Here is a 112,305-nt window from a genome sequence, read left to right as displayed (position 1 = left end):
GCGCATCTACGCCATCGATCCGGACGTGATTCTGATCGACCTCGAAGATCCCTCCCGCGACACCATCGAGCAGATGTTCCAGGTGAGCCGCGAGGTGAAGCGACCGGTCGCCATGTTCGTGGACCAGACCGACTCGAAGACCATCGAGGACGCCATCGAGGCGGGCGTCGCCTCCTATGTGGTGGACGGGCTGAGGAAGGAGCGGGTGAAGCCGATCCTCGAAACCACCATCTCCCGCTTCCGCGCCTTCGCCCGCCTCAAGGCGGAGCTGGAGGAGGCGAAGACCCAGCTGGAAGAGCGCAAGGCCATCGACCGGGCCAAGATGCTGCTCATGAAGATGAAGGGCATCGACGAGGAGGCCGCCTACCACCTCCTGCGCCGCACCGCCATGAACGAAAAGAAGCGCATCGTCGACATCGCCCAATCCATCATCACCGCCGCGGAGCTTCTGCGATGAGACGCCTCGCCATCGGCTTCATTCCCCTGACCGACGCCGCCGTGCTGATCGCTGCAGCGGAGCGCGGCTTCGCCATGGCCGAGGGCATCGAGATCGACCTGCACAAGGAGGTCTCCTGGGCCAACATCCGTGACAAGGTGAACATCGGCCTCCTGGACGGCGCCCACATGCTGGGACCGCTCGCCATCGCCTCCTCGCTCGGCCTCGGCCATGTGCGGGTGCCGCTGGTGGTGCCGTTCGCGCTCAACCTGAATGGCAGCGCCATCACCATCGACAAGCACGTCTACGCGGCCATGGGCGAGGTGGGCGAAGACCTTTCAACGGCCCCCGGCGCAGCGCTGGCGCTGGGCAAGGTGGTGCGGCAGAGGAAGGCGGAGGGGCGTGACCCGCTGGTGTTCGCCGCGGTCTATTCCTTCTCCACCCACACCTATCTGATCCGCCATTTCCTCAAGGCCGGCGGGGTGGACCCGGACCGCGACGTGCGCCTCGTGGTGGTGCCGCCGCCCTTCATGGCGGAAAGCCTGCGCGGCGGGCTCATCCACGGTTTCTCGGTGGGCTCGCCTTGGAATTCGGTGGCGGTCGATTCAGACGTTGGCCGCATCGCGGTGCTCGGCGCCGAGCTGTTCGGCTGGGTGCCGGAGAAGGTGCTGGGCGTCCACGCCCGCTTCGCCAATGCCGAGCCGGAGGTGCTGCACCGCCTCGTACGCGCCCTCTACGCCGCGGCCCGCTGGTGCGAGGACCCGGCCAACCATGAGGACCTCGCCAAGCTGCTGGGGGAGCCGCGCCACCTCAACCTGCCAGCCGACATCCTCCGCCGCACGCTGGACGGCCGGCTCCACACCGCGCCGGGCGGGGTGCTCAGGTCCCATCCGGACTATCTGGTGCTCAACCGCGATGGCGCCAACCGGCCGGCGCCGGACCATGCGCTGTGGATGTATGCCCAGATCGTCGCTGCCGGCCAGGGCGAGTTCGCCGCCGACGCCGCGCGCGAGGCCATGGGGGTCTACCGGCCGGACATCTTCGATGCGGCGGTCGGCCCGGTCCCGGTGAAGCACCCGGAGCCCGACTGCGTCGGCACCCAGTTCGGCGAGATCTTCGATCAGGTCGCCTTTCTGAAGGGCTGAGGACCATCAAGCCCGCGCGGCGCTTGAGCGTGGCAACCAGCCCCGCGCAGCGCCTGAGCGGAGAAAAGGCTCAGTCCGCGTAAGGGTTGTCCTTCTCGCGCAGCGTCAGCCGGATCGGCACGCCGGGCAGATCGAAGGTCTCGCGGATGCCGTTCACCAGATAGCGGATATAGCTCTCCGGCACGGCATCGGTGCGCGAGCAGAACAGCACGAAGGACGGCGGGCGCGCCTTGGGCTGGGTCATGTAGCGCAGCTTGATCCGCCGCCCGGATACCGCCGGCGGCGGATGATTTTCCGTCACCTGCTGGAGGAAGCGGTTGAGCGGATTGGTGGCGACACGCTTGTTCCACACCTTGTGGGCGCTCGCGATGGCCGCCACCAGCTTGTCGAGACCATGACCCATGAGACCGGAGAGGGGGACGATAGGTACGCCCTTCACCTGCGGCAGCAGATGGTCGATCTCCTCGCGCAACCGGGTGGCGAGGCCGCCGCGGGGCACGAGGTCCGCCTTGTTGTAGCCGATGACGAGGGCCCGGCCCTCGCGCGCCACCAGATCGGCGATGCGCAGGTCCTGCTCCTCGAACGGGCGGGTGGCGTCGATGAGGATCACCACCACCTCGGCGAACTTCATGGCGCGCAGGGCGTCGGCGGCGGAGAGCTTCTCCAGCTTGTCGTCGATGCGCGAGCGCTTCCGGAGGCCTGCGGTATCGAACACCTCCAGCGGAATGCCGGCATAGGTGACGTTCACCGAGATGGAATCGCGGGTGATGCCGGCTTCGGGGCCGGTCAAAAGGCGATCCTCGCCGAGCAGCTTGTTGATGAGGGTGGACTTGCCGGCATTGGGCCGGCCGAGCACCGCCACCTTGATGGGCCGGCGCGGCTTCTCGGGCTCGACCTCCCCCTCGGCGGGGATCTCGTCCGCCTCGTCCTCTTCCTCTTCGTCCTCCTCCTCCAGCCGCGTCTGCTCGGGCAGGGCGTCGCAGATGGCGTCGTAGAGGTCGGAGAGGCCCTCGCCGTGCTCGGCGGAGAGCGGGATGGGATCGCCGAGGCCGAGGCCGAAGGCTTCCAGTGTCCCGGCCTCGCCGCCACGCCCCTCGCTCTTGTTGGCGACGAGGATGACCGGCTTGCCGGCCTTGCGCACGAGATCGGCAAAAGCGCGGTCGGTCGGGGTCAGCCCGATGCGGGCGTCGATCATGAAGAGGATGGCGTCGCAATCGCCGATGGCCGCCTCGGTCTGGGCGCGCATGCGCCCTTCCAAGCTCGCCGGGGTCGCCTCCTCGAGGCCAGCGGTGTCGACGATGCGGAAGGTGAGGTCGCCGAGCCGCCCTTCGCCCTCGCGGCGGTCGCGGGTGACGCCGGGGCGATCATCCACCAGCGCGAGCTTCTTGCCCACCAGGCGGTTGAACAGGGTGGACTTGCCGACGTTGGGACGCCCGACGATGGCCAGGGAAAAGGTCATGAAATGGGCTCGCGGCCGGCGGTCGGCTTCAGGTCTGAGGGATCATTGCTGCGGCTGGCCCTTCGGAGGGGTGGCCGGCAGATTGTCGATGGGGGCGTTGGCGTTGCTCGGCTGGCCGAGGCCGGTCGAATAGTCGACGCCGGGCACCCCGTTGGGGAACACGGGCGTGCGTGCGCCCGGCACCGGCGGCTTCTTCTGGTCGAACGGGTTGAGATTCTCCAGCGTCTCGCAGCCGGCGGCCGTCAAGGCGAGGCCGAGCGCGAGCGCGAGGCGCAGGCTGCGGGTGACAGGGCGTGCCATCATCAAGCTTGTCCTCCTCATGCGCGTCGCGGTCATGCGGCTCCTCACGGGGTTCACTGGGTCGGCGCGCTGCCGGCGGCCGCTTCACCCGCGGGGGCGGTGGCCGAGGCGGTGAGCCGCCGGATGAGCTCGGCCCGAGAGCGGACACCGGGCGGGGTCTCGCTGTCGGTGGTGATGTCGGTGGCGGTCTTGTTGGCGGCGGCAAGGTCACCGGCCTTCAGCTCGGCCAGCGCCAGCGTCTCGCGCGCCGAATGGCGCAGCGGGCCGGTGCCGTTGGCGATGCCGCCGATGCGCTGCTTCACTTCCGGCAGGCCGGCCGTATCGACCACCAGCAGGGCGGCGCGCACCAAAGCGAGGTCACGGGCGAGCGGCGGCACGGAATTGTCGGCGGCAATGGCATCGAAGGCGGCGATGCCGGCCGCCTTGTCGCGGGCGGTGGCGGCGGCAGCGGCGCGGAACAGAGCAAGGGTGCGATAGCCGGCCGGCCCGCTCTTGGCGATGGCGGCGAAGGCGGCCTCGGCCTCCTGCATCTTGCCGGCATCGAACAGGGCGACGGCGCTCTCATACGCCTCGCTGGCCTTCACCGCCTGCTCATGGCGCCAGTACTGGTAGCCGCTCCAGCCCGCAGCGGCGAGAATCACCAGCACGCACGCGGCGATGATCACGCCGCCGAAACGGTCCCAGAGCTTGCGCAGGCGATCGCGCCGGAGGTCTTCCTCGATCTCGTGAAAAATGTCGGTCATGAGCTGAGAGCTTCGGGATCCAGGACTTGGGGGTGGCCTGCCGAAGCAGGACCTTGCCGGCGACGCCGCACCGGGACGAGGGCGCGTAAAGTATCCATGCGGCCTCATCGTGGCAAACGGGCGTTTTTGAGGCGGCTCGGCCTTGGCATGAGGGACGCCCGGCGTAGGATACCCCCGCCCGTTGGGGCACCGGATCGGGAGTTATGGCCGTCACATCCCGCGCGAACCCGTCCCTCGCCGCCGCACAGTCATTTGAATACCGCCTCCAGCGCACGCCGGTGGGTGTGGTGCTGCTCGACACGGATCTGCGCATCCGCTCGGTCAATCCGGTGGCGCTGCGGCTGCTCGCGCCGGCGGGGCAGCGGCTCGCGGGTGTGGATATCCTCTCGCTCCATCCCAGCGAAGCGCGGGACAAGGTGGCTTTTCTCATCGAGCGCGCCCGCGCCTCGCAGGACGGCACCTCCTCCCTGGTGGTGACCACCGCCATGGGCACGCTGGTCGCCAAGGTCAGCCGGCTCGAGGCCGCACCGGACGCCCCGCCCGACGGTTTCTTGATGATGATCCACGCCTTGGTCGAGGCGCCCATGATGGGCCGCACCGCCGGGGCCGATCTGGAGGTGGAGGGGCTGGCGGTGGCGGGCGCGGAGGCCATGGCAGCCCTGTGCCCCCTCATGAAACTCCCGCTGGTGCGCGGCAAGGGCGATGTCATCAGCCTCATCGACGTGACCGAAGTCGCCTTCCTGGTGGCGCAGGGACACTATGCGGAGGCGCGCACCGCCACCTTCTCCGCCTTCTGCCCGCGGCCGCTCGCCGATCTGGAGCGCCGGCTCGATCCAGCGCAGTTCGTGCGCGTGCATCGGCGCTATCTCGTCAACATGCGCCACGTTCGCGCCGCCGCGCGTGAGGACGGCGGCTGGCATCTCGTCATGGCGGATGCCGGCGAGACACGGGTCCCGGTCAGCCGGGGCAAGGTGGAGGATATCCGGCGGCGGCTGGGGGTCTGAGGCGCGGCGCCGACCGCCGTTCGTGCAGCCCTGATGCCGTTCGTGCAGGACGCTTGTGGGCCGCGCCTTCGGCTTTGAAGCCGGCTCCCTTCACCGCCCATGGTCTCCTCGACGCGCTTCGGCGCCCGATGGAGGACGATGCATGACCGAAGCTGCCGCCGGCTTTCCCGCTTTGCCCTTCGCGCTCGAAGCGCCGGACCGCTACCTGACGTTCCAGGGGATCGATTTCGAAGGGAACATGAAAGTGGTGCTCACGCACCTGTTCCGCTACATCGACGACCCAGCCCATGGCAACGCCTTCTGGGACCGCTTCAAGGCCCGGCTGTCAGCCGCAGAGGCGGGCGGCGCCACCATCTGCGACAAGCTGCTGCTGCTCCATTCCCACGTCTATTACATGGTCGAGCTATTCGAGGAGCACGAGGACGAGGTCGCGCTGACCGACCTGAAAAGGCTGGAGGAAGAGTGCTTCTGATCGTCACCCGGCCTCGGGTGGCGGCGCGGGACGGAAGCCGGCCCGCTTCAGCCGCACGATGGCGAGATCCAGGGCGGAGAGGAATTCGGACCGGGCGCGCGGCGAAAACGGTTTCGGACCTCCGGTGACGGCGCCGGCCGAACGCAGCTCTTCCATCAGGTTCCGGGTGGCGAGTTGCATGCCGATGGAATTGGCGGTGAAGGGCCGCCCGTCCGGCGCGATCACTGAGGCCCCAGTGGCGACGCAGCGTGAGGCGAGCGGCACGTCAGCCGTCACCACCACGTCTCCGCGCGAGACGCGGGCGGCGATGAAGTCATCCGCCACATCGGGGCCGGAGGGCACGATGACCCGCTCCACCAAAGGATGGCGCGGCACCATGAGCGGCGCATTGGCCACCACCAGCACGCGGATGTGGTGGCGGAAGGCGACCTTGTACGCCTCCTCCTTCACCGGGCAGGCGTCGGCGTCGATATAAAGGGCAATGGGCTCTTCGCGGGGGGCGCTCATGCCTGACCCATGGCAGGCCGGCGGCGCGGCGGCAAGGTGGCCCGGCCCGCCTCATGCGGCGGGCGCGGGCTCCTCCGCCGGAGCATCGGCGGGCTGGGACGAGGCGCGGCGCTTGCGCCAGGGGATGGCGATGGTGGCGAGATTGTCCAGCATCCCGAGCAGCTTGCCGCCCTGCTCCAGCTCGCGGTCCAGCGCCGCCATGGTGGGCGCCAGGCCCGGATCCTCGTCCTTCAGCCAAGTATCGAGCACGCGGGCGAACAGAACAGCCAGCCCCTTGGCCCTGACGCTGCCGGACAGGCCCGCGCAATCGATGCCCGCCGCCGCCAGCATCCAGCGCTGCGACGCTTCGGAAAGCCGCAACAGAGTGAGTGCGAGGATCGGATCACGGCGGGCGGAGCGGGAGAGGCCGCGCACGGCCTCCCGGTGGGGCTCCAGCGCATCAAGGCGGCGCATGAGCACTTCGAACAGCCGCTCGCGCGGCCCCTCCCCCGCCAGATCGTCGCTGTCCGGACCGCCCTCGGCGAGCACCTGCCGATCGGTGGTTCGGAAGAAGGCGGCGAGGAGATCGTCGGTCGATGCGTACGAAGCGCGCATCTGCGCCAGCGGCACGCCGCAATGCGCGGCCACCTCGGACAGCGAGATGGCGCGAAACGGCTTCTCGGCCAAAAGATCCAGAAAGCTGCGCAGGCAGGCCCCGCGCGCGGTCTCCGCAGTCATGGCCCTACTCCTCGATAAGAGACGATGCCCTCAGCCGGCGAGTTCCTTGCCGCGCCGGGTGGCGGCGGCAACGGCTTCCACCATCAGGGGCGGAAAGCCGCGGCCTTCATCCATGAGAACGGCCAGCGCCGCCGCGGTCGTGCCGCCGGGCGAGGTCACGTTCTGGCGAAGCGTCGCGGCGGAAAGATCGGACTGGTCCATCAATGCACCCGCACCGGCCACAGTCGCCCGGGCGATGCGGGCCGAGAGGTCCGCCGGCAGACCGGCGGCCGCGCCCGCCTGCGCCATCACCTCGGCGAGAAGGAAAGCATAAGCGGGACCGGAGCCGGAGACGGCGGTCGCCGCGTCCATCAGCGCCTCGTCATCGATCCATTCGACGATGCCGATGGCGCCGAGCAGCGCGGCGGTAAGATCCTTCTGCGCCTGTGTCACGCCCGGCGAGGGTACCGCGACGCTCACGCCGCGACCGATGGCGGCGGGGGTGTTGGGAATGGAGCGGACGATCGCGGCATTCGCGCCGAAGATGTCGCCCATGAATGCCATGGTACGCCCGGCCATCACCGAGACGACAAGGGTTCCCGGCTTCACCAGCGAAGCGACCGCCGGCAGCGCCTGGGGGGCGACCTGCGGCTTCACCGCGAGAAGCAGGACCGACGGCGCCGCGATAGTGTCCAGCGCGGGATTGACCAAGACACCCTTGGCCGCGAGCGCCGACGCCGTTTCGGCCGTCAGGTTGGGATCGAGGACCACGGCCTTGTCCGCCGGGAGGCCCAGCTTGAGCCAGCCTTCCAGCATGGCCGAGCCCATCTTGCCACAGCCAAGCAGCACCACCGGACCAGACAGGGATTTCAGCACGCTCTCGCTCATGACCGCCTCTTGAACCGGACCGCTTTGCAGGCACGTCCGCGCCCGCGGGCCCCGCAGAGGACATCACATAGAGGAGGCTCACGCCCCGCGCCACATCGGCGGCGGGGATCGCACCCACAGCATGGACGCCAGAGGGCCGGCTGCCGCCGGCCCCCGGTGGCGCGGCTCAGGCCTCGCCGACAGTCTCGAACATGGCCGTGTCCATGGCCTCGCGGGCGGTCTTGCCGGCCCAGACCACGAACTGGAAGGCGGGATAATACCGCTCGACCGCATCGAGGGCGGCATCAAGGATGGCCTCGCACTGCCGGTCGGAGGCGGTGGCGCCGCCCGCCAGCACCAGCGCGTGGCGGAACATGATGACGCCTTCCTGGGACCACATGTCGAAATGGCCCAGCCACATCTGCTCGTTGACGAGGGCGAGGAGCTTCAGCACCTCGGGACGGCGCCCTTCCGGCACCTTGAAGTCGAAGGCGCAGGCCACGTGGAGCGCCTCGAGCTCGTCCATCCACTGGAACGAGACATGGCAGTCCGTCCAGCGGCTGGCGAGCGAGAGGGTGATCTCGTCCTCGTCGGAGCGCTCGAACGACCAGTCACGCAGAGCAGCGAGCTGCTCCACGAGATCAACGGGGTTCGCCGGCGCATCGGCTTCGATGTCGATGAGAGACATGGCCTCGACCTCGCGGTTTGAGGAACGCGGAGAGGGTCGAAAGCGGCACTCCGTGTGACAGGCCACGGGCAGACAGTAGCCAGGGCATGCGCAGGCGGCGTGCCGTTCGGAGGCTCGCCGTCAGGACATGTCCCGAAAGAGCGTGTCCTTCAAGAGAGCATCCTGGCGAGGCTGCGCCCCGTCGTATTCGAGCGCTACGACGAACCGGCTCCGAATCGCCACGAAAATCAGTATATCGCGGGTAAAGTTTTCCCCGCTACGACAGATTGTGTGTGCGCCACCCGTCCAGTGCCCTTTTGTCGCAGGGGCGGGATGTCGCCGAATATTCCGCTGCGGAAGGTGTCAGGCAGCTCCGCCGGGCACTTCGGTCTCCGGGCCGGTGGGGCCGGAAGCGGTGGGATGGGTGTGGATGCGCAGGTTCGCCTCCAGCACGGCGATGCGGGCGGAAAGGCGCTCATTCTCCATGCGGGCCTCGGCGACCATGTCCTTCACAGCCTCGAATTCCTCGCGCTTCACAAGGTCCATGTCGCGCAGGAAGCGCTCCATCTGCGACCGCATGACCGTCTCGGCCTCGCGGCGGACCCCCTGGGCCACGCCCGCGGCGTCGTTCACGAGACGCGCCATCTCGTCGAAAAGGCGGCCGGTGGTCTGGGTCATGGAAGTCTCCTGAGGCCAAGCAGCTGCGTGCCGTCACGGCGAAATCGATCCGGCAAGACCGGTGGGCCGAACATGGCGGCAGGGAGCGCAGGACGCAAGGGTGCAGCGCAACATTGCACGATTACCTCCCACGGCCGCTGCCGCCAGCCTTCCCGACTGTAGCCGATCCAGAATGGCTTACCCCACGCACCGTGCGGCTGGCGCTGGCGCGAAATGAGGAGCGCAGTCCTCGCCGTCGTGACGGCGCTTGAGAGTCCGCGCTTCCGCGACTTGCTCCTCAGGTTTCGTCCCGAGCCGTCACCTGACCCAAGGGAAAACATGACGCGGCCGTAGGCGCCCGCGCCGGCGGCTTGACGCGCTCCGGCCGGTCGCGGCACATGACGGCGCCGGTGCCGCCATACGGGGAAACGATGCCCACCCTCGCTTTGCCCTTCCCCGCCATCGATCCCGTGCTGATCCAGGTCGGCCCTTTGGCCATCCGCTGGTATGCGCTCGCCTACATCGCCGGCCTCGTCATCGGCTGGCTGCTGGCGCGACGGCTGGTCTCCCGCCCGGCTCTGTGGGGCGGCACCTCCCCGATGACCCCGCAGGATCTCGACGATGCCCTGTTCTGGGCGACGCTGGGTGTGATCCTCGGCGGCCGGCTGGGCTATGTGCTGTTCTACAATCCGGCCTTCTTCGCCCAGAACCCGGCGGACATCTTCGCGGTGTGGAAGGGCGGGATGTCGTTCCACGGCGGGCTGGCGGGCACGCTCCTCGCCCTCGTGCTGTTCGCCCGCTCCCGCGGCATCCCGGTCTTCTCGATGCTGGACGTCGCCGCCGTCGTGGCGCCCATCGGGCTGTTCTTCGGCCGCCTCGCCAATTTCATCAATGGGGAGCTGTGGGGCCGGCCGGCGGATGTGCCGTGGGCCATCGTCTTCCCCCACGGCGGGCCGCTGCCGCGCCATCCGAGCCAGCTCTACGAGGCGGGGCTTGAGGGCATCGTCCTCTTTCTCATCATGTTGCTGGTGGTGCGCAGCGGTGAGCTGAAGCGCCCCGGCGTCGCCGCGGGCATCTTCGGCATGGGCTACGGCATCGGCCGCATCATCGGCGAGTTCTTCCGCGAGCCGGACGTGCAGCTCGGCTATCTCGCCTTCGGCACCACCATGGGCATGTGGCTTTCGGTACCGCTGGTGCTGGCCGGGCTCGGGCTTCTCCTTTATGCGCTGAAGCGCAACCCGGCGCCGTGACCACGCCGCTCGAAGAGGAAATCCGGCTGCTGATCGGCGCCGAGGGCCCCATGCCCGTCAGCCGCTACATGGCGCTCTGCCTCGGCCATCCCCGGCACGGCTATTACGTGACACGTGATCCCCTCGGCGCGCGGGGCGACTTCACCACCGCCCCCGAGATCAGCCAGATGTTCGGCGAGCTGATTGGCCTGTGGGCGGTGGCCGCCTGGCAGCAGATGGGCATGCCCGACCCGTTCCGGCTGGTGGAGCTCGGCCCCGGCCGCGGTACCCTCATGGCCGATGCCCTGCGCGCGGCGCGCCTCGTTCCGGCGTTCGGCGCAGCGGCGCGCATCCATCTGGTGGAGACGAGCCCGGTGCTGCGCAAGGCGCAGGCGCGTGCGCTCGCGGCGCACGAGGAACGGACGGGCGAGCGGGTCTCATGGCACGCCCGGATCGAGGATGTGCCAGCCGGGCCGGCTATCGTCCTCGCCAACGAGTTCTTCGATGCTCTGCCGGTGGATCAGTATGAATGGACCGACGCGGGCTGGCATGAGCGCAAGGTCGGCGTCGGCGCCCAGGGACAACTCACCTTCGGCCTCGACACCGCCCCCTCCCGCATGGCGCCGGCCCTCGCCGCCCACCTGCCGCCGCCCGCGCCGGGCGCCGTGCTGGAAGTGATGGAGAGCGGCCCCGCGCGTGCGCTTGCCGGGCGCATCGCGGCCGAGGGGGGGATCGCCCTCGCCATCGATTACGGCCATGCCGGCGGCCATGGCGACACATTGCAAGCGCTCAAGGCCCACCGTTTCGCCGATCCCCTTGCCGATCCCGGCGAGGCCGATCTCACCGCCCATGTGGATTTCGCCCGCCTTGCCCTGTTGGGGCGGGAGGCCGGCCTGAAAGCGTTCGGGCCGCTGGAGCAGGGCGATTTCCTTGCCCGCCTCGGCCTTGCCGCGCGTGCCGACCGGCTGATGCGCGATGCGGCGCCCAATGCAGCGGCCGCCGTTGCCGCCGCAGAGCGCCGCCTCGCCGGAACGGGGGATGGCGAGATGGGGCGGCTGTTCAAGGTGCTCACGCTCGCCCATCCTCACCTTGGCACGCCGCCCGCGTTCGACCCGTCCGAGGAGTTCACGAGATGAAGATCGAGGCGCCCCTGCTCAGCGCCCTGCCCGGCATCCGCCATGCCTTCTTCACCCGGCGAGGCGGCGTCTCGCAGGGCATCTATAACAGCCTCAACGGCGGCACCGGTTCCAATGACGATCCCGCTGCCGTGGCGGAGAACCGTTCCCGCATGGCCGAGGCGCTGGGCGTTGCGCCCACGCATCTCCTCGCCTGCTGGCAGGTCCATTCCGCCGACGCGGTCGTGGCCACCGAGCCGTGGACCCGCGAGACCGCGCCCAAGGCCGATGCGGTCGTCACCGCGACGCCGGGCATCGCCGCCGCCATCTCCATCGCCGACTGCGGGCCGATCCTGTTCGCCGATCCCGGCGCGCGGGTGGTGGCCGCCGCCCATTCCGGGTGGAAGGGGGCGGTGGGCGGCATCGTCGCCGCGACCGTCGCCCGCATGGAAGAACTGGGCGCGCGGCGGGCCGACATCCGCGCCGTCATCGGGCCGCTGATCCGCCAGCCGAGCTACGAGGTGGGCGAGGAGTTCGTCGGACGTTTCCTCGCCGAGGACAAGGGCTTCGCCCGCTTCTTCGCCCCCGCCGACCGGGCGCATCATTCCCTGTTCGACCTGCCCGGCTTCATCCGTCTCAGGCTGGAGCAGGCGGGCGTGGGGCAGGTGGAGGACCTCGGCCTCGACACCTATACGGACGAAGAGCGTTTCTTCTCCTATCGCCGGACCACCCACCGCAAGGAGCCGGACTACGGCCGGCTGATGGCCGCCATCACCCTCGCCTGACGTCACGGAAATGCCGATGAAATCCTCCGATGCCGTCCTGCTCATCGTCCCCGGCTGGCAGGGCTCCGGTCCCGACCACTGGCAGAGCAGATGGGAGCGCAGCCTCTCCGCCGCCCGGCGGGTGATGCAGCCCGACTGGGACAGGCCTGACCCGAACGAATGGCCGCGCCGCCTCGCCGAGGCGGTAACGGTGGCGGACAAGCCGGTGGTGGTGATCGCCCATTCCCTCGGGGTGCCCACTCTCATCCATGCTGTGCCGCTGCTGCCGGCGGGCAAGGTGAGGGCGGCCTTCCTCGTTGCCCCGCCTGACCTCGATCGGGCGGACATCGACCCCGCCATCGCCGGCTTTGCCCCGGTGCCCACGGCGCCCCTGCCCTTCCCCTCCGTTCTGGTTGCGAGCCGGACTGATCCCTATTGCGACTACCGCCGCGCCGAAGGCTTCGCGCTCGACTGGGGCGCGGCCATCGTCGATGCAGGCGACGCGGGGCATATCAATGCCGAGGCAGGCTACGGACCGTGGCCGGAGGGTTCGGTGCGCCTGCTCGGCCTTCTCCAGTCGCTGGGCTGAGGCAGGACAAGGCTTAAGGAGCCATCAACCACATCACGCGGCCGGCGCTGCCCTAACGGGATTTCCTGCAGCCGTTAACCGCACCTTAACCGTTTTTCTGGACCCGCCCGCCATTTCCCGCTACCCCTTCGGCGACAAGCTCAACGCCGGGAACCGTCATGCGGGTATCAGAGGCAGTGGTTCAGGACGCAGCAGCCGAACACGCGGGCCTTTCCCGCGCCGCACGCCGCTTCATCTCCCCACTTCGCCTTGCCGGGCTGGCCCTGTGCCTCGCCCTCGGCGCCTGCCAGACCGACGGCTCCGGCATGGCGAGTTCCGGCGGTGGCGGCGCGGTCGCCTTCGACAGCATCGACGGGCCGCCCCAGGCCACCTTCGAAAAGCTTGTGGGCCAGCTCAATTCCGAGGCGGAGACGCGGCGCGTGGCGGTTGCCTCCCGCTCCAGCGGTGCCGCCTACCGGGTCAAGGGCTACCTCGCCATGCACGTCCAGAAGGGCAGCGCCACGGTGGCCTATGCCTGGGACGTCTACGACCGCAACCAGAACCGCGTCGCCCGGCTTTCCGGCGAAGAGCCGGCCGGCCGGGTGAAGGGCAAGGTTTCGGACGGCTGGGCCGCCTGCGACGACAAGGTGCTCGCCCGCATCGCCGACAAGTCCATGGCGAGCCTCGCCGAAACGCTCGGCGTCGGCGGCACGGCGCCCGCACCGGCTGCCACTGCCACCGCCGCCGCACCCGCGGCGCAGGACGAGAAGCCCGCGGCGGCCGAGCCCACGATCCGGCCCGACCCGGCCGGAGTGCCCGTGGCGGCCCTCGAAACGCCCGGCACAGCCCTCGGCTACGCCGCGAACTGACCGGACGACACGACATTCCGGCAACAGCCGCGACGGACGATGGCGTGGTCCTCTCTTCTGCCGTGTCGTGGCTCTTTACAACATTGTGACGGGCCGCCTATCAGAGCCGGACAAGTCTCGTTTCCGACCCTTCGATCAGGCCCGGTGCCGGGCGGAGCGTCCCAATGTCAGCGGAGAACGGTCCCATGAAGCTCGTCGCGGGCAATTCCAACCGCGCGCTCGCTGAAGCCATTGCCGCTTATCTGGCGACGCCGCTCACCAAGGCGGTGGTGCGCCGCTTCGCCGACATGGAGATCTTCGTCGAGATCCAGGAGAACGTGCGCGGACAGGACGTGTTCGTGGTGCAATCCACCTCGTTCCCGACCAACGACCACCTGATGGAGCTGCTCATCATCATTGATGCGCTGCGCCGCGCCTCCGCCAAGCGCATCACGGCGGTGCTGCCCTATTTCGGCTATGCCCGCCAGGACCGCAAACCCGGCCCGCGCACGCCCATCTCCGCCAAGCTGGTCGCCAACCTCATCACCCACGCCGGTGCCGACCGCGTGATGACGCTGGACCTGCACGCCGGGCAGATCCAGGGCTTCTTCGACATCCCCACCGACAACCTCTATTCCGCGCCCGTGATGGTGCGGGACATCAAGGAGCGGTTCGACACCTCCAACGTCATGGTGGTGTCGCCGGACGTGGGCGGCGTGGTCCGCGCCCGCGCGCTCGCCAAGCGCATTGACGCCCAGCTCGCCATCGTCGACAAGCGCCGCGAGCGGCCGGGCGAGAGCGAGGTGATGAACGTCATCGGCAATGTGGAAGGCCGCTCCTGCATCCTCGTCGACGACATCGTCGATTCCGGTGGAACGCTGGTGAACGCGGCGGATGCGCTGCTCGCTCGCGGCGCCAAGGAAGTCACCGCCTACATCACCCATGGCGTGCTTTCGGGCGGCGCGGTGGCGCGCGTCACCGCGTCCAAGCTCAAGGAACTGGTGATCACCGATTCCATCCTGCCCACCGAGGCCGTGCGGGTGGCGCGGAACATCCGCGTCGTCTCCATCGCCACCCTCATCGGCGAGGCCATCGCCCGCACCGCGCATGAGGAATCGGTCTCCAGCCTGTTCGACTGAAGCTTCGATTCAGTCCCGAGGAGAGGCGCCCGACCCGTTCGCCTCTCCTTCCACCTCGCCCTTGCGCTGCAGCCACAGCATGACGAGCCAGCAGGTGGAAGCCCAGGCGGCGCCGAGCGCCCAGCCGCCGACCACGTCGGTGGGCCAATGCACGCCGAGATAGATGCGGCTGATCCCGACGATGACGGTGATGACCACCGCCCCGCCCAGAAGGAACAGCTTCACCCGCGTGCGCTTCTGCGTGCGGGCGAGCAGGGCCGCGAGGGTCAGGTAGACCACTGCCGCGAGCATGGCATGTCCCGACGGGAAGCTCTGGGAATAGACCGACATGCCATGGGGCACGAGGTCCGGCCGGGGCCGGTCGAAGCCCCACTTCAGGCCTTGCGACAGGATGGTGCCGCCTGCCACCGACACCGCTACGAGCAGTGCCGCATGGCGCTTGCGGGTGAGGATGAGGAAGAAGATCACCGCCAGCGTCAGCAGGGTGAGCACGCTGGTACCGCCCAATGCGGTCAGGTCACGCATCATCTCCTCCACCCAGGGCGGACCGAGGGGGTCGGACGGATCAGCGGGATTGCGCAGTGCGAGGAGAATGCCGCGGTCGAGGCTGCCGGGCGCGCCTTCCGTCACCTCGTCGGCCACGACGAGGAAGAGATAGAAGGCGAAGGCAATGAAGCCGACCACGGCCAGAGTCGCCCGCTCCATGGTGCTCACCGAGGCGAGCAGCGGGCCAATGACGGGCAGGGCTTCAAGACGCCGAAGGCCGCGCTTCAGCAGGGAGGGAGGGGGCATATCGCTCACCCGGCAAGGTTTGGCCGGAGCCGGGGCGGGCGTCAACTCCCCCAAAGGAAAGGGCGACGCCGATGCCGGCGCCGCCCCTTCCGCATGAAAAATGCGAGCTCGCTCAGGCGGCCTGCTGCTTCGGGCGCACCTCTGCGGAATAGGAATCCATCAGCTGATGCGTGATTCCCGAGGGGGTGAAGGTCCAATCCGCGATCGAACCGACCGGGGTCACCTCCGCCGCCGTGCCGGTGATGAAGCACTCCGAGAAATCGGCCAGCTCCTCCGGCTTGATGTGACGCTCGACCACCTCGATGCCGTGGCGGCGGGCGATATCGATCACGGTGCGGCGGGTGAGACCGTCCAGGAAGCAGTCCGGGGTGGGGGTGTGGATCACCCCGTCCTTGACGAAGAACACGTTGGCGCCGGTGCACTCGGCCACGTAGCCGCGATAGTCCAGCATCAGCGCATCGGCGAAGCCGCGGCGCTCGGCCCGGTGCTTGGAGATGGTGCAGATCATGTAGAGGCCGGCGGCCTTGGCCCGGCAGGGGATGGTCGCCGGATCGGGACGGCGCCACTCGGACAGATCGAGGCGCAGGCCCTTGAGGCGCTGCTCGGGATCGAAATAGCTCGGCCACTCCCACACGCCGATGGCGAGGTGGATGGTGTTCTTCTGGGCGGCGACACCCATCATCTCGCTGCCGCGCCAGGCGACCGGGCGGATATAGGCGTCGACGAGGCCGTTCTTCTCGAGCGTCGCCTTCTTGGCGGCGTCGATCTCGCCAATGGTGTAGGGGATGGTGAAGTCGAGCATCTCGGCCGACAGGCGCAGCCGCTCGGAATGCTCGGCGCTCTTGAAGATCTCGCCGCCATAGGCGCGCTCACCCTCGAACACCGTGCTGCCGTAGTGCAGGCCATGCGAGAGCACGTGCAGCTTGGCATCGGCCCACGGCACGAAGACGCCGTCGTACCAGATCCAGCCGTCGCGTTGGTCGAAGGGGACACCCTGAGCGCTCATCTTCTCAACTCCTGTTCAGACCGCGTCGTGCGCGCGGCTTCCCCCCTGCGTCACCGCAGCTTTCCAGCGGTCCCGCATGGGGATATCTTTACGCCTGCTTGGAAAGCCGGCAAAGCCGCGAAACGATCGAACCGGCCGGGCGATGCCCGCGACCGATCATTTCGTGGAACACGCTCTTTGGGTAACGATCAAAACGAAAAAAGTCAACATGGCTGACATAAATTCCGCGCTCGCTTTGACGGACGCCCCCAAGACCGCTGCTGATGCCCCCCCTCCTGCTGCGGCTGAGGCCGCGCCGCTGGTGGATTTCGTCGAGCTGCTGTTCTTCGCCTATCGCGATTTCGTGGCCGATCCGGATGAGATCCTGGCGCCCATCGGCTTCGGGCGCGCGCACCATCGCGTGGTCCATTTCGTCAACCGGCACCCGGGGATGCGCGTCACCGACCTGCTCGACATCCTGCGCATCACCAAGCAGAGCCTGGGCCGGGTGCTGCGGGAACTGGTGGATGAAGGCTTTGTCGAGAGCCGGGCCGGCGCCTCGGACCGGCGCCAGCGCCTGCTGTTTCCGACCGCGAAGGGCGAGACCCTGGCGCGCCAGTTCGTGGCGCTGCAGAGCCGGCGCATCGAGACCGCGCTGGAGGCCAGCGGGGTGGAGAGCCGGGACACGGTGCGGCGCTTTCTTCTCGCCATGATCGACCCGGAGGATCGCGTGCCCGTGGAGCGACTGATCGAGCGGGCAGACCGCGCGGCCCGGGCGCGGCGCGGGTGAGCGCACCCCGCACCGATCCAGCCACTGCCGCGCGTCCACCAGAAAACGAGACCCAGATGACCCTTCGCGCTTTCCGGGAGGCCCCGCGCCATGGCTGAGGCCGCGCCCGCATCCGTCGCCCTCGCCGACGACGCCCCCCATCTGCTCGTGGTGGATGACGACAACCGCATCCGCACGCTCCTGTCGCGCTTCCTCACCGAAAACGGCTATCGCGTCAGCACCGCGGCCTCCGCCGCCGAGGCGCGGGCACGGCTGGAGGGACTGGCCTTCGACCTCCTGGTCCTCGACGTGATGATGCCCGGCGAGAGCGGGCTCGACCTCGCCCGCGACATCAGGCGCGGCTCGGCCGTTCCCATCCTCATGCTCACCGCCCGTTCGGAAACTGCCGATCGCATCACCGGCCTCGAAGCCGGCGTGGACGACTATCTCGCCAAGCCGTTCGAGCCGCGCGAACTGCTGCTGCGCATCGGCTCCATCCTCAAGCGCGCGCTTCCGCCGCCGCAGAAGGCCATCGAGAGTGTGCGCTTCGGCGAGTTCGCCTTCCATCTGGAGCGTGGCGAACTGACCCGCAACGGCGAGATCGTGCGCATCACCGAGCGCGAGCGCGACATGCTTCGGGCGCTGGCCGAGGCACCCGGCGATACCGTGCAGCGCCTCGCGCTGGCGGGCGGCGGGGCGGCGAGCGAGCGTGCCGTGGACGTGCAGGTGAACCGCCTGCGCCGGAAGCTCGAGCGTGATCCCGCCAATCCTGTCTATCTCCAGACCGTGCGCGGCATCGGCTATCGGCTGGTGGTGACGCCTTGAGCGTGGCGGAAAGCCCTTCGGGTGTCCGGCACTGGGCGAGGCTGTTGCTCGTCTGGCTGAGGGACGCCACCAACGGCTTCGCCGCCTGGTTCAACCGGGTGACGCCGAAGGGGCTCTATCCGCGCTCTCTGCTCATCATCGTCACGCCGATGGTGATCCTGCAATCGGTACTGGCCTTCGTCTTCATGGAGCGCCACTACAATGTGGTGACGCGCCGCCTCTCCGCCGCCGTCAGCCAGGACATCTCCGCCGTCGTCTCGCTCTACGATCTCCTGCCGAAGACCAACGACCACATCGCCCTGCGCACCTTCGCCTCGCGCAATCTCTCGCTCAACGTGGCGGTGCTGCCGCCCACCGATCTGCCGCCGCCAGGGCCGAAGCCCTTCTTCTCGGTGCTGGACGCCGCCCTCTCCCGCGAGATCGGTCTCAGGCTGAAGCAGCCCTTCTGGCTCGACACCGTGGGCCGCTCCATGCTCATCGAAGTGCGGGTGAAGATGGATGACGCGGTGCTGCGCATCTTCGCCCCGCGCAACGCCGCCTATGCCTCCAACTCGCACATCTTCCTCTTGTGGATGGTGGGCACCTCGCTGGTGCTGCTGGCCGTCGCCATCCTGTTCCTGCGCAACCAGATCCGCCCCATCGAGAACCTCGCCGATGCTGCCGAGGCCTTCGGCAAGGGCCGCGACGTGGAGAATTTCCGCCCGCGCGGCGCCCGCGAGGTGCGGCGGGCCGCCATCGCGTTCCTGGAGATGAAGCGGCGCATCGAACGGCAGATCGAGCAGCGCACCACCATGCTCGCCGGCGTCTCCCACGACATGCGCACCATCCTCACCCGCTTCAAGCTGGAGCTCGCCTTCCTGCCGGAGGGCGAAAGCGAGGCGCTGAAGAAGGACGTGGACGAGCTTCAGGGCATGCTGGAAGCCTACCTCGCCTTCGCCCGTGGCGACCCCGGCGAGCAGGCGGCCCTCACCGACATGGGCGAACTGATCGAGGACCTGCGCCTCAATGCCGAGCGCGACGGCGCCACCGCCACCGCGAGCTTCATGGGCCCGCCGCTGGTGGAGGTGAAGGCCGACCAGCTCAAGCGCTGCATCGGCAACCTCGTGAACAATGCGGTGCGCCATGCCCGCCGCATCGCGATCTCAGGCACGCGGGATGCGCGCTACCTGATCGTGACCGTGGATGACGACGGCCCCGGCATTCCCGAGGAGAAGCGCGAGGAGGTGTTCCGCCCCTTCCTGCGCCTCGACGATGCGCGCAACCAGGATGCCGGCGGCTCCGGCCTCGGCCTCTCCATCGCTCGTGACATTGCCCGCGCCCACGGCGGAGACATCCAGCTCTCCGACAGCCCCATGGGCGGCCTCAGGGCGACGGTCCGCATCCCGGTCTAGCTCATTCTTTATGCATGCCCGAAGCTTGGGCTTGCCCCTCTTCGCCGGCTGATGGTCCACTGGAGGGATGGACAAGCTGCCCCCGCCCCCGCCCTTCCAGCCCTCGGATTTCGCCCAGACCCATCCGGGCCTCGCCCTGCTGCGCCTCGCCGCGCTTCTCGCCGAGGGGAGCGAAGCGGACGAGGAGACGCTCGACATGATGTTCGAGCAGATGGAGGTCGGAGCGCTCGACGGTCTCGCTCCCGGCGACATCTGGGCGGAATTTTCCCGAGGGCTGATGGGCGCGCGGCCGGGCGCCATGGTGAAGGCGCTGCGCGAATGCGGGGTGCTGGAACAGCTCTTCCCTGAAATTTCCGCAGTCTTCGGCATCCCGCAGATCACCGACACCGCGGACGAGATCGACCTCGGGGAACTCCTCGTCGCCGCGCTCAACGAGGCGGGGCAAAGGGCGGCGCCTCTGGAGGTGCGGGTCGCCCTGCTGTTGATGCACGCCGGGAAATCGGATTCTCCGCGCGAGCATCTGCCTGTCCACTATCGCCACATCGAGCGCGCCATCCCGCGCATCGCGACCGCGTGCGATCGCTATGACGTGCCCGAGCGCTGTCGCGACCTCGCGCTCCTGTCCCTCCACGAATGCGAGCGGGTGCAACGCGCCTCGCCGGTGCGCGCCGGGCCGCTGGCCGCCATGCTGGAGCGCACCGGCGCCTTTCGCGATCCCGAGCTGTTCGAGGCCCTGCTGCTGGTCGCCACCTGCGATTATTTCGGCCATGGCGACCGCATGGGCGAGACCCACCCCAAGGTGGAGCTGCTGCGCGCCGCCCGCGACGCCTGCACCGGCCTGGACGAAAGCGGGCGCGACGCCGACGACATCGCGCTCGCCCGCGCGCAAGCCATTGCCATCGCGTTCAAATCCGAGCGGTGGGAAGAGGAATGAGGATCAGAACAGGCGGCCGCCGTCCGGCACCTTGAGGCTCGGCGAGATCAGCACCACCGCGCCGTTCTCGTCGGGAAAGCCGAGGGTCAGCACCTGGGACATGAACGGGCCGATCTGGCGGGGCGGGAAATTCACCACCGCCGCCACCTGCCGGCCCACCAGATCCTCCGGCGTGTAATGCACTGTAATCTGGGCGGAAGACCGCTTCACACCGATCTCCGGACCGAAATCGATGGTCAGCTTGAAGGCGGGTTTCCGCGCCTGGGGAAAGGGTTCGGCGGCCACGATGGTGCCGACGCGGATATCCACCTTCAGGAAGTCGTCGAAGGTGATGACGGGGGCGGAAGGGCTTTCGTCGGACATGGCGGCCTGCTGCTGCGATACCTCCTTATAGGCCATGGGCGACGGCCTCCGCGAGCCCCGAAAACGCGGCATCAGCTTGACAGTAGAGGGGGCGCAAAATAGGAACCAAATGTTAACTATACCCGGGCGGGGGATCGGACAAGTGACTTTCAGGACACGCCTTTTTGCCGGCTTCATCGCACTCGCGACCCTCGGCCCCGCCCTGCCCGCAACGGCGCAGGAGCAGGCCTATGACCGGGTTGGCCGATGGTCCATCTCCGTCGTCTACGACGGTAACCGGTTCGGCTATTGTGCCGCCGACGTGGATAATGGAAAGGTCCAGTTCCGCATCGGGACGGACGGAAAGTCTTGGCAGATCGGCGTGCCTTACTATGGCAACGTCTCCGGGCCGATGGATGTCTATTACGGCTTCGGCGGCGCGGCGGAGATGGGCACCTTCCATGCGGAGGGGGACGGCTGGGCCTCCATGATGATCAACGACGACCAGCTCAACGCCTTCAGAACATTGCCGGAATTCTCAGTGAACCTGGACCGGGGCGAGCAGACCTTCAAGCTCGCCGGGGCCGCCCAGGCCATCGACAAGGCCCGTGAGTGCGCGCGCAACAAGGGCCAGAAGGCCGCCCCGCCGCCGCCGCCCCCGCAGCAGAACGTGACCAACGGCAAGAACTGCCCGCCCTTCGGCACCGTCCGTTCGCAGAACAGCAAGGCGCCGGTCAAGGTTATGTTCGTGAATCTCTCGAAGGTTCCGCTGAACATCATGTGGATCGACTTCAACGGCGAGTGGAAGAAATACCACACGCTGGCGCCCAATTCCAACGTCACCCAGCCCACCTACGGCACCCACCCCTGGATCGCCGTGGACTCCCGCGGCACCTGCCACGGCGGCGTCATGTACGGCAACCCCGCCTCCCGCACGGAGGGGGATAACATGTTCCAGATCTGGGACTGAGGGACCGCCCGACGCAACCGCCCCGGCATGGCCTGACCGGCCTGTGCCGGGGGTGTTTCACCGGGTTGCCGGTGGGGGTATCGGTGGGGTTCGGGTGGCGGTTCAGCTGAGAGTCAGCGGAATCGACGCCGGAACCTCTCCTTAGGCGCAATAATACCTCTTGAGTTTTGAACCTCCCCTTCCGGGGCCGGGACACGACAGAGCGCCGTTTGGCGCCTTTCCGGCGGACCTCCGCCCCTCCCTCCGCCGTCATGCCCGGCCTCGTGCCGGGCATCCACGTCGGGCCGACCGCGCACCATTCGAGCATCGTCCCCAGCCCAACCACGTGGATGGCCGGGACAAGCCCGGCCATGACGGAGGCTGGCGCGGACAGCACGCCCCATCTTGCTGCGTGCATTTTCCGCCACTACAATCGATATCGAGATCGGGCAAATTTATGATTCGAGAAACGCGATACGTCGGAAAGACTTCTAGCCCTAAGCGTGCGAAATTTAATCGCCTAACGCATACATATGGATACGCCAAATGCCAACGACTCTGTACAATTATTGCGAGAACGCAATAAAAATTCTCAAATCTCAATTCGAGATATGCAGAGCGGTAACACACAACACATCCGCCGGATCAGTTCGCGAACAATTGATACGAGACTTCCTCGCAAATCACCTGCCAACTATTTCGAGAATTGTATCTGGTCAGATTTTTGATTCAAGGGATTCGCGATCTACACAACAGGATGTCATTATAATTCTAAATACAGTTCCACGATTACCTTTTGCTAGCGGGATAGATCTCGTTTATGTAGAAGGAGTTATCGGAACAATCGAAATCAAAACAAATTTAAGCGCCGTAAACTTGAAACAAGCCGGCTCAGGAATCTCAAGCGTTAGGGCCTTGCAATCTGCTGTGATGGCCACGGCCATGATGTCAGTCACTCACAACTGGCCTTCATCTCGGATATTGAATGGCATTGTCACTTACGAGGGAAGCTCGTTCAGCTCCCTAATCCAAACAGCCCTCACGATGCCAGAAAATGAAAAGCCAGACTATATACTTGATTTATCAAAGGGTATTTTAATTAGAAATAATAATTTACTATTACCAAACAATCAAAATTACAGCGAATACATTGAAATTTCAGACAGCGCAAAAGGTTTTATGTATTTTATGACATTTTTGACAGAAATAACTGGAACGCTCAGTGCAAGAGGGACAAATTGGAGAGCATATATTTAAATTAAAACAAGCAATAAAGACGGTTTTCATCCCTCAAACCGCTCCACAAACTCCGCCACCCGCCGGTCCACCCGCACATCCCGCCCGGTAATCGCCCGCACCAGCGAGAGGCCTTCCAGCGTCCGCGCGCGGGAGAGCGCCACATAGGCCTGCCCGGGCGCAAAGGCGCCGTCGGCGAAGTCGATGCGGACGTCGGTGAGGGTGAGGCCTTGGGCCTTGTGCATGGTGAGGGCCCAGGCGGGGGCGAGGGGGAGCTGGGTGTAGGTGCCCACCACCTGCGCTTCCAGCCGGCCGCCGGGCTCGTCCCAGCCGTAGCGGATGCGTTCCCAGGTGAAGGCCTCGATCTCCACGCTGGGGCCTGAATCGAGCTTCACCAGCGCCGAATGGGGGCCGAGGCCCGTCACCGTGCCCACGGAGCCGTTCACCCAGCGCCGGGCGGGATCGTTGCGCAGGGCCATGACGCGGGCGCCGCGCTTCAGCACCAGCTTTTCCGCCACCGGCAGGCGGTCGCCCTCCAGCCCGAACTCGCCCTTGAGCAGCCCGCCGAATTCGCGCCCCTCGTCCGGCAAGGCGGCGAGGCCGCGGGCGTTGTAGGCGTCGGCGCGGGCGTTGGTGGGGGTGAGGAGAACGGGCTGCGCGCCGTCGCGATGGGGGCGCACGCAGGCGTCGTTCAACGCCTCCGCCGCCTCGCGGGCGCCACGGCCCCGGCGCAGAGCGTCGAGCATGGCGATGAAGGCGCGGTCGGTCTGGCGGTGGACGAAAGTGAAGGGCACGCCCGTCACTTCGCGGCCATCGAGCGCCTTGGCGTGGAAGGCGAACGGCCCCTCGTAGCCCATGCGGCCCAGCATCTCCTGCTCGGCATAGGGCACCACGGGGGGCAGCTGGAGGAAATCGCCCACCAGCACCATCTGCACGCCGCCGAAGGGCTCGGAAGTGTCGCGGGCGATGCGGAGCGAGATGTCCACGGCGTCCAGCAGGTCCGCCCGCACCATGGAGATCTCGTCGATCACCACCCGGTCGAGCTTCTTCAGAAGGCGCCGCACCTGGGCGCGGGGCTTCACCTCGTCCGGGTTCTGGAGGCGGGGCGGAATGCCGAAGAAGGAATGGATGGTCTGCCCGCCCGCCTGCAGCGCGGCGACGCCGGTGGGCGCGAGCACCACCTGCCGGCCGCGCGGGGCCTTGCGCAACTCGTGCAGGAAGGTGGTCTTGCCCGTGCCCGCGCCGCCCAGCACCATGATGAGCGGGGCCTTCGCCTCGATGGCGGCGAGCGCCCGCCCGGCGGCATCCGCGCCGGGGACGGGAAGGCCGGCGTCCGCCTGGGGGACGGGCAGATCGCTCACGGGGTGGGGTCGCTCACGAGATGAGACCGTTCAAGAGATGAGGCCTGCCTCGCGGGCGAGGTCGATGAGGGGGCGCTGGGGCCGCGCGCCCATCTGGCCGATGATCTCCCCCGCCGCCAGCGCGCCGAGGCGCAGGCTGGTGGCCGGGTCAAGGCCGCTGGTGTAGCCGGTGAGGAAGCCGGCGGCGAAGAGATCGCCCGCGCCGGTGGTGTCCAGCACGCGCTCCACCGGATGGGCCGGCACGCTCACCACCGCCTCGCGGGTGACGAAGGAGGCGCCCTTCTCCGAGCGCGTCACCACGGCTTCCTTCGCATCCTTGCGCAGGGCCACCACGGCGGCGTCGAAATCGGCGGTCTCGTAGAGCGACTTCAGCTCGCCCTCGTTGCAGAATACGAGGTCCACCGTGCCGGAGACGATGAGGTTCTTGAACTCCGCGCGGTAGCGGTCCACGCAGAAGGTGTCGGAGAGGGAGAGCGCCACCTTGCGGCCAGCGCCATGGGCGATCTTCGCGGCGGCGAGGAAGGCCTCCTTCGCGGCCGGCGGGTCCCACAGATAGCCTTCGAGATAGGTGACGGCCGCGCTTTCCACCATGGCGGCGTCGATGTCGGCGACCACGAGGTTCTGCGCGGCGCCGAGATAGGTGTTCATGGTGCGCTCGCCGTCCGGCGTCACCAGGATGAGGCAGCGCGCGGTGGCCGGGCCGTCGGCAGCAGCGGGGGTGCCAAAGGCGACGCCGGCGGCGCGGATGTCGTGGCCGAACACGGTGCCGAGCCCGTCGGCCTTCACCTTGCCGATGAAGCCGGCCTTGCCGCCCAGCGAGGCGACGCCCGCCGCGGTGTTGGCGGCCGAGCCGCCAGAGGCCTCGGTGCCCGGCCCCATGGCGGCGTAGACGGCTTCCGCCCGCGCCTCGTCGATGAGGGCCATGCCGCCCTTGGCCATGCCGTTCTGCGCGAGGAAGTCCTCCTCGGCGCGGGAGAGGACATCGACGATGGCGTTGCCGATGGCGAGGACGTCGAGGGCAGAGGCGGTCACGGGAAGGTCTCCGGAAGATTCGGCGAGGGGTAGCATCCGCCCTGATGCGGTGCAATCGCCGGGCCAGCAGCCGTTGCCTACCCCTTAACCTTTTCGCAAGGAATGCCGCCCGCCTCGCCCGGGCCCGCGCCTTCGCACTTGCAACCGGGGCGGCGTTCTGAACAATTCCATCCGTCTGCTTACAAACGGGGCCTGCCCGAAGCACAGGCGGAGCGCACGTTGCGGAGCGTCACGAGACGTGATGCCGCGCGGGACCTTCCGGGTGCTAAAGGCAGCTTCGGCGGCGCACCAGCGGGGGCACGGTGCGTCGGGATTCTACGGCGACGAGAGGGACCATGTCGCGCAGGTATTTCGGAACGGACGGCGTGCGCGGGCGCGCCAATGCCTCGCTCACGGCGGATCTGGCGCTGAGGGTCGGCATGGCGGCGGGGCTGGTGTTCCAGCGCGGCGAATATCGCCACCGGGTGGTCATCGGCAAGGACACGCGGCTGTCCGGCTACATGATCGAGAACGCGCTGGTGGCCGGCTTCACCTCGGTGGGCATGGACGTGCTGCTGCTCGGCCCCATGCCGACGCCGGCGGTGGGCATGCTCACCCGCTCCATGCGCGCCGACCTCGGGGTGATGATCTCCGCCTCGCACAATCCGTTCGACGACAACGGCATCAAGCTGTTCGGCCCGGACGGCTTCAAGCTCTCCGACGAGGTGGAGCGCGAGATCGAGGAGCTGATCGACGAGGACCTCGCCAAGCGCCTCGCCAAGCCCGCCGAGATCGGCCGCGCCCGGCGGCTGGAGGGCGTGCACGCCCGCTATATCGAATATGCCAAGCGCACCCTGCCGCGGAACCAGTCGTTCGAGGGCATCCGCGTGGTGGTGGACTGCGCCCACGGCGCCGGCTACCGCGTGGCGCCGGAGGCCCTGTGGGAGCTGGGCGCCGAGGTGATCGCCATCGGCGTCGAGCCGGACGGCATGAACATCAACCGGGACGTGGGCTCCACCTCCCCGGCCGCGCTCTCCGCCAAGGTGCGGGAAGTGCGCGCCGACATCGGCATCGCCCTCGACGGTGACGCCGACCGGGTGATGATCGTGGACGAGAAGGGCCACACGGTGGACGGCGACCAGCTCATGGCCGTCATCGCCGAGAGCTTCAAGGAAGACGGCCGCCTCGCCCGCGACGGGCTGGTGGCCACCGTCATGTCCAACCTCGGGCTGGAGCGGCACCTCGCCGGCGAGGGCATCGCGCTGGCCCGCACCGGGGTGGGCGACCGCTACGTGCTCGAGCGCATGCGCGCCGACGGCTACAATGTGGGCGGCGAGCAGTCCGGCCACATCATCCTGTCCGATTATTCCACCACCGGCGACGGCCTTGTCGCGGCGCTTCAGGTGCTGGCGGTGGTGGCGCGGCAGGAGAAGCCCGTCTCCGAGGTCTGCCATCGCTTCGATCCGCTGCCGCAGATCCTCAAGAACGTGCGCTACAGCGACGGCGCGCCCTTGGAAAACGAGAAGGTGAAGATCGCCATCGCCGATGCCGAGCGCCGCCTCTCCAACCACGGCCGCCTCATCATCCGCCCCTCGGGCACCGAGCCGGTCATCCGCGTGATGGGCGAGGGCGACGACCGCGATCTCGTCGAGACCGTGGTGGACGAGGTGATCGACGCCCTCCAGCGCGCCGCCGCCTGAGCGGGGCGACGACCGGAACGGTGGCGGCGCCGCCGTTCCAAATTCCTTTGCCGCGCCAGAGCTTAACGCTTCATCAGGGTTAATCCGGCCTTAAGCCTCCCCGTGGCACACATCCGTCCAGAGCATTTCTCGGGCGGGTCGTCATGATGTGTGTGTTTGGTCGGGCCGGGCGTCTTCTTCTGGCCTCTCTCGCGATCGCGGCGCTGGCAGGAACCGCGTTTGCCGGCGCGGCGCACGCCGCCGACAAGGCGGATGCGGAGATGGAGGCCATGATGGCCTCTCTCGGCAAGCCGGGCGACTTCTCCCTCGCCGCCCCGGCGGTGAGCGAGGATGCGGCGGCCGGCTGGTATTTCCGCGCCGACGTGGGCTACGTCCCCGCGAGCAGCGCCAGCCTCTCCTATCTCGGCCTGCCCACCGGGCTCGATGTCTCCGGCGCCGGCTGGTCGCTGGGGGGCGGCATCGGCTATCGCTTCCTCCCCTTCCTGCGCGCCGAGGTGAGCCTCGACTATCTCTCCCTGGGATCGGCCAGCCTCTCGCCGTTCGGACCGGGCGTCGGCGCTAGCGCCACGGTGGGGCTCGCCAGCGTCTACTGGGACATCATCACGCTGGCCGGATTCACGCCGTATCTGAGCGCCGGCGCGGGCTTCGCCATCAACACGCTGAACGCCCCGGCGGGGCTTCAGCCGGCGGGCAATTCCTGGGACTTCGCCTGGTCGGCCGGGGCCGGCGTGTCCTTCGCGGTGTCGAGCAGCTTCAGCCTCGATCTCGGCTACCGCTATCTCGACCTCGGCAGCCCCGCCTATGCCGGCGGCCTCGCCCTGGGCAATTCCACCGCCCAGCAGGTGCGCTTCGGCCTGCGCTACGCGCTGTAGGGGCGAGACGTCTCAGCGAGAGCTTCGTCGTTTGCGGGCAAGCCCATCAGACCGTTCGCGGACCGAACAGGCGCGCCCACAATGAGGGCTTCCGCAGGATCGGAGCGGAGAGGGCGCAGAAGGCATTGAACAGATCAAAGATGTCGATCGGCACTTCTTCCAGGGAAACGCGTTTCTCGATTGCGTAGAAGGCGCCCAGATTGAAGGACGTTCCCGGACGCCTAACGACCGGAGCTTCACCCATTTCATCGGCCACAAAGGCCCATTCAAGGTTCAGCTCCATGGCGAGCGCGTCGCCGAACAGCACGCCGAGCCCCTGCAGCAAGTCCTGCCGTTCGAGTGTCGCCTCACCGCTGTCCAGAATGTGCTGGATCAGCCCAAGCTTGCCGTCAACCGTCTCGAACCGGTGCTTGTTCGCATCGGCAAAGAAGGTCGAGAACTCCTCCCGCCAATAGTTGAACATTTTCAGCTCGTCTTCATTGAGCTCTCGAAAGTAAGGTTTCGCCATCCCCGCTCCGCGGCGATCCTTGAACGCGCGCCCGCTTGCCAGGCATCGACCACCGAGTTGTAACAGGTCCGGCCCAGGTTGCACGGACTTGCTCCACGCTTTTCCCTTGCCGCGCCGGGCGGCGGCTCCTATGTGCAAGGCGTGCTCGACCGCCCCACCTATCCCGGCACATCGCATCGGGAGCCCGTCTTCAACGTGCCCGGCGCGGTGGCGGTGATGGCGCTTGGGCTGGTGGCGATCCATGCCATCCGCGTGCTGCTGCTGTCGCAGGATGCGGACATCGAGGTTCTCACCTATTTCGCCTTCATCCCGGCCCGCTACACCCTGCCGGACACCATGTTCTACCTGCCGGGCGGCATGGGCCCGAAGCTGTGGACCGTGGTGAGCTACGCGCTGCTCCACGCCAACTGGATGCACCTCATCGTCAATCTCGTGTGGCTGCTCGCCTTCGGCACGCCGGTGGCGCGGCGGTTCGGCTCCACGCGCTTCTGGCTGTTCTGCGCGGTCACGGCGGCGGCGGGCGCGGGGGCGCACTATCTCGCCAATAGCGACGCCATCGCGCCGCTCATCGGCGCCTCGGCGGCCATTTCCGGCACCATGGCGGCGGCGGTGCGCTTCACCTTCGCGCCCGGCGGCGCGCTGTCCAGCTACCGCACCATCTTCGCCGATCACCAGCCGGCCGGCTCGCTGAGGGAAAATTTCAGCGACAAGAGGGTGCTGATCTTCGTGGGCGCGTGGTTCGCCTTCAACCTCCTGTTCGCGTTCGGGGTTTCCCTGCCCGGGACGGAGGATGCGGAGGTGGCGTGGCAGGCCCATATCGGCGGCTTCGTCGCCGGCCTGCTGCTGTTCCCCCTGTTCGATCCGGTGCCGCGCCGGCGGGTGGCCTGAGCGGGATTCATACTGCCAAGGTCGTGGTGCGCGGACTGCGCTGCGCGCTTGCGTCGCACTGCGATGCGAGGGATCATCCCTGTCCGGATCGTTTCCAGAGAAGGCCCCGTCGGCGGAGCGGGCCCCTGGATCCACCAGCTAGGGAGAATGCGCCAATGTCCGTGACCGTCATCCTGAGCCGCAAGGGCAACGACATCGTCACCCTGTCCCCCGACGCCACCCTCGGCGATGCCGTGGCCAGCCTCGCGCGCAACCGCATCGGCGCCATCGTCGTCACCAATGGGGACATGGGGGTGGAGGGCATCATCTCCGAGCGCGACGTGGTGCGCCTCATCGGCGAGCGCGGCGTGGACGTGCTGGCCGAGCCGCTCGCCGGGCTGATGACCAAGGCGGTCGTCACCTGCGCCCCCGACGAGACCGTGCCCCAGATCATGGAACGCATGACCCGCGGCCGCTTCCGCCACGTGCCCGTGGTGTCCGGCGGCAAGGTCGTGGGCATCATCTCCATCGGCGACGTGGTGAAGTATCGCGTGGAGGAAATGGAGCGCGAGAGCGCCCAGCTGCGCGACTACATCATGTCGGCCTGAGGGTTTTGCGGCGCGGAGGCCCCTCCGCGCCGTTCCCCGGACGCATGCAGCGCAGCGGAATGCGAGCCGGGGTCCAGCGCAAGGGGCCGCCGAAGGCGCTTCGTTACCGCAGCACTCTTAGGTTTTGCCCGCTGCGCGGCACTTGTGCGCTGGGCCCCGGATCAGCGCTCCGGCTGCGCCGTCGCTTGTCCGGGGCACAGTTAGGCCGACTCACGCGCCGGGCTGGCGCACCACGCGCAGATAGGGCTTCACGGTGGTCCAGCCGTCCGGGAACTTCTCCTTGGCGGCATCGTCCGAGAGCGAGGGGACGATGATGACGTCGTCGCCGTTCTTCCAGTCCACCGGCGTCGCCACGGAGTGCTTGGCGGTGAGCTGGAGGCTGTCCACCACGCGCAGGATTTCCGCGAAGTTGCGGCCGGTGGAGGCCGGGTAGGTGAGCGACAGCTTCAGCTTCTTGTCCGGGCCGATGATGAACACCGAGCGCACGGTGAGCGTGTCGTTCGCATTGGGGTGGATGAGGTCGTAGAGGTCGGAGACCTTGCGGTCGGAATCGGCGATCAGCGGGAAGTTGAGGGTGGCGCCGGTGGCATCCTTGATGTCGCCCACCCAGGCCGGGTGGTTGTCGATGGCATCCACCGACAGGCCGAGCAGCTTCACGCCGCGCGCGTCGAACTCGGGCTTGAGGTGGGACGCCTGGCCCAGCTCGGTGGTGCAGACCGGGGTGAAGTTCTTGGGGTGGGAAAACAGGATGCCCCAGCTGTCGCCGAGCCACTCATGAAACTTGATGGGGCCTTCGGTGGTCACGGCCTCGAAATCCGGAACCACATCGCCCAGTCGCAGCGTCGCCATGGTCATCTCCAATCAACATCTGAAAACTGTATATGTGAATATTATACCGCAATATCGATGGATTTAAAGCAGATTCACGCGAAGGCAGACCCCGTCGTCGCCCGCTGCGCCACTGCGGTCCGCTGCGACCGGCGCCCAGCGCAACGCAAGCTCCGTCATCCAATCAAAGCGGGCACCGTATGGGGCTGATACGATCACGGCGTGTCGCGATCGCGGGCGGCAATGACGATCCAGAACGCAAGCGCCCGTGCGGCGGTCTGCGACACAAACGGAGGACGCTTCCATGAAAGGCATCCTGGCGGCTGCACTTGCCGCATTCCTTCCCATCCAGAACGCCGGGCTCGCCGTGGCCTGCACCGCGGTGAACGTGGTCGCGGCCGACAAGACGGTGATCGCCGGCCGCACCATGGAATGGGCGTTCGACATGAAATGGACGCTCGTGAGCATGCCCAAGGGCACGGCCCTGACGCTCACGGCGCCCTCGAACCTCGGCCTGCCCGAGAACAAGGTGAAGACGCTCTATCCGGTCGTCGGGATCAGCGCCGAGATCATCCCCGGCGGCGCCGTGCTGGAGGGACAGAACGCGGCCGGCCTCGGCATGAGCGGCAATTTCCTGCCCGGCTTCACCACCTACCAGACCGTCACCAAGGCGGACACATCCTACGTCTCCATCCTCGGCTTCGGCGCCTGGGCGCTGGGGATGCACGGCACGGTGGCCGAGATGCGGGCCGCTCTGGCGAAGACCAAGGTCTGGTCCGATGCCTCGCTGCCGAGCGGGCCGACCCCGCCCACCATCCACATGGTCTTCACCGACCGCTCGGGCGCCAGCATCATCGTGGAATATGTGGGGGGCGAACTGCAGATCCACGACAATGTGGCGAGCGTCCTCACCAATTCGCCGCCCTATGACTGGCATCTCCTGAACCTGCGCAACTACCTCAATCTCTCCACCATGGGCGTCGCCGACCGCCGGTTCGGCACGGCCAACGTCACGGCCATCGGCCAGGGCGGCGGCGCCACCGGGCTGCCGGGCGACTTCACCCCGCCCTCGCGCTTCGTGCGCGCGGCCTTCATGCGCCATTCCATGGCCCAGCCGAAGGACGCCGCCGACGCCTCCGCCGCCATCGGCCACATCCTGAACACGGTGGATATTCCGCTGGGCGTCGCGCAGAGCAAGGACGGCGACGCGGTGGTCTCGGACTACACCCAGTGGGTCGCCATCAAGGACCTCACCCACAACAAGCTGATGATCACCGACTACGCCCACCGGACGACGTTCCTGACCCTCGATCTCGACACCATCTTCGCCCAGGACAAGCCGAGCGCGCGGCTGATCACGGACCTGCCATTCCCGGCGGCGGTGGACGGGACGGCGGCGCTGAAGAACTGAGCCGGCGGGACCGCGCGCCGCGCCTCACACGAGGGCGGTGCGCGCCGCCCTCTAAACCAGGGCGCTACGCGCCTCTTGCTCGCCCACCTCGAACACCCTTTTGTAGCGCTCGACCTCGCTGGGCGGCCCCATGGCCTTGGTGGGGTTGTCGGAGAGCTTCACCGCCGGGTGGCCGTTGGCGGCGATCACCTTGCAGACGATGGAGATGGGATCGAGCGCCCCGTTGGGCGCCAGGCCCCGGAAATCGTTGGTGAGCAGCGTGCCCCAGCCGAAGCCGAGGCGGATGCGGCCGGCGAAGGTACGGTGGATGCGCGCCACCTCCTCCGCATCGAGGGCGTCGGAGAAGATGGCGAGCTTCTCCCGCGGGTCCTGCCCGCGGGACGTCCACCACGCGATGGCCTCCTCGCCGCCGGCGATGGGGTCCTTGCTGTCGATGCGGATGCCGGTCCAGTGCGTCACCCAGTCGGGGGCGCGTTCCAGGAAGCCTGAGGTGCCGTAGGTATCGGGCAGGATGACGCGCAAATTGCCGTCGTAATCGTCCTGCCAGTCGGCGAGCACCTGGTAGGGCGCCCAGCGCAATTCGTCGTCGTTGCGGGCGAGCGCCGCATAGACCATGGGCAGCTCGTGGGCGTTGGTGCCTGTGGCCTCCACCTCGTGGCGCAGCGCGATGAGGCAGTTGGAGGTGCCGAGGAAGCCCTCGCCCAGCCCCTCCATCAGCGCCTGCACGCACCAGTCCTGCCAGAGATAGCCGTGGCGGCGGCGGGTGCCGAAATCGGCGATGTTGATGCGGCCGAGGGACTTCAGGAACTGCACCTTCTCCCACACCCGCGCCATGGCCCGGGCATAGAGGATCTGCAGCTCGAACTTGCCCATGTCCTTCAGCACGGCGCGCGAGCGCAATTCGTTGATGATGGAGAGGGCGGGGATCTCCCACATGGTGGTCTCGACCCACGGCCCCTCGAAGGTCAGCTCGTACTGCCCGTCCACCTTCTCCAGGTGATAGGCGGGGAAGCGGAAGCCCTCCAGCCAGGCCACATAGTCCGGCGAGAACATCTGCCGCTTGCCGTAGAACATGTTGCCGCGCAGCCAGGTGCTCTCGCCCCGCGTGAGCGAGAGGGAGCGCACATGGTCGAGCTGCTCGCGCAGGGCGCCGATGTCGATGATGTCGGCCAGCCGCACCGAAGTGGAGCGATTGTGGATGCCGAAGGTGACGCGGGTCGACCGGTGCCGGTTGAAGATCGTCTGCCCCATCAGCAGCTTGTAGAAGTCCGTGTCGAGCACGGACCGCACGATGGGGTCGATCTTCCAGGTGTGGTTGTAGACGCGCGTGGCGATGTCGGTCATGGGCGCCGTGGCCATGTCGTTGCGGTGCGGTGTGGCGGGGCTGGCGGACGACCGCGCGGGAGCCCCGACAGGGCGGGATGGTATCTATAGCATGCCAAGCGCGATCGTCGCGGGTCTCTGCGATCCATTCGCAGCAGGATGCGGAATCAGCGCCCGCTCAGCGGCAGCCTTTGCGGGCCTCCCAGGCCTGCACCTCGTTCACATAGCGCTGCTGGTCCGGCGTCAATTTGCCGAACGGGGCGTAGCAACGGGCGCCGAAGGTGGCGATGGCGTCCTTGGTCTTGAAGCAATAGCCCTGCTCCGCATAGACCGCGTTGCGCTGGTACCACAGCGCCTTGCAGGAGAGTTCGCTCAGCGCCTGAGCGCGCGCGCCCGAGACGAGAACTGCGCCCGAGACTAAAGCCGTCGCCGCAAGTACCCCGAGGACACGCGCCCCGAGCGCCCTCCCCTTACCTCTCGCCATCCCCGCCTCCCCCAATTGCCGCACCCTGTCACCGCCCGAGGCGGGCGGGGCATGCAGTTCGCAGCATTATTGCTCAGGCGGCACGAATGTCATTCCGTTTCTTCCCATAGAAGCGAAAACGGTGCGGGCGTATCCAAGACGAAAGTCCAAGGCCGCGAAATTCCCCGCGAAGTTCCCCCGTGAAGATCCCTGAAGGATCGCGGCCGGCGAGGACGAAGCAACAAGACCAAAGGCATCACGCCAAAGGGAGGACTGCCATGGCCCGCATGCGCGCCGTCGACGCCGCCGTCCGTGTTCTCGAGAAGGAAGGCATCTCCTGCGCCTTCGGTGTTCCGGGCGCGGCCATCAACCCGCTCTATTCCGCCATGAAGGCGCGCGGCTCCATCCGCCATGTGCTCGCCCGGCATGTGGAGGGCGCCTCCCACATGGCCGAGGGCTACACCCGCGCGGTGGCCGGCAACATCGGCGTGTGCATCGGCACCTCCGGCCCCGCCGGCACGGACATGATCACCGGCCTCTATTCGGCCTCGGCGGACTCGATCCCGATCCTGTGCATCACCGGCCAGGCGCCCCGCGCCCGCCTCTACAAGGAAGACTTCCAGGCGGTGGACATCGAATCCATCGCCAAGCCCGTCACCAAGTGGGCCGTCACCGTGCGCGAGCCGGCGCTGGTGCCCATGGTGTTCCAGCAGGCGTTCCACGTCATGCGCTCCGGCCGCCCCGGCCCGGTGCTCATTGACCTGCCCATCGACGTGCAGATGGCGGAGATCGAGTTCGACGAGGAGACCTACGCGCCGCTCCCGGTCTACAAGCCGTCCGCCACGCGGGCGCAGATCGACAAGGCGATGGGGATGATCCTCGACGCCAACAAGCCGCTCATCGTCGCCGGCGGCGGCATCATCAACGCGGATGCCTCCGACCTCCTCGTGGCGTTCGCCGAGCTGACCGGCATCCCGGTCATCCCCACCCTCATGGGCTGGGGCACCATTCCCGACGACCATCCGCTGATGGCCGGCATGTGCGGCCTCCAGACCTCGCACCGCTACGGCAATGCGAACATGCTGGCCTCCGACTTCGTGGTCGGCATCGGCAACCGCTGGGCCAACCGCCACACCGGCTCGGTGGAGGTCTACACCCAGGGCCGCAAGTTCATCCACGTGGACATCGAGCCCACCCAGATCGGCCGCGTGTTCGGCCCCGACTTCGGCATCGTCTCCGACGCCAAGGCCGCGCTGGAGCTGTTCGTGACCGCCGCGAAGGAGCTGAAGGCCGCCGGCAAGCTGCCGGACTGGACGGCCTGGGCCGACGAATGCCTCGCCCGCAAGCAGACCATGCTGCGCAAGAGCCATTTCGACGCCGTGCCGCTGAAGCCCCAGCGGGTCTATGAGGAGATGAACGAGGCGCTGGGCAAGGACGTCACCTACGTCTCCACCATCGGCCTCTCGCAGATCGCCGGCGCGCAGTTCCTGCACGTCTACCATCCGCGCCACTGGATCAATTGCGGCCAGGCCGGCCCCCTCGGCTGGACCCTGCCGGCGGCCCTCGGCGTGCGCGCCGCGCGGCCCGACGCCAAGATCGTCGCGCTCTCGGGCGACTACGACTTCCAGTTCCTCATCGAGGAGCTGGCGGTGGGCGCCCAGCACAAGCTGCCCTACCTGCACGTGGTGGTGAACAACTCCTACCTCGGCCTGATCCGTCAGGCGCAGCGCGGCTTCAACATGGACTTCGAGGTGAGCCTCTCCTTCGACAACATCAATTCGGAGGAGGTCGGGGCCTACGGCGTGGACCATGTGGCGGTGGCCGAGGGCCTCGGCTGCAAGGCCATCCGCGTGCGCACCCCGAACGAGTTCAAGGATGCCTTCGCCAACGCCCAGAAGCTCATGGACGAGCATCAGGTGCCGGTGGTGCTGGAGTTCATCCTGGAGCGCGTGACCAACATCGCCATGGGCGTCGAGATCAACGCCGTGAACGAGTTCGAGGAAGTCCTTGACGTGCCGCTCAGCGACGTGCGCGCCCTGGAGCCGGCCGAGTAGGGCCGGCGCACCGGCGTCGGCACCGCACAGGACGTCATCCCCCGGCTTGTCCGGGGGATCCACCCCTCCCCCGGACGCCCCTCTCAACAAAACCGTGGATGCCCCGGACAAGCCGGGGCATGACGGTGCCGGGAGGTGCCATCCTGCCCACTCCTCAAAAAACCGGGCTCAGCCCGCGGAGAGACGCATGCCCAAGTTCGCCGCCAATCTCACCATGCTGTGGAACGAGATCGATTTCCTCGACCGCTTCGAGAAGGCCGCCAATGCCGGCTTCACGGGCGTCGAATATCTCTTCCCCTATCCCTATGAGAAGGACGCGCTGGCGGAGAAGCTGGCGAAGTACAATCTCACCCAGGCGCTGCACAATCTGCCGGCCGGCAACTGGGCGGTGGGCGAGCGCGGCATCGCCTGCATCCCCGGCCGCGAGGGCGAGTTCCAGGACAGCGTGGGTAAGGGCATCGAGTATGCGAAGGCCCTGAACACCAAGGCCATCAACTGCCTCGCCGGCCTCACCCCCAAGGACGTGCCGGCCGAAAAGGTCCACGAGACCCTGATCAAGAACCTGAAGTTCGCCGCGGCGGAGCTGAAGAAGGCGGGCATCCCGTTCGTCGTCGAGGCCATCAATACCCGCGACATCCCCGGCTTCCACCTCACCAACACCAAGCAGACGCTGGCGGTGCTGGATGAAGTCGGCGCGGACGACATCTTCTTCCAGTACGACATCTACCACATGCAGATCATGGAAGGGGATCTGACCCCGACGATCCGCGCCAACATCGCCCGCATCAAGCACATCCAGCTGGCGGACAATCCCGGCCGCGGCGAGCCGGGCACGGGCGAGATCAACTATCCCTTCCTGTTCAAGGCCATCGACGATACCGGCTACGACGGCTGGATCGGCTGCGAATACAAGCCGAAGACCACCACCGACGAAGGCATCGGCTGGTTCGCCCCCTACAAGGGCTGAGCTGTTTTACCCCTCTCCCCTTGCGGGAGAGGGTGGACCGCGGCATCGCCGCGGGACGGGTGAGGGGTCCGGCGCCGCCCCCCTCACCCCCGGCCCCTCTCCCGCGAGGGGAGAGGGGAGAAGCCCTCGCCAATACGCAAAAGCACTCTTCAGGAGAAACGCACATGAACGTGGGATTCATCGGCCTTGGCATCATGGGCGCCCCCATGGCCGGCCACCTCATCGACGCCGGGCACACGCTGTTCGTCTATGACGTGGTGAAGGTGCCCGAGGCGCTGACCGCCAAGGGCGCCACCACCTGCGCCTCCTCCGCCGAGGTGGCGAAGCAGGCCGACATCATCATCACCATGGTGCCGGATACCCCGCACGTGGAAGAGGCGCTGTTCGGCAAGGGCGGCGTCGCCGAAGGCCTCTCGGCCGGCAAGATCGTGGTGGACATGAGCTCCATCTCCCCGGTCGCCACCAAGGGCTTCGCGCAGAAGATCAACGCGCTCGGCTGCGACTATCTCGATGCCCCGGTCTCCGGCGGCGAGGTGGGCGCCAAGGCCGCCTCCCTCACCATCATGGTGGGCGGGCCGGATGGCGCGTTCGACAAGGTGAAGCCCCTGTTCGAGAAGATGGGCAAGAACATCACCCTCGTCGGCGGCAATGGCGACGGCCAGACCACCAAGGTCGCCAACCAGATCATCGTCGCGCTGACCATCGAGGCGGTGGGCGAGGCTCTTCTGTTCGCCTCCAAGGCGGGTGCCAACCCGGCCAAGGTGCGCGAGGCGCTGATGGGCGGCTTCGCCTCGTCCAAGATCCTCGAGATCCACGGCGACCGCATGGTGAAGCGCACCTTCGATCCGGGCTTCCGCATCGAGCTGCACCAGAAGGACCTCAACCTCGCCCTCCAGAGCGCCAAGGCGCTGGGCGTGAGCCTGCCCAACACCGCCACCTGCCAGGAGCTGTTCAACGCCTGCGCCGCCCACGGCGGCTCCAAGTGGGACCACTCCGCCATGGTGAAGGCCCTCGAGCTGATGGCCAACCACACCGTGGCCCCGGACGCCTGAGGCCGCCGGATCGCACGCAGCACCACGACGACACCCTTGGCGGCGCGGACGGTTTCCTCCCCCGCGCCGCCGGCATCCCGGACGGGTCCGCGCGACCCCTTCGGAAGAGGCGCGCCGACAGCGTTCCCGGCGCGCCTCCGCCGCCTCAAATCGCGCCCCCACCTCCGGCGCCGAAAGGGGGGCGAAACGGACGCCTGAGATGCCCGCAACGGTCAGCCCTGCTGCCGTTTATGCGACTTTATGCGTACATCAAAGACGCGCATGATATCGACTACATCGATTGCCGTTCGGCGGACGGGAGGCGAGCCAGGCTCTTGAGTTCACGCATTTTCTTCATGAGAGCCAGAGCCCCCCTCGCCTGAAAATGCTCTAGAAGACACTGAACCGAGCGCGAACGCGCCAGCCGGAGGACGACACATGCCCAACAAGCGCCATCACCCCCTCAAGCGCCAGCGCGCCACCAAGATCGTCGCCACGGTCGGGCCCGCCTCCAACAGCGAAGAGAAGCTGAAGGCGCTGTTCCTCGCCGGCGTGGACGTGTTCCGGCTCAACTTCTCCCACGGCACCCAGGCCGATCACGGCGAGGTGCTGGCCCGCATCCGGCGGCTGGAGAAGGAGATGAACCGGCCCATCGGCGTCATCGCCGACATGCAGGGTCCCAAGCTCCGCATCGGCCGCTTCAAGGACGGCTCCATCGCGCTCAAGGCGGGCGACGTGCTCCACTTCGACGCCGACGTGGACCGCCCCGGCGACGAGACCCGCGTGCCCATTCCCCACCCCGACATCCTTGAGGCCCTCACGGTGGGCTCCACCGTGCTGTGCGACGACGGCAAGGTGCGCCTGAAGGTGGTGAAGAAGGGCGCCGGCTTCCTGGAGGCCCAGGTGGTGGCGGGCACCAAGCTCTCCAACAACAAGGGCTTCAACATCCCCGACGTGGTGCTGCCCCTCTCTCCCCTCACGGAGAAGGACCGCCACGACCTCGAATTCGCCTGCGAGGCGGGGGTGGAGTGGATCGCCCTCTCCTTCGTGCAGCGCCCGGAGGACATCCACGAGGCGCGCGGCCTCATCAAGGACCGCGCCGCCATCATGCTGAAGATGGAGAAGCCCGCCGCGGTGGAGCATCTCACCGAACTGGTGGAACTCTCCGACGCCATCATGGTGGCGCGCGGCGATCTCGGCGTGGAAATGTCGCTGGCCGAGGTGCCGGCGTTGCAGAAGCGCATGATCGCGGAATCCCGCAAGTACGGCCGCCCGGTGATCGTGGCGACGCAGATGCTGGAATCCATGATCACCGCCCCCGTGCCCACCCGCGCCGAGGTGTCGGACGTGGCCACCGCCGTCTATGAGGGCGCGGACTGCGTGATGCTCTCCGCCGAGACCGCCGCCGGCCAGTTCCCGGTGGAGGCCGTGACCTTCATGGACGACATCATCCGCCATGTGGAGTGCGATCCCGGCTACCGGCAGGTGCTCGACGCCACCCAGTCGGAATGGGGCAAGACCATCGGTGATGCCGTCACCAAGGCCACCTATCAGGCGGCCATCGCGGTGGATGCCTCGGCCTTCGTCGCCTTCACCCTCTCCGGCACCACCGGCCTGCGCGCCGCGCGCGAGCGGCCCGCCATTCCGATCCTCGGCCTCACGCCGAAGGTCGAGACCGCGCGGCGCCTCGCCCTGTCCTACGCCGTGCACGCCGTGCACATGAAGGAGGACATCCACTCCTTCGGCGAGATGGTGGACACCGCCGTGCGCACCGCGGTGGAGCATGGCCTCGGCAAGCCGGGCGACCGCCTCGCCATCACCGCCGGCGTGCCCTTCGCCAAGCCCGGCACCACCAACATCATGCGCATCACCACCATCGGCGCCACCAACCCGCCCTCGCGGGACGATTTCGACACCGGGGCGGCGAAGAGCAGCAAGTCCAAGGCCCACGCCTGACGCGTGCAGCACGAACGGGAGCGCACGTTCCGCGCGCGCTCCCGTCGCTGCGAAGCATGAGCCTGACCGGAGTCGACGCTTCGTAATGTGCTGCCTGTTGACGCATGCGGCAGTCTGAAATCGTTTTCTTCGGCCACATCGGGGGTTGGACGTCCTCCGCGGGGCTGGACGAGGGGCGCCCCCTTCGGTCTATGCTGGGCCATCCACAGCCCAACCGGCCGAAAGATGCCCGTCGAGATCGAGCGCAAGTTCCTCGTCACCTCCCACGCATGGCGGGCGGGCGCGCGCGCCACGCCCATCCGCCAAGGCTACCTCTCACAGGATGGGGCGACGGTGCGCATCCGCATCGCCGACGGCGACGCCTTCATCACCGTGAAGGGCAAGACGCAGGGCCTCGCGCGGGCCGAGTTCGAATATCCCATCCCGGTCGAGGATGCGCGGGTGATGCTGGAGACGCTCTGCGCCCGGCCGCTCATCGAGAAGACCCGCTATTCCGTCCAGCATGCCGGCCGCCTGTGGACCGTGGACGTGTTCGAGGGCGAGAATGACGGCCTCGTCATGGCCGAGGTGGAACTGGACGGCATCGACCAGCAGGTGGACCTGCCCGACTGGGTGGGCGAGGAAGTCACCTCCGACCCCCGCTACCGCAACTCCTCGCTGGTCAGCGCCCCGCTGGGGTACGGGAAGTAGCGGGCGCGCCTGCGCGCTGCCATCGCACACCACCGCCATCGCCTCCCACGCGCCGTCATGCCCGGGCTTGTCCCGGGCATCCACGCGGTTCGGCTGGGAACGCCTTTTGACGCGTGATCCGTCGGCCCGACGTGGATGGCCGGGACAAGCCCGGCCATGACGGTGGCTCAAAGCGCCAAGGCTGGCGCGGCGACATAGGGGAAATCCCCCCCTCAGCCCCCGCCCTTCCCCGCCAGCAGCGCCTCCACCGCCAGCATGTCGCGCCAGGCGAAGCGCTTGCCGAGCGGGGTGCGCAGCAGGTAGGCCGGGTGGAAGGTGGCGATGGCGCGGATGGTACGCGTGCCGGTGTCGTAATCCATGAAGCGGCCGCGCAGCCTGGTGATGCCCTCGGTGGTGCCGAGCAGCGCCTGCGCCGAGGGACCACCCAGACACACGAGAATATCCGGGTCCGCCAGCTCGATCTGCCGGGCGATGAAGGGCAGGCACACCGCCGTCTCCTGCGGCGTCGGCGTGCGGTTGCCCGGCGGGCGCCAGGGAATGACGTTGGCGATGTAGGCGCTGGTGCGGTCGAGGCCGATGGAGGCCAGCATCAGGTCCAGCAGCTTGCCGGAGCGGCCGACGAAGGGCAGCCCCTGCTGGTCCTCGTCCCGGCCGGGCGCCTCGCCCACGAACATGACCTTCGCGGCCGGATTGCCATCGGCGAACACCAGCCGGCTCGCGGTGCGCTTCAGCGCGCAGCCCTCGAAGCCGTCGAGGATCGCCTTCAACTCGTCGAGGCTTGCGGCGGCCCGGGCCGCCTCGCGCGCGCCCATCACCGCCTCGTCCGGCGGCTGGGTCACAAGGGTGGGCGTCGCAGGAGCAGCCGGCCGCGCCGGCTGGTTGCGGGAGGGGGCCGGGCGGCTCGGGGCAAAGCCCGCCGGGCCGCCGGACGCCGCGCCGGTGGAGCCGGCGTCGCGCACCGGGGGGGCCGGCGGCCGGGACCGGCTCGGCTCGGCCGCGCTCTCGGCGAAGCGGTCCACCGGCACCTCGCCGATGGCCACGTCCACGCCCGCCTCCCAGTGGAAGGCGAGAATGTCGGCCCAGTCGGCGAAGTCCCTGTCGGCGGTCACGCTCATGAATTCCTTTTAGCCATTGAAGCGCCCAGCGCGAAGCCCGGCATGCCGCGCCGCACCACACTTTCCAGTGCGGCGGCATTATATTCCCACATACGGAAAGATGTTGCCCTAAACGGCAGTGCGCGGTTGTCTTTGCCGGCGTGTCGTGGAAAAAGTCCAATCAACGGGATTGACGGACGGGAGCAGGCGTATGAGCGCGGCGGAGCTGCCTGAGCGCGAAGGCATGGATTATGATGTGGTGGTGGTCGGCGCCGGCCCTGCGGGCCTTGCCACCGCCATCCGCCTGAAGCAGCAGGCCGCCGAGCGCGGCACCGACATCTCCGTCGTGGTGGTGGAGAAGGGCTCGGAAGTCGGCGCCCATATCCTGTCCGGCGCGGTCATCGATCCGGTGGGCCTCGACGCCCTCGTTCCCGGCTGGCGCGCGGAGGCGGATGCGCCCCTCACCGTGCAGGTCACGGACGACGCCTTCTACCTGCTTGGCCCGGCCGGCGGTGTCCGCCTGCCCAATTTCGCCATGCCGCCGCTGATGAACAATCACGGCAATTTCGTCGGCTCGCTGGGCAATGTCTGCCGCTTCCTCGCCCAGAAGGCCGAGGCGCTGGGGGTGGAGATCTACCCCGGCTTCGCCGCCGACGAGATCCTCTATGACGACAAGGGCGCCGTCACCGGCATCGCCACCGGCGACATGGGCGTGGACAAGAACGGCGTCCCCAAGGGCGAATTCACCCGCGGCATGGAATTGCGCGGCCGCTACACCGTGTTCGCCGAGGGCGCGCGCGGGCACCTGACGAAGCAGATCATCGCCAAGTATGACCTGGGCGCGGGCCGCGACGTGCAGAAGTTCGGCATCGGCCTGAAGGAACTGTGGAAGGTGAAGCCGGAGAATCACAAGCCCGGCCTCGTGCAGCACGCCTTCGGCTGGCCGCTCGACGGCAAGACCGGCGGCGGCGCCTTCCTCTACCACATCGACGACGAGCAGGTGGTGGTGGGCTTCGTGGTCCACCTCAACTACCAGAACCCCTGGCTCTCGCCCTTCGACGAGTTCCAGCGCTTCAAGACCCATCCCACCTTCCGCGACACCTTCGAGGGCGGCAAGCGCATCGCCTACGGCGCCCGCGCCATCACCGAGGGCGGGTACCAGAGCGTGCCCAAGCTCTCCTTCCCCGGCGGCGTGCTGGTGGGCTGCGCGGCGGGCTTCGTGAACGTGCCGCGCATCAAGGGCAGCCACAATGCGGTGCTCTCCGGCATGCTCGCCGCCGACCACCTGCTGGACGCCCTCGCCGCCGAGCGCAGCCACGACGAGCTTTCCAGCTACGAGGCGGCCTGGCGCTCCTCGGCCATCGGCGCGGACCTGAAGAAGGTGCGCAACGTGAAGCCGCTGTGGTCGAAGCTCGGCACCTTCGTCGGCATTTCGCTCGGCGCGCTGGACATGTGGACCAACACGTTCGGCTTCTCTCTGTTCGGCACGCTGAAGCACGGCAAGACCGACGCCGCCTCGCTGAAGCCGGCCAAGGACTGCAAGAAGATCCAGTATCCCCGCCCCGATGGCGTGCTCACCTTCGACAAGCTCTCCTCGGTGTTCCTCTCGAACACCAACCACGAGGAGAACCAGCAGGTGCATCTGGTCGTGAAGGACATGGCCCTGCAGAAGGCGTCGGAGCACGACATCTATGCCGGCCCCTCCAACCGCTACTGCCCCGCCGGCGTCTATGAGTGGATCGAGGAGGGGGCGGACGCCCCGCGCTTCCAGATCAACGCGCAGAACTGCGTCCACTGCAAGACGTGCGACATCAAGGACCCCAACCAGAACATCACCTGGACCGCGCCGGAAGGCGGCGGTGGGCCGAACTATCCCAACATGTGAGGCGGGGTGTCGTCATGCCCCGGCTCGTCCGGGGCATCCGCCTTGCCCTATCCCCGCGCGGCCTCGGCCGCCTGCGGCAGGTCCTGCGCCGCGACTTCCGACAGGGCATGGCCGTAGAGCACGAGGCAGGGGCCGTCCGCCCCTTCGTCCACGGCGCGGGTCACAGCCTCCACGAGGCTGGCGACGGTGGCGATCACCACCTTCTCCTCCGGCCGCGTGACCGAGAAGATGGCCACGGCGGGCGTCGCCGGCTCGATGCCGGCCGCAAGCAGGTTGCGCACGAGGTCCGGCAGGGTCCGGCGCGGCATGTAGACGACGGTGGTGGCCGCCTTGTCGGAGAGCGCCTTGAAGTCGAGATCGGCGGGCAATTTCCCGTCGCGGGCATGGGCGGTGACGAATTGCAGCCGTCGCGCGTGGTCGCGATGGGTCAGGGAGGTGACGAGCCGGCTCGCCGCGCCCTGGGGGGAAGAGATGCCCGGCACCACCTCCACCGGCACGCCGGCCGCGCGGCAATGGGCGATCTCCTCGCCGGCCCGGCCGAAGATCATGGGCTCGCCGCCCTTCAGGCGCACCACGCGGCGGCCCTCGCGGGCCAGCTCCACCATCAAAGCGTTGATGTCGTCCTGTTTGCAGGACGGGCCGTAGCCGGTCTTGCCCACCAGCATCTTCTTCGCCTCGCGCCGGGCGAAATCGAGGATCGCGCCGGACACGAGGTCGTCATAGAGCACCACGTCGGCCGATTGCAGCGCGCGCACGGCCTTCAGCGTCAGAAGCTCGGGGTCGCCCGGCCCCGCGCCCACCAGCACCACCGAGCCGCCGTGCGGTATTGAGCCCTGCGTCTCGAGCGCAGCGAACAATGCGGCGCGGTCGGTCTCCTCCGGCGCGCGATGGGGCTCGGCGAGGGCTTTCGCCGCGAACCGCTCCCAGAAGGCGCGGCGGGCGTGGAAGGAGAGGCCGCGCTCGGTCACCGCCGCGCGCCACGTCTTCGCCGCCTGCGCCCAGGCGCGGAAACCGGAGGGCAGCAGCGCCTCGATCTTGGCCCGCACCGCCTGCCCGAACACGGGGGCGGCGCCATCCGTGGAGATACCCACCACGAGGGGCGAGCGGTTCACGATCGCCCCGAAGGTGAAGTCGCACAAAGCCGGCCGGTCGATGACGTTCACCGGCACGCCGGCCGCGCGGGCGGCGGCGGAAAAGCGCTCGGCCGCGTCCGCATCCTCGAAATCGCCGATGGCGAGGGCCGCGCCCTCGATATCGTCCGGATGCCAGTCGCGCACATGCACGGCGATGGGGCCGTGGGTCGGCGCGCCGGCCAGCCGCCAGATGTCCTCGCAGACGGCGGGGGCGATCACCTCCACCCGCGCCCCGGCGGCGGAGAGAAGCTCCGCCTTCCAGGCCGCCGGCTCGCCGCCGCCCGCCACCAGCACGCGCCGGCCCTCGAGCCCGAAGAACAGCGGCAGGCGGGCAAGCGCCTCCATACGCGCCTGCCGCGTCTCACGCGGGGCACGGGGGCTGCTGGATTCGGCGCCTGGGGCGGCCATGGGAAAAGCTCCGGAAAAACGTCAAGCCAAGAAGGTAAGCTTCAAGAACACCGGGCGCCACCCCTCTCCCCTTGCGGGAGAGGGGCCGGGGGTGAGGGGTAAAGACCGCTGGAAATGCGCCTGCGGCGCCACCCCCTCACCCGTCTCGCGGCTGCGCCGCGATCCACCCTCTCCCGCATGAACTCGGCTGATGCCGAGTTCATTTCGTGAAAACCGAAGTCGGCAAAAGCCGACTTCGAGGGGAGAGGGAGACCCCAGCCTCTCAGCCGCGGGCGGCGACGACGATGATCTCGACCAGGAACTGCGGCGCGGCGAGCTTGCCTTCGCTGGTGGCGCGGGCGGGGGGATTGGCCTTGTCCACCCAGGTGTCCCACACGCTGTTCATGGCGGCGAAATTCTTGATGTCCGACAGCCAGATGGTGGCGGTGAGGATGCGCGACTTGTCGGTGCCGGCGCGGGCCAGCAGGCTGTCGATGGAGGCGAGCACGGCCTTCGTCTGGCTCTCCACGTCCGGCCCCTCGGCCACCTGGCCGGCGAGATAGACGGTGTTGCCGTGGATCACCGCCTCGCTCATGCGGGCGCCCTTGTCGAGCCGTTCGATGCTCATGATGTGTCCTTCTGGGATAAAGGGGAAACGGGAGACGGTCTTTAGCAGCTTGTGGGGCGGCGGCGTCAACCCGAACAATTACTCACCCCTTCCCTTACGGCAAAGCTAGCCTCACGGCAGCGTGAGGTCTAATTTACCGCAGCGCTTGCCGAGGGCGGCATTCGCGCGATTTGGGGGGTATCATGCGTCTTGCGTTGACTTGCGCTGTTCTCGCTCTGTCCACTCTTCCGGCACTTGCCGACAAGGACCGTCCTGTAACCGAGGCGGAACGCGTGAAGATCGAAGAAGTGATGAAGGCCCAGAGCTGCTCAGGCGGCTATTGGAAATTCGATGATGACGGCTACTTCGACATCGACAATGCCCGGTGTGCTGACGGGCGCGTCTACGATCTGAAGTTTACCAAGGATTACCAGCTGATGAGCAAGAAGCTGGACGACTGAGACAATCGGCTCCGGTCTTTGACCGGTGCCGGTGGGTTCGCTCAGGCGCCGCTTCTTCACAAGCGGCACTCATCCCCCGCCATGGCGGGGGATCCACCCTGCGGCCGACCGCGCGCGACGCCCCCTCTCCCCGTGGGGGAGAGGGTTCATGCGCGGCCCCTCAGTGCGCCTCTTCCCAGTTCTTCGCCGCCCGCGCGTCCACCTTCAGCGGCACGGCGAGATGGACGGCGGGGGCCGCCGCCGTCTCCATGGCGTGGCGCACCACGGGCAGCGTCGCCTCGGCCTCGGCCTCCGGCACCTCGAACACCAGTTCGTCGTGCACCTGCAGCAGCATGCGGGCGGAAAGGCCCGCATGCGCCAGCGCCGGCTCCATGCGGATCATGGCACGACGGATGATGTCGGCGGCCGTGCCCTGGAGGCGGGCGTTGATGGCGGCGCGCTCATTGAAGGCGCGCAGAGACGGGTTCTTCGCCGCGATGTCGGGATAGTGGCAGCGCCGGCCGAACAGCGTTTCAACATAGCCGTGCTCGCGGCAGAAGGTCTTGGTCTCCTCCATGTAGTCGCGGATGCCGGGGAAGCGCTCGAAATAGCGCTTGATGTACTGCCCCGCCTCCTCGCGCGGAATGCCCAGCTGGTTGGCGAGGCCGAAGGCGGAGATGCCGTAGATGATGCCGAAATTGATGGCCTTCGCCCGCCGCCGAATTTCCCCCGGCATGTCCTTCACCGGCACGCCGAACATTTCCGAAGCCGTCATGGCGTGGATGTCGAGCCCCTCGGTGAAGGCCTGCCGCAGCGCCGGGATTTCCGCGATCTCGGCCAAAAGCCGCAGCTCGATCTGCGAATAGTCCGCCGAGACGAGAAGGTTGCCCTCCTCCGCCACGAAGGCGCGGCGGATGCGCCGGCCTTCCTCGGTGCGCACGGGGATGTTCTGGAGGTTGGGATCGGAGGAGGAGAGCCGCCCGGTGGTGGTGGCGGCCAGCGCATAGGAGGTGTGGACGCGCTTCGTCTGCGGATGCACGAAGTTCGGCAGGGCGTCCGTATAGGTGGAGCGGAGCTTGGAGAGCTGGCGCCATTCCAGGATCTTCTGCGGCAGCTTGTGGCCCTGCTCGGCCAGCTCCTCCAGCGCGGTGGCCTTGGTGGACCACATGCCGGTGGCGGTCTTGGTGCCGCCGGGGAGGTTCATCTTGCCGAACAATATGTCGCCCATCTGCTTGGGCGAGCCCACGTTCAGCCGCTCGCCGGCCAGCTCCGCGATCTCGTCCTCCACCCGCGCCGCGCCCTGCGCGAATTCGGAGGAGAGCCGCGCCAGAATAGCCTTGTCGATGGCGATGCCGCGGCTCTCCATGCGCGCCAGCACGGGAATGAGCGGGCGTTCCAGCGTCTCGTAGACGGTGGTCCGGCCCTCAGCGGCGAGGCGGGGCTTCAGCACCTGCCACAGGCGCAGGGTCACGTCCGCATCCTCGGCGGCGTAGGCGGTGGCGGGCTCCAGCGCCACCTTGTCGAAGGTGATCTGCGCCTTGCCCTTCCCCGTCACCTCGGAATAGCCGATGGGCTGATGGCCGAGATGGAGGACGGAAAGCTCGTCCATGCCATGGCCGTTCTTGCCGGCATCCAGCGCGTAGGACATGCACATGGTGCAGTCGATGGGCGCGACGTCGATGCCGTGGCGGGCCAACACCGCCTCGTCATACTTCACATTGTGCCCGATCTTGAGGGTGCCCTTGTTCTCGAGCATGGGCTTCAGGGCCGCGATGGCATCGCCGAGGGAGATCTGCCCCGGCAGCAGGCCCTCGGAGAACAGACCGTCGCCCGCGCCCCGATGCAGCAGCGGGATGTAGCAGGCCTCATTGGGCGAGAGCGCCAGCGAGACGCCCACGAGGTCCGCCTGCATGGGGTCCAGCGAATTGGTCTCGGTGTCGAAGGCGACGACGCCAAGGTCCATGGCCTTGGCACACCACGCCTTCAGCTCGGCGAGATCGAGGATGGTGCGGTAGGCCTTGCGGTCCACCGGCGTCGCCCGCGCGGCCTGCGCGCGCTGGTGGGCGAGATCGGACGGGGTCGGCGTGCCGCTGGGGGCGGCGAGGGCAGCGCCGGGTTGGGCGGCGGCGGCCGGCGCTTCGCCGTCTGCGGTGGGCGCGGCGGCGGGGGCGAAGAGATCGCCGCCGCTGGGCGCGAGCTTCGGGTCCGGCTCCACCTCGCCGGCTTCCACGCCATAGGCCTCGGCCACGCGGCGGGTGATGGTGGTGAATTCCATGGCCTTGAGGAAGGAGATGAGGCGCTTCGCGTCCGGGTCTTCCAGAACGAGGTCTTCCAGCGGCACGTCCACCGCCACGTCGCGCACCAGCGTGACGAGCTGCTTGGAGATGCGCGCGGCCTCCTGATTGTTCAAGAGCGATTCGCGGCGCTTGGGCTGCTTGATCTCGCCGGCGCGGGCGAGCAGCGTTTCGAGATCCCCATATTCGGCGATGAGTTGGGCGGCGGTCTTGATGCCGATGCCGGGCACGCCGGGCACGTTGTCGGTGGAATCACCGGCCAGCGCCTGCACGTCCGTGACCTTCTCCGGCGGCACGCCGAAATATTCCTGAACCTCGCCGAGGCCGATGCGCCGTTCGGGGCGCGCCCCGCGCCCGCCGCTCTCGCCCGAGGCGGGATCGTACATGGCGACCTTGGGGCCGATGAGCTGCATCAGATCCTTGTCGGCGGAGACGATGAGCACGTCCGCCCCGGCCTTCACCGCATGCTCGGCATAGGTGGCGATGATGTCGTCCGCCTCGTAGCGCGCCTGCTCCACCGGGATGAGGCCGAAGGCGCGCACCGCCTCGCGCATGAGCGGAAACTGGGGAATCAGCTCGTCCGGCGGCTCGGAGCGGTTGGCCTTGTAGTCGGGATAGAGCTCCTTGCGGAACGAATCCTCCGACTTGTCGAAGACGATGGCGAGGTGGGTGGGGCGGATGCCCACGGCGCCGTCGCGCACGAACTGGAACAGCTTGGTGCAGAAGAGGCGCACCGCGCCCGTGGGCAGCCGGTCCGAGCGGAAATTGTACTTCCGGTCCTGGTTGATGGACTGGAAATAGGCGCGGAACACGAAGGAGGAGCCATCCACCAGGAACACATGGTCGCCGGGCTTGAGGGGGCGGGGAGAGGGGGACATGGGGCGTCCTTCAAAGGTCCGGCGGCAGCGGCGATCAGGGGTCGGGATCGGGGGTCGCAAGATCGGGGGTCGATCGAGGCGCGCACGATGCCCGAGGGGGCGGCAAGGGACAAGTGCCGCGGCACCCGCCGAACGCGCGCGCCGCCGGCGCGGGAAAGCCCGCCGACCCAATGGCCAAGCCGTGCCGCAGCGCACACTTCGCAGGCATCTGCATCATCAGATGAACAACGGAAGTGCAGGTACCGCGCACGCCCAATTTTTCATCAGTATAATTTTATTCGTGGAATCAGAGACCTAAGCATCCGGGCGCACTTGGCCCATCACTTGCTTTTATCACTGCGGCGCAGTCGATGATGACCGCGCCCCATATTCGTCCCAACGCTGGGACCCGCAGCAGAGCCGCTGACAGCCATGACCGGAAGGTCGTGAGCATGTCCGCGGCTTTTTTCGTTTCGGGTCTCCGCGTCCGCCTTTGCCGATCCAGGGGAAAAGAACATGAGCGACGCTTTCAAGTCCGGGCCCAACGAAACCGTCTCCACCGCAGCCGACGCCTCCACCCCCGCCGGCGTCTCGCGCCGCTCGCTGCTGAAGGGCACGGCCGCGGCGCTGGGCACCGCCGCCCTGTTCGAGAGCATCCGCATGGCCTTCCCCGGCGGCGTGCCGGCGGCCTATGCCTCCGAGGCGCCGGAGACCAACAAGGCGACGCTCGGCTTCATCGCCCTCACCGACGCGGCGCCCCTGTTCGTGGCCAAGGAAAAGGGCCTGTTCGACAAATACGGCATGACCGACGTGACGGTGGCCAAGCAGGCCTCCTGGGGCACCACGCGCGACAATCTGGTGCTCGGCTCCGAGGGCAACGGCATCGACGGCGCCCACATCCTCACGCCCATGCCCTACCTGATCTCCGCCGGCAAGGTGACGCAGAACAACGTCCCCACTCCCATGTACATCCTCTCCCGGCTGAACCTGAACAGCCAGTGCATCTCGGTGGGCCAGGAATATATCGACCTCAAGATCGGCCTCGATACCAAGCCCTTCAAGGAAGCGCTGGACAAGAAAAAGGCCTCCGGCAAGTCGGTGAAGGCCGCCATGACCTTCCCCGGTGGCACCCATGACCTGTGGATCCGCTACTGGCTCGCCGCCGGCGGCATCGACCCCGACAAGGACATCGAGACCATCGTCGTCCCGCCGGCCCAGATGGTGGCCAACATGAAGGTGGGCACCATGGACTGCTTCTGCGTCTGCGAGCCGTGGAACGAGCAGCTCATCCACCAGAAGATCGGCTACACCGCCGTCACCACCGGCGAGCTCTGGAAGGACCATCCGGAGAAGGCGCTCGGCATGCGCGCCGCCTATGTGGACAAGAACCCCAAGGCCGCCATGGCGCTGCTGAAGGCGGTGATGGAAGCCCAGATGTGGTGCGACAAGATGGAAAACCGCGAGGAAGTCGCGGCCATCTGCGCCAAGCGCCAGTGGATCAACGTGCCGGTCGCCGACGTGGTGGACCGCATGAAGGGCAAGTTCGACTACGGCACCGGCCGCGTGGTCGAGAAGAGCCCGGTCATGATGAAGTATTGGCAGGACAATGCGTCCTACCCCTACCAGAGCCACGACCTGTGGTTCATCACCGAGGACCAGCGCTGGGGCAAGTTCGAGCCCGATTACGACGCCAAGGCCCTCATCGCCAAGGTGAACCGCGAGGACATGTGGCGCGAGGCGGCCAAAGCCCTCTCCGTGCCGGCGGCCGAAATCCCCACCTCCACCTCGCGTGGCAAGGAGACCTTCTTCGACGGCAAGGTCTTCGATCCGGAAAACCCGTCCGCCTATTTGTCGAGCCTCGGCATCAAGCGGATTTCGTGATCGCGCGGCGCCGCCCCTGATCCCAGACCACGGGGGCGGCGCCCCCTGCCCCGAACCCGGAGACGCATTCATGTCCATGCCCGCCCTCAAGCTGGAAAAATCCTCGCCTGCCAAGATGGCGCAAGCCCCGGCAGCCCAGGTGGTGAAGATGCCGGCGCGCAAGCGCCCGGCGCTGGCGGAGAAGATCGTGCCCTTGCTGAAGACGGCCGCGGCCAACATCGTCCCGCCCATCGTCGTCATCGCCCTGCTCCTGGGCCTGTGGCAGATCCTGTGCAGCGCCCCGGGCTCGGCCCTGCCGCCGCCCTCCTCCATCATCCAGAATTCGTGGGAGCTGATCGCCCACCCCTTCTATGACCGGGGCGGCCTCGACAAGGGCCTGTTCTGGCACATCCTCGCCTCGCTCCAGCGGGTGGCGGTGGGCTACAGCCTCGCGGCGGTGGCGGGCGTGGGCCTCGGGGTGCTCATCGGCCAGTCCACCTGGGCCATGCGCGGGCTCGACCCGTTGTTCCAGGTGCTGCGCACCGTTCCGCCCCTCGCCTGGCTGCCGCTCTCCCTCGCGGCGTTCCGCGACGGCCAGCCGGCGGCGGTGTTCGTCATCTTCATCACCGCCATCTGGCCCATCATCATCAATACGGCGGTGGGCATCCGCAACATCCCGCAGGATTACCGGAACGTTGCTGCGGTGCTGCGGCTGAACCCCATCGAATTCTTCCTGAAGATCATGATCCCGGCGGCCGCGCCCTACATCTTCACCGGCCTGCGCATCGGCATCGGCCTCAGCTGGCTCGCCATCATCGCGGCGGAGATGCTCATCGGCGGCGTCGGCATCGGCTTCTTCATCTGGGATGCGTGGAACTCGTCGCTCATCGGCGACATCATCGTGGCGCTCTTCTATGTCGGCATCACCGGTTTCATTCTGGACCGCATGATCGCCGCCGTCGGCGCCTTCGTCACCCGCGGCACCGCCGCTGCCTGAGGAGGCTTCCATGGGCGCCTATCTGAAGCTCGATCACATCGACAAGACCTTCACCCGCGGCTCCGCCTCCACCAATGTGCTGAAGGAGGTGACGCTCGACATCGACAAGGGCGAATACGTCTCCATCATCGGCCATTCCGGCTGCGGCAAGTCCACCTTGCTGAACATCGTCGCCGGCCTCACCTCCGCCACCACCGGCGGGGTGATCCTCGACGGGCGGGAGGTGAATTCCCCGGGCCCGGACCGCGCCGTCGTGTTCCAGAACCACTCCCTGCTGCCCTGGCTCACCGTCTATGACAACGTGCGCCTCGCGGTCGACAAGGTGTTCTCCGGCACCCGCTCGCGCGCCGAGCGGCACGACTGGACCCTGCACAATCTCGACCTCGTGCAGATGGGCCATGCCAAGGACAAGCGCCCCTCCGAAATCTCCGGCGGCATGAAGCAGCGCGTCGGCATCGCCCGGGCGCTGGCCATGGAGCCCAAGGTGCTGCTGCTGGACGAGCCGTTCGGCGCGCTGGATGCGCTCACCCGCGCGCATCTCCAGGACAGCGTGATGCAGATCCACGCGACGCTCGGCAACACCATCCTCATGATCACCCACGACGTGGACGAGGCAGTGCTGCTCTCCGACCGCATCGTGATGATGACCAACGGCCCCTCCGCCTATGTGGGCGAGGTGCTGGAGGTGAATCTGACCCGCCCGCGCAAGCGCCTCGAGCTGGTGACCAACCCCACCTACCTCAAGGCCCGCGAGGCGGTGCTGAAATTCCTCCACGAGCGCCACCGCTTCGTCGAGGCGGCCTAAGCCCCAAAAGGCGCGGCCTGTCCGCGCCATCGACGCGCAATAGAGGCGCGGGCCTGCCCGCGCCGTCCTCCTAGACCGCCGAGACCACGCGCCCAACCGGCGCGCACGGGTTCGTGCGCCCTTCATCAGGAGTTTCGCCATGAGCCTGACCCCGCACCAGATCGAGCTGATCCAGGACTCCTTCGCCAAGGTGGTGCCCATCGCCGACACCGCCGCCGCCGTCTTCTACGGTCGGCTGTTCGAGATCGCGCCGCAGGTGAAGCCCCTGTTCAAGGGCGACATGAGCCTCCAGGGCGCCAAGCTCATGGCGACGCTGGGCCTCGTCGTCGCCGGCCTCAATGACCTTTCGAAGATCGTTCCCGCCGCCGAGAGCCTCGCCCGCAAGCATGTGGCCTATGGCGTGAAGGACGAGCACTACGCCCCCGTCGGCGCCGCGCTCATCTGGACGCTGGAGCGCGGCCTCGGCCCGGATTTCACGCCCGAGACCAAGGACGCCTGGGGGGAAGCCTACGGCATCCTCTCCTCCGTCATGATCGCCGCCGCCGCCAAGGCGCCGGTCGCGGCCGAGTGAGGAGACGCACGTGAGCGAGCCCCTTCTCGTCATCGGCAACGGCATGGCCGCCGCGAAGCTCTGCGAGGAGCTGACGCGGCGCGCGCTCGGCCGCCACGCCGTGGCGGTGATCGGGGCGGAGCCGCATCTTGCCTATAACCGCGTGCTGCTGTCCGAAGTGCTCGCCGGCCACATGAGCGCCGCCGAGGCGGAGATGAAGCCCGCCTCCTGGTGGCGCGCGCGGGGCGTGACCCTGCAATACGGCACCCCCGCCGCCGCCATCGACCGCACCGCCCGCGAAGTGGTGCTGACGGACGGCCGCCGCCTGCCCTTCGGCAAGCTGGTGCTGGCCACCGGCTCCCACCCCATCCGCCTGCCGCTGCCCGGCATGGAGCTGCCCGGCGTCCACACCTTCCGCGATTTGAAGGACGTGGAAGCCCTGCTCGCCGCCGCCGCCGTGCCCGGCACGCGCGCCGTGGTCATCGGCGGCGGGCTGCTGGGCATCGAGGCGGCAGCCGGGCTTGCAGGCGCGGGCGTCGAGACCCGCCTCGTCCACCTCATGGACCGGCTGATGGAACGCCAGCTGGACGTCGCGGCCGGTGCCTTCCTCCGCCGCGCCGTGGAGGCCAAGGGCATCGAAGTGCTGCTCGGCGCCGCGAGCGAAGCCATCGAAGGCGAGAGCCGTGTCACCGGCCTGCGCCTGAAGGACGGCCGCGTGATCCCCGCCGACATCCTCGTGGTGGCCTGCGGCGTGACCCCCAATGCGGACCTCGCCCGCGCGGCGGGGCTGGAGGTGAAGCGCGGCATCGTGGTGGACGACACCCTCGCCTCCTCCGATCCGGACATCTTCGCCATCGGCGAATGCGCCGAGCATCGCGGCATGACCTACGGCCTCGTCGCCCCGGCCTATGAGCAGGCCGGCGTGCTCGCCCGCCGCTTCGCCGGGGAGGACGCGCGCTATGAGGGCTCGGTGGTCTCCACCAATCTCAAGGTGTCGGGCGTGCCCGTCTTCTCCGCCGGCGACGTCACCGGCGGCGCGGGCACGGAAGACATCGTGCTCACCGATCGCGGCCTCGGCATCTACCGCCGGCTCATCGTGAAGGACGGCGTTCTAGCTGGCGCCGTGCTGTTCGGCGACACGGCGGACGGCCTCTTCTACCTCGACCTCATCACCCGCCGCACCCCCATCGCCGCCATGCGCACCGAGCTTGCGTTCGGCCGTGATGCGGTGGCCGCCGCAGCCTGACAAGAAGAAGAAAGGAAACCCCATGGGCGCCGATTTCACCACTGACCAGAAGCGCTATCTGGAAGGCTTCGTCTCCGGCGCCAAGGCCGTGCAGATCGCCCGAAGCCCTGCGTCATCCGCCCAGCCCGTCGCCGAGATGACCGGGCCCGATGCCGCGAGCCATCGCGCCATGGCCCGCACCGAGGCCGAGGGAAAAAAGCTCACCCCCGAGGAGAAGGCGAAGCGCGAGGAACTGGGCCTCGACGCCTACGACCGCATGCGCGCTGCGGCCCGCGACGGCGTCTTCCCCAAGGGGCCGGATATCCTGCGCTGGAAGTATCACGGCCTGTTCTATGTCGCCCCGGCGCAGGACAGCTTCATGTGCCGCATGCGCATTCCCGGCGGCATCCTCACCCACTGGCAGTTCCGCGGCGTCGCCGACATCGCCGCGCGCCACGGTGGCGGCTACACCGACATCACCACCCGCGCGAACCTGCAGATCCGCGAGATCCCGCCCACCGACGGCATCGCCGTGCTGGAGGGGCTGGTCTCCCTCGGCCTGACGGCCAAGGGCTCGGGGGCGGACAACATCCGCAATGTCACCGGCACCCCGACCGCCGGCATCGACCCGCAGGAACTCCTCGACACCCGCCCGCTGGCGAGCGCGTGGCACCATTACATCCTGAACAGCCGCGACATGTACGGCCTGCCGCGCAAGTTCAACGTGGCCTTCGCCGGCGCCGGCACCATCGGCGCGCTGGAAGACACCAACGACATCGGCTTCCAGGCGGTGGAGGTGATGGACGGCTTCGGCATCGCCCCCGGCGTGTGGCTGCGCCTCGTGCTCGGCGGCATCACCGGCCACAAGGATTTCGCCCGCGACACCGGCATCGTCGTGCGCCCCGATGAGGCGGTGGATGTGGCGGCGGCCATCGTGCGCGCCTTCATCGACACCGGCGACCGCACCGACCGCAAGAAGGCGCGGCTGAAATACGTGCTCGATTCCCTCGGCTTCGACGGCTTCCTGAAGCTGGTGGAAGGAAAGCTCGGCCGCCCCTTCACCCGCCTTGCCGCCGAGGCGGTGAAGCCGCGCGCGGAGCCGGACCGGCTCGCCCATCTCGGCGTGCATGCGCAGAAGCAGGCGGGGCTGAACTACGTGGGCGTCGCCACACCGGTCGGCCGCATGAGCGCGGCGCAGATGCGCGGCCTCGCCGACATCTCCGCCCACTTCGGCGATGGCGATATCCGCCTCACCGTCTGGCAGAACCTGCTCATTTCCGGCGTCGCTGATGGCGATATCGCGGCCGTTACGGACGCGGTGGAAGCGCTCGGCCTCACCACCAAGGCAACGCCGCTCCAGGCGGGCATCGTCGCCTGCACCGGGGCGAAGGGCTGCCGCTTTGCGGCGGCCGACACCAAGGGCACCGCGCGGGCGATCCTCGCCCATTGCGAAGAGCGCGTCGCCCTCGACGGGCCGGTGAACATCCACGTCACCGGTTGCCACAATTCCTGCGCCCAGCACTATATCGGCGATATCGGGCTGATCGGGGCGCGGGTGCCCGTCAATGACGACGGGGACACGGTGGACGGCTATCACATCCTCGTCGGCGGAGGCTTCGGCAGCGCGGCCGCCATCGCCCGCGAACTTTATCAATATGTGCCGGCGGACGACGCCCCGGCCGTGGTGGAACGCCTGCTGAAAAGCTGGCTCGCCCACCGCACCGCGGGCGAAAGCTTCGCCGATTTCACCCGCCGCCTCGAGCCCGACGCGCTGAAGGCGCTGGCGGAGGCATGAATCGCCCGGCCGCTTCCATTCGGCCGCTGCGCGACGTTGTGCGCTGGGCCCCGGCTCGCATTCCGCTGACGCTTCATGCGTCCGGGGCGCGAGAGCGGGCTCGTGTCCCGGCCGACTGCAACGCAGCGCAGCGCAGCGGAAGGAGAGCCGGGACCCAGCGCAACATGCGCGCGCCCATGGCGCGCACCGTTTCCGGATCACGCCCATGAGCCTCCAGTCCCGTCCCCCCATCGTCCCGGTCCTGCCCGACAGCGCCCCCTTCTCCGCGGAGCAGCGGGCGTGGCTGAACGGCTTTTTTGCCGCAATCCTCTCCACCGAGACGGCGCCCGCCCCCATGGCCCTCTCGGCCGGCGATGCGGCGGCGCTGATGCCGGATATTTCCGCTCCCGCACCTGCGGAAGAAGATGACGGCGCACCCTGGCACGATCCGGCCATGCCGCTTTCCGAGCGCATGGCGCTGGCCGAGGGCAAGGCCCTGCCCCGGCGCATGATGGCGGCCATGGCGCAGCAGGATTGCGGCCAGTGCGGCTATGTCTGCGAGACCTACGCCAAGGCCCTGGCGAGCGGCGCGGAAGCCAAGCTCAACCTCTGCGCCCCCGGCGGCAAGGAGACGCTGCGCATGCTGAAGCAGCTCGCGGCGGAAACTTCGGCTCCGGCCGAGGCCGCGCCCGCTGCCGAGGCCCCCGCCCCCGCGCACGCCCCCGCAGCCACCGCCACCGGCACCCGCGAAAATCCCGGCGAAGTCACCTTCCTCTCCCGCACCCGCCTCAACAAGGCGGGCTCGGAGAAGGAGACCTGGCACGTGGAATTCGACCTTTCCGGCTCCGGCATCGACTATGCCGCCGGCGACAGCTTCGGCGTCTTCCCGGTGAACGATCCCGGCCTCGTCGCCGCCGTGCTGGAGGCGCTGCACGCCCCCGCGGACTTCCCCATCGCCGGCCATACGCTCGCCGAGGTGCTGGCCCGCGAGGTGTGCCTGAAATCGGCGCCGGACGCGCTCTTCACCCTCATCTCCTATCTCGTCGGCGGCGAGCGCAAGGCGAAGGCCCGCGCGCTCGCCAATGGCGAGGACCCCGACGGCGATGCCGCCACCCTCGACGTGCTGGCGGCGCTCCAGAAATTCCCCGGCATCAGGCCCGATCCGGAAGCCCTGATCGAGTGCCTGGAGCCGCTGCAGCCGCGGCTTTATTCCATCTCCTCCAGCCCCGTCGCCACCCCCGGCCGCCTCACCCTCACGGTGGATGCGGTGCGCTATGATCTCGATGGCCGCACGCGGCTCGGCGTCGCCTCCACCTTCCTCGGTGATCGCCTCGCGCCGGGCACGCGCATGAAGGCCTATATCCAGAAGGCGCACGGCTTCGCTCTGCCACAGGATCTGGCGAAGGACGTCATCATGGTCGGCCCCGGCACGGGCATCGCCCCCTTCCGCTCCTTCCTGCACGAGCGGCTGGCGACGCAGGCGCCGGGCCGCAACTGGCTGTTCTTCGGCCACCAGCGTCGCGAGACGGATTTCTTCTATGAGGACGAGTTGTCCGGCCTTCAGGCCGCCGGCTGCCTCACCCGCCTCGACACCGCCTGGTCCCGCGACGGCGCAGGTAAGGTCTACGTGCAGGATCGCATCCGCGAGGCCGGCGCCGAGTTGTGGGGCTGGCTGAAGGACGGCGCGCATTTCTACGTCTGCGGCGATGCCAGGCGCATGGCGAAGGATGTGGAGCAGGCCGTCGCGGATGTGGCCGCCACCCATGGCGTGCTTTCGGCGGAGGCGGCGGCGAAATTCGTCGCCGATCTCAAGACCGCCGGGCGCTATCAGGCCGACGTGTACTGAGCTAGAAATGATGGCCACGCCTCAGGCAGGACCGGCATGAACGCCCCCCTCACCTCGCCCCCTTCGGTGAAGACCACCTGCCCCTACTGCGGCGTCGGCTGCGGCGTGAAGGCGACGCCGGACGGGCGTGGTGGCGCTCTGATCGAAGGCGATCATGACCACCCGGCCAATCTCGGCCGCCTGTGCTCCAAGGGCGCGGCGCTGGGGGAGACGCTGGGGCTCGGCACCCGCCTGCTCCACCCGCTGATGCGCGGCGCGGACGGCGTGCTCGCCCGCACCACCTGGGATGACGCGCTGGATCGCATCGCGGGAGACCTCCGCACCATCATCGACCGGCACGGGCCGGGGGCGGTGGCCTTCTATCTCTCCGGGCAATTGCTGACCGAGGATTATTACGCCGCCAACAAGCTCGCCAAGGGCTTCCTCGGCACGGCGAACGTGGACACCAATTCCCGCCTGTGCATGTCCTCCTCCGTGGCCGGCCACAAGCGCGGCTTCGGCTCGGACACCGTGCCGGGGAGCTATGAGGATCTGGACGGGGCGGATCTCATCGTCCTCACCGGCTCCAACACGGCGTGGTGCCATCCCGTCCTGTTCCGCCGCATGGAACAGGCGCGCAAGGCGCGGGGCACGAAGCTGGTGGTGATCGACCCGCGCCGCACCGACACGGGGGCCGAGGCGGACCTGTTCCTGCCCCTCGCCCACGGCACGGATGCGGTGCTCTTCTCCGGCCTGCTGGTGCATCTGGCTGAGAGCCACGCCTTCGATGCCGCCTATGTGGAGGCGCACACCACAGGATTTGCCGAGGCGCTGGAAGCCGCCCGCGCCGTGGCGCCCGATGCCGAAACCACCGCGCGCGCCTGCGGGCTGGCGGTGGCGGACGTGGAACACTTCTTCGCCTTGTTCGCGGAAACCGCGCGCACCGTCACCTGCTATTCGCAGGGGGTGAACCAGTCGGCGGTGGGCACCGACAAGGTGAATGCCATCCTCAATTGCCATTTCGCCACCGGCCGCATCGGGCGGGAGGGCATGGGGCCCTTCTCCCTGACCGGCCAGCCCAATGCCATGGGCGGGCGCGAGGTGGGCGGGCTCGCCAACCAGCTCGCCGCCCACATGGGCTTTTCCCCCGCCGAGGTGGACCGCATGCGCCGCTTCTGGGGCGCGCCGCACATGGCGGAGCACGAGGGGCTGAAGGCGGTGGACATGTTCGCCGCCATCGGCCGGGGCGAGATCAAGGCCCTGTGGGTGATGGGCACCAACCCCGCCGTGAGCCTGCCCGAGGCGGATAGCGTGCGCACGGCGCTGGAAGGGCTGGAGCTGTTCGTGCTCTCCGAGAACGTCGTCGCCAACGACACCGCCGCCTGCCGCCCGCATGTGATGCTGCCCGCCGCCGCCTGGGGCGAGAAGGACGGCACCGTTACCAATTCCGAGCGCCGCATCTCCCGCCAGCGCCCCTTCCTGCCTCGCCCCGGCGAAGTGCAGCCCGACTGGTGGGCGCTCAAGGGCGTTGCGCAGCGCCTCGGCTTCGGCGCGGCCTTCGCGTGGCGCGGGCCGGCGGACATCTTCCGCGAGCATGCCGCCCTCTCCGGCTTCGAGAATGACGGCGCGCGGGATTTCGACATCTCCGCTTTCGCCGGCCTCACCGAAGCGGCCTACGAGGACATCGCGCCGGTGCAATGGCCCGTCCCCGCCGGCCGGGCGGAGGGCACCGCGCGCCTGTTCGCGGACGGCGGCTATTTCACGCCCGATCGGCGCGCCCGCTTCGTCGCCCCGCGCCCCGTGGTGGCGGTTTCGGCCGAGAACGATTTCCCCTTCCTGCTCAACACCGGCCGCATCCGCGACCAGTGGCACACCATGACCCGCACCGGCCTCGCCCCTCGCCTCGGCGCGCACATCCCGGCGCCGTTCGTGGCGGTGCACCCGGATGATGCCGCGCCGCTCGGGCTCGCGACGGGCATGCTGGCGGAGGTGACGAGCGCCCACGGCCGCGCGGTGCTGGAGGTGGTGGTCGATCCCGGCCAAAGGCCCGGCACGCTGTTCGCGCCCATCCACTGGAGCCACGCCAATTCGTCCGATGGCCGCGTCGGTGCGCTGGTGCACGCCGTCACCGATCCGGTCTCCGGCCAGCCGGACTCCAAGGCGACGCCGGCCGCGCTTTCCCCTCATGCCGCACCGTTCGAGGGCTTCGTACTGGCCCGCCGGCCCATGGCGCTGCCGGAGGGCGTGTGGTGGGCGCGCGCGGCGCTGGAGGGCGGCTATGGCTGGCGCCTTGCCGGCCGCATGGGGCCTGAGGACTGGACGCAATGGGTGAAGGCGGAAGGCCCGGCCGATGTCGCCGAGCTGAGCGACAACCCCTCCGGCCTCTATCGCGCCGCCGCCTTCGATGCGGACGGACGGCTCGACTTCGCGGTGTTCATCGGCGCCGCCGGCCAGCGCGTGGCGTGGGATGCGCTGAAGGGGCTGCTGGCGTCCGAGGTCTCGGCCGCCGACCGGCGCCTCGTGCTCTCCGGCCGCCGGGCGGGCGCGAATGCCGCCTGCGGGCCGCTGGTGTGCGCCTGCTTCGGGGTGCCGAAGGACACCATCCTCGCCGCCATCCGCGACGGCGCCGCCGATGCGGCGGCGGTGGGCGCCAGGCTCCAGGCCGGCACCAATTGCGGCTCCTGCCTGCCGGAAATCCGCAAGCTGATTCTGGAGGCGACGGCGCCGGCGTGAGTTGAGGGCCGGAGGCGTTGCGAGATCGGTTGCGTCCGGGCTGTCGCAAGCCCCATCGATCCTACACCACCGTCATGGCCGGGCTTGACCCGGAAGTCGGCTGCTGCCGACTTCCGCCTTGGAGAACGGAACCCGCAAACATGCGGGCTCCGGCCATCCACGTGGCGAGGCTGGGAATGAAATTCACCAGCCGTCTCAGGTGGATCGACGTGGATGCCCGGGACAAGCCCGGGCATGACGCCGAATGACGGATTTAGACGCGCATTCCCGCACCGCGCGCATCGATGCGCTTGTCCGGGGGACGGCCCTCCGGTCAAGCCGGAGGGCGACAGGTCAACGGCCTAAAAGGGAGGCGGAAGGCCTCAGCCTTCCTTGCCTTCGGCCTTGGCGCGCTCGATGCCTTCGAGGATCAGCTTGTGCGCCTCGGCGGCGTCGCGCCAGCCGACGATCTTCACCCACTTGTTGGGTTCCAGATCCTTGTAGTGCTCGAAGAAGTGCTCGATCTGCTTGAGGGTGATCTCGGGCAGGTCGTTGTAGTTCTGCACCTTGTCGTAGCGCTTGGTGAGCTTGGAGGAGGGCACGGCGATGATCTTCTCATCCATGCCGGCCTCGTCCTCCATCAGCAGCACGCCGACGGGGCGCACCGAGATGATCGCGCCGGCCACGATGGCGCGGGTGTTGGCCACCAGCACGTCGCAGGGGTCGCCGTCGCCGGAGAGGGTGTGCGGGATGAAGCCGTAGTTTCCGGGATACCGCATGGCGGTATAGAGGAAGCGATCCACGAAGAGGGTGCCCGCGGCCTTGTCCATCTCGTACTTGATCGGCTCCCCGCCGATCGGGACTTCGATCAGCACGTTCACGTCGTGGGGCGGGTTCTTGCCGATCGGGATCGCGTCGATGCGCATGGGATGCTCGCTCTTGACACTGGCTGCGGGACTTCGGGTCCGCTCCGACCAAAGTCGAATCGGCGCCACGCAAGGCTGCGCAGGCGCTTCGGACCCGACGGGCGGGTGCCCGTCCGGGCGCTACCGCTGCCAAGCGAAGGCGGTCTTGTCCAGCGTTTTCGAACCGAACTGCTCGGTCGAGGATGCGACCGGTTGCCCCCCCAACGCCTGATAGAAGCCCACGGCGCTTTCGTTTTCCGCGAGCGCCCACACCACGAGACCACCAAGCCGGGCGATGGCGAGATCGCGCCGGGCGGCCGCGAACAGGCGCTGGCCGAAGCCGAGGCCCTGATATTGCGGGTGGAGGTAGATTTCGTAAATCTCGCCGCCATAGGGCAGCGCCTTGGCGCGGTTGCCGCCGTAATTCACATAGCCGGCGATATCCTCGCCCACGAGCAGGACGGACAGGCGGCTGCCCCTGCGGATGGCGGCATCCCACCAGCGCGGGCCGCGCCGCTCCACCATGCGCTCCAGCTCGATGCCGGGGATGATGCCGCGATAGGCTGTTCGCCACGCGTCGTCATGGACCGCCGCGATCGCCTTGGCGTCGGCGGGCTTGGCCCTGCGGATCTCGATCAGGCCGGTCGTCATACACGTGATGGAAGCAAACCCGGCGCCTTCCATCAAGGGGCATGACGCAGGACAGCCGCAACCGGCGGGGGACGACGCCTTGAGCCTTGCCGCACGCGCGCCGAAACCGCGCGGCGGCATAGGCACTTAGGAGGTATCAGGCCGCGACCTCGGGGATGAGGCGCACCGTCATCACAAAGCGGCGTTCCTCGCCCGCGGGGATGTGGAGAAGGCCCGGCTTCTCCACGAACGGGCGGGTATCGCCCTCCGGCGTCGCATAGCCGGACCATGGCTCGATGCAGAGGTACGGCGCGCCGGGCTTGGTCCAGATGCCGAGGTCCGGCATGCCGGGAAAGGTGATGTCCAGCCCCGGTCGGCCCGGCACCCCATACTGGAGCCGGTGCGAATTGAGCCCGAGGAAGATCAGCGCGTCGCGCTCGAACATGGCGTCATCCGGCTTGAGCACGCCTTCGGCGGCGGGGCTCGGCTCGCTGGCGCGGGAGAGCAGGCCGTTGACGGGGCGATGGATGGGCGCAGGCTCGGGATGCTCGAAAATCACCCGGTGCTCGGCGCGCGTGCCGCCATAGGGCAGCGGCCAGAGGAAGGCTGGGTGGTAGCCGAAGCTCGCCGGCAGCACGCCGGGCCCGGGATTCGTCACCACCGCCTCCATGGCGAGCGTCGCGCCTTCGAGCGCAAAAGTGACCTCCAGCGCGAAATCGAACGGGTATTCCGCCCGCGTCGCCGCGCTGGGGAGAAGGCGGAAGGTGGCCCGGTCCGGCGCCTCTTCCACCACCTCGAACTCGGAGAAGCGCGCGAAGCCATGCCGGCGCATGGGGTGGCCCTTGCCCTCATGCACGAGGGTGAGGTCCGGCAGCTCGCCGACGATGGGGAAGAGCAGCGGCGCCCGGCCGGTCCAGAAGGCCGGATCGCCGTGCCACAGCAAGGCGCGGCCCTCGGCGTCGGCCAGCGCCCGCAGTTCGGCGCCCAGCGTGGAAATCTCCGCCGACAGCGCGTCCGAGCGCAGCGATACGGTCCTGCCCATGGTGTCCCCCCGGTTTCTTCCCTGCGCCAGCTGTAGCACCCGAGCGAAGCGGGGGCACGGGCTGGCGCGGCCCTCCCCAACGTCAGACCTACAACCAAAGGCGCACGCGCGGTATCCCTCACCCGAAAGTATTAGACAGCAAGGCTTCTGCAACAAGTGGGTTTCCAAGTCGGAAAAACGCCCACCGCGCCACGTAATAAAGCGTCAAAAAGCCACTCCAAACATTTACAGATCATCGATTCCCGCGCACTCCACAGAAGCAGGCAGCGCACTGCACAATACATTCGGCGTATGGCCGAAAGTACGGGGTTTCCTCAACTAGCGCGCGGCGTCGCCTCTGGTACAGAGTGCAGGGTGACGAGGCCGGTCGAGGCCAAGGTCGATCACGAAGATAACAACCGGGGCCCACGGGTACCGCGGGCTTTCAGGGAGGGCGACCCATGGACAATTCCGTGGCCGCACGCATTGCGGCCGATCCCAATTACCAGGCGCTGAAATCGCGCCGTTCGCGCTTCGGGTGGAGTCTCACCCTGGCGATGCTGGTCGTGTATTACGGCTTCATCCTGCTCATCGCCTTCCGCAAGGACCTTTTGGCCGCACGCATGGGTGACGGCGTGATGACCTGGGGCATTCCGATCGGCTTCGGCGTGATCGTGTTCACCATCCTCATCACCGCCATCTACGTCCGCCGCGCCAACGGCGAGTTCGACGCGCTCTCCGAGAAGATCAAGCAGGAGGCGCTCAAGTGAACGCGACGCTCCCGACCTCGTTCGCCCGCCGCACGTTCGCCATCGGCGCCGCGGCCGCGCTCGTCCTCGCCCCCACCCTGGCGCTCGCCGCCGGCGGCGATCTCGGACAGGCCGACAAGCAGGCCACCAACTGGACCGCGATCACCATGTTCGTGGTGTTCGTGCTGGGCACGCTCTACATCACGAAGTGGGCGGCCGCGAAGACCAAGTCGGCCGCCGACTTCTACACCGCGGGCGGCGGCATCACCGGCTTCCAGAACGGCCTCGCCATCGCCGGCGACTACATGTCGGCCGCCTCCTTCCTCGGCATCTCCGCCGCGGTGATGAGCTCCGGCTATGACGGCCTCATCTACTCCATCGGCTTCCTCGTCGGCTGGCCGATCCTGACCTTCCTGATGGCCGAGCGCCTCCGGAACCTCGGCAAGTTCACCTTCGCCGACGTCGCCGCCTTCCGCTTCGCCCAGACCCCGGTGCGCGTGTTCGCCGCCTCCGGCACCCTGGTCGTGGTGGCGTTCTACCTCATCGCCCAGATGGTGGGCGCCGGCCAGCTCATCAAGCTGCTGTTCGGCCTCGACTACTGGATCGCCGTGCTGATCGTCGGCGCGCTGATGATGGTCTACGTGCTGTTCGGCGGCATGACGGCCACCACCTGGGTGCAGATCATCAAGGCCTGCCTGCTGCTCGGCGGCGCCACCTTCATGGCGGTCATGGTGATGTGGCGCTACGGCTTCTCGCCCGAGAAGCTGTTCGCCGCCGCGGTCGAGGTGAAGACCAACATCGCCGCCGCCAAGCCCGGCACCACGCCCCAGGCGGCGGCCGCGGCCGGCCAGTCCATCATGGGACCGGGCAACTTCATCAAGGACCCGATCTCGGCCATCTCCTTCGGCATGGCGCTCATGTTCGGCACCGCCGGCCTGCCGCACATCCTGATGCGCTTCTTCACGGTTCCGAGCGCGAAGGAAGCCCGCAAGTCGGTGATGTGGGCCACCGCCTGGATCGGCTACTTCTACCTCCTGACCTTCATCATCGGCTTCGGCGCCATCACCTTCGTGCTCACCAATCCGGAGTTCCTCACCGGTCCCGGCGGCGGGCTCATCGGCGGCGCCAACATGGCGGCGGTGCACCTCGCCCATGCGGTCGGCGGCAACGTGTTCCTCGGCTTCATCTCGGCGGTGGCGTTCGCGACCATCCTCGCGGTGGTGGCCGGCCTCACGCTCTCGGGCGCCTCGGCGGTGTCGCACGACCTGTATTCGACGGTCATCAAGAAGGGCAAGGCCGACAGCGCCTCGGAGCTGAAGGTCTCCCGCATCACCACGGTCTGCCTCGGCATCCTCGCGGTGCTGCTCGGCATCGCCTTCGAGAAGCAGAACATCGCCTTCATGGTGTCGCTGGCCTTCGCGGTTGCCGCCTCGGCCAACTTCCCGGTGCTGTTCATGTCGGTGCTGTGGAAGGACTGCACCACCAAGGGCGCCGTCATCGGCGGCTTCCTGGGGCTCCTGTCCTCGGTGGTGCTGACCGTGCTCTCGCCCTCGGTCTGGGAGGCGACGCTCGGCTACCCCGCCGGTTCCGCGCCGTTCCCCTACACCTCGCCGGCGCTGTTCTCCATGACGCTCGGCTTCGTCGGCATCTGGCTGTTCTCGATCCTCGACAACAGCCAGCGGGCGAAGATCGACCGGGCCGGCTTCCCGGCGCAGGAAGTGCGTTCCGAGACGGGCATCGGTGCGGCGGAGGCGTCGGGGCACTGACCCTTCGTCAGTCGCTCCATGCTAGGCTGACGCCATGCCACGGCCGGACCACATGACCGGCCCCCCGAACGGGGACCGCCGGGAGGATGAACCCCGGGCCGCCACGGCCCGGGGCACAGCCCCCCACGGTCCCGAGGACGCCCCCGCAGCGTCCGGCCCGCCCGCCCCCGGGCGGGCCTCGCCGTCAGAACGGGACCGGCGCGAGCTGGTCTCGCTCATGACCTCGCGGGTGCGCGACGTCTATCTGCGCAAGCCCTTCTTCGTGGACGGGGCGACCGACCTCGTCTCCCTCTGCCGCGACCTCTCCGCCCGCCGCCTCAGCGAGGCCGTGGTGCGCGACGCCGGCCGCATCGGCATCTTCACCACCACCGACCTGCGCGACGCGCTCACCCGCGACACGCCCCCCGCAGCCCTCACGGTGCGCGAGGTCGCAACCTTCGAGCCCTGGTGCATCTCCCCCGATGCCGAGCTGTTCGAGGCGCTGATCCTCATGCTGCGCCACCGCATCCACCGCCTGCTCGTGCGCGAGGGCGGCGGACGGGCGACGGGCGCGGACGGCATCGTCGGCGTGCTCGGCCAGCTCGACCTGATGGCCTTCGTCGCCAACCATTCCCATCTGATCGCCCTGGAGGCCGCCCACGCGGGCAGCCTCGACGAACTGAAGGCCGCCGCCCGGCAGATCGACAGCATGGTCGCCGTGCTCAGCGCCGATGGCGTGCGCGTGGAGGTGATCGCGGCGCTGGTGGGCGAACTCAACCGGCAGGTGTTCCGCCGCCTGTGGGAGCTGCTGGCGCCGGAAGAGCTGCGCGCCAAATCCTGCCTCGTCATCATGGGCAGCGAGGGGCGCGGCGAGCAGATCATCAAGACCGACCAGGACAATGGCCTGCTCCTCGCCGACGGCTTCGCCTTCGCGGGGCTCGACGACATCACCGCGCGCTTTACCGCCGCGCTGATCGATTTCGGCTATCCCCCCTGCCCCGGCGGCGTCATGCTCAGCCGGCCCACCTGGTGCCAGCCGCTCTCCGCCTTCAAGGAGACGCTGAAGGACTGGATCCACGGCGGGGCGCAAGACGGGCCCATGAACCTCGCCATCTTCCTCGATGCCGTGGCGGTGGCGGGCGATCCTTCCCTGCTGGCGGCGGCGCGGGGGCATGTGGATTTCCTGATGATGGGCGACCACGGCTATTTCGCCCGCTTCGCCCAGGCGGTGGAACGCTTCGGCGAGAGCGGGAGCTGGTGGAGCCGCCTGCCCGGCCTCACCGGGCGCGGCGCGGCCGAGGTGGACCTGAAGAAACTCGGCATCTTCCCCCTCGTCCACGGCGTGCGGGCGCTGGCGCTGGAGCACCGCATCACCGCCCTCGGCACCGCCGACCGGCTCGCCGCGCTGGTGGCGGCCGGGCACATGGACGAGGGCTTCGCCCGCGATCTCACCGATGCGCTGCGCCTGTTCATGGGCATGAAGCTCGCCAGCAACCTCCGGCAGATCGCCGAGGGCCGCGCCCCCGGCAATGCGCTGCGCCTCGCCGATCTCGGCACGCTGGACCGGCAGGCGCTGAAGGAGGCCCTCGCCATCGTGCGCGGCTTCAAGCAATGGCTCTCCCGCCACTACCGGTTCGACACCCTATGAGCCCCGGCCGAGGCTCCGAAGACTCCCCCGAGCCGCCGGGAGGGCGCGGGCCGGACCGCCAAGGACCGGACCGCCAGGGGCTCATTGCGCTGGCGGCGCTGGGCGTGCTCGCCTTCAATTTCCCGCTGCTGGCCGTGTGGGACACGGAGGCGACCGTCTTCGGCCTGCCGCTGCTGCCGGTGGCGCTGTTCGCCATCTGGGGCGCGCTGATCGCGGCTTTGGCGTTTGCGAGCGAACGGCGCGGGCATGGGGCGGCCTCCCCCCTTCTCCCGGCCGAGCCGGACGAGCACTGAGGCGGCATCATGAACCCCGCCCTCTCCCCGGCCCTCGTCATCGGCGTCGCCGCGCTCTATCTGGCGGCGCTGTTCGCCATTGCCGCCTTCGCGGATCGGCGCGCGCGGGAGGGCCGCTCGCTCATCGGCAATGCGTGGGTCTACGGCCTGTCGCTGGCGGTCTATTGCACCGCCTGGACCTATTTCGGCAGCGTCGGCCGCGCGGCGACCACGGGCGTGTGGTTCCTGCCCATCTATCTCGGCCCGACGCTGGTGATGCTGGTGGCGTGGGTGGTGGTGCGCAAGATGATCCGCATCGCCCACACCTACCGCATCACCTCCATCGCCGATTTCATCGCCTCCCGCTATGGCAAGAGCCCGCTGGTGGCGGCGGTGGTGACGCTGATTACCGTGGTCGGCATCGTCCCCTATATCGCCCTGCAACTGAAGGCCGTCTCCGCCGGCTACACGGTGCTCACCGCCACCGGCGCGCAGACGGCGGCGCCGAGCTGGTGGCAGGACGGGACGCTGCTTGTGGCGCTCGCCCTCGCGCTCTTCACCATATTGTTCGGCACCCGCCACCTCGACAGCGCCGAGCGGCACGAGGGCATGGTGGCGGCGGTGGCGGCGGAATCGCTGGTGAAGCTCGTGGCCTTCCTCGCGGTGGGCGCCTTCGTCACCTACGGCCTGTTCGGCGGCTTCGCCGATGTGTGGGCCCGCGCCTCGGCACTGCCGGGGGTGAAGGGGCTGCTCACCCTCTCCGGCGCGGGCAATTTCGCCTGGGCGCAATGGTTCAGCCTCACGCTTCTTTCCGGCCTCTCCGTGCTGCTGCTGCCGCGCCAGTTCCAGATGATGGTGGTGGAATGCGTGGACGAGCGGCACCTGAAGCGCGCCGCATGGCTGTTCCCCGCCTATCTCCTCGCCATCAACATCTTCGTGCTGCCCCTCGCGCTGGGCGGCCTCGTGCTGCTGGGCAAGGGCGCGGACCCGGAAACCTTCGTCCTCACTTTGCCGCTGGCGCACGGGGCGGGGGCGCTGGCGCTCATCGCCTATGTGGGCGGGCTTTCGGCGGCGACGGGGATGCTCATCGTCGAGACCATCGCCGTCTCCACCATGGTCTGCAACGACCTTGTCATGCCAGCGCTGCTGCGCCTGAAGCTCATCCGCGCCGACGGGGGCGACCTCACCCGCCTCCTCCTCAACATCCGCCGCGCCGCCATCCTCGGCGTGCTGCTGCTCGGCTATCTCTATTTCGTGGTGGCGGGGGAGGCCTATGCGCTGGTCTCCATCGGCCTCATCAGCTTCGCGGCGGTGGCGCAGTTCGCCCCCGCGCTGCTCGGCGGCATGTACTGGCGCGGCGGCACGCGCCTCGGCGCATTGGGCGGGCTGCTCGGCGGCTTCGCGGTGTGGGCCTATACGCTCATGCTGCCCTCGGTGGCGAAGTCCGGCTGGATGGATGGCGCCTTCCTCACCCACGGCCCGTTCGGCATCGCCGCCCTGGCGCCGGAACGGCTGTTCGGCCTCTCCGGCCTCGACAACCTTTCCCACGCTCTGTTCTGGAGCCTCTTCGTCAACGGCGTGCTCTATGTGGGGCTCTCGCTCTGGCGCGCGCCATCCGGGCGGGAGGCGAGCCAGGCGCTGCTGTTCGTGGACGTGTTCGCCCGTGGCCGCAGCGCCGCCGATCCCGTCTTCTGGCGCGGACGGGCGCACCGGGCCGACCTCGAAGCCCTCGCCCGGCGCCTGCTGGGCGCGGACACCGCCCGCCAGATCTTCGAGGACCACGCCCGCGAGCGCGGCACCGGCGACGTGGCGGACCTCACCGCCGATGCCCGCCTCGTGGACCTCGTGGAGCGCCGCATCGCCGGCGTGGTCGGCTCGGCCTCCGCCCGCGTGCTGGTGGCGGCGGTGGCGGACGAGGAGCCGCTGGGCGCCGGCGACGTGATGGACATCCTCAACGAGGCCTCGCAACTGCGCGTCTATGCCCGCGCGCTGGAGGAGAAATCCCGCTCGCTGGAGATCGCCTCCGCCGAACTGTCCGCCGCCAATGCGCAATTGCGCACGTTGGACGAACTGAAGGACGACTTCATGTCGTCCGTGACCCACGAATTGCGCACCCCGCTCACCGCCATCCGCGCCTTATCCGAACTCATGCTCGACACGCCGGACATGGAAAGCGAGCAGCGGCAGGACTTCCTGCGCATCATCGTGGGCGAGAGCGAGCGGCTGGGGCGGCTCGTCAACCAGGTGCTGGACATGGCCAAGATCGAATCGGGCCATGCCGAGTGGCACAGCACGGATGTGGACCTCAGGGCCCTCGTCACCGACGCGGTGAAGGCCACCGCCGAACTTGCCCGCACCAAGGGCGCCGAGATCGTGCTCACCGCCCCCGCCTCGGTGCCGACCGTGAAGGCCGACCCCGACCGCCTCACCCAGGTGATGCTGAACCTCATCTCCAACGCCGCGAAATTCGTGCCGGCGCAAGGCGGGCGCATCGATGTACGGCTTTCCGCCGATGCCGACGGGCTGGAGGTGCAGGTTCAGGACAACGGCCCCGGCGTACCGGCCGCCGATCGCGACACCATCTTCGAGAAGTTCCGCCAGGGCGGCGACGCCCTGAACCGTCCCCCCGGCACCGGGCTCGGGCTTCCGATCAGCCGCCGGATCGTGGATCATTTCGGCGGAAAGATCTGGCTGGATCAACGGGAGGGGAAAGGCGCATGCTTCGCCTTCCGGCTGCCGCTCCGGTCCCAAGGGGCGAACGCCCCGACACTAACAATTTCGGCAGAAGCCGAAGAGACCACATGAGGAGGAAACGCCATGGACAGGGAGATCGCCATGGAGCCGGGCGCCCATCCCGCGCCCTGCCCGCAAGGGGCCAAGGTGCTCATTGCCGATGACGAGCCCAACATCGTCATCTCGCTGGAGTTCATGATGAAGCGCGAGGGCTTCGCCGTGCTGGTGGCGCGCGACGGCCGCGAGGCGCTGGAGACCATCCGCCGCGAGCATCCGCGCCTCGTGCTGCTGGACGCCACCATGCCCGGCATGAGCGGCTTCGACGTGTGCGAAGCGGTGCGGGCGGACGCCGAGGTGCGCGCGACCCGCATCGTCATGCTCACCGCCAAGGGCCGCGAGACCGACATGGCGCGCGGCGTTGGGGCGGGGGCGGATGCCTATGTCACCAAGCCCTTCTCCACCCGCGAACTGATGCAGAAGGTGAAGGACATGCTGGCCGAGCCGCCCGCCGGGAGCCTGCCTGCATGAAATTGCCGCGGGGGACGGGCGCTGTTCTGGCCATGCTGCTGCCGGGGCTCGCCCTTGCGCTGTGGCTGGTGCTGGGCGCCGGCTTCCTGCTGATGGCGCTGGATGGCGATGCGCGCACCGCGCTTCTTGGCGCCCTCGCCCCGGTGGCCGAAAGCCACGGCATGGTTCTGGTGCTGTGGTGGGTGCTGTTCTCCGCCGGCGCCGGCCTGCTCGCGCGGCGGTTCTATGTGGCCCATGCCGAGGCACCGGCCCGCCTCGCCGATGCGGCGCGGGTGCTGGCGGGCGATCCTGCCGCGCCGCCGGTTCCCGCCACCGGCCCGGCCGGGCTGAAGGCCTTGGGCGAGGTGGTGAACGATCTCGCCGCCCAGCGCCGCGCGCTTCAGGACGATATGGCCCGGCTGGTCGCCGAGGCGAGCCGCGACGTCGCCTTCCAGCGCGACCAGCTCGCCGCCCTGATGGCGGAGCTGGAGCAGTCGGTGGTGGTGCTGAACCTCGAAGGCCGCATCCTCCTCTACAACGCCCGCGCCCGCACCCTCTTCCGCCGCCTGTTCCGCGCGCCGGGCAGCGCCGCGGGTGGAACTGGGGAAGGCGTCGGCGCCGACCCCATCGGCCTCGGCCGCTCCATCCACACCGTCATCGATCGCGCGCTGATGGACCATGCGCGCGAGACGGTGGAACGGCTGATGGGGCGGGGAGAGGCGCGGCCCTCCGCCCGCTTCGTCACCACCACGCCGCTGGGCCATCTGGTGCGGGTGCTGCTCGCCCCCGTGCGCGCCGAAGCTGGGGGCGCGGTGACGGGGTTCGTGCTGCTGCTCGACGACATCACCGACGAATACGAGGCCCGCGCCCGGCAGGACCGCACCCTCATCGACCTCAACGAATCCGCCCGCGCCTCGCTCGCCGCCATGCAGGCGGCCCTCGACATGCTGGACTATCCCGACCTCGACGCGCCCGACCGCGAGCGCTTCCAGGCGGTGGTGCGCGACGAGGTGATGGGGCTCGGCACCCGCCTGTCGCTGGCCGCCGATGCCTCCAGCGACCTGGGCAGCCGCTGGCCCCTGCAGGACATGCTGGGCGCCGACCTCGCCGCCGCCGCCGCCCGCCGCATCGCCGCCGACACCGGGCATGCCGTCGCGACCGATGCGGTGGATGCCGACATCTGGCTGAGCGTGGACAGCTTCGCCCTCATCGGTGCCCTCGCCTTCCTCGCCGCCCGCGTGGCGGAGGCCGAGGGCGGGGCCGATCCCGCCTTCGCGCTGCGCCTCGCCCCGGCCGGCGGGCGGGTCCATCTCGATCTCGCCTTCGCCGATGCCCATGCGGCGGCCGGCGGCGCCGGCTGGCCGGGCGCGCCCATGGGAGCCTCGCAACTGTGCGTCCGCGACGTGGTGGAGCGCCACGGCGGGGAACTCTGGCTGGAGCGCGCGCGCTCCGGCTCCGGCGCCTGCTTCCGCTTCCTGCTGCCGGCGGCTTCGGAAGGCCATGCCGAGGCGGCGGCCCCAGCGGAGAGCCGGCCGGCCTATTTCGACTTCGACCTCTTCGCCGCCAGCGCTGGCAGCCACGCCAGCGACGATCGCCTTCTGAGCGAGCTCGCCTATACGGTGTTCGACACCGAGACCACCGGCCTCGACCCGGCCGGCGGCGACGAGATCCTCCAGATCGGCGCCACCCGCATCGTCAACGGACGCATCCTCTCCAGCGAATGCTTCGACCAATTGGTGGACCCCGGCCGCTCCATCCCCGAGGCCGGCATCGCGGTGCACGGCATCCGGCCGGAGATGGTGCGCGGCAAGCCGCGTATCGGCGAGGTGCTGCCCGCCTTCCACGCCTTCGCGGCGGAGACGGTGCTGGTGGGGCACAACGTGGCCTTCGACATGCGCTTCCTGACGCTGAAGGAGCAGGCGAGCGGCGTCGCCTTCGACCAGCCGGTGCTGGACACCCTGCTCCTCGCCGGCCTCGCCCATCCCGGCGAGGAGAGCCACAGCATGGAAGCCATCGCCGGCCGCCTCGGCGTCACCGTCTCCGGCCGCCACACAGCCTTGGGCGATGCGCTGGTGACGGCGGACATCTTCCTGAAACTGCTGCCCCTGCTCCGCGCGCGCGGCATCCGCACATTGGGCGAGGCGCGGGCGGCGGCTGCGACGTCCTATTACGCGAAGCTGAAGTACTGAGGCCTCACCCCACCCCGTCCAGCAGCCCCGCCAGCGCCTCCGGCTCCAACACCATGGCATCGTGGCCGGTGGGCATCTCGATGAAGGTCCATCCCGCCTGCCGCGCATAGGCCCGCGCCGGCTCCATGGGCAGATAGAGCGGATCGGTGCAGGAAATATAGGTCGAGGGCCGCCCGTTGCCCACGGGATGGGAGAGCGCGAGCGGGCTCTCGTAGGAGCCCACCGGATGGGGCGTGAGGCGGCGGCGCACCCAGTCCGCGCGGGGATGATCGGCGGGGACGCCGAAGGCCGTCACATCAGGCACCGGCATGGCGATGCCGCCCGCCTCCGCCACCTTGCGACGCCGCTCCGCCACCACCTCCGCCGGCAGCACGCCGAAGGCGCTCTCGCCATTCTGCAAGATGGTGGCATCGAGATAGACGAGCGCACAGATGCGCTCCGGCATGGCATCCGCGACGCCACTGATGACCGCGCCGCCGTGGCTGTGGCCCACGAGGATGATGTCTTCCAGTTCCTCCGCCTCGATCACGCCCGCCACGTCGGCGACGAAGGTGGCGAGGCTGATGTCGGGGCTCATGAGATGGCGCCGCTCGCCGAGGCCGGTGAGGGTCGGCGCGAACACGCGATGGCCGCGCCCGCGCAGGAGGTCCGCCACCTCCCGCCAGCACCAGCCGCCGTGCCATGCGCCGTGGACGAGCACAAAGGTCTTCGGCGAAATCTCGTCCGCGGGCATGGGCGCGCCTCCATTTTTGACGGAGTGAAGCAGCCTTCTCCCGGCGCGGCAATGCGGATGAATTGCGTCCCGCGTGCCCGTCCCTTAAGCCTTCGCCGGAGACGAGAAAGGGCGCGACGATGGCGGACGAGACCCCCACCCTGAAGGACTTCGCCCTCGCCCTCTATGGCCGCGAAGGCGTGCCGCCCGCCTGCCTCACCCTGCAGGACGCGACCGGGCTCGACGTCAATATCCTCCTCTTCGCCGCCTGGCGCGGGGCGGCGCTGCGGCAGGAGGTGGGCGCGGCCGACATCACCGCCGCGCGGGCGCTTGTGGCGGACTGGCACAATGAGGTGGTGAAGGCCCTGCGCACTGTGCGCCGCCGCCTGAAGACCGGCCCCAGCCCCGCGCCGGACGCACGCACGACGAAGCTGCGCGCGCAGGTACAGGCCATCGAGATCGCCGCCGAGATCATCGAGCTGGAAGAGCTGGGCACACTCCCCGCCGGCCCGCTTGCACTGCACCAGACCGATGCGGCAGCCCTCGCCCGCGCCGCCATGGCGCAGGTGGTGGTGGCCTTCGCCGGCCGGCAGCTCACGGATGAGGAAGAGGCCGCCGTGCGCGCCATCGCAACCGCGATCTGAGCCTCAGCGCGCGCGGCCCTGACCGGGGTTCATGAGGCCGCAACCACCCCCGTCACGGCCGGAATGCGAAGGCACGCTCGTGGCGGCGTTCCACGCCCTTCAGCGCGGCGAGATCCCGCACGCCGAGCTGGCCCATGGCCACCTGCACTTCCTCGGTGAGCAGTTCCGCCACATAGTCCGCGCCGCCATCGCCGATGCCGGCGAGGCCGATGAGGAAGGCGCGGCCGCAGAAGGTGCTGGTTGCGCCGAGCGCCAGCGCGCGGGCCACATCGAGGCCGGAACGGATGCCGCTGTCGAACAGCACGGTGGCGCGCGTCCCCACTGTAGACGCGATGGCCGGCAGAACGTCGATGGCGGCCGGCGCGGCATCGAGCTGGCGGCCGCCATGGTTGGAGACGAGGATGCCATCCACGCCGATGGAAGTCGCCCTCTCCGCATCGGCGGGATGCATAATGCCCTTCATCACCAGCGCGCGCGGCCAGGCATCGCGCAGGCGCTTCACCGCCTCCCAAGAGAAGGTGCCCTTGATCTCGCTCTGCACGAATCCGGCGGTCTTGGGCAGCGTCGCGGGCGCTTCCACATAGGGCGTCATGTTGGCGAATTGCGGCGTGCCGGCCTTCGCCAGCGCCAGCGCCCACGGCAGGGCCAGGGCCACGTCGCGCACGGTGCGGGCCGTGGTGCGGAAGGGCACGACGAGGCCGTTGCTGAGGTCCCGCGGGCGCTTGGAGCGCACCGGCGCGTCCAGCGTCGCCACGAGGGCGCGGGCGCCCGCCGCCTCGGCCCGGCGCACCAGATCGAGGGTGACGAGATGGTCCCGCCCCGGCAGGCCATAGAGCTGGAACCAGGTGCAGTCGCCGGCGAACGCCGCCACCTCCTCGATGGAGGCGCTGGCCAGCGTGCCCACCACATAGGGAATGCGCGCCTTCGCCGCCGCTGTGGCGAGGAGCTGCGTGGCGCCGGGCCACACCAGCCCGTCCACGCCCACCGGCGAGATGCCGATGGGTGCGCTGTAGCGGGTGCCGAAGAGATCGACGCCGGTGTCCACCGGTCCCGGCGCGCCGTAGCGCGGCACCAGCTTCACGGCATCCAGCGCCGCGCGGTTCTCGGCGATGCCCACGTCGGCGCCGGTGCCGCCTTCGAGGAAATCCCAGGCGAAACGCGGGATGCGGCGGCGGGCGGCACGCTCCAGATAGTCGAGCGTCGGCATCCGCTGCTTCAGCCGCGCCGCGGCGCTGGTGCCGGAGCCGGCGCCCCAGGCTGCGGCGGGCGCGGCGGCGGGTGGAACGGCGGCGGGTTGAGAGGCGCGCCCGCTGATGGCGCGGTCCGTCATCGCACGGCTCCCATGGCGTTTCCTCGTCTTGTCTTGTTCCCGCTGTGGTAGAGCGCCAGCCGCCATCACCGCAAATAATTACGGATTATCGGGGAAATCAGCGTGACTGATCTTGCCCCGCCCCCGCCGCCGCGGGGGCGACACCGGCGCCGCGGCGCGCACAAAGGTGGCGGCGGAGCTGGCGGCATCCACCAGATCCTGCCGGATCACCTCCACCACCGCATGGGCCGCCGCCGAGATGGCCCGGCGCGGCTGGTGCACCATGGCGATGGAGCGCGTGAGCGGGGTGGCGAAGCGATGCCCCCGCACCCGTCCGGCCGCCAGCACCTGATGCAATGCGATGGTGGGCAGCACGGTGGCAAGATCGGTGGTCGCCACCACCTCGCAGATGGCGGAGAGCGTGTCGATCTCGATGCGCGGCTTCAGCTCGATGCCCGCCTCCGCCGCCTGCGCTTCGAGGATGGCCCGCAGGCCGTGGCGCTTGGAGGGCAGCACCAGATCGAGCCCGCCGAGATCGGCGAAGCCGAGGTTTTCCGGCACCTTGAGAGGCGCATCCGTGCGCGCGGCGAACACCATCTCCTCGTCGAGGATATGCTGGGAGGCGAGCCCCCGTTTCTGCCGCGGCACGTTGATGATGGCGAGGTCCAATTGGCCCGTCGTCACCCAGTCCATCATGGTCTCGGTGTAGCCCTCGCAGGCGGAGAATTCCACGTCGGGATAGCGCGCGGCGACGGTGGCGGAGGAGTTCGCCAGCGTGCTCTGCGCCACCGAGGTGATGAGCCCCACCACCACCCGGCCGGACACACGTCCGTCGAGCCGCGCCATCTCCTGCATGGCGTGCTCCACGTCGCGCACGATGGGCGAGATGAGCCGTGCCAGCGCCTCCCCCGCCGGGGTGGTGGAAACGCCGTGGGCGCTGCGATCGAACAGCTTCTTGCCGAATTCGGCTTCGAGCTTGGCGATCTGCATGCTCAGCGCCGGCTGCACGATGTTGAGCTGGCGCGCCGCGCGGGTCACGTTGCCGGTCTCCGCGAGGCACAGGAAATACTGCATCTGCCTGAGGTCCATCGCGACTGTCCTTCGCGGCCCTGCTTGAAATCAGCATGAATGATAACGTCGATAACCATTCATTATTTGCAGTGATTACTACCTTTGTCTATGACCTGATAACCGGCTCACGGAGCCGTCGCCCAGAAGGCCGGAACGGCCCGTGGCGGGGAGGGATCGTCGGCAAGGACGGGCGCATGGCGCCCGAACGATGCGTCTTGCCTTTTCCACATCTCCCGTCCGGCCTCAGCCACATGTGCGGCAGCGCGCGGAGGAGATGCCATGCAGGATCACAAGCGTCTCGTCGTCGGCATCTCCGGCGCCTCCGGCGTGATCTACGGCGTGCGGATGCTGGAGCTGCTGCGCGCGGCCGGCATCGAGACCCATCTCGTCATGTCGCGCACCGCCGAGATCACGCTGGCCCACGAAACCGACCGCAAGGTGGCGGACGTGAAGGCCCTCGCCAGCGTGTGCCATTCCAACGACGACATGGCCGCCGCCATCTCCTCCGGCTCGTTCCGCACGCTGGGCATGGTGGTGGCGCCCTGCTCCATGCGCTCCATGTCCGAGATCGCGTCCGGCGTCACCGCCAGCCTGCTCAGCCGCGCCGCCGACGTGGTGCTGAAGGAGCGCCGCCGGCTGGTGCTGATGGCGCGCGAGACGCCGCTGCACACCGGCCACCTGCGTACCATGACCCAGGTGTCCGAGATGGGCGCCATCATCTCCCCGCCCATGCCGGCCTTCTATTCCCGCCCCGCCAGCCTCGAAGAGATGATCGACCACACGGTCGGGCGGGTGCTCGATTTGTTCGACATCGAAGTGGGCGCGGTGCGCCGCTGGGGCGAGGAGAGCGGCCCGCGCCGCCGCAAGGCCCCCCTGCGCCAGATCGCGCCCGCCAGCTGAACGCCCCCATTCCCGACCAGCGGAACCTGAGACCCATGTTGGAACCCCGCCCCCGTCCCGCCACGCAGACGCCCCCCGATCTGCGCATGTCGGATTTGCGTTCTTGGCTCGCCGACCTCGCCGCCCACGGCCGGCTGGCGGTCGCGCGGGAGAACCTGCCGCTGGCCGACAACCTCGCCGCCGTGGCCAAGCGCACCGAGCGCGACAAAGCGGTGCTGTTCCCTCATCCCGTGGGCGCGGACGGCAAGGCGCACGACATGCCCGTCGTGGTGAACCTCTTCACCCAGCGCGCATGGGTGGCGGATGCCCTGGGCGTCACCGAGGACCAGTTGCTGCCCCACTTCCTCGCCGCCGCCGCGAAGCCGACGCCATGCGTTGAAGTCACCTCCGCGCCCGTGCAGGAGGTGGTGCATAACGAGGTCAATCTCCTCGCCCAGCTGCCCATCCCTTCCCACAACGAGCTGGACAGCGGCCCCTACATCACCGCCGGGCTGCTCATCGCGCGCAATCCCGTCACCGGGGTGCAGAACGTCTCCATCCACCGCTGCCAGATCAGCGGGCCGAACCGCATCGGCGTGCTGCTGCTGCCGCGCCACACGCTGGCCTACTACCGCATGGCGGAAGAGGCGGGCGCGGCGCTGGAGATCGCCATCGTCATCGGCGCACACCCGGCGCTGCTCCTCGCCTCGCAGGCCATCTGTGCGCTGGACGAGGACGAGATGGAGATCGCCGGCTCCCTCCTCGGCCGCCCGGTCGAGGTGGTGAAGTGCAGGACCAATGCGGTGCGCGTGCCGGCCGCCGCCGAGATCGTGGTGGAAGGGCGCATCCTGCCCAAGGTGCGCGAGCCGGAAGGCCCGTTCGGCGAGTTCCCGCAATATTATGGCCCGCGCGCCGCCCGCGAGGTGATCGAGGTGGATGCGGTGACCCATCGCCGTCACCCCATCTACCACACCATCGTCGGCGGCTCGTTTGAGCATCTGGTGCTCGGCGGCGTGCCGCGCGAGGCGACGCTGCTGCAGCACCTCAAGCGGTCCTTTCCGAACGTGCTGGACGTGCGCCTCACCCGCGGCGGCACCTGCCGCTATCACCTCGTCGTCAAGATCGACAAGGAGCGCGAGGGCGAGGCCAAGAACATCATCCTGTGCGCCTTCGGCGGCCACTACGACGTGAAGCAGGTGGTGGTGGTGGACAAGGACGTGGACATCTCCAGCGCCGACGAGATCGAATGGGCGGTGGCCACCCGCTTCCAGGCCGACCGCGACATGGTGGTGGTCTCCGGCGCGCTCGGCTCCAAGCTCGACCCCTCCACCGACGAAGGCGGCATCGGCGCCAAGCTCGGCCTCGACGCCACCGCCCCGCTCTCCGACGATCCCCTCGCCTTCCGCCGCATCCGCGTGAAGGGCGAGGAGAGCGTGGACCTCTCCGACGCGCTGGTGAAGGACCCCAACGCCGCTTTCGCCCGCATCGTCGCTCAGGTCTCCTGAACGGGCTGACCTGATCCAAAGCCGGCGCGGCCGAGCCGCGACCGCGCACAACAGAAGCCGGGCGCTCCGCGCACCGGCCACCCGACCGGGAGGATTTCCATGTTCAGGACGACAACCCGCCGCCTCTTCTGCGCCGGAGCCTTTGCCGTCGCCTTCGCCGCCGGCACCGCGCAGGCCGCCGACAAGGTGAAGGTCGGCATCAACAATGTGGTGTCGGACGTGGTGTTCCACCTCGGGCTCGAGCGCGGCATCTTCGCCGCCGAGGGGCTGGACGTGGAGCTGATCGCCTTCGATTCCGGGCCGAAGATGGTCGCCCCGCTGGGCGCGGGCCAGATCGACGTGGGCGCGGGCGCCTCCTCCGCCGGGCTCTACAATGCCGCCGCCCGCGGCATCAACATCAAGGTCGTCGCCGACAAGGGCTCCACCCCGGTCCATTACGACTACATGCCCCTCATGGTCCGCAAGGAGCTGGTGGAGAGCGGCAAGGTGAAGACCATCGCCGATCTCAAGGGCATGCGCGTCGGCTCCGTGGGACCGGGTGCGGCCACCAACGCCAAGATGGCACATCTCCTCGCCAAGGCCGGCCTCGGCTACAAGGACGTGAACCACACTTACATCGGCTATCCCCAGCAGATCGCCGCCTTCACCACCGGCGCCATCGACGCCGCCATCAGCACCGAGCCGTCCGTGACCCAGGCGGTGAACAACGGCGTCGCCGTGCGCTTCGTGGTGGACGGCTATCCGAACCAGCAGGTGGCGGTGCTGCTCTATGGCGGCGACTTCATCGCCAAGCGCCGCGACGTGGCCCAGCGCTTCATGAACGCCTATGTGAAATCGGCCCGCATCTTCAACGACGCCACCGCGGGCGGAAAGTTCGACGGCAAGGGCGCGGACGAGGTCGTCAAGACCATCATGCGCACCACCGGCCTGAAGGACGCCGAGCTGTTCAAGACCATGATCCCGAACGGCATCGACCCGGATGGCAAGGTCGATACGCAGAGCATGGCGGAAGACCTCAAGTTCTTCACCGAAAACGGCTATCTGGAGCGCCCGGCCAAGGTCTCCGACGTGGTGGACACCTCGTTCGCGGACGCCACCCTGAAGGCGCTCGGCCCCTACAAGGCCGCCCAGCACTGACGCGCGACCAGCGCGCGCGGGGCACCCCCGCAGCGCGCGCCCCATCGGCATCCGGAGGACAGATTGATGGCCGTCGTGAGCATGTTGAACGTGAAGCCGAGCCCGGCAGCATCCGCGCCGCCGGTACAGATTTCCATGCGCGGCGTGCGCAAGTATTTCGGCTCGTCCGGCTTCGTAGCGGTGGATGGCATCGACCTCGACATTCCGCAGGGCCAGTTCTTCGTCATCGTCGGCCCCTCCGGCTGCGGCAAGACCACCCTTCTGCGCATGCTCGCGGGGCTGGAAAGCGTCAGCGAAGGCAGCATGAAGCTGAACCGGACGGACCCGAGCCGGCCGGAGAATTCCATGATCTTCCAGGGCGACAGCCTGTTCCCCTGGATGACCGTCTACGACAATGCCGCCTATGGCCTGAGGATGCGCAGGGTCGCCGAGAAGGACGTGGCGGAGAGCGTGAAGCTCTGGCTGGAGCGCATCGGCCTCTACCGCTTCCGCGACCGCTATCCCAACCAGCTCTCCGGCGGCATGCGCCAGCGCGTTTCCATCGTGCGCGCCTTCGCCAACGATCCCGAGATCCTGCTCATGGACGAGCCGTTCTCGGCTCTCGACGAGCAGAACAAGATGCTGCTGCATGAAGAATTGCTGCGCATCTGGGAAGCCACCAAGAAGACCGTTGTCTTCATCACCCATTCGGTGGACGAGGCGGTGACGCTGGGCGACCGCATCATGATCATGACCGCCAATCCGGGGCGCGAGAAGGCCATCATCGACGTGCCCTTCGCCCGCCCCCGCAACGTGCTGGAGCTGCGCCACGATCCCGCCTACGGCGACCTGGTGTTCCACATCTGGGAGCAGTTGCGCGACGAGGTGCAGCGCGCCCGCATGAACGCCGAGGGAGGCAAGTGATGGCAAGAAAGTCCAGCCTCATCGGCGAGCGTTTCATCGGGCTTCTCACGCCCCTCCTTCTGCTCGGCCTGTGGGAGGCGGCGGCGCGCATGGGGCTCATCGACGCCCGCTTCTTCCCGCCGCCCTCCAGCATCGTCCACACCTTCGGCGCGCTCGTCGCCTCGGGCGAATTGTGGACCAACCTCGTGGCGAGCCTGCGCCGCCTCTTCCTCGGCATGCTGCTCGGCGGCGTGCCGGCGCTGTTCCTCGGCCTCGCCATGGGCATCTCGAAGCCGCTGCGCGCGGCCATCGACCCGCTGATCTCGGCCACCTACCCCATCCCGAAGAGCGCCATCCTGCCCCTCGTGCTGCTCATCTTCGGCCTCGGCGAGATGTCAAAGGTGGTGATGGTGGCGCTGGGCGCCTTCTATCCCATCCTCATCAATACGGTGATGGGCGTCGCCAACATCGACAAGATCTATCTGGACGTGGGCCACAATTACCGCGCCAGCCGCTGGCAGGTGTTCCGCACCATCGCCCTGCCGGGGGCGCTGCCCTCCATCATGGCCGGGGTGAAGCTCGCCATGGGCATGGGCCTCATCCTCATCGCCATCTCGGAGATGGTCGCCGCCTCCGACGGCATCGGCTACATGATCTGGAACGCCTGGCAGGTGCTGACGGTTGACACCATGTATGTGGGGCTGTTGGTTATTGCGCTGCTCGGCTTCGTCTTCTCCGTCATCCTCGACGAGATCGAGCGGATGCTGATCCCCTGGAAGGCGAAAGCTTAAGCTTAGAAAGAGGCCGGATGTCGAACGCGCTCCGGATCGCGCACGGGGCCTTCGGGCGGGTCGCCCTTCTGGACATGGACCGCCCGCTGGTGCGCCATGCGCATCCGCATTGCCACGTGCTCCTCAAGGTGGAGGGCGCGGACACCCAGTTCGCAGTCGGCGAGGGGCTCGTCCCCCTCACCGACCGTTCGTGCGTCCTGGTGAGCGGCTGGGAGCCGCACGCCTATGTGCATGATCCCAACCGGCCGAAGACCATCATCCTCGCCCTCTATATCGAGCCGGACTGGCTGAAGACCTTCCGCCCCGGCTGGGTCGCCTCGGGCGGCGCCGGCTTCTTCGCGCAGCCGGGCGGGGAGGTCTCGCCGCGCATCCGCCGCCTCACCCACGACCTTGCCGCCGCCATGATGGCCGAGCCCGATGCCAAGGCGGTGCACGAGGCGCTGCTGGCAGACCTGATGATCGCCGTGGTGGAGCGCTTCACTCCCTGGCGCAGCTTCTCCATCCGCGCATTGGACGGCCAGCGCCGCATGGACTGGCGCATCCGCCGCGTCGTGGACGGCATGCGCGCCAACCTCGCCGAGGAGGTGGACACGTCAACTCTCGCGAAGGAGGCCGGCCTGTCGCGGGCGCACTTTTTCCGTCTGTTCGAGGCCTCCACCAACGTCCCGCCGCGCATCTATCTCAACGTCATGCGGGTGGAGGCGGCGGTGGCCGCCGTGACCGCCGAGGATGGCAGTTTCACCCATATCGGCGAACGCCTCGGCTTTGCCGCGCCCTCCCATTTCACCCGCTTCTTCCGCGACCATACCGGCGTGACGCCGAGCGAATTCCGCGCCATCTCCCGCATCGCAATGTGAGGCCGGGGCATCGCGGAAAGCCCGCGCCGACGCTCGATTTCGCAGCGCGACGCCCGGCCAGTCTCCCACCGCAGCGCACAACGGCAAATGAGACTCCTCGGTAAAAGCTGAGACGGCTCGGCATGGTCCGCGCCGCCCTGTCCCGGCACCTTCCCGCCAACCAAAGCCGCCGCACCTGCGGGGCAAAAAGGGAAGCGCCGGGATGCTGGAGACGCCGCACGACAAGTCGGGGGGATGGGTCGGCCGCGCCATCGAGCGCGTGGAGGATGCCGCCCTTCTCACCGGCGGCGGCCGCTATCTGGACGATCTGGGCACAAAGCCCGGCACGCTCCACATGGCGATCCTGCGCGCGCCCCACGCCCATGCCGACATCGTTTCCATCGACACTTCCGCCGCGAAGGCGCTGCCCGGCGTCGCCGCCGTGCTCACCGGGGCGGACGTGGCGGGGCTCACCACCTCCCTCGTGGTGGGGGTGAAGGCGCCGGTGGAATGCTGGCCCATGGCGGTGAACCGGGTGCGCTTCGTCGGCGAGCCGGTGGCGCTGGTCGTCGCGCAGGACCGCTATGTGGCCGAGGACGCCCTCGATCTCATCGAGGTCGCCTACGAGATGCGCCCGGCCGTGGTGGACCCGCTCGCCGCCATGGACCAGGGCGCGCCGCTGCTGCACGATGGCTTCCCCCGCAACATCGCCTCCGACCGCAGCTTCCGCTATGGCGACCCGGAGACGGCCTTTGCGCAGGCGGACCACCGCATCGCCATTTCGGTGCGCTACCCCCGCAATTCCTGCACGCCCATCGAGACTTATGGCCTCGTCGCCGAATACGACCCGCACGAGGACGCCTATGATGTCCTCGCCAATTTCCAGGGTCCCTTCTCCATCCATGCGGTGATCTCGCGGGCGCTGAAGGTGCCGGGCAATCGCCTGCGCCTGCGCACGCCGCGCGACAGCGGCGGTTCGTTCGGCGTCAAGCAGGGCATCTTCCCCTACATCGTGCTGGGCGCGGTGGCGGCGCGGGTGTCCGGGCGGCCGGTGAAGTGGATCGAGGACCGCCTCGAACACCTCATGGCCTCCGTCTCCGCCACCAACCGCGCCACCACGCTGACCGCCGCCGTGACGGCGGACGGGCGCATCACCGCCCTCGACTGGGACCAGGTGGAGGATTGCGGCGCCCATCTGCGCGCGCCCGAGCCGGCGACGCTCTACCGGATGCACGGCAACCTCACCGGCGCCTATGACATCCGCAATCTCACGGTCCGCAACCGCGTGGTGGTGACCAACAAGTGCCCCACCGGCCTGAACCGGGGCTTCGGCGGCCCGCAGGTCTATCTCGCCCTCGAACGGCTGGTGCAGCGCATCGCGGTGGAGCTGGGGCTCGATCCTCTGGAGGTGATCCGCCGCAACCTCGTGCCGGCGGACGCCTTCCCCTATCGCACCGCCTCCGGCGCGCTGCTCGATTCCGGGGACTACCAGAAGACGCTCGCGGCGGGCCTTGCGGCCGGCGACCTCCAAGGGCTTCTGGCCCGGCGCGACGAGGCGCGCGCTGCGGGGCGCATCTACGGCATCGGCTATGCCGCCGTGGTGGAGCCCTCGGTCTCCAACATGGGCTATATCGCCACCGTCCTCACCCCGGCCGAGCGCCACAAGGCGGGGCCGAAGAACGGCGCGCAAGCCACCGCCACCATCGCCATTGATCCCGTGGGCTCGGTCACGGTCCACGTCGCCTCCGTGCCGCAGGGCCAGGGCCATCGCACCGTGCTCTCGCAGGTGGTGGCGGACGTGCTGGGGCTGAAGCCCTCCGACATCCGCGTGAATGCGGAAATGGACACCGCCAAGGACGCCTGGTCCATCGCCTCCGGCAATTATGCCAGCCGCTTCGCCGCCGCCGTGGCGGGGGCCGCGAAACTGGCGGCGGACCGCATCGCTGAACGCCTCGCCCGTGTCGCCGCCGCGCAGCTCAACGTGCCGGCGGAGGACGTGATGTTCGCCGGCGGCAAGATCGCCGCGCGCTCGAACCCCGCCAATGCGGTGCCCTTCTCCCGCGTCGCCGCGCTCTCCCACTGGTCGCCGGCGCAACTGCCGGAGGGGGTCGCGCCCACCATCCGCGAAACGGTGTTCTGGACGCCACCGGAACTCACCGCGGCGGACGCGGATGACCACATCAATTCGTCCCTCTGCCACGGCTTCATCTTCGATTACTGCGGCATCGAGATCGACCGCGACACGGGCGCCATCCGCATCGACCGCTACGTGACCGCGCATGATTGCGGCACCATCCTCCACCCCGGCATGGTGGACGGGCAGATCCGCGGCGGCTTCGCCCATGCGCTCGGCGCCGCGCTGCTGGAAGAATACGCCTACGGGGACGACGGCAGCTTCCTGACCGGCACCTTCGCCGATTATCTCGTGCCCACCGCCATGGAGGTACCCGAGCCGGTCATCGTCCATACGCAGACCCCCTCCCCCTTCACACCTCTGGGCGCCAAGGGCGTGGGCGAAGGCAATTGCATGTCCACTCCCGCCTGCCTCGCCAATGCGGTGGCGGATGCGCTGGACATCAGCGACGTGCGCCTGCCGCTGGCGCCCGCAGCCGTCGCGGCCCTGATCCACGGCGCGGAGCCGCCGGCTCCTGGGGGCGCACGTGCCGCGCCCGCGCCGGCTCCCTCCGGCAAAGGCGAGCGGCTCATGCGCGGCGCCGGCAAGGCCCATGTCGCAGCTGCCCCCGAGGCGGTGTGGGCCATGCTGCTGGACCCGGACACACTCGCCGCCATCATCCCCGGCGCCCACGACGTGCGCAAAGTCTCCGACACGAAATTCACCGCCGACGTGACGCTGGGCATCGGCCCGGTGAAGGGGCGCTACAAGGCGCAGGTTGCCCTCTCGGACCTCGACCCGCCGAAGGCCGTGACCCTCTCCGGCAAGGTGGACGGAAACCTCGGCTTCGGCGGCGGCTCCGGCCGCATCACCCTCACGCCGGACGGCACGGGCGGCACCGAACTTTCCTACACCTACGAGGCCTTTGTCGGCGGCAAGGTGGCGAGCGTCGGCGGACGGCTGCTGGACGGCGCCGCAAAGGTCATCATCGGCCAGTTCTTCGCGGCCCTCGCCCGCAAAGCGGGCGGCGGCGCAGGGACGGACGGCGGGCTCATCTCCCGCCTCCTCGCCCGGCTCTCCACGCTTCTGGGGAGGGACGCGCCATGAAGCCCGCGGCCTTCGATTACGTCCGCGCCGAGAGCGTGGAGGAAGCCCTTGCCGTGCTGAAGCAGGAGGGCTCCGACGCCCGCATCCTCGCCGGCGGCATGTCCTTCATGGCCATGCTCAACATGCGCCTCGCCCGGCCCAAGGTGCTGGTGGACATCATGCGCGTCGCCCCCCTCGCGCGGATGGAGGAGGAGACCGGCGCGCTAAGGATCGGCGCTGGCGTGCGGCAGGCCCGCCTGCTCGCCTCCGACGGGCTCACGCATGCCGCCCCGCTCATCGCCAAGGCCCTGCCCTTCACCGGCCACGCCCAGACGCGCAGCCGCGGCACCGTGTGCGGCTCCATCGCCCACGCCGACCCGAGCGCGGAGCTGCCGCTCTGCCTCGTGACGCTGAAGGGCCATGTGCATCTCAGGAGCGCCAAGACGGCGCGCAAGGTAGCGGCGGACGACTTCTTCACCGGCATGATGGCGACGGCCAAGGCCGATGACGAGATGATCGAGGCCGTCTCCTTTCCCACGCCGCGCGGAGAAGGCGCCGCCTTCCGCGAGATCGCCCGCCGCCATGGGGATTTCGCCATCGTCGCCTGCGCGGCGCTGGTCTCCGACAAAGGCATCCGCCTCGGCGTGGGCGGCGTCGCCGACATACCGGTGGCCCGCGATTTCCCGCTGCTCGACGGCTCGGCGCTGGACGACGCGCTGAACGCGCTGGCTTGGGAACTGGATGCCCGCGACGACGTGCACGCCACCGCCCGCTATCGCCGCGAGCTGGTGCGCCGGATCGGCCGCACCACCATCGAGGAGGCCAAAAGATGCCGCGCCTGAGCGCCGCCGCGCGCCACACCGTGCGCTTCACCCTCAACGGCCGCCCGGTTTCGGGGCAGGCCGCCCCGCGCACCCTGCTCTCCGATTTCCTGCGCCACGAGATCGGCGCCACCGGCACCCATGTGGGCTGCGAGCACGGCGTCTGCGGGGCCTGCACCGTGGACGTGGACGGGATGCTGACCCGCGCCTGCATGACGCTCGCCGTGCAGGTGGAGGGCTGCGCCATCCGCACCGTGGAGGGCCTCGCCCCGGCATCGGATCGCCTGTCCGTCCTTCAGGCTGCCTTCCGCCGCCACCACGCGCTGCAATGCGGCTTCTGCACTGCCGGCATCCTCATGTCGCTCGACGTGTTCCTGAAGGCGGAGCCCGACCCAAGCGAGGAGGCCGTGCGCGACCTGCTCTCCGGCCATCTGTGCCGCTGCACCGGCTACACGCCCATGGTCCGCGCCGCGCTGGAAGCGGCGGCGGAGCTTCGCGACGTCCAAGGGAAAACCGCCCATGCTTGACCTCGGCACCAGCTTCCTCGCCAGCGTGGCGCGCGATCCCGGAGCCATCGCCATCGTGGACGGCGACGTGCGCCTCACCTACCGCGACTGGCTCGGCAGGATCGGTGCCGTGGTCGCCGCCTTCGACCGGCTGGGGCTGAAGCCCGGCGACCATCTGGTGAGCGTGCTGCAGAACCGTTTCGAGGCGGCAACCCTGCACTGGGCCTGCCAGTTCGCCGGCATCGTCATCACCCCCATCAACTGGCGCAGCAAGGCGGACGAGATCGATTTCGCGCTGGAGAATGCCGAGGCGAAAGCCCTGGTGTTCGAGGAGGTTTCCGCCGAGGCCGTGCGGGGCACGACACGCGCCGCCGGCCTCCTCACCATCGCCGTGGGCACCAGCTTTGAGGGCGCCTTGCCCTTCGCCGCGCTTCTGGCTGAGGCGGCGCCGGAGCCGCTGCCGCGGGCGGGGGCGGATGCCTGGTCCATCATGCTCTACACCTCCGGCACCACCTCCCGCCCCAAGGGCGTGCCGCGCCGCCACCGGGCGGAGCGGGCGGCGGGCATCGCCCATGTGGCGCAGAACCTCTATCGGCGGGGCGAGGTGACGCTGGGCGTCATGCCGCTCTACCACACCATGGGGGTGCGCTCGCTCATCGCCATGTCGGTCATCGGCGGCACCTTCGTGTGCCTGCCGCGCTACGACACGAAAAGCGCGCTGGCGCTGATTGAACGCGAGCGCGTCACCAATCTCTATCTGGTGCCGACCCTCTACCACGACCTCGTGCACGATCCCGCCTTCGCCACCACCGACGTGTCGAGCGTGCGCAAGCTCGGCTTCGCCGGCGCCTCCATGACCGATGGTCTTCTGAAAAAGCTCGACGCGGAATTCTCGCCCGAGCTGTTCGTGAACCATTACGGCTCCTCGGAAATCTACACCTTCACCATCGACCAGAAGGCCATCCTCAAGCCCGGCTCGGCCGGCCGCGCGGGCATCAACCAGATGGTGCGCGTGGTGCGCCTCGGCGCGACCTCCGCCGACGAGATCGCGGCGGAGGGGGAGGAAGGCGAGATCATTGCTTTGCTCGCGGGCGACGAATCCTTCGAGGGCTACTGGCGGCGCCCAGAAGCGGACGCGAAGTCCCTGCGCGACGGCTGGTACTTCACCGGCGACACCGGCTTCCTCGACGCGGACGGCGACCTCTTCGTCACCGGCCGGGTGGACGACATGATCATCACCGGCGGCGAGAACGTCTCGCCGGTGGAAATCGAAAGCTGCCTGTCCCTTCACCCCGCCGTGTCCGAGGTGGCGGTGGTGGGCCTGCCCGACGAGAAGTGGGGCAAGATCGTCGTCGCCTTCGTCAAGCGCGCCGCGCCGGTGGAAACAAGCGAGCTGGATGCCTGGTGCCGCACCTCGGGCCTCGCCAATTTCAAGCGCCCGCGCCGCTTCGTGTTCGTGGCCGACATCCCGAAATCCCCGGTGGGCAAGCTGCTGCGCCGCCAGCTCGTCGCCGGTGAATACGTGACCGAGGCGGACGCCGCCCACTCCGCCGCCTGATCTCTTCTTGCCAATTCACGTTCATCCAGAAGGAAATCCAAGATGGCCGTAGCCTACACCTTCGCCGACCCCCGCCTCGCCAAGCTGGACGGGTTCGGCGTCGAGATCGACGAAGCCAAACAGCGCGCCGACATCGTCCTGAACCGCCCGCCCTTCAACATCGTCTCCATGCCCCAGCGCGACCAGCTGCGCCTCGTGTTCGAGACGCTGGACGAGGACGAGCGCGTGCGCGTCATCGTGGTGCGCGCGGTGGGTGAGCACTTCTCCTCCGGCGGCAACATCAAGGGCTTCATGGAGGCCTCGCCGGAGACCGTCTCCAAGCTCGCCTGGAACATCGCCGCGCCCTTCCGCGCCTCGAAGCCGGTCATCGCCGCCAACCGGGGGTTCTGCTTCGGGGTGGGCTTCGAACTGTCGCTCGCCTGCGATTTCCGCATCGTGACCGACACCACCCAATATGCCCTGCCCGAGCAGAAGCTCGGCCAGATCCCCGGCTCCGGCGGCTCGGCGCGCCTGCAGATGATGGTGGGCATCACCCGCACCAAGGACATCGTGATGCGCTCCAAGCGCATCAGCGCGCAGCAGGCCCTCGACTGGGGCATCGCCACCGAGAAGGTGGCCGACGCGGACCTGGAGAAGGCCACCGACGCCCTGGTCGACGAACTCGTCGCCTTCTCGCCCATGGCCCAGCGCACGGCGAAGAAGCTGCTCAACGACACCGAGGATTCCCCGCTCTCCATCGCCATCGAGCTGGAAGGCCATTGCTACAGCCGCCTCAGGCAATCCCACGACTTCAAGGAGGGCGTCGAGGCCTTCCACGAGAAGCGCAAGCCCGAGTTCAAGGGCTGCTGAACACACAAAACATGCCCTTCAGGGGCCGGGAGGAAACAACAATGTCCGCTCAAGATATACCCGTCGCCCCTGCCGCCATGGCGGTGGGGAGCCGCCAGCGCAACAGCGCGATCATCGCATCCGTGCTCGGCTGGTCGCTCGATTTGTTCGACCTGTTCATCCTGCTCTATGTGGCGCCGGTGGTGGGGCAGTTGTTCTTCCCCTCCACCCATCCCACATGGTCGCTGGCGGCGGTCTATGCCTCGTTCGCGGTGACGCTGCTGATGCGGCCCATCGGCTCGGCCCTGTTCGGCCACTATGCCGACGTGCACGGCCGCAAGGGCGCCATGCTGGTGGCCATCACCGGCGTCGGCCTGTCCACCGCCGCCTTCGGCCTGCTGCCCACCATCCATCAGGTGGGTGCCATCGCTCCCGTCATCTTCCTGCTGCTGCGCCTCGTGCAGGGCGTGTTCGTGGGCGGCGTGGTGGCCTCCACCCACACCATCGGCACGGAATCGGTGCCGCCCAACTGGCGCGGCCTGATGTCCGGCCTCGTGGGCGGCGGCGGCGCGGGCATCGGTGCGCTGCTCGCCTCCATCGTCTTCCTCATCACCTCCACTCTGTTCCCGGGCGATGCCTTCGCGGAGACCGGCTGGCGGGTGATGTTCTTCTCCGGCCTGCTCTCCTCCTTCCTCGGCTGGTTCATCTTCCGGAACCTTGAGGAATCGCCCTACTGGAAGGAGATGCAGAAGCAGAAGGCGGCGAAGAAGGCCGCGGGCGCCGCAAGCCAGACGCCGCTCAAGGCCCTGTTCGCGAGCGGCTATCGCAACGTGCTGCTGGTGAACCTGCTCATCACCATCGGCGGCGGCGCTGGCTATTACCTCACCTCCGGCTACATGCCGACCTTCCTGAAGCTCATCAACAAGCTGCCGAACCAGACCTCCTCCTACATCCTGATGGCCTGCTCGGTCTCCGCCCTCATCTCGGCGGTGCTGGTGGGCGCGCTCAGCGACGTGATCGGCCGGAAGAAGACCTTCCTGCTGGTGGGCATCGCCGCCATCATCCTCCTGCCGACCTTCTACCTCGGCATGGCGAAGGCGACGGACATGTCCACCATCGTGCTCTATGCGCTGGGCATCGCCTTCATGGGCAATGCGGGCTACGCGCCGGTGCTGATCTTCCTCAACGAGCGCTTCCCCACCGCCATGCGTGCCTCGGGAACGGGCCTGTCGTGGAACATCGGCTTCGCCATCGGCGGCATGATGCCCACCTTCGTCTCGCTGGCGAGCCCCACGCCCGCGGACCTGCCCCTGTCGCTCTCCTTGTTCGCCGGCGGCGTGTTCGTGCTCTACCTCATCGGCACGCTCATCATCCCGGAAACGAAGGGCAATTTCCGGTAGGCTGGACGCCCCACGAACCGGAGAGTCGCGCCGCAAGGCGTGGCTCTCGCGCCCCGGCAGGACCGGGCAAGACCACACACGGGCAGAACCATGGCGAATACGAAGACCTTGCGCTCCGGCGGCGAAATCCTGGTGGAGGCGCTGAAGATCCACGGCGTCGAACGCGTCTTCTGCGTGCCCGGCGAGAGCTTCCTCGCCGCCATCGACGCCCTCGCTGGAGCGGACCGGGCCATCGAGACCATCGTCACCCGCCACGAGGCCGGCGCCGCCAACATGGCAGAGGCCTATGGCAAGCTCACCGCGAAGCCCGGCATCTGCTTCGTCACCCGCGGCCCCGGCGCCAGCCATGCGGCCATCGGCGTCCACACCGCCTCGCAGGATTCCACCCCGATGATCCTGTTCATCGGGCAGGTGGGCTCGCACATGCGCCAGCGCGAGGCATGGCAGGAGGTGGACTACCCCGCCATGTTCGGCGGCATGGCGAAATGGGTGGTGGAGATCGACCGCCCCGAGCGCATCCCGGAACTCATCTCCCGCGCCTTCCACGTCGCGACCTCCGGCCGCCCCGGCCCGGTGGTGGTGGCCCTGCCCGAGGACGTGCTTTCCGATGAATGCGAGACGGGGGATGCGCAGGCCTATCGCCGCGTCGCCGCCCATCCGGGGGCGCAGGACATGGCGCGGCTCGCCGCCATGATCGGCGAGAGCGCGCGGCCCCTCGTGCTGGTGGGGGGCGGCGGCTGGACCAAGGCCGCCTGCCGCGACTTCGCGCATTTCGTGGAGGCATTCGATCTGCCGGTGGCGGCGGGCTTCCGCCGTCAGGACATCCTCGACAACAACCACCCCAACTACATCGGCCATGCCGGCCTCGGCCCGAGCCCGAAGCTCGTCGCCCGCATCCGCAACGCCGATCTCATCATCGCGGTCGGTGGCCGCCTCGGCGAGACGACCACCAACGGCTACACCATGTTCGACGTGCCGCGCCCGGCGCAGCGCTTCGTCCATGTCCATGCGGACCCGAACGAACTGGGCCGGGTCTATCAGGCCGACCTGCCCATCAATGCCGGAATGCCGGAGTTCGCCGCCGCCGCTGCGGCGCTGAAGCCCAAGGGCCCCACCGGCTGGCGCACCCGCACGCCGTGGAGCGATGAGGTGAAGGCCGCGCGGGCCGCCTACGAGGCCGACCAGACCCCCGGCCCGATGCCCGGCCGGCTCGATCTCGGCGCGGTGATGATGCATCTGCGCGACGTGCTGCCGAAGGACGCCATCCTCGCCAACGGCGCCGGGAACTACGCCATCTGGGTGCACAAGTTCCACCGCTACGGCGGCTTCCGCACCCAGCTCGCGCCCACCTCCGGCGCCATGGGCTACGGCCTGCCGGCGGCCATCTCGGCCAAGCTCCACCACCCCGACCGGGAGGTGATCTGCTTCGCCGGCGACGGCTGCTTCCTCATGAGCGGGCAGGAGCTCGCCACCGCCTGCCAGTACAAGGCCGGCGTGGTGGTGCTGGTGGTCAACAACAACATGTACGGCTCCATCCGCGCCCATCAGGAGCGCGAATATCCCGGCCGTGTCTTCGCCACGACGCTGGAGAACCCGGACTTCCCGGCGCTCGCCCGCGCCTATGGCGCGTTCGGCGAGAAGGTGGAGGAGACGGCGGCCTTCGCCGACGCCTTCGCCCGCGCCCGCGCCTTCTCAGTCGAGCAGAAGAAGCCGGCGCTCCTTGAACTCGTCATCGACCCCGAGGCCATCACCCCCTCGACCACGCTGACCGCGCTGCGCGAGGCCGCACTCAAGGCCGGTCACGGCTGACCAATAAGGGCCGTCGTGAACGGCCGGGAGGATCCATGAACGCCATCGCTCCGCTCGCGGCCCAGAATCTCATCGACGGCATCTGGCAAGGCGCGCTCTCCGGTGAGACCGCGCCGAGCCTCGATCCCGCCACCGGCGCCGTGCTCGGCCATTTCACGGCGAGCGGGGCGGCGGACGCCGAAGCGGCGATTGCCGCTGCACGGCGCGCTTTCGAGCGGCCCGAGTGGTCGCAGGCCCCGCGCCTGCGGCAGATGGTGATGCTGCGCTGGGCGGATGCCATGGAGAAAAGGGCGGACGCCCTCGCCCGCCTGCTCACTGCCGAGAACGGCAAGCCGCTGGCCCAGTCGCGTGGCGAGATCGCCGGCTCCATCTCGGAGATCCGCTATTATGCAGGCATCACGCGCTACATCCCCGGCCATGTGTTCGAGGTGGAGCCGGGCGCTTTTTCCACCCTGCTGAAGGAACCTGCCGGCGTCGCCGGCCTCATCATCCCGTGGAACGCGCCGGCGGTGCTGCTCATCCGCGCGCTGACGCCTGCGCTCGCCGCGGGCTGCACGGCGGTGGTGAAGCCCGCCGCCCAGACCGCCCTCGTCACCGCCGAGATCCTGCGCACACTGGCCGAGGTGGAGGGCCTGCCGCGCGGCGTCCTCAACCTCGTCACCGAGACGGGGCACGACGTGGCGCGCACGCTGGTGTCCTCGCCGGAGGTGGATGTCATCTCCTTCACCGGCTCCAACGCCACCGGCGCGCGCATCATGGCCGATGCTGCGCCCACCATGAAGAAGCTGTCGCTGGAGCTGGGTGGCAAGTCCTGCTGCCTCGTGTTCGAGGATGCGGACGTGGAGGCCGTGGCGCCGAAGCTCGCGGCGGCGGCCACCATCATCGCCGGCCAGCAATGCACGGCGGCCCGGCGCATCCTTGTCCACGAGAGCCGCTATGAGGCCATGAAGGCGGCGCTGAAGGGTGCCCTCGCCAGCCTGAAGATCGCCCCCGGCGCGGCCGAGGGCAGCCAGATGGGTCCGCTCATTGATGAAGCCTCCCGCGCGCAGGTGGAGCGCAAGACCGAGGAAGCCATGGCGATTGCCGATGAGGTGGTGCTCGCCGGCGGCCGGCCGGGCGGCGCGCTGGAGACAGGCTGCTTCCTCTCCCCCACGCTGCTGGCCCACGCCGACACCGGCGCCTTCTTCGTGCAGGAGGAGATTTTCGGCCCCCTCGTGGTGATCGAGCGCTTCTCCGACGAAAGGGACGCCGTGAGGCGCGCCAACCACACGGACTACGGCCTCTCCGCCAGCGTATGGACCCGCGACGGCGCGCGGGCCATGCGGGTGGCGCGGGCGCTGCGCAACGGCACGGTGTGGATCAACGACCACAACAAGTTGTTCGCGGAAGCCGAGACCGGCGGCTATCGCCGGAGCGGCCTCGGCCGGCTGCATGGCTATGATGCGCTGATCGACTTCATGGAGATCAAGCACATCTATCAGGAGGCCGGGGTGGTCTGATGCCTGCCCGCGCCCCCATTCCCGACATGCCCTTCTTCGACACGTTGATCGTGGGCGGCGGCTCCGCCGGCTGCGTCATGGCGAACCGGCTCTCGGCGGATCCCGCCCACAGCGTCCTGCTGATCGAGGCGGGCGAGGACACGCCCCCCGGCGCCGTGCCCGACGCTATCGCCGATAGCTATCCCATGGGCCTGTTCCACGGCGACCGCTTCGTCTGGCCCGGCCTCTCCGCCTTCACCGCCCGCCGGCCGGACGGGGCGCGGGGCACGCGCGCCTATGAGCAGGGCCGCGTCATGGGCGGCGGCTCCAGCATCAATGTTCAGTCCGCCAATCGCGGCCTGCCGCGCGACTATGACGAATGGGCCGCCCTCGGCGCCGCCGGCTGGGGCTGGGACGACGTCCTGCCCTTCTTCATCAAGCTGGAGCGCGATCTCGATTGCGGCGGGCCGCTGCATGGCAGGGACGGCCCCATCCCCATCCGCCGCATCCTGCCGCCCGGCTGGCCGCCCTTTGCCGAGGCCGCGACCGCGGCGTTTGCGGCGAGCGGCCTGCCGCGCCGGCTGGACCAGAACGGGGAGTTCGAGGACGGCGTCTTCCCGCCGGCCTTCAACAATGAGAACGACCGCCGTGTCTCCGCCGCCATCGGCTATCTCGACGCCGCCACCCGCGCCCGGCCGAATCTCGCCCTCTGGCCGCGCACGCAGGTGCTGCGCCTCAGGATGGACGGTGTCCGTGCCGCGGGCGTTGAGGTGGAGCGGGACGGCGCGGTGATGGAAGTCGCCGCCGGCCGGGTGGTGGTGACGGCGGGGGCGTTGCAGACGCCAGCCATCCTCATGCGCGCCGGCATCGGCGACGGGGTGGCGCTGGCGGCCCTCGGCCTGCCCGTAGTCATCCACCGGCCCGCTGTGGGGCGGAACCTGCGCGACCATCCCACCCTCACCTTCTGCCAGTATCTGCCGGAGCGGCTGCGCCTGCCCATGACCTATCGCCGGGCCAGCTTCGCCGCCCTGCGATTCTCCTCCGGCGTGGACGGGGGCGAAGTCTCGGACCTCTACGCCACCGCCTCGGCGCGGGCGGGCTGGCACGGGCTCGGCCGGCGGCTGGGGCTCTATTTCCTGTGGTGCAACCGGCCGAAGTCCAGCGGGTCGGTGCGTCTTGTCTCGGGCGATCCGCGCACCTATCCGGAAGCCGACCTCAACCTGCTCGACGACCCCAGCGACCTCGCGCGGATGAAGGCGGGCGTGCGCACCCTCTTCTCCCTCCTCGTCTGCGAGGCGCTGAACCCGGATGCGGGGGATGTCTTCCCCGCCGCCTTCTCGCCCTTCGTGAAACGCCTCAGCCGCGTGACCCGCACCAACGCGCTTCTCGCCGAGGCGCTGGGCGCGCTGCTCGACGTGCCGGCGGCGCTGCGCCAGATGGCGCTGAAGCGCTTCATGTCCGGCGGCATCTCGCTGGCGGAGATCGTCGCGGACGATGGGCGGCTGGAGGCCTTCGTGCGATCGAGCACCTTCGGCGTCTGGCACGCCAGCGGCACCTGCCGCCTCGGCGCGCCAGACGACCCGCAGGCCGTGCTCGATCCTTCCGGCCGGGTCATCGGCAGCGAGAACCTCTATGTGGCGGACGCCTCCGCCATGCCGCGCCTGCCCACCGCCAACACCAACATTCCCGCGCTGATGATCGCCGAGAAGATCGCGGCGGGGCTTGCCCGCGCCTGATGCGGCGCGGGCGGCGGCACCTCAGCCTTTGGACTTGAGGTAGGCGACCATGCCGATCACGTCCTCAGCCACCAGCCGGCCGATGGGGCCGCTGGAATAGACGGCGTTCAGCACCCTGCCTTCCGGGTCGAGCAGGAAGCCGGTGGTCTGCAAATAATGGGGCTCCGCATTGGTGTAGGCCCCGAGCGTTTCGGCGACCGCATCCGCATCGGCGCTGTGGCCGACGGGGAAGGACAGCTTGTGCCGGGCGATGGTGCCGGCGCTGGTCGGCTCGTCGTCCACCGAGAAGGCCACCACCTTGATCCCCGTTGCGGCGAGCTTTTCGGCGGCGCGCTGGAAGTTGGCGAGCTGGGCCTGGCAATAGGGGCACCAGGCCCCGCGATAGACCAGCACCACGCCATAGGAGCCGGCGAGAGCTCCCGGCAGCGCAATGGTGCCGCCACCAACGGCGGGGACGGTAAGGGCGGGAAACGTCTCGCCATTCTGCAAACGCGACATGGACAGCTCCTTGAACTGGACTTGTCGGTCCAAGCCGTCAGAGCGGAATTGGACTGTCAAGTCCAGTTCGGTTAGGCTTGCCCCATGTCGAAGACGCCGACTCCCCCACCTGCTCTCACCCGCCGTGGTGCCGCCACCCGCGCCCGCATCATCGAGACGGCGGCGGACCTCATCCACGCCCACGGCGCCGAGCGCACCAGCCTCGACGACGTGATGGAGGCGGGCGGGTTCAGCAAGTCACAGCTCTACCATTACTTCTCCGACAAGAATGCGCTGGTGCTGGAGGTGATCCGCTTCCAGACGGAGCGCGTGCTTGCCGCCCAGGATCCGCACCTCGGCACGCTCGATTCCCTTTACGCCCTCAGGCGCTGGCGCGACGCGCTGCTGGCGATCAATGCGGCGGGCGGCACCACCGGCTGTCCGCTGGGGTCGCTGGCGAGCGAGGTGTCCAACGATTTCGAGACCGCGCGGCTCGATTGCGCCGCCGGCTTCGCGAAATGGAGCGGCCTTCTGGAACTGGGCTTCGCGCGGATGCAGGCGCGCGGCGAGATCGGCCCGTCCGCCGATCCGCATTCCCTCGGCATCGCCGTGCTGAGCGCCGTGCAGGGCGGGCTGCTGCTCGCCAAGACCGCGCGCTCGGGCGAGCCGCTGCGCATCGCTTTGGACATGGCCATCGCCGAGGTCGCCCGGCACACCACGACGGGCGCGGCCTAGGCTGCGGACGGCGCCGCGCCGGCGACTTCGGCGATGAGGGCGCGCAGCCAGCGCTGGCCGGCATGGCCATGGGTGCGTTCGTGCCAGATGAGGCTCACCTCGAACCCCTCGGCAAGCCACGGTACATCGATCATAACAAGCCGCGCGGGCGGATCGCGCAGCAGGCGGCGAGGCACCAGCGCCACCAGGTCGCTCGCGGCGACGATCTCCGGAATGAACAGGAACGAGGCGGCCGACATCACGACCTTGCGCCGGTGGCCCAAAGCGGCGAGGCCCTCATCCACGGGAGTGCGGAAATGGCCGCCGCTGGGCGACACGATCACGTGCTCCAGCTCGGCATAGGCTTCGATGGACAGTCCAGGCCGCAGGCGCGGATGGCCGCGCCGGCCGATCAGCACATAGGTCTCCGCGAACAGGTGCTGCGCGCGCAGATGCGCCTGCGCCGGCTGGGGCGTGGTGAGCACGAGATCGGTCTCGCCGGAGGCGAGCTGCTGCTCGATCAGATCGGGCATCAGGTGGCGGACCGCCACCCGCACGCCCGGTGCCTGCGCCCGCAGCGCCACCACCAGCGGCATGACGACCGCGGCCTGGATATAGTCCGAGCAGGCGATGGTGACGGTCAGATCCGCCGTCGCCGGATCGAAGTCGCGGGCCTCCAGCGTCGTGCGCAACTGGTCCAGCGCGGCACGCAGCGGGCCGGCGAGTTCCACCGCCTTGGCGGTGGGCGTCATGCCGCGCCGGGCCGGCACCAGTAGCGGATCGTCGAACAGGTCGCGCAGGCGGGCGAGCTGCGCGCTCACCGCCGGCTGGCTGAGATGCAGCCGCGCCGCCGCCCGCGTCACGTTCCGCTCGGCGAGCAGCGCTTCCAGCGTGACCAGAAGATTGAGGTCGAGGCGGCTGGTATCCATCTTGATTATATCAACTCAGAAGAGATGCGATTTCATAGATAGCATGACGCGGCCTAGCTTCGAAGCGTCGCCGCCCGCGCGGAACCGGCCCACTCCGGCCGCAGCGGGCGCCAGGGAGCTTTGGTCATGTCCAAGACAGTCCTCGTGGTCTTCGCCCACCCCGAGCCCGCCTCCGTCACCCGCCAGCTGGTGGACGTGACGGTGGAGACGCTCGCCGCCGAAGGCCACCGCATTCTCACGTCCGATCTCTACGGCATGCGCTGGAAGGCGGTGTACGACGCGGACGACTTCCCGAGCCGCGCCAACCCGGAACGGCTCTCTTTCGTCGCCGAATCGGGCCACGCCTATGCCACCGGCCGGCAGACGCCCGATGTGGTGGCGGAGCAGGAAAAGCTCCTCGCCGCCGATGCCGTGATCCTCCAGTTTCCGCTCTGGTGGTATGGCGTCCCCGCCATCCTCAAGGGCTGGATCGAGCGGGTCTATGCCTTCGGCTTCGCCTATGGCTACAGCAACGGCACCAACGAGCACCGCTACGGCGAGGGCATCCTGAAGGGCAAGAGGGCGCTGGTGAACGTGCTGACGGGCGGCCCCGCCGCCGACTACGGGCCGCGCGGCATCAACGGCCCCATCGACCAGTTGCTGTTTCCCCTCACCCACGGTGCCCTGTTCTATCCGGGCATGGACGTGCTGCCCGTCCACGCCGTCTACGGCGCGGGGCGCTTCACCAGCGCCGAGCAGGTGGAGGCGGCGAAGGCCGGCTGGCGGCAGCGGCTCGGCGGGCTGTTCACGGACACGCCCATCCCCTTCCGCGCCCAGAACGGCGGCGATTTCCCGGACCGGCACACCATGGCCGACCATGTGGCGCCGGGCCGGACGGGGATCGTCGCCCATGTGGCGGAGACTGACGCCGGCTGACGCGGCGCGGGGCCGGTTTTTCCCGCCCCGCCAGTCGTTCACGCGCGCAGACGGCGCAGAAGAATCGAACGGGACAAGCGTTGTCGGCCCGGCCTATAGTCGTTGAAGATGGGACGAACGGGCTGGGCCGGCCTGCATTGCCAAATGTTCCCGGTTTTTCTTTGCCGAATCTTCCCGTTTTCCCTGGCAGCGTTCCCTAGAAGACACACCTTGAAATCCTAAGAGGATTCTCAGCCGCGCGGCCGATTGACGGCACTTCGGGCGCGCTTATGGTTTCATCGTGGAAGAATTCTGGTGTGACGACCCACACGGTTCCCGGCGCCCGGCGCGGGTCATCGCGGCGACGTCACACCGCCAAAAAAACGGCCCCGGTCGGACGAGGGCTGAAAGGGGCGGGCGATGCACGGGGAGCGCGAGAGCGGGGCCTCACGGAGCGCACATTCGCAGCGGGTAGTTTCCCGCCGCGTGGCGCCCGGACACTCGACAGCCGGCAAGACGGCCTCGGCAGGCGCCTCGCGGCGTGCCATGGCCATCGCGCTCGGTCTTTCCGCCGCAGCCGTGCCGGTTGCGCTGCTGGCAGCCTTCCCGGCGCTCGCGCAGGAGCAGAGTGATTCGTCCGGCACCCTCCAGCTCGGCACGGTGGAGGTGGTCGCCACCACCCCGCTCTCCGGCACCGGCATCGATGCCGACAAGGTGCCCGGCGCCGTCACCATCATCGGCGCCGACCAGTTCGACCGGCTGAACTCCTTCGCCGTCACCGACGGCCTGTTCCAGTACACGCCCAGCGCCAACACGTCCGACGTGCAGGGCAACGCCTTCTTCCAGGATTTCCGCTACCGCGGCTTCGCCGCCTCCCCGCTCCAGGGCACGCCGCAGGGCATCGCCGTCTACCAGAACGGCATCCGCCTCAACGAGGCCTTCGGCGACACGGTGAACTGGGACCTCATCCCCGAGGTCGCCATCAGCCGCGCCGAGGTGTTCTCCAACAATCCCGCCTTCGGCCTCAACGCACTGGGCGGCGCCGTCTCCATCCAGATGAAGAACGGCTTCAACTATCACGGCTTCGAAGGCAGCATTCAGGGCGGGTCTTACGGCCAGATCGGCGGCAACATCCAGTATGGCGGCGAGAAGGACGGCTTCGGCGTCTACGTCGCGGCGGATGCCGTGCATTCCGATGGCTGGCGCCTGCAATCGCCGTCCGACCTCGCGCGCTTCTACGGCGACCTCGGCTGGAAGAACGACAAAACCGAGGTCCACCTCGTCGCCAGCGCCGCCACCACCAATCTCGGCGTGGTCGGCCCGACCCCGGTGGAGATGCTGAACCAGAACTGGAACTCCATCTACACCTGGCCGCAGACCACCGAGAACAACGTCGGCATGCTGGCCCTGAATGGCAAGTATGACCTCACCGATACCTGGCAATTGCAAGGCAACCTCTATGCCCGCAAGTTCAGCCAGGCGCACGTGGACGGCAACGACGCCGATCTGGAGGCCTGCTCCAACAAGTGGAATCCGGGCGTCGGCAACACCAAGATGTGCCTGGAGGAGGACCAGTTCACCGGTCCGCCCGGCGGCGGCAACCCGGCCACCAACCCGGCCTATGCCGCGTTCCGCAGCCAGATGGTCCTCTATGACCAGAACGGCAACACCATCCCGTTCACCACGCTCGGGCCCAACCAGCTCTACGGCGTCATCAACCGCACCTGGACCGACACCACCACCTATGGCGGCTCGGTGCAGGCGACCAGCACCGACAAGCTGCTGGGCCACGACAATTACTTCGTGGTCGGCGGCAGCATCGATTCCAGCGACATCAATTTCCGCTCCAATACGGAGCTGGGCATCACCAACACCAACACCCTGCAGGTGGTGGGCACCGGCACCTACCTGAAGAACATCCCCAATTATTCGCTGCCGGACCAGTATCAGGTCTTCTACCTGCCGGTGGACCTCAACGCGAGCACCCGTTACTACGGCCTCTACGCCACCAATGCCTTCGACATGACCGACCGGGCCACCCTGACCATGGGCGCGCGCCTCAATATCGCGCAGATCTCCATGCAGGACGGCACCGGAACGAGCCCGCAGCTCAACGGCGACTACACCTTCGCCCGCATCAACCCGCTCATCGGCCTCACCTACAAGCTCACGCCGGAAGCCACCCTCTACGGCGGCTATTCGGAATCCAACCGCGCGCCCACCCCGCTGGAGCTGAACTGCGCCGATCCCAACCGGCCGTGCCTGCTCGAGAACTCGCTGGTGGCGGACCCGCCGCTCAACCAAGTGGTCTCCCACACCTACGAGGTGGGCCTGCGCGGCAACGGCATGCTGTTCGGCGGCAAGGTGAACTGGAAGCTCGGCGTCTATCGCGTGGACAGCGACGACGACATCGTGTCCCTCGCCAGCCAGCAGACCGGCTACGGCTATTACACCAACGTGCCCGCCACCCGCCGCGAGGGCTTCGAGGCGGAGATGCAGTATGTGAACGGGCCGTGGAAGTTCTACGCCAACTACGCCTATCTCAACGCCACCTACCAGTTCACCGGCTATCTCGCCTCCCCCAACAATCCCTATGCCAATGACGGGCAGGTTCTGGTGACACCGGGCGACACCATCCCCGGCATCCCTACCCAGACCCTCAAGCTCGGCGTCGACTACATGGTGACGCCGAAATGGAAGCTGGGCGGCGACGTGATAGCCGTCTCCAGTCAGTATTATGTGGGTGACGACGCCAATCAGGCGCCCATGCTGCCGGGATACTGGGTCGCCAACATCCACACCTCCTATCAGGTGACGGACAACATCCAGGTGTTCGGCTACATCAACAACCTGTTCAATGCCCGTTACGCCACCTACGGCACCTTCTTCGACACGGAATATCTTGGCCTCAACAATCCGCAGATGCAGTCGCCGGGCCAGCCCTTCTCCGCGTATGCGGGCCTGAAGGCGACCTTCTAACCGGCGGCGCGCCTGCTGGCGGCGGGCGCGCGCTTCATCTGCGTGATCGGGCGATCGGACGGGCGCAGGGGCTCTTCGATCGCCGCTCTCAGGGCGGACCCGGGGCGCATACCGGGTCCGCCCCTCCAACACAAATGTGGCATCTGGAAAGTCGGTCCGCCGAAGGGCCTCTGGCCACTTCAAGGGCCGCCTGCAGGCCGCTATCGTTCGGCGCAGCCTTCGTGGATACGCGACCTTCGTGGATACCTGCCGTCCGATGACTCATTCCCCTGCCGCGCCCGACCTCTCCGCCGAGGAGGCGATCCTCTCCCGCCGCGCCATGCGCGCCTTCCTTCCAACGCCAGTGCCGGACGAGACCATCGGGCGCATTCTGGAAATCGCCGCCCGCGCGCCCTCCGGCACCAATGTCCAGCCCTGGCGCGTTCTGGTGCTCCGGGGGACGCCGCTCACCGCGCTGACGCAGGAGCTGCATGCCCTGTCGATGGCCGGCGACCACGGGACCGAGGAATTCCCCGTCTATCCCCGCAAGTGGCGTGAGCCCTATCTCTCCCGGCGCCGCAAGGTTGGCTGGGACCTGTATGGTTCTCTGGGCATCGCCAAGGGCGACAGTGAACGCATGCGGGCGCAGCACGCCCGAAACTTCCTGTTCTTCGATGCGCCGGTGGGCCTCATCTTCACCATGGACCGGGAACTGGAGCGCGGCTCCTGGCTGGACTACGGCATGTTCCTCCAGAACATCATGATTGCCGCGCGTGGCGTCGGCCTCCACACCTGCCCGCAGGTCGCCTTCATGATGTATGGCGCCGTGATCGCCAGGCGCCTCGCAATTCCCGACAGCGAGATGGTCCTGTGCGGCATGGCGCTCGGCTATGCCGACCCTGCGGCGCCGGAGAACAATTTCGAGACGGTGCGCGAGCCGCTGGAGAATTTCGCGCACTTCGTCGACACCCTCGCCTGAATGGGCCGCGCCGGCCGCACCCGGCCGGCGGCTCAGGCCAGCCCCGCCTCGGCCGCCGTGACGAGCGTCGTCTTCGAGCCGATGGCGTTGAGGGCGATGCGGTGCACCACCTCGATGGGGGCGGTGCACAGGTCGCCGATCACCTTCACCGAAAAGCCGTCCGCATTCCGCGACAAGGCAGTGAAGACCACGCAGTTCTGCGTCATCATTCCGCACACGAGAAGCTCGTCCGTGCCGGCGAGCTGCGCGGCGAGGTCCGTCTCCTGGAAGGCATCGGCGAAGCGCTTGGTGACGAGGGGCGCATCCCCCGCCGCGGCAAGGATCGCCGGACGGATGGCGATGCCCGGCCCGTCCGCAGCGAACAGGCCCTTCGGTGCGGTGGAGACATGGCGCACCAGCACGATGCGGTCGCCCGCCGCCCGCGCCTTGCCGATGGCGGCGACGATGCGGGCCTCGGTCTCCTCCGCCTGCCAGAGCGGCAGCACGCCGCCGGGGAAATAATCCTGCTGGATGTCGATGACGAGAAGGGTGCGGCTCATGACTGGCTCCTGTGAATGCCCCCTCTTCTAGAGCCGCGCGGTGCGGGCGATCAGTGGCCTGATGGACAAGAATAATGTAAATCGGGCCAATGCGCCTCGCCATCCTCGCCTATGACGGCATCAGCCCCTTCATGCTGTCCACGCCGCTCGCGGTGTTCGGCGAGCCCTTCCTCGCAGGGGGCCATAGCGTCGATGTCTGCGCCGAAGCGCCCCGCCTCTCGGCGACCGGTGGTCTCGTGATCGAGGCGCCGCATCCCCTGTCCGCCGCCCGCGCGGCGGATGTCGTCATCCTCCCCGGCTGGCGGGACGCGGACGAGCCGGTGCCGGAAGCGCTGGTGGCGGAGCTCAAGGCGGCGGAAGCGCGCGGCGCGCTGGTGGTGGGCCTGTGCCTCGGCGCCTTCGGGCTGGCGCAGGCCGGCCTCCTCGACGGCCGGCGCGCCACCACGCACTGGGCGCGGGCGCAGGCCTTCGCGAAACGCTATCCCGCGGTTCGGGTGGATGCCGGGGCGCTGTTCGTGGACGAAGGCCAGATCCTGACCTCGGCCGGCATCGCGGCGGGTCTCGATTGCTGCCTGCACCTCATGGCGCGGCTCTCCGGTGTGGGAGAGGCGAACCGGGTGGCGCGCCACCTCGTGGTCGCGCCGCAGCGGGCCGGCGCGCAGCCGCAGATCATCGCGCGGCCCACCATCGCCACACCCGCCGACAAGAAGGTGACCGATCTGCTGGAAAGCCTGCGGGCCGATCCCGCGCAGACGCCCGCACTGGACGATCTCGCCGTCCGCATGGGCATGAGCCGCCGCAGCCTCACCCGCCACATCCGCGCACGCACCGGCGGCAGCCTCGGCGACTGGCTGAAGCGGGCGCGGCTGGCGCAGGCGCAGGATCTTCTGGCCTCGGGCGTCCGCGGCCTCGACGCCATCGCGCAGCGCTGCGGCTTTGCCGACGCGCAGGCCCTGCGGAACGCCTTCCGCGCGGAACTCGGCACCACCCCGCGCCAGTGGCTGGCGCGGCAGCGGCTGGATTAGGCGGGCGCCGCCCGTTCGGACGGCGCCCCTTTCCGTGGGCTCAGGCGCCCTTGAGCGCGGCCTGGAGCTTTTCTTCCTGCTCCTTGGAGAGGCTGGTCTGCAGCACGGTACCGCCGAACTGCGCCATGTCGGCCACCACCTTGTCGGCGGTCACCTTGCCCACCAGCACGCATAGCGCCGCCTGGTTCGGGCCGAGGGCCGAGCTCGCCTGCTTGATGAAGTCGTCATTGATGCCGACATCGGTGAACTTGCCGGCGAGCGCGCCCGCACCGGCGCCGATGGCCATGCCCAGCAGCGGGTTGAGGAACAGCAGGCCGACGAGCCCGCCCCACAGGCCGCCCGAAGCGGCGCCCGCGACGGTAGTGTTGATCATCTGGTGCAGCTTGATCGAACCGTCTTCCTGACGGACCGCCACCACCGCGTCGCCGAGCTCGATCAGATATTCCTTCTGGAGCTTGAGCAGCTCCTGCCGCGCGGCCTCCGCCTTGGCCTCGGAATCATAGGCAATGATGATGAGGTCGGCCATCTTGGTCTCCAGCTCCCGTCGACAGGCATCGCTTCGCGCCCGCCGCCCTCTCTACAGGCCAAGTCGCGCCGATGCGCAACCCCCTTGGACAGCCAAACCCGCCACGAAAACCGGTCCACCCGTCGCAAGGGCGTCACAGACCGGAGCGGTGGGGGGCAGCCTCGATGCGGCGACAGGGCACTGCTGTGGACGTTTTGTCCAATGGCTGCCGCACCGCAACACGGCGACAAGGTCTGGGTGCGAATGGACGCCGAGGCCATGTCAGGAAGATCGAGGCAGCACCGCGCGGGACGGCTCGTCGTCACCGCAGCCGCAGGGCTCCTGATCGCGCTCGCTTCGCCCCGTCCCGGCGTGGCTGCGTCCGACGCCGAACGCAGCGCGCTGGGCGCGATGCTGTTCTCCGATCCCGACCTCTCCGCTGGACGCAACCAGTCCTGCGCCACCTGCCATGATCCGGCGCACGGCTTCGCCGACCCGCGGAAAGACGCTGCCAGCGGCGCCGTCTCCCTCGGCTCGGACGGGCATGCGCGCGGCGTGCGCAATGCGCCCACCGTGAGCTATGCGGCCTCCGCGTCGCGCTTCCACAGGGACGAGCAGGGCCGCTATGTCGGCGGCCAGTTTCTGGACGGCCGCGCCGACACGCTGGAGGCGCAGGCCGGGGGGCCGCTGCTCAACCCCGTCGAGATGGCGATGCCGAGCAAGGCGAGCGTGGTGGCGCGACTGAAGGAGAAGCCGGTCTATGTGGAGACCTTCGGCCGGCTGTTCGGTGCTGATGTCCTCGCCAGCGACACTCGCGCCTTCGCCGCGCTGACCGAGGCGCTGGCGGCCTATGAGCGCAGCGCGGAGGTTTCGCCCTTCGATTCCAGATATGACCGCTCCCTGCGCGGCGAATACAAGATGACGGATCAGGAAGAACTGGGGCGTGTCCTGTTCTTCTCCACCCAGTTCACCAACTGCCACCTCTGCCACCAGATCGAGCCGCAGGGCGGCAGCCGCGAAACCTTCTCCAACTATCAGTTCCACAATATCGGCGTGCCGGCGAACCCCGATCTGCGCGCGCCCACCGATCACGGCCTGCGTGCCGGCCGGCACCTGAAGGACCGCCGGCAGGATGGCCGGTTCAAGGTGCCGACCCTGCGCAATGTCGCCGTCACCGGCCCCTACATGCACAACGGTGTGTTCAAGGACCTGCGCACCGTCATCCTCTTCTACAACAGCTATGTCACCAAATCGGACGCGCGCCGCATCGACCCCGAGACCGGCCGCCCTTTCGCGCCCCCGGAGGTCGGCAGCACGATCTCCCGCAAGGAGCTTCTGGACGCGCCCGCCCTCGACGACAAGCGCATCGACGCGCTCGTCGCCTTCCTGAAGACGCTCACGGACGCGCGCTACGAGCCGCTGCTCACGCCATGAGCGCAACCGAGATCTGCCCCATGTCGACCCATCCGAAATCAATCCGGTCGCGCCGCAGGGCGCAGCCAGAGACAAGGAGACCGGACCGTCCCGGCAGATCCCATGATCCTCGATACCGTCGACCTCTCGCGGTTGCAGTTCGCTGTGACCGCGCTGTATCATTTTCTCTTCGTGCCGCTGACGCTCGGCCTCTCGGTCCTGCTCGCCATCATGGAGACGGTCTATGTGATGACCGGCCGGCCCATCTGGCGCCAGATGACCAAGTTCTGGGGCACGCTGTTCGGCATCAATTTCGTGCTGGGGGTGGCCACCGGCATCGTCATGGAATTCCAGTTCGGCATGAACTGGAGCTATTACAGCCACTATGTGGGCGACATCTTCGGCGCGCCGCTCGCCATTGAAGGCCTGATGGCCTTCTTCCTGGAGGCGACCTTCGTCGGCCTGTTCTTCTTCGGCTGGGACAGGCTGTCGAAGGTGGGGCACCTCGTCACCACCTATGCCGTTGCGCTGGGCTCGAACCTCTCCGCGCTCTGGATCCTCATCGCCAACGGCTGGATGCAGAACCCCACCGGGTCGGCCTTCAACCCGCAGACCATGCGCATGGAAGTCACCGACTTCTATGCCGTGCTGTTCAATCCGGTGGCGCAGGCGAAGTTCGTGCACACCGTCTCGGCGGGCTATGTCACGGCGTCCTTCTTCGTGCTCGGCGTCTCCGCCTGGTACCTGCTGAAGGGGCGCCACACCGACCTTGCGAAACGGTCCATGACGGTGGCGGCCTCCTTCGGCCTCGCCGCGTCCCTGTCCGTGGTCGTGCTGGGCGACGAGAGCGGCTATCTCGACGGCGAGCACCAGAAGATGAAGCTCGCCGCCATCGAGGCCATGTGGGAGACCGAGCCTGCGCCGGCCGGCTTCACCATCGTCGGCCTGCCGGACCAGCAGGCGCGCGAGACGCGCTTTGCGGTGCGCGTCCCGTGGGTGCTGGGCCTCATCGCCACACGCACGCTGACGACGCAGATTCCCGGCATCGAGGAACTGGTCGGCCACGCCGAAACCCGGATCAAAAGCGGCATCCTCGCCTTCGACGCCCTGCAGCAGATCCGCGCCGCCGGCAGCAGCGCGGCCATCGCGCCCGCGGTGAAGCAGGCGTTCGAGGACAATGGCGGCAACCTCGGCTACGCCCTTCTGCTGAAGCGCTATGTGGACGACCCGCGCAAGGCGACCGCCGCCCAGCTGAACCAGGCCGCCTGGGACACGGTGCCGAACGTGCCGACCCTGTTCTGGTCGTTCCGGGTGATGGTGGGGCTCGGCTTCTTCTTCATCGCCTTCACCGCGCTCCTCTTCTACCTGTCGGCGCGGCGCCGGCTGGACCGCAGCCGCACGCTGCTCTGGATCGCGGTCCTCGCCATCCCGCTGCCGTGGATCGCGGCGGAGCTGGGATGGGTGGTGGCCGAGGTGGGCCGCCAGCCCTGGATCATCGAGGGCGTGCTGCCCACCGCCGCCGCCGTCTCCAGCCTCGGCGCCAGGACGGTTCTGGCGACACTCGCCGGATTTGCCACCATCTACACGGTGCTGATCGTCATCGAGATGACGCTGATGCTCCGCGCCATCCGCAAGGGACCGGAGCCGGACGACGCCCCCGAGGCCCGGCTCATTCCCCCCGCATTCGCTGCCGCGGAGTGACTGCCATGATCCTTCACACCCTCATCGACTACGACGCCCTGCGCGTCATCTGGTGGCTGCTGCTCGGCGTGCTGCTCATCGGCTTCGCCATCATGGACGGGTTCGATCTCGGCACCGGCATGCTGCTGCCCTTCGTGGCCCGTACCGATCTGGAACGGCGTGTCGTCATCAACACGGTCGGCCCCGTCTGGGAGGGCAACCAAGTGTGGCTCATCCTCGGCGGCGGCGCCATCTTCGCCGCCTGGCCGCCGCTCTATGCGGTGTCCTTCTCCGGCTTCTATCTCGCCATGTTCGCCATCCTCTTCGCGCTGATCCTGCGGCCCGTGGGCTTCAAGTATCGCTCGAAGCGCGAGAGCACGGCTTGGCGCTCGGCGTGGGACTGGGCGCTGTTCGTGGGCGGGCTGGTGCCGGCGCTGGTCATGGGTGTCGCCGTGGGCAACGTGCTGCAGGGCGTGCCCTTCCACCTCAACGACGAGCTGCGCATCTTCTATGACGGTACCACCCTCATCGAGCTCTTGAACCCCTACGGCCTGCTGTGCGGGCTGCTGAGCGTCGCCATGCTGGTGATGCACGGGGCCAACTGGCTGGTGCTGAAGACGGAGGGCGAGGTGGAGGCGCGAGCCCGCACCGTCGGCAGCGGGGCGGCGCTCGCAACCATCCTGCTCTTCGTCCTCGGCGGGGTCTGGCTCTATTTCGGCGTCAGCGGCTACCGGATCGTCGGCGAGATCGCCAAGGACGGCCCCTCCAATCCGCTGGCCAAGGCGGCGGAGCTTTCGCCCCACGCCTGGTTCGCCAACTATGCGGCGCGGCCATGGATCATCGCCGGACCGCTCCTCGGCATCGCCGGTTCGCTGGCGTCGTTCGCGGCGCTGCGTGCGCGGCGGGAGATCGGTGCCATCCTGGCGAGTTCCCTCGCCATCTTCGGCATCATCTCGACGGTGGGGCTCTCCATGTTCCCCTTCATCCTGCCGTCCTCCATCGACCCGCGGTCGAGCCTCACGGTATGGGATGCCTCTTCCAGCCATCTCACCTTGTTCATCATGCTGGTCTGCGCCGTGATCTTCGTGCCCGTCATCATCGCCTACACCACGTGGGTCTACCGCGTGCTGTGGGGCAAGGTGGACGCGAAGGCCATCGCCGATGGCTCCGGCCACGCCTACTGAGGGAGCTCAAAGATGTGGTACTTCGCCTGGCTCCTCGGCCTGCCCCTGGCCGCCGCCTTCGCCGTGCTCAACGCCATGTGGTTTGAGCTGATGGACGACCGCGCCCGCACGCTCGCGAGCAAATCCGGTCAGAAATAAACCTCGACCAAGGCCGGTGCCGCACGCAAGTTCGGCACCGGCCGCGGCTTTTTCTGCCGTTCCACTTGCCCGGAGCCCATCGAAGCTTCGTCGGCTTGGACCGTTTGTCCAATCGTGCCCTGTCGCGGCCTCACCATAGTGGGCCATCCGCGAACACAGCACGACGGACCCATGATGATCGCCCATGCTCTTTCCAGGCTGGGGGCCTGGCTTGCCGCCCGGCCCGACCGGCTCACGGTGGTGAATGCCCTGCTGCTCACCGCCATCCTGATCCTGCTCGGCTCAGCCGACCTGTTCCGCTTCGTCGGCGGTGCCGCCGTTCTCCTGTGCGCGGCCGCGATCCTGGTCCGGTCCCTGCGGCGCATGGACGGCAACCCGCTAACCCTGCACCCCTACGATCTCGCCGTGATGCTCGCGCCGCCGGCCATCGCGGCCGCGCTGGCCGCGCTCGCCATCATCCTCGTCGTGGGCCATGCCCCCGGCAGCTTCGCCCACACCATGGGCCTCGTGCTGTTCACCATCGAATTCGCGCTGCTGGCACTGGGCGCGAGCGATGGCGGCGATGGCACGCCCGAAGCTGCGAGGGCGTGATGGATTTTCCCGTCTTCCACCTCGACATCCTCGGCAATCGCGGCCTCATCGCCACCATCGCCATCCTGCATGTGCTCATCAACCACGGCCTCGCGGTGGGCCTCATGCCCCTCGTGGCGGCCATGGAATGGTATGGGCACAAGCGCGGCGACGCGCGCTGGGACAAGCTCGCCTACCGCATCCTGTTCTTCGCCTTCCTCATCACCACCACGGTCGGCGCGCTGACCGGCGTCGGCATCTGGCTGTCGGTGTCGCTGGTGAACCCCTATTCCATCGCCAGCCTCATCCGCGTCTTCTTCTGGGCGTGGTTCGTGGAATGGCTGGTGTTCATCACCGAGGTCTGCCTGATCCTCGCCTATACGCTCACCTGGAAGAAGTGGGCGACGGGTGCCGCCAAGGTGCGCCACATCCGCCTCGGCTTCGCGCTGGCCTTCTTCTCATGGGTGACGATGGCCATCATCGTCTCCATCCTCGGCTTCATGATGGACCCGGGGAACTGGCTCTCCCAGCACACCCTGTGGAGCGGCTTCACCAACCCCGTCTATCTGCCGCAGCTCGCCTTCCGCACGCCACTAGCGGCCGCCATGGCGGGGGTCATCGCCATGTTTCTCGTGCCCTTCTTCGTGAAGCGCGACGATCCCTTCCGGGCGACGGCGCTCCGGGCCATCGCGGTCTGGACGCTGGTGGCGGCGCCGCTCGTTCTGGCCGGCGGGCTCTGGTACTACGCGGTCGTGCCGGAGGCCATGCGCGACAATTTTGGCGTGGCGCTGGCCAGCCTGCAATTCGCCGAGTGGCAGCAGAAGTTTCTGGAGATCGCGGTGGTCACCGTGGTCGCTATCCTCGCGGTGGTCCAATGGGCGATCACCCGGCCGCAGCTCCTGCCGCGCGTCGTCCTGATCGTGCCGTTCGTCGCCATCCTGTGGATGACCGGACACTTCGAGCGGGTGCGCGAATTCGTCCGCAAGCCCTATGTCATCGGCAGCTACATGTATGCCAACGGCTTCAGGGTGGACGACTACGCCCTGCTCCAGCGCGACGGCGTGCTCGCCTATGCCACCTATTCCAACCCGCTGACGGACGCCGAGAAAGCCGGCCTGCCCGAGGGGCTGGCCGCGCCTGAGCGCGCGGCGCTGCTGACGCGCATCCAGGCCGGCAAGGACGTGTTCATGAACACCTGCTCGCGCTGCCACACCGGGCACGGCGTGAATTCCATCACCGGCCATCTCCAGCGCATGTTCGGCGACCAGCCGTGGAGGAGCGAACTCACCGCCGGCTACATCGAGAACATGCACGAGGCGCAGCCCTTCATGCCGCCGTTTCCCGGCACTGCACGGGAGCTGGAGCTGATGGGCGCCTATCTCGAGCATCTCCAGCACAACGCCGCGCCCATTCCCGGCGCCCAGCAGGCCGGCGTCGTCGTCATCACCCCGACGCTGCGCGCCGCCCTCACTGGCGCTCCACCCCTCACCCAGGCCTCCGCAACGCCCCTCACGCGGGAGACCAGCACGCGATGAACCCCAACGTTCCCGTTCCCCACGACATCCCGGTCCCCCACGACATTCCCTTGCCCATGCCGGCACCGGAGCCAGTGCTGGTGGCGGTGCTGATCGTCTTCTTCCTCATGCACATCGCCTTCGTGAACTTCATGGTGGGCGGGGCCTTGCTGTCCTTCATCTATGAAGCGCGCGGGCTGAAGCAGAAGCGCTACGACCGCCTCGCCTATGAGATCGCCTCCACCATCACCGCCAACAAGAGCATCGCGGTGGTGCTGGGCGTGGGGCCGCTGCTGGCGATCAACACGCTCTACACGGTCTATTTCTACACCGCGAATGCGCTCACCGGCGC

General features: G+C 68.4%; 102 protein-coding genes (2 of these 102 cut by a window edge). 71 read left to right on the top strand and 31 right to left on the bottom strand.

Annotation, left to right across the window (positions count from 1 at the left end):
• Positions 1-457, top strand: the 3' portion of a protein-coding gene (locus EJ105_RS01240) for an ANTAR domain-containing response regulator (RefSeq protein WP_024277102.1). Its footprint begins 134 nt before the window's first position; 457 of the gene's 591 nt are visible here — the last part of the coding sequence; its start codon lies off the left edge, out of view; its stop codon occupies positions 455-457.
• Positions 454-1,581 carry a CmpA/NrtA family ABC transporter substrate-binding protein gene (locus tag EJ105_RS01235; protein WP_250165011.1) on the top strand — a complete coding sequence of 376 codons (1,128 nt, stop codon included), beginning with the start codon at positions 454-456 and terminating at the stop codon, positions 1,579-1,581. Before EJ105_RS01240 ends, EJ105_RS01235 begins: the two co-directional genes overlap by 4 nt.
• A gap of 70 nt (positions 1,582-1,651) precedes the next feature.
• Here the strand turns inward: EJ105_RS01235 and der are convergent, their stop codons facing one another.
• The 3 genes from der to EJ105_RS01220 are packed head-to-tail and all read right to left on the bottom strand — an operon-like array spanning position 1,652 to position 4,083.
• Positions 1,652-3,040: a ribosome biogenesis GTPase Der gene (gene der / locus EJ105_RS01230; RefSeq protein WP_250165010.1), complete on the bottom strand. Its 1,389-nt coding sequence runs from the start codon at positions 3,038-3,040 to the stop codon at positions 1,652-1,654.
• 42 nt (positions 3,041-3,082) lie between these two features.
• On the bottom strand, positions 3,083-3,343 hold the full coding sequence (locus tag EJ105_RS01225) for a hypothetical protein (RefSeq protein ID WP_024277099.1): 261 nt from the start codon (positions 3,341-3,343) through the stop codon (positions 3,083-3,085).
• A 50-nt stretch (positions 3,344-3,393) separates the two neighbouring features.
• Positions 3,394-4,083: a tetratricopeptide repeat protein gene (locus EJ105_RS01220; RefSeq protein WP_029556723.1), complete on the bottom strand. Its 690-nt coding sequence runs from the start codon at positions 4,081-4,083 to the stop codon at positions 3,394-3,396.
• Between the two features lie 203 nt (positions 4,084-4,286).
• Here EJ105_RS01220 and EJ105_RS01215 point away from each other — a divergent pair, with 203 nt between their 5' ends.
• A complete protein-coding gene (locus tag EJ105_RS01215; protein WP_250165009.1) occupies positions 4,287-5,087 on the top strand; it encodes a PAS domain-containing transcriptional regulator in 801 nt (266 codons plus the stop codon).
• A 142-nt stretch (positions 5,088-5,229) separates the two neighbouring features.
• A complete protein-coding gene (cowN, locus tag EJ105_RS01210) occupies positions 5,230-5,559 on the top strand; it encodes a N(2)-fixation sustaining protein CowN (RefSeq protein ID WP_250165008.1) in 330 nt (109 codons plus the stop codon).
• A 3-nt stretch (positions 5,560-5,562) separates the two neighbouring features.
• Here the strand turns inward: cowN and EJ105_RS01205 are convergent, their stop codons facing one another.
• The 5 genes from EJ105_RS01205 to EJ105_RS01185 all read right to left on the bottom strand — a co-directional run bounded on the left by EJ105_RS01205 (position 5,563) and on the right by EJ105_RS01185 (position 8,974).
• Positions 5,563-6,066, bottom strand: a complete 504-nt coding sequence (locus tag EJ105_RS01205; RefSeq protein WP_250165007.1) for a YaiI/YqxD family protein — start codon at positions 6,064-6,066, stop codon at positions 5,563-5,565.
• A 51-nt stretch (positions 6,067-6,117) separates the two neighbouring features.
• Positions 6,118-6,783, bottom strand: coding sequence for a TetR/AcrR family transcriptional regulator (locus tag EJ105_RS01200; RefSeq protein ID WP_250165006.1), 666 nt, complete (start codon positions 6,781-6,783; stop codon positions 6,118-6,120).
• Between the two features lie 30 nt (positions 6,784-6,813).
• Positions 6,814-7,650 carry a pyrroline-5-carboxylate reductase gene (proC, locus tag EJ105_RS01195; RefSeq protein WP_250165005.1) on the bottom strand — a complete coding sequence of 279 codons (837 nt, stop codon included), beginning with the start codon at positions 7,648-7,650 and terminating at the stop codon, positions 6,814-6,816.
• Positions 7,651-7,816: 166 nt separating this feature from the next.
• Positions 7,817-8,317 (bottom strand): type III secretion system chaperone family protein, encoded by a 501-nt coding sequence (locus EJ105_RS01190; RefSeq protein ID WP_029556717.1) that lies wholly within the window; start codon positions 8,315-8,317, stop codon positions 7,817-7,819.
• Positions 8,318-8,659: 342 nt separating this feature from the next.
• A complete protein-coding gene (locus tag EJ105_RS01185) occupies positions 8,660-8,974 on the bottom strand; it encodes an accessory factor UbiK family protein (protein ID WP_024277091.1) in 315 nt (104 codons plus the stop codon).
• Between the two features lie 410 nt (positions 8,975-9,384).
• Between EJ105_RS01185 and lgt the strand changes: the two genes are divergently transcribed.
• The 6 genes from lgt to EJ105_RS01155 all read left to right on the top strand — a co-directional run bounded on the left by lgt (position 9,385) and on the right by EJ105_RS01155 (position 14,616).
• Positions 9,385-10,203, top strand: a complete 819-nt coding sequence (lgt, locus tag EJ105_RS01180; RefSeq protein ID WP_250165004.1) for a prolipoprotein diacylglyceryl transferase — start codon at positions 9,385-9,387, stop codon at positions 10,201-10,203.
• Positions 10,200-11,318, top strand: coding sequence for a class I SAM-dependent methyltransferase (locus EJ105_RS01175; protein ID WP_250165003.1), 1,119 nt, complete (start codon positions 10,200-10,202; stop codon positions 11,316-11,318). Before lgt ends, EJ105_RS01175 begins: the two co-directional genes overlap by 4 nt.
• On the top strand, positions 11,315-12,082 hold the full coding sequence (gene pgeF, locus EJ105_RS01170; RefSeq protein WP_250165002.1) for a peptidoglycan editing factor PgeF: 768 nt from the start codon (positions 11,315-11,317) through the stop codon (positions 12,080-12,082). Before EJ105_RS01175 ends, pgeF begins: the two co-directional genes overlap by 4 nt.
• A gap of 16 nt (positions 12,083-12,098) precedes the next feature.
• On the top strand, positions 12,099-12,650 hold the full coding sequence (locus tag EJ105_RS01165; protein ID WP_250165001.1) for an RBBP9/YdeN family alpha/beta hydrolase: 552 nt from the start codon (positions 12,099-12,101) through the stop codon (positions 12,648-12,650).
• A gap of 158 nt (positions 12,651-12,808) precedes the next feature.
• Positions 12,809-13,498: a hypothetical protein gene (locus EJ105_RS01160; protein WP_250165000.1), complete on the top strand. Its 690-nt coding sequence runs from the start codon at positions 12,809-12,811 to the stop codon at positions 13,496-13,498.
• A gap of 164 nt (positions 13,499-13,662) precedes the next feature.
• Positions 13,663-14,616, top strand: a complete 954-nt coding sequence (locus EJ105_RS01155) for a ribose-phosphate pyrophosphokinase (RefSeq protein WP_024277085.1) — start codon at positions 13,663-13,665, stop codon at positions 14,614-14,616.
• 9 nt (positions 14,617-14,625) lie between these two features.
• Here the strand turns inward: EJ105_RS01155 and EJ105_RS01150 are convergent, their stop codons facing one another.
• Together EJ105_RS01150 and EJ105_RS01145 are read right to left on the bottom strand one after the other, a co-directional pair.
• Positions 14,626-15,408, bottom strand: coding sequence for a phosphatase PAP2 family protein (locus EJ105_RS01150; protein ID WP_250164999.1), 783 nt, complete (start codon positions 15,406-15,408; stop codon positions 14,626-14,628).
• A gap of 112 nt (positions 15,409-15,520) precedes the next feature.
• A complete protein-coding gene (locus EJ105_RS01145) occupies positions 15,521-16,414 on the bottom strand; it encodes a branched-chain amino acid aminotransferase (protein ID WP_024277083.1) in 894 nt (297 codons plus the stop codon).
• Positions 16,415-16,622: 208 nt separating this feature from the next.
• Here EJ105_RS01145 and EJ105_RS01140 point away from each other — a divergent pair, with 208 nt between their 5' ends.
• The 4 genes from EJ105_RS01140 to EJ105_RS01125 all read left to right on the top strand — a co-directional run bounded on the left by EJ105_RS01140 (position 16,623) and on the right by EJ105_RS01125 (position 20,312).
• Entirely contained in the window at positions 16,623-17,183 is a 561-nt protein-coding gene (locus EJ105_RS01140; RefSeq protein ID WP_250164998.1) for a MarR family winged helix-turn-helix transcriptional regulator, read from the top strand.
• Positions 17,184-17,273: 90 nt separating this feature from the next.
• Positions 17,274-17,987: a response regulator gene (locus EJ105_RS01135; protein ID WP_029556708.1), complete on the top strand. Its 714-nt coding sequence runs from the start codon at positions 17,274-17,276 to the stop codon at positions 17,985-17,987.
• A gap of 44 nt (positions 17,988-18,031) precedes the next feature.
• Positions 18,032-19,378: an ATP-binding protein gene (locus EJ105_RS01130; RefSeq protein ID WP_250164997.1), complete on the top strand. Its 1,347-nt coding sequence runs from the start codon at positions 18,032-18,034 to the stop codon at positions 19,376-19,378.
• 67 nt (positions 19,379-19,445) lie between these two features.
• Positions 19,446-20,312, top strand: coding sequence for a tRNA nucleotidyltransferase/poly(A) polymerase-related protein (locus tag EJ105_RS01125; protein ID WP_250164996.1), 867 nt, complete (start codon positions 19,446-19,448; stop codon positions 20,310-20,312).
• Positions 20,313-20,315: 3 nt separating this feature from the next.
• Here EJ105_RS01125 and EJ105_RS01120 read toward each other — a convergent pair whose 3' ends face one another.
• Positions 20,316-20,711 carry a tRNA-binding protein gene (locus tag EJ105_RS01120; RefSeq protein WP_394041927.1) on the bottom strand — a complete coding sequence of 132 codons (396 nt, stop codon included), beginning with the start codon at positions 20,709-20,711 and terminating at the stop codon, positions 20,316-20,318.
• A gap of 106 nt (positions 20,712-20,817) precedes the next feature.
• Between EJ105_RS01120 and EJ105_RS27955 the strand changes: the two genes are divergently transcribed.
• Complete coding sequence (locus tag EJ105_RS27955) at positions 20,818-21,624, top strand: VHL beta domain-containing protein (RefSeq protein WP_250164995.1); 807 nt, start codon at positions 20,818-20,820, stop codon at positions 21,622-21,624.
• 525 nt (positions 21,625-22,149) lie between these two features.
• Entirely contained in the window at positions 22,150-22,860 is a 711-nt protein-coding gene (locus tag EJ105_RS01110) for a DUF6602 domain-containing protein (protein WP_250164994.1), read from the top strand.
• 26 nt (positions 22,861-22,886) lie between these two features.
• Here EJ105_RS01110 and EJ105_RS01105 read toward each other — a convergent pair whose 3' ends face one another.
• Together EJ105_RS01105 and EJ105_RS01100 are read right to left on the bottom strand one after the other, a co-directional pair.
• Complete coding sequence (locus EJ105_RS01105) at positions 22,887-24,200, bottom strand: ATP-dependent DNA helicase (protein WP_250164993.1); 1,314 nt, start codon at positions 24,198-24,200, stop codon at positions 22,887-22,889.
• Positions 24,201-24,230: 30 nt separating this feature from the next.
• The gene (locus EJ105_RS01100; RefSeq protein WP_250164992.1) at positions 24,231-25,232 is read right to left on the bottom strand and encodes an adenosine kinase; all 1,002 of its coding nucleotides are present in this window, start codon (positions 25,230-25,232) and stop codon (positions 24,231-24,233) included.
• A gap of 335 nt (positions 25,233-25,567) precedes the next feature.
• Here EJ105_RS01100 and glmM point away from each other — a divergent pair, with 335 nt between their 5' ends.
• Both glmM and EJ105_RS01090 read left to right on the top strand, forming a co-directional pair.
• The gene (glmM, locus tag EJ105_RS01095; RefSeq protein ID WP_250164991.1) at positions 25,568-26,911 is read left to right on the top strand and encodes a phosphoglucosamine mutase; all 1,344 of its coding nucleotides are present in this window, start codon (positions 25,568-25,570) and stop codon (positions 26,909-26,911) included.
• A gap of 143 nt (positions 26,912-27,054) precedes the next feature.
• Positions 27,055-27,783 (top strand): outer membrane protein, encoded by a 729-nt coding sequence (locus tag EJ105_RS01090; protein WP_250164990.1) that lies wholly within the window; start codon positions 27,055-27,057, stop codon positions 27,781-27,783.
• Positions 27,784-27,829: 46 nt separating this feature from the next.
• On the opposite strand, the gene EJ105_RS01085 is transcribed toward EJ105_RS01090, so the two are convergent.
• Entirely contained in the window at positions 27,830-28,291 is a 462-nt protein-coding gene (locus EJ105_RS01085; RefSeq protein ID WP_197022964.1) for a DUF3806 domain-containing protein, read from the bottom strand.
• A gap of 141 nt (positions 28,292-28,432) precedes the next feature.
• Between EJ105_RS01085 and EJ105_RS01080 the strand changes: the two genes are divergently transcribed.
• Together EJ105_RS01080 and EJ105_RS01075 are read left to right on the top strand one after the other, a co-directional pair.
• On the top strand, positions 28,433-29,179 hold the full coding sequence (locus EJ105_RS01080; protein WP_250164989.1) for a rhomboid family intramembrane serine protease: 747 nt from the start codon (positions 28,433-28,435) through the stop codon (positions 29,177-29,179).
• A gap of 155 nt (positions 29,180-29,334) precedes the next feature.
• Positions 29,335-29,766: a CBS domain-containing protein gene (locus tag EJ105_RS01075; protein ID WP_024277069.1), complete on the top strand. Its 432-nt coding sequence runs from the start codon at positions 29,335-29,337 to the stop codon at positions 29,764-29,766.
• A gap of 210 nt (positions 29,767-29,976) precedes the next feature.
• Here the strand turns inward: EJ105_RS01075 and EJ105_RS01070 are convergent, their stop codons facing one another.
• Positions 29,977-30,615 carry a peroxiredoxin gene (locus tag EJ105_RS01070; RefSeq protein WP_250164988.1) on the bottom strand — a complete coding sequence of 213 codons (639 nt, stop codon included), beginning with the start codon at positions 30,613-30,615 and terminating at the stop codon, positions 29,977-29,979.
• A 283-nt stretch (positions 30,616-30,898) separates the two neighbouring features.
• Here EJ105_RS01070 and EJ105_RS01065 point away from each other — a divergent pair, with 283 nt between their 5' ends.
• Complete coding sequence (locus tag EJ105_RS01065; RefSeq protein WP_250164987.1) at positions 30,899-32,005, top strand: choloylglycine hydrolase family protein; 1,107 nt, start codon at positions 30,899-30,901, stop codon at positions 32,003-32,005.
• A gap of 51 nt (positions 32,006-32,056) precedes the next feature.
• Here EJ105_RS01065 and pncB read toward each other — a convergent pair whose 3' ends face one another.
• Positions 32,057-33,349 carry a nicotinate phosphoribosyltransferase gene (gene pncB / locus EJ105_RS01060; protein WP_250164986.1) on the bottom strand — a complete coding sequence of 431 codons (1,293 nt, stop codon included), beginning with the start codon at positions 33,347-33,349 and terminating at the stop codon, positions 32,057-32,059.
• A gap of 157 nt (positions 33,350-33,506) precedes the next feature.
• On the bottom strand, positions 33,507-33,812 hold the full coding sequence (locus EJ105_RS01055; protein ID WP_250164985.1) for a YARHG domain-containing protein: 306 nt from the start codon (positions 33,810-33,812) through the stop codon (positions 33,507-33,509).
• A 257-nt stretch (positions 33,813-34,069) separates the two neighbouring features.
• Between EJ105_RS01055 and gcl the strand changes: the two genes are divergently transcribed.
• From gcl to EJ105_RS01030, 5 genes are all read left to right on the top strand, one after another.
• Complete coding sequence (gcl, locus tag EJ105_RS01050; protein WP_250164984.1) at positions 34,070-35,845, top strand: glyoxylate carboligase; 1,776 nt, start codon at positions 34,070-34,072, stop codon at positions 35,843-35,845.
• A gap of 187 nt (positions 35,846-36,032) precedes the next feature.
• Positions 36,033-36,812 carry a hydroxypyruvate isomerase gene (gene hyi / locus EJ105_RS01045; RefSeq protein ID WP_250164983.1) on the top strand — a complete coding sequence of 260 codons (780 nt, stop codon included), beginning with the start codon at positions 36,033-36,035 and terminating at the stop codon, positions 36,810-36,812.
• A 164-nt stretch (positions 36,813-36,976) separates the two neighbouring features.
• Positions 36,977-37,864 carry a 2-hydroxy-3-oxopropionate reductase gene (glxR, locus tag EJ105_RS01040; RefSeq protein WP_250164982.1) on the top strand — a complete coding sequence of 296 codons (888 nt, stop codon included), beginning with the start codon at positions 36,977-36,979 and terminating at the stop codon, positions 37,862-37,864.
• Positions 37,865-38,281: 417 nt separating this feature from the next.
• The gene (gene pyk, locus EJ105_RS01035; protein WP_051678950.1) at positions 38,282-39,799 is read left to right on the top strand and encodes a pyruvate kinase; all 1,518 of its coding nucleotides are present in this window, start codon (positions 38,282-38,284) and stop codon (positions 39,797-39,799) included.
• Between the two features lie 225 nt (positions 39,800-40,024).
• Complete coding sequence (locus tag EJ105_RS01030; RefSeq protein ID WP_029556689.1) at positions 40,025-40,489, top strand: CYTH domain-containing protein; 465 nt, start codon at positions 40,025-40,027, stop codon at positions 40,487-40,489.
• 212 nt (positions 40,490-40,701) lie between these two features.
• Here the strand turns inward: EJ105_RS01030 and EJ105_RS01025 are convergent, their stop codons facing one another.
• On the bottom strand, positions 40,702-41,604 hold the full coding sequence (locus EJ105_RS01025; protein WP_250164981.1) for a uracil-DNA glycosylase: 903 nt from the start codon (positions 41,602-41,604) through the stop codon (positions 40,702-40,704).
• 190 nt (positions 41,605-41,794) lie between these two features.
• Here EJ105_RS01025 and EJ105_RS01020 point away from each other — a divergent pair, with 190 nt between their 5' ends.
• On the top strand, positions 41,795-43,468 hold the full coding sequence (locus EJ105_RS01020) for an electron transfer flavoprotein-ubiquinone oxidoreductase (RefSeq protein ID WP_250164980.1): 1,674 nt from the start codon (positions 41,795-41,797) through the stop codon (positions 43,466-43,468).
• 47 nt (positions 43,469-43,515) lie between these two features.
• Here the strand turns inward: EJ105_RS01020 and cysG are convergent, their stop codons facing one another.
• Complete coding sequence (gene cysG, locus EJ105_RS01015) at positions 43,516-45,009, bottom strand: siroheme synthase CysG (RefSeq protein ID WP_250164979.1); 1,494 nt, start codon at positions 45,007-45,009, stop codon at positions 43,516-43,518.
• Between the two features lie 262 nt (positions 45,010-45,271).
• A complete protein-coding gene (locus tag EJ105_RS01010) occupies positions 45,272-45,616 on the bottom strand; it encodes a RidA family protein (protein ID WP_024277055.1) in 345 nt (114 codons plus the stop codon).
• 182 nt (positions 45,617-45,798) lie between these two features.
• Between EJ105_RS01010 and EJ105_RS01005 the strand changes: the two genes are divergently transcribed.
• The gene (locus tag EJ105_RS01005; protein WP_250164978.1) at positions 45,799-46,056 is read left to right on the top strand and encodes a hypothetical protein; all 258 of its coding nucleotides are present in this window, start codon (positions 45,799-45,801) and stop codon (positions 46,054-46,056) included.
• 160 nt (positions 46,057-46,216) lie between these two features.
• On the opposite strand, the gene polA is transcribed toward EJ105_RS01005, so the two are convergent.
• A complete protein-coding gene (polA, locus tag EJ105_RS01000; RefSeq protein WP_250164977.1) occupies positions 46,217-49,207 on the bottom strand; it encodes a DNA polymerase I in 2,991 nt (996 codons plus the stop codon).
• Between the two features lie 495 nt (positions 49,208-49,702).
• On the opposite strand from polA, the gene EJ105_RS00995 reads away from it, so the two are divergent.
• From EJ105_RS00995 to EJ105_RS00960, 8 genes are all read left to right on the top strand, one after another.
• A complete protein-coding gene (locus EJ105_RS00995) occupies positions 49,703-51,067 on the top strand; it encodes a CmpA/NrtA family ABC transporter substrate-binding protein (RefSeq protein ID WP_250164976.1) in 1,365 nt (454 codons plus the stop codon).
• 70 nt (positions 51,068-51,137) lie between these two features.
• Positions 51,138-52,043: a nitrate ABC transporter permease gene (ntrB, locus tag EJ105_RS00990; protein WP_250164975.1), complete on the top strand. Its 906-nt coding sequence runs from the start codon at positions 51,138-51,140 to the stop codon at positions 52,041-52,043.
• A gap of 10 nt (positions 52,044-52,053) precedes the next feature.
• Positions 52,054-52,848, top strand: coding sequence for an ABC transporter ATP-binding protein (locus EJ105_RS00985; protein WP_250164974.1), 795 nt, complete (start codon positions 52,054-52,056; stop codon positions 52,846-52,848).
• A gap of 145 nt (positions 52,849-52,993) precedes the next feature.
• A complete protein-coding gene (locus EJ105_RS00980; RefSeq protein ID WP_250165198.1) occupies positions 52,994-53,419 on the top strand; it encodes a globin family protein in 426 nt (141 codons plus the stop codon).
• A gap of 10 nt (positions 53,420-53,429) precedes the next feature.
• Positions 53,430-54,644 carry an NAD(P)/FAD-dependent oxidoreductase gene (locus EJ105_RS00975; protein WP_250164973.1) on the top strand — a complete coding sequence of 405 codons (1,215 nt, stop codon included), beginning with the start codon at positions 53,430-53,432 and terminating at the stop codon, positions 54,642-54,644.
• A 22-nt stretch (positions 54,645-54,666) separates the two neighbouring features.
• A complete protein-coding gene (locus tag EJ105_RS00970; protein ID WP_250164972.1) occupies positions 54,667-56,418 on the top strand; it encodes a NirA family protein in 1,752 nt (583 codons plus the stop codon).
• Positions 56,419-56,623: 205 nt separating this feature from the next.
• Positions 56,624-58,243: a sulfite reductase subunit alpha gene (locus EJ105_RS00965; RefSeq protein WP_250164971.1), complete on the top strand. Its 1,620-nt coding sequence runs from the start codon at positions 56,624-56,626 to the stop codon at positions 58,241-58,243.
• 36 nt (positions 58,244-58,279) lie between these two features.
• Complete coding sequence (locus EJ105_RS00960; protein WP_250164970.1) at positions 58,280-60,955, top strand: nitrate reductase; 2,676 nt, start codon at positions 58,280-58,282, stop codon at positions 60,953-60,955.
• Positions 60,956-61,317: 362 nt separating this feature from the next.
• Here the strand turns inward: EJ105_RS00960 and ppa are convergent, their stop codons facing one another.
• The 3 genes from ppa to EJ105_RS00945 form a co-directional block, all read right to left on the bottom strand.
• Entirely contained in the window at positions 61,318-61,860 is a 543-nt protein-coding gene (gene ppa, locus EJ105_RS00955; protein ID WP_029556675.1) for an inorganic diphosphatase, read from the bottom strand.
• 120 nt (positions 61,861-61,980) lie between these two features.
• Positions 61,981-62,490 (bottom strand): GNAT family N-acetyltransferase, encoded by a 510-nt coding sequence (locus EJ105_RS00950; protein WP_029556674.1) that lies wholly within the window; start codon positions 62,488-62,490, stop codon positions 61,981-61,983.
• A gap of 136 nt (positions 62,491-62,626) precedes the next feature.
• Positions 62,627-63,511, bottom strand: a complete 885-nt coding sequence (locus EJ105_RS00945; protein ID WP_250164969.1) for an aldose 1-epimerase family protein — start codon at positions 63,509-63,511, stop codon at positions 62,627-62,629.
• A gap of 440 nt (positions 63,512-63,951) precedes the next feature.
• On the opposite strand from EJ105_RS00945, the gene EJ105_RS00940 reads away from it, so the two are divergent.
• The 7 genes from EJ105_RS00940 (at position 63,952) to EJ105_RS00910 (ending at position 73,333) form a co-directional block, all read left to right on the top strand.
• Complete coding sequence (locus tag EJ105_RS00940; protein ID WP_024277041.1) at positions 63,952-64,260, top strand: DUF485 domain-containing protein; 309 nt, start codon at positions 63,952-63,954, stop codon at positions 64,258-64,260.
• A gap of 41 nt (positions 64,261-64,301) precedes the next feature.
• Complete coding sequence (locus tag EJ105_RS00935; RefSeq protein WP_029556672.1) at positions 64,302-66,005, top strand: cation acetate symporter; 1,704 nt, start codon at positions 64,302-64,304, stop codon at positions 66,003-66,005.
• A 217-nt stretch (positions 66,006-66,222) separates the two neighbouring features.
• Positions 66,223-67,632, top strand: a complete 1,410-nt coding sequence (locus tag EJ105_RS00930; RefSeq protein WP_250164968.1) for a putative nucleotidyltransferase substrate binding domain-containing protein — start codon at positions 66,223-66,225, stop codon at positions 67,630-67,632.
• Complete coding sequence (locus tag EJ105_RS00925; protein WP_250164967.1) at positions 67,629-67,925, top strand: hypothetical protein; 297 nt, start codon at positions 67,629-67,631, stop codon at positions 67,923-67,925. The genes EJ105_RS00930 and EJ105_RS00925 overlap by 4 nt, the downstream gene beginning before the upstream one ends.
• A 9-nt stretch (positions 67,926-67,934) precedes the next feature.
• Positions 67,935-70,709: an ATP-binding protein gene (locus EJ105_RS00920; RefSeq protein ID WP_250164966.1), complete on the top strand. Its 2,775-nt coding sequence runs from the start codon at positions 67,935-67,937 to the stop codon at positions 70,707-70,709.
• A gap of 12 nt (positions 70,710-70,721) precedes the next feature.
• Positions 70,722-71,165 carry a response regulator transcription factor gene (locus EJ105_RS00915; RefSeq protein WP_245279316.1) on the top strand — a complete coding sequence of 148 codons (444 nt, stop codon included), beginning with the start codon at positions 70,722-70,724 and terminating at the stop codon, positions 71,163-71,165.
• On the top strand, positions 71,162-73,333 hold the full coding sequence (locus EJ105_RS00910; protein WP_250164965.1) for a 3'-5' exonuclease: 2,172 nt from the start codon (positions 71,162-71,164) through the stop codon (positions 73,331-73,333). The genes EJ105_RS00915 and EJ105_RS00910 overlap by 4 nt, the downstream gene beginning before the upstream one ends.
• A 4-nt stretch (positions 73,334-73,337) precedes the next feature.
• Here the strand turns inward: EJ105_RS00910 and EJ105_RS00905 are convergent, their stop codons facing one another.
• Positions 73,338-74,066, bottom strand: coding sequence for an alpha/beta fold hydrolase (locus tag EJ105_RS00905; protein ID WP_250164964.1), 729 nt, complete (start codon positions 74,064-74,066; stop codon positions 73,338-73,340).
• A 119-nt stretch (positions 74,067-74,185) separates the two neighbouring features.
• Here EJ105_RS00905 and EJ105_RS00900 point away from each other — a divergent pair, with 119 nt between their 5' ends.
• On the top strand, positions 74,186-74,689 hold the full coding sequence (locus tag EJ105_RS00900) for a TIGR02444 family protein (protein WP_250164963.1): 504 nt from the start codon (positions 74,186-74,188) through the stop codon (positions 74,687-74,689).
• Between the two features lie 52 nt (positions 74,690-74,741).
• On the opposite strand, the gene EJ105_RS00895 is transcribed toward EJ105_RS00900, so the two are convergent.
• Both EJ105_RS00895 and EJ105_RS00890 read right to left on the bottom strand, forming a co-directional pair.
• A complete protein-coding gene (locus EJ105_RS00895; RefSeq protein WP_250164962.1) occupies positions 74,742-76,019 on the bottom strand; it encodes an alpha-hydroxy acid oxidase in 1,278 nt (425 codons plus the stop codon).
• Positions 76,020-76,097: 78 nt separating this feature from the next.
• Positions 76,098-77,087, bottom strand: coding sequence for a LysR family transcriptional regulator (locus tag EJ105_RS00890; RefSeq protein WP_250164961.1), 990 nt, complete (start codon positions 77,085-77,087; stop codon positions 76,098-76,100).
• A gap of 261 nt (positions 77,088-77,348) precedes the next feature.
• Here EJ105_RS00890 and EJ105_RS00885 point away from each other — a divergent pair, with 261 nt between their 5' ends.
• The 15 genes from EJ105_RS00885 (at position 77,349) to EJ105_RS00815 (ending at position 96,434) form a co-directional block, all read left to right on the top strand.
• The gene (locus EJ105_RS00885) at positions 77,349-77,969 is read left to right on the top strand and encodes a UbiX family flavin prenyltransferase (RefSeq protein ID WP_250164960.1); all 621 of its coding nucleotides are present in this window, start codon (positions 77,349-77,351) and stop codon (positions 77,967-77,969) included.
• Positions 77,970-78,004: 35 nt separating this feature from the next.
• Entirely contained in the window at positions 78,005-79,453 is a 1,449-nt protein-coding gene (locus tag EJ105_RS00880) for a UbiD family decarboxylase (protein ID WP_250164959.1), read from the top strand.
• 99 nt (positions 79,454-79,552) lie between these two features.
• Positions 79,553-80,590, top strand: coding sequence for an ABC transporter substrate-binding protein (locus tag EJ105_RS00875; protein ID WP_250164958.1), 1,038 nt, complete (start codon positions 79,553-79,555; stop codon positions 80,588-80,590).
• A 66-nt stretch (positions 80,591-80,656) separates the two neighbouring features.
• On the top strand, positions 80,657-81,493 hold the full coding sequence (locus tag EJ105_RS00870) for an ABC transporter ATP-binding protein (RefSeq protein WP_250164957.1): 837 nt from the start codon (positions 80,657-80,659) through the stop codon (positions 81,491-81,493).
• Positions 81,493-82,263, top strand: coding sequence for an ABC transporter permease (locus tag EJ105_RS00865; protein ID WP_250164956.1), 771 nt, complete (start codon positions 81,493-81,495; stop codon positions 82,261-82,263). Before EJ105_RS00870 ends, EJ105_RS00865 begins: the two co-directional genes overlap by 1 nt.
• Positions 82,264-82,280: 17 nt before the next feature.
• Entirely contained in the window at positions 82,281-83,120 is an 840-nt protein-coding gene (locus EJ105_RS00860; RefSeq protein WP_250164955.1) for a helix-turn-helix transcriptional regulator, read from the top strand.
• Positions 83,121-83,322: 202 nt separating this feature from the next.
• Positions 83,323-86,319, top strand: coding sequence for a xanthine dehydrogenase family protein molybdopterin-binding subunit (locus EJ105_RS00855; RefSeq protein WP_250164954.1), 2,997 nt, complete (start codon positions 83,323-83,325; stop codon positions 86,317-86,319).
• On the top strand, positions 86,316-87,140 hold the full coding sequence (locus EJ105_RS00850; protein ID WP_250164953.1) for an FAD binding domain-containing protein: 825 nt from the start codon (positions 86,316-86,318) through the stop codon (positions 87,138-87,140). The genes EJ105_RS00855 and EJ105_RS00850 overlap by 4 nt, the downstream gene beginning before the upstream one ends.
• Positions 87,128-87,646 (top strand): (2Fe-2S)-binding protein, encoded by a 519-nt coding sequence (locus tag EJ105_RS00845; protein ID WP_250164952.1) that lies wholly within the window; start codon positions 87,128-87,130, stop codon positions 87,644-87,646. The genes EJ105_RS00850 and EJ105_RS00845 overlap by 13 nt, the downstream gene beginning before the upstream one ends.
• Positions 87,639-89,183, top strand: a complete 1,545-nt coding sequence (locus EJ105_RS00840; protein ID WP_250164951.1) for an AMP-binding protein — start codon at positions 87,639-87,641, stop codon at positions 89,181-89,183. The genes EJ105_RS00845 and EJ105_RS00840 overlap by 8 nt, the downstream gene beginning before the upstream one ends.
• A gap of 42 nt (positions 89,184-89,225) precedes the next feature.
• Complete coding sequence (locus tag EJ105_RS00835; RefSeq protein ID WP_029556653.1) at positions 89,226-90,032, top strand: enoyl-CoA hydratase/isomerase family protein; 807 nt, start codon at positions 89,226-89,228, stop codon at positions 90,030-90,032.
• 41 nt (positions 90,033-90,073) lie between these two features.
• A complete protein-coding gene (locus EJ105_RS00830) occupies positions 90,074-91,411 on the top strand; it encodes an MFS transporter (protein ID WP_029556652.1) in 1,338 nt (445 codons plus the stop codon).
• Between the two features lie 90 nt (positions 91,412-91,501).
• Entirely contained in the window at positions 91,502-93,220 is a 1,719-nt protein-coding gene (locus EJ105_RS00825; RefSeq protein WP_250164950.1) for a thiamine pyrophosphate-binding protein, read from the top strand.
• Positions 93,221-93,255: 35 nt separating this feature from the next.
• Positions 93,256-94,719, top strand: a complete 1,464-nt coding sequence (locus EJ105_RS00820; protein ID WP_250164949.1) for an aldehyde dehydrogenase family protein — start codon at positions 93,256-93,258, stop codon at positions 94,717-94,719.
• On the top strand, positions 94,719-96,434 hold the full coding sequence (locus EJ105_RS00815) for a GMC family oxidoreductase (protein WP_250164948.1): 1,716 nt from the start codon (positions 94,719-94,721) through the stop codon (positions 96,432-96,434). The genes EJ105_RS00820 and EJ105_RS00815 overlap by 1 nt, the downstream gene beginning before the upstream one ends.
• Positions 96,435-96,455: 21 nt before the next feature.
• Here the strand turns inward: EJ105_RS00815 and EJ105_RS00810 are convergent, their stop codons facing one another.
• Complete coding sequence (locus tag EJ105_RS00810; protein WP_250164947.1) at positions 96,456-96,932, bottom strand: peroxiredoxin family protein; 477 nt, start codon at positions 96,930-96,932, stop codon at positions 96,456-96,458.
• An 84-nt stretch (positions 96,933-97,016) separates the two neighbouring features.
• Between EJ105_RS00810 and EJ105_RS00805 the strand changes: the two genes are divergently transcribed.
• Positions 97,017-97,646, top strand: coding sequence for a TetR/AcrR family transcriptional regulator (locus EJ105_RS00805; RefSeq protein WP_250164946.1), 630 nt, complete (start codon positions 97,017-97,019; stop codon positions 97,644-97,646).
• On the opposite strand, the gene EJ105_RS00800 is transcribed toward EJ105_RS00805, so the two are convergent.
• Positions 97,643-98,554, bottom strand: a complete 912-nt coding sequence (locus EJ105_RS00800) for a LysR family transcriptional regulator (RefSeq protein ID WP_250164945.1) — start codon at positions 98,552-98,554, stop codon at positions 97,643-97,645. The two genes, EJ105_RS00805 and EJ105_RS00800, sit on opposite strands and share 4 nt — an antisense overlap.
• Before the next feature lie 126 nt (positions 98,555-98,680).
• On the opposite strand from EJ105_RS00800, the gene EJ105_RS00795 reads away from it, so the two are divergent.
• The 3 genes from EJ105_RS00795 to EJ105_RS00785 all read left to right on the top strand — a co-directional run bounded on the left by EJ105_RS00795 (position 98,681) and on the right by EJ105_RS00785 (position 103,385).
• A complete protein-coding gene (locus tag EJ105_RS00795; protein ID WP_250164944.1) occupies positions 98,681-99,469 on the top strand; it encodes an NAD(P)H-dependent oxidoreductase in 789 nt (262 codons plus the stop codon).
• Positions 99,470-99,994: 525 nt separating this feature from the next.
• Positions 99,995-102,427, top strand: coding sequence for a TonB-dependent receptor (locus tag EJ105_RS00790; protein WP_029556644.1), 2,433 nt, complete (start codon positions 99,995-99,997; stop codon positions 102,425-102,427).
• Between the two features lie 256 nt (positions 102,428-102,683).
• Positions 102,684-103,385 carry a nitroreductase gene (locus tag EJ105_RS00785; RefSeq protein ID WP_250164943.1) on the top strand — a complete coding sequence of 234 codons (702 nt, stop codon included), beginning with the start codon at positions 102,684-102,686 and terminating at the stop codon, positions 103,383-103,385.
• Positions 103,386-103,417: 32 nt separating this feature from the next.
• On the opposite strand, the gene EJ105_RS00780 is transcribed toward EJ105_RS00785, so the two are convergent.
• Positions 103,418-103,924 (bottom strand): isochorismatase family protein, encoded by a 507-nt coding sequence (locus EJ105_RS00780; protein WP_250164942.1) that lies wholly within the window; start codon positions 103,922-103,924, stop codon positions 103,418-103,420.
• Positions 103,925-104,013: 89 nt separating this feature from the next.
• Here EJ105_RS00780 and EJ105_RS00775 point away from each other — a divergent pair, with 89 nt between their 5' ends.
• A complete protein-coding gene (locus EJ105_RS00775; RefSeq protein ID WP_250164941.1) occupies positions 104,014-104,949 on the top strand; it encodes a GlxA family transcriptional regulator in 936 nt (311 codons plus the stop codon).
• 40 nt (positions 104,950-104,989) lie between these two features.
• Here EJ105_RS00775 and EJ105_RS00770 read toward each other — a convergent pair whose 3' ends face one another.
• Positions 104,990-105,475, bottom strand: coding sequence for a DUF1269 domain-containing protein (locus tag EJ105_RS00770; RefSeq protein ID WP_029556640.1), 486 nt, complete (start codon positions 105,473-105,475; stop codon positions 104,990-104,992).
• Positions 105,476-105,676: 201 nt separating this feature from the next.
• Here EJ105_RS00770 and EJ105_RS00765 point away from each other — a divergent pair, with 201 nt between their 5' ends.
• The 7 genes from EJ105_RS00765 to EJ105_RS00735 form a co-directional block, all read left to right on the top strand.
• Positions 105,677-106,888, top strand: coding sequence for a cytochrome-c peroxidase (locus EJ105_RS00765; RefSeq protein ID WP_250164940.1), 1,212 nt, complete (start codon positions 105,677-105,679; stop codon positions 106,886-106,888).
• 102 nt (positions 106,889-106,990) lie between these two features.
• On the top strand, positions 106,991-108,568 hold the full coding sequence (locus EJ105_RS00760) for a cytochrome ubiquinol oxidase subunit I (protein WP_250164939.1): 1,578 nt from the start codon (positions 106,991-106,993) through the stop codon (positions 108,566-108,568).
• A 5-nt stretch (positions 108,569-108,573) separates the two neighbouring features.
• A complete protein-coding gene (gene cydB / locus EJ105_RS00755; protein WP_250164938.1) occupies positions 108,574-109,731 on the top strand; it encodes a cytochrome d ubiquinol oxidase subunit II in 1,158 nt (385 codons plus the stop codon).
• 12 nt (positions 109,732-109,743) lie between these two features.
• Positions 109,744-109,869 (top strand): cytochrome bd-I oxidase subunit CydX, encoded by a 126-nt coding sequence (gene cydX / locus EJ105_RS00750; protein ID WP_024277007.1) that lies wholly within the window; start codon positions 109,744-109,746, stop codon positions 109,867-109,869.
• Positions 109,870-110,040: 171 nt separating this feature from the next.
• Positions 110,041-110,460 (top strand): hypothetical protein, encoded by a 420-nt coding sequence (locus EJ105_RS00745; RefSeq protein WP_250164937.1) that lies wholly within the window; start codon positions 110,041-110,043, stop codon positions 110,458-110,460.
• Positions 110,460-111,974 carry a c-type cytochrome gene (locus EJ105_RS00740; RefSeq protein WP_250164936.1) on the top strand — a complete coding sequence of 505 codons (1,515 nt, stop codon included), beginning with the start codon at positions 110,460-110,462 and terminating at the stop codon, positions 111,972-111,974. The genes EJ105_RS00745 and EJ105_RS00740 overlap by 1 nt, the downstream gene beginning before the upstream one ends.
• Positions 111,971-112,305: the 5' portion of a hypothetical protein gene (locus EJ105_RS00735; protein ID WP_051678946.1), read on the top strand. It continues 751 nt past the right edge of the window; 335 of the gene's 1,086 nt are visible here — the first part of the coding sequence; its start codon is at positions 111,971-111,973; the stop codon falls past the right edge of the window. The genes EJ105_RS00740 and EJ105_RS00735 overlap by 4 nt, the downstream gene beginning before the upstream one ends.

This window comes from Xanthobacter aminoxidans (genome assembly GCF_023571765.1).
GTDB classification, from domain to species: Bacteria; Pseudomonadota; Alphaproteobacteria; order Rhizobiales; family Xanthobacteraceae; genus Xanthobacter; species Xanthobacter aminoxidans.
The sequence above is the reverse complement of the archived record's forward strand: the minus strand, read 5'-3'. Positions and strand labels throughout refer to the sequence as shown.

What these genes read in the sequence shown, in the direction of transcription:
- EJ105_RS01235 (WP_250165011.1), top strand. Translation starts at nt 454, where the DNA reads ATGAGACGCCTCGCCATCGGCTTCATTCCCCTGACCGACGCCGCCGTG.
- der (WP_250165010.1), bottom strand. Translation starts at nt 3,040, where the DNA reads ATGACCTTTTCCCTGGCCATCGTCGGGCGTCCCAACGTCGGCAAGTCC.
- EJ105_RS01225 (WP_024277099.1), bottom strand. Translation starts at nt 3,343, where the DNA reads ATGATGGCACGCCCTGTCACCCGCAGCCTGCGCCTCGCGCTCGCGCTC.
- EJ105_RS01220 (WP_029556723.1), bottom strand. Translation starts at nt 4,083, where the DNA reads ATGACCGACATTTTTCACGAGATCGAGGAAGACCTCCGGCGCGATCGC.
- EJ105_RS01215 (WP_250165009.1), top strand. Translation starts at nt 4,287, where the DNA reads ATGGCCGTCACATCCCGCGCGAACCCGTCCCTCGCCGCCGCACAGTCA.
- cowN (WP_250165008.1), top strand. Translation starts at nt 5,230, where the DNA reads ATGACCGAAGCTGCCGCCGGCTTTCCCGCTTTGCCCTTCGCGCTCGAA.
- EJ105_RS01205 (WP_250165007.1), bottom strand. Translation starts at nt 6,066, where the DNA reads ATGAGCGCCCCCCGCGAAGAGCCCATTGCCCTTTATATCGACGCCGAC.
- EJ105_RS01200 (WP_250165006.1), bottom strand. Translation starts at nt 6,783, where the DNA reads ATGACTGCGGAGACCGCGCGCGGGGCCTGCCTGCGCAGCTTTCTGGAT.
- proC (WP_250165005.1), bottom strand. Translation starts at nt 7,650, where the DNA reads ATGAGCGAGAGCGTGCTGAAATCCCTGTCTGGTCCGGTGGTGCTGCTT.
- EJ105_RS01190 (WP_029556717.1), bottom strand. Translation starts at nt 8,317, where the DNA reads ATGTCTCTCATCGACATCGAAGCCGATGCGCCGGCGAACCCCGTTGAT.
- EJ105_RS01185 (WP_024277091.1), bottom strand. Translation starts at nt 8,974, where the DNA reads ATGACCCAGACCACCGGCCGCCTTTTCGACGAGATGGCGCGTCTCGTG.
- lgt (WP_250165004.1), top strand. Translation starts at nt 9,385, where the DNA reads ATGCCCACCCTCGCTTTGCCCTTCCCCGCCATCGATCCCGTGCTGATC.
- pgeF (WP_250165002.1), top strand. Translation starts at nt 11,315, where the DNA reads ATGAAGATCGAGGCGCCCCTGCTCAGCGCCCTGCCCGGCATCCGCCAT.
- EJ105_RS01165 (WP_250165001.1), top strand. Translation starts at nt 12,099, where the DNA reads ATGAAATCCTCCGATGCCGTCCTGCTCATCGTCCCCGGCTGGCAGGGC.
- EJ105_RS01160 (WP_250165000.1), top strand. Translation starts at nt 12,809, where the DNA reads ATGCGGGTATCAGAGGCAGTGGTTCAGGACGCAGCAGCCGAACACGCG.
- EJ105_RS01155 (WP_024277085.1), top strand. Translation starts at nt 13,663, where the DNA reads ATGTCAGCGGAGAACGGTCCCATGAAGCTCGTCGCGGGCAATTCCAAC.
- EJ105_RS01150 (WP_250164999.1), bottom strand. Translation starts at nt 15,408, where the DNA reads ATGCCCCCTCCCTCCCTGCTGAAGCGCGGCCTTCGGCGTCTTGAAGCC.
- EJ105_RS01145 (WP_024277083.1), bottom strand. Translation starts at nt 16,414, where the DNA reads ATGAGCGCTCAGGGTGTCCCCTTCGACCAACGCGACGGCTGGATCTGG.
- EJ105_RS01140 (WP_250164998.1), top strand. Translation starts at nt 16,623, where the DNA reads ATGGCTGACATAAATTCCGCGCTCGCTTTGACGGACGCCCCCAAGACC.
- EJ105_RS01135 (WP_029556708.1), top strand. Translation starts at nt 17,274, where the DNA reads ATGGCTGAGGCCGCGCCCGCATCCGTCGCCCTCGCCGACGACGCCCCC.
- EJ105_RS01125 (WP_250164996.1), top strand. Translation starts at nt 19,446, where the DNA reads ATGGACAAGCTGCCCCCGCCCCCGCCCTTCCAGCCCTCGGATTTCGCC.
- EJ105_RS01120 (WP_394041927.1), bottom strand. Translation starts at nt 20,711, where the DNA reads ATGGCCTATAAGGAGGTATCGCAGCAGCAGGCCGCCATGTCCGACGAA.
- EJ105_RS01110 (WP_250164994.1), top strand. Translation starts at nt 22,150, where the DNA reads ATGCCAACGACTCTGTACAATTATTGCGAGAACGCAATAAAAATTCTC.
- glmM (WP_250164991.1), top strand. Translation starts at nt 25,568, where the DNA reads ATGTCGCGCAGGTATTTCGGAACGGACGGCGTGCGCGGGCGCGCCAAT.
- EJ105_RS01090 (WP_250164990.1), top strand. Translation starts at nt 27,055, where the DNA reads ATGATGTGTGTGTTTGGTCGGGCCGGGCGTCTTCTTCTGGCCTCTCTC.
- EJ105_RS01085 (WP_197022964.1), bottom strand. Translation starts at nt 28,291, where the DNA reads ATGGCGAAACCTTACTTTCGAGAGCTCAATGAAGACGAGCTGAAAATG.
- EJ105_RS01075 (WP_024277069.1), top strand. Translation starts at nt 29,335, where the DNA reads ATGTCCGTGACCGTCATCCTGAGCCGCAAGGGCAACGACATCGTCACC.
- EJ105_RS01070 (WP_250164988.1), bottom strand. Translation starts at nt 30,615, where the DNA reads ATGGCGACGCTGCGACTGGGCGATGTGGTTCCGGATTTCGAGGCCGTG.
- EJ105_RS01065 (WP_250164987.1), top strand. Translation starts at nt 30,899, where the DNA reads ATGAAAGGCATCCTGGCGGCTGCACTTGCCGCATTCCTTCCCATCCAG.
- pncB (WP_250164986.1), bottom strand. Translation starts at nt 33,349, where the DNA reads ATGACCGACATCGCCACGCGCGTCTACAACCACACCTGGAAGATCGAC.
- EJ105_RS01055 (WP_250164985.1), bottom strand. Translation starts at nt 33,812, where the DNA reads ATGGCGAGAGGTAAGGGGAGGGCGCTCGGGGCGCGTGTCCTCGGGGTA.
- gcl (WP_250164984.1), top strand. Translation starts at nt 34,070, where the DNA reads ATGGCCCGCATGCGCGCCGTCGACGCCGCCGTCCGTGTTCTCGAGAAG.
- hyi (WP_250164983.1), top strand. Translation starts at nt 36,033, where the DNA reads ATGCCCAAGTTCGCCGCCAATCTCACCATGCTGTGGAACGAGATCGAT.
- glxR (WP_250164982.1), top strand. Translation starts at nt 36,977, where the DNA reads ATGAACGTGGGATTCATCGGCCTTGGCATCATGGGCGCCCCCATGGCC.
- pyk (WP_051678950.1), top strand. Translation starts at nt 38,282, where the DNA reads ATGCCCAACAAGCGCCATCACCCCCTCAAGCGCCAGCGCGCCACCAAG.
- EJ105_RS01030 (WP_029556689.1), top strand. Translation starts at nt 40,025, where the DNA reads ATGCCCGTCGAGATCGAGCGCAAGTTCCTCGTCACCTCCCACGCATGG.
- EJ105_RS01025 (WP_250164981.1), bottom strand. Translation starts at nt 41,604, where the DNA reads ATGAGCGTGACCGCCGACAGGGACTTCGCCGACTGGGCCGACATTCTC.
- EJ105_RS01020 (WP_250164980.1), top strand. Translation starts at nt 41,795, where the DNA reads ATGAGCGCGGCGGAGCTGCCTGAGCGCGAAGGCATGGATTATGATGTG.
- cysG (WP_250164979.1), bottom strand. Translation starts at nt 45,009, where the DNA reads ATGGCCGCCCCAGGCGCCGAATCCAGCAGCCCCCGTGCCCCGCGTGAG.
- EJ105_RS01010 (WP_024277055.1), bottom strand. Translation starts at nt 45,616, where the DNA reads ATGAGCATCGAACGGCTCGACAAGGGCGCCCGCATGAGCGAGGCGGTG.
- EJ105_RS01005 (WP_250164978.1), top strand. Translation starts at nt 45,799, where the DNA reads ATGCGTCTTGCGTTGACTTGCGCTGTTCTCGCTCTGTCCACTCTTCCG.
- polA (WP_250164977.1), bottom strand. Translation starts at nt 49,207, where the DNA reads ATGTCCCCCTCTCCCCGCCCCCTCAAGCCCGGCGACCATGTGTTCCTG.
- EJ105_RS00995 (WP_250164976.1), top strand. Translation starts at nt 49,703, where the DNA reads ATGAGCGACGCTTTCAAGTCCGGGCCCAACGAAACCGTCTCCACCGCA.
- ntrB (WP_250164975.1), top strand. Translation starts at nt 51,138, where the DNA reads ATGTCCATGCCCGCCCTCAAGCTGGAAAAATCCTCGCCTGCCAAGATG.
- EJ105_RS00985 (WP_250164974.1), top strand. Translation starts at nt 52,054, where the DNA reads ATGGGCGCCTATCTGAAGCTCGATCACATCGACAAGACCTTCACCCGC.
- EJ105_RS00970 (WP_250164972.1), top strand. Translation starts at nt 54,667, where the DNA reads ATGGGCGCCGATTTCACCACTGACCAGAAGCGCTATCTGGAAGGCTTC.
- EJ105_RS00965 (WP_250164971.1), top strand. Translation starts at nt 56,624, where the DNA reads ATGAGCCTCCAGTCCCGTCCCCCCATCGTCCCGGTCCTGCCCGACAGC.
- EJ105_RS00960 (WP_250164970.1), top strand. Translation starts at nt 58,280, where the DNA reads ATGAACGCCCCCCTCACCTCGCCCCCTTCGGTGAAGACCACCTGCCCC.
- ppa (WP_029556675.1), bottom strand. Translation starts at nt 61,860, where the DNA reads ATGCGCATCGACGCGATCCCGATCGGCAAGAACCCGCCCCACGACGTG.
- EJ105_RS00950 (WP_029556674.1), bottom strand. Translation starts at nt 62,490, where the DNA reads ATGACGACCGGCCTGATCGAGATCCGCAGGGCCAAGCCCGCCGACGCC.
- EJ105_RS00945 (WP_250164969.1), bottom strand. Translation starts at nt 63,511, where the DNA reads ATGGGCAGGACCGTATCGCTGCGCTCGGACGCGCTGTCGGCGGAGATT.
- EJ105_RS00940 (WP_024277041.1), top strand. Translation starts at nt 63,952, where the DNA reads ATGGACAATTCCGTGGCCGCACGCATTGCGGCCGATCCCAATTACCAG.
- EJ105_RS00930 (WP_250164968.1), top strand. Translation starts at nt 66,223, where the DNA reads ATGACCTCGCGGGTGCGCGACGTCTATCTGCGCAAGCCCTTCTTCGTG.
- EJ105_RS00925 (WP_250164967.1), top strand. Translation starts at nt 67,629, where the DNA reads ATGAGCCCCGGCCGAGGCTCCGAAGACTCCCCCGAGCCGCCGGGAGGG.
- EJ105_RS00920 (WP_250164966.1), top strand. Translation starts at nt 67,935, where the DNA reads ATGAACCCCGCCCTCTCCCCGGCCCTCGTCATCGGCGTCGCCGCGCTC.
- EJ105_RS00915 (WP_245279316.1), top strand. Translation starts at nt 70,722, where the DNA reads ATGGACAGGGAGATCGCCATGGAGCCGGGCGCCCATCCCGCGCCCTGC.
- EJ105_RS00910 (WP_250164965.1), top strand. Translation starts at nt 71,162, where the DNA reads ATGAAATTGCCGCGGGGGACGGGCGCTGTTCTGGCCATGCTGCTGCCG.
- EJ105_RS00905 (WP_250164964.1), bottom strand. Translation starts at nt 74,066, where the DNA reads ATGCCCGCGGACGAGATTTCGCCGAAGACCTTTGTGCTCGTCCACGGC.
- EJ105_RS00900 (WP_250164963.1), top strand. Translation starts at nt 74,186, where the DNA reads ATGGCGGACGAGACCCCCACCCTGAAGGACTTCGCCCTCGCCCTCTAT.
- EJ105_RS00895 (WP_250164962.1), bottom strand. Translation starts at nt 76,019, where the DNA reads ATGACGGACCGCGCCATCAGCGGGCGCGCCTCTCAACCCGCCGCCGTT.
- EJ105_RS00890 (WP_250164961.1), bottom strand. Translation starts at nt 77,087, where the DNA reads ATGGACCTCAGGCAGATGCAGTATTTCCTGTGCCTCGCGGAGACCGGC.
- EJ105_RS00885 (WP_250164960.1), top strand. Translation starts at nt 77,349, where the DNA reads ATGCAGGATCACAAGCGTCTCGTCGTCGGCATCTCCGGCGCCTCCGGC.
- EJ105_RS00880 (WP_250164959.1), top strand. Translation starts at nt 78,005, where the DNA reads ATGTTGGAACCCCGCCCCCGTCCCGCCACGCAGACGCCCCCCGATCTG.
- EJ105_RS00875 (WP_250164958.1), top strand. Translation starts at nt 79,553, where the DNA reads ATGTTCAGGACGACAACCCGCCGCCTCTTCTGCGCCGGAGCCTTTGCC.
- EJ105_RS00870 (WP_250164957.1), top strand. Translation starts at nt 80,657, where the DNA reads ATGGCCGTCGTGAGCATGTTGAACGTGAAGCCGAGCCCGGCAGCATCC.
- EJ105_RS00865 (WP_250164956.1), top strand. Translation starts at nt 81,493, where the DNA reads ATGGCAAGAAAGTCCAGCCTCATCGGCGAGCGTTTCATCGGGCTTCTC.
- EJ105_RS00860 (WP_250164955.1), top strand. Translation starts at nt 82,281, where the DNA reads ATGTCGAACGCGCTCCGGATCGCGCACGGGGCCTTCGGGCGGGTCGCC.
- EJ105_RS00855 (WP_250164954.1), top strand. Translation starts at nt 83,323, where the DNA reads ATGCTGGAGACGCCGCACGACAAGTCGGGGGGATGGGTCGGCCGCGCC.
- EJ105_RS00850 (WP_250164953.1), top strand. Translation starts at nt 86,316, where the DNA reads ATGAAGCCCGCGGCCTTCGATTACGTCCGCGCCGAGAGCGTGGAGGAA.
- EJ105_RS00845 (WP_250164952.1), top strand. Translation starts at nt 87,128, where the DNA reads ATGCCGCGCCTGAGCGCCGCCGCGCGCCACACCGTGCGCTTCACCCTC.
- EJ105_RS00840 (WP_250164951.1), top strand. Translation starts at nt 87,639, where the DNA reads ATGCTTGACCTCGGCACCAGCTTCCTCGCCAGCGTGGCGCGCGATCCC.
- EJ105_RS00835 (WP_029556653.1), top strand. Translation starts at nt 89,226, where the DNA reads ATGGCCGTAGCCTACACCTTCGCCGACCCCCGCCTCGCCAAGCTGGAC.
- EJ105_RS00830 (WP_029556652.1), top strand. Translation starts at nt 90,074, where the DNA reads ATGTCCGCTCAAGATATACCCGTCGCCCCTGCCGCCATGGCGGTGGGG.
- EJ105_RS00825 (WP_250164950.1), top strand. Translation starts at nt 91,502, where the DNA reads ATGGCGAATACGAAGACCTTGCGCTCCGGCGGCGAAATCCTGGTGGAG.
- EJ105_RS00820 (WP_250164949.1), top strand. Translation starts at nt 93,256, where the DNA reads ATGAACGCCATCGCTCCGCTCGCGGCCCAGAATCTCATCGACGGCATC.
- EJ105_RS00815 (WP_250164948.1), top strand. Translation starts at nt 94,719, where the DNA reads ATGCCTGCCCGCGCCCCCATTCCCGACATGCCCTTCTTCGACACGTTG.
- EJ105_RS00810 (WP_250164947.1), bottom strand. Translation starts at nt 96,932, where the DNA reads ATGTCGCGTTTGCAGAATGGCGAGACGTTTCCCGCCCTTACCGTCCCC.
- EJ105_RS00805 (WP_250164946.1), top strand. Translation starts at nt 97,017, where the DNA reads ATGTCGAAGACGCCGACTCCCCCACCTGCTCTCACCCGCCGTGGTGCC.
- EJ105_RS00800 (WP_250164945.1), bottom strand. Translation starts at nt 98,554, where the DNA reads ATGGATACCAGCCGCCTCGACCTCAATCTTCTGGTCACGCTGGAAGCG.
- EJ105_RS00795 (WP_250164944.1), top strand. Translation starts at nt 98,681, where the DNA reads ATGTCCAAGACAGTCCTCGTGGTCTTCGCCCACCCCGAGCCCGCCTCC.
- EJ105_RS00790 (WP_029556644.1), top strand. Translation starts at nt 99,995, where the DNA reads ATGGCCATCGCGCTCGGTCTTTCCGCCGCAGCCGTGCCGGTTGCGCTG.
- EJ105_RS00785 (WP_250164943.1), top strand. Translation starts at nt 102,684, where the DNA reads ATGACTCATTCCCCTGCCGCGCCCGACCTCTCCGCCGAGGAGGCGATC.
- EJ105_RS00780 (WP_250164942.1), bottom strand. Translation starts at nt 103,924, where the DNA reads ATGAGCCGCACCCTTCTCGTCATCGACATCCAGCAGGATTATTTCCCC.
- EJ105_RS00775 (WP_250164941.1), top strand. Translation starts at nt 104,014, where the DNA reads ATGCGCCTCGCCATCCTCGCCTATGACGGCATCAGCCCCTTCATGCTG.
- EJ105_RS00770 (WP_029556640.1), bottom strand. Translation starts at nt 105,475, where the DNA reads ATGGCCGACCTCATCATCATTGCCTATGATTCCGAGGCCAAGGCGGAG.
- EJ105_RS00765 (WP_250164940.1), top strand. Translation starts at nt 105,677, where the DNA reads ATGGCTGCCGCACCGCAACACGGCGACAAGGTCTGGGTGCGAATGGAC.
- EJ105_RS00760 (WP_250164939.1), top strand. Translation starts at nt 106,991, where the DNA reads ATGATCCTCGATACCGTCGACCTCTCGCGGTTGCAGTTCGCTGTGACC.
- cydB (WP_250164938.1), top strand. Translation starts at nt 108,574, where the DNA reads ATGATCCTTCACACCCTCATCGACTACGACGCCCTGCGCGTCATCTGG.
- cydX (WP_024277007.1), top strand. Translation starts at nt 109,744, where the DNA reads ATGTGGTACTTCGCCTGGCTCCTCGGCCTGCCCCTGGCCGCCGCCTTC.
- EJ105_RS00745 (WP_250164937.1), top strand. Translation starts at nt 110,041, where the DNA reads ATGATGATCGCCCATGCTCTTTCCAGGCTGGGGGCCTGGCTTGCCGCC.
- EJ105_RS00740 (WP_250164936.1), top strand. Translation starts at nt 110,460, where the DNA reads ATGGATTTTCCCGTCTTCCACCTCGACATCCTCGGCAATCGCGGCCTC.